This window comes from Streptomyces ossamyceticus (genome assembly GCF_001418475.1).
GTDB classification, from domain to species: domain Bacteria; phylum Actinomycetota; class Actinomycetes; order Streptomycetales; family Streptomycetaceae; genus Streptomyces; species Streptomyces ossamyceticus.
Genome location: NZ_LIQX01000029.1, coordinates 1 through 88,780, shown reverse-complemented (window position 1 = coordinate 88,780; position 88,780 = coordinate 1). Strand labels below are relative to the sequence as shown.

81 protein-coding genes and 1 pseudogene are annotated in these 88,780 nt (G+C 72.5%); 46 read left to right on the top strand and 36 right to left on the bottom strand.

Annotation, left to right across the window (positions count from 1 at the left end):
- The 7 genes from AOK15_RS02860 to AOK15_RS02835 form a co-directional block, all read right to left on the bottom strand.
- The coding region (locus AOK15_RS02860; RefSeq protein WP_240508282.1) for a SulP family inorganic anion transporter at positions 1-1,004 on the bottom strand (1,004 nt) is incomplete at its 3' end.
- 281 nt (positions 1,005-1,285) lie between these two features.
- Positions 1,286-1,867 (bottom strand): Rv1733c family protein, encoded by a 582-nt coding sequence (locus AOK15_RS02855; RefSeq protein ID WP_055512362.1) that lies wholly within the window; start codon positions 1,865-1,867, stop codon positions 1,286-1,288.
- Between the two features lie 407 nt (positions 1,868-2,274).
- The gene (locus tag AOK15_RS02850) at positions 2,275-2,883 is read right to left on the bottom strand and encodes a universal stress protein (protein WP_055512360.1); all 609 of its coding nucleotides are present in this window, start codon (positions 2,881-2,883) and stop codon (positions 2,275-2,277) included.
- A gap of 99 nt (positions 2,884-2,982) precedes the next feature.
- A complete protein-coding gene (locus AOK15_RS02845) occupies positions 2,983-3,300 on the bottom strand; it encodes a hypothetical protein (protein ID WP_240508279.1) in 318 nt (105 codons plus the stop codon).
- A 237-nt stretch (positions 3,301-3,537) separates the two neighbouring features.
- On the bottom strand, positions 3,538-4,041 hold the full coding sequence (locus AOK15_RS02840; protein WP_055512357.1) for a universal stress protein: 504 nt from the start codon (positions 4,039-4,041) through the stop codon (positions 3,538-3,540).
- Between the two features lie 40 nt (positions 4,042-4,081).
- Positions 4,082-4,258, bottom strand: a complete 177-nt coding sequence (locus AOK15_RS46450) for a universal stress protein (RefSeq protein WP_240508278.1) — start codon at positions 4,256-4,258, stop codon at positions 4,082-4,084.
- A gap of 151 nt (positions 4,259-4,409) precedes the next feature.
- Positions 4,410-5,402 (bottom strand): Acg family FMN-binding oxidoreductase, encoded by a 993-nt coding sequence (locus AOK15_RS02835; protein ID WP_079058272.1) that lies wholly within the window; start codon positions 5,400-5,402, stop codon positions 4,410-4,412.
- A gap of 727 nt (positions 5,403-6,129) precedes the next feature.
- Between AOK15_RS02835 and AOK15_RS02830 the strand changes: the two genes are divergently transcribed.
- Both AOK15_RS02830 and AOK15_RS02825 read left to right on the top strand, forming a co-directional pair.
- On the top strand, positions 6,130-7,038 hold the full coding sequence (locus AOK15_RS02830; RefSeq protein ID WP_055512355.1) for a universal stress protein: 909 nt from the start codon (positions 6,130-6,132) through the stop codon (positions 7,036-7,038).
- A 133-nt stretch (positions 7,039-7,171) separates the two neighbouring features.
- Entirely contained in the window at positions 7,172-7,981 is an 810-nt protein-coding gene (locus AOK15_RS02825; RefSeq protein ID WP_055512353.1) for a universal stress protein, read from the top strand.
- Between the two features lie 72 nt (positions 7,982-8,053).
- Here the strand turns inward: AOK15_RS02825 and AOK15_RS02820 are convergent, their stop codons facing one another.
- Positions 8,054-8,758: a CBS domain-containing protein gene (locus tag AOK15_RS02820; protein ID WP_055512351.1), complete on the bottom strand. Its 705-nt coding sequence runs from the start codon at positions 8,756-8,758 to the stop codon at positions 8,054-8,056.
- Between the two features lie 390 nt (positions 8,759-9,148).
- On the opposite strand from AOK15_RS02820, the gene ctaD reads away from it, so the two are divergent.
- Both ctaD and AOK15_RS02810 read left to right on the top strand, forming a co-directional pair.
- Positions 9,149-10,855: an aa3-type cytochrome oxidase subunit I gene (gene ctaD, locus AOK15_RS02815; RefSeq protein WP_079058271.1), complete on the top strand. Its 1,707-nt coding sequence runs from the start codon at positions 9,149-9,151 to the stop codon at positions 10,853-10,855.
- Positions 10,852-11,496: a hypothetical protein gene (locus tag AOK15_RS02810; RefSeq protein WP_055512349.1), complete on the top strand. Its 645-nt coding sequence runs from the start codon at positions 10,852-10,854 to the stop codon at positions 11,494-11,496. The genes ctaD and AOK15_RS02810 overlap by 4 nt, the downstream gene beginning before the upstream one ends.
- A 12-nt stretch (positions 11,497-11,508) precedes the next feature.
- Here AOK15_RS02810 and AOK15_RS02805 read toward each other — a convergent pair whose 3' ends face one another.
- Positions 11,509-13,083 carry an oleate hydratase gene (locus tag AOK15_RS02805; RefSeq protein ID WP_055512347.1) on the bottom strand — a complete coding sequence of 525 codons (1,575 nt, stop codon included), beginning with the start codon at positions 13,081-13,083 and terminating at the stop codon, positions 11,509-11,511.
- Positions 13,084-13,808: 725 nt separating this feature from the next.
- On the opposite strand from AOK15_RS02805, the gene AOK15_RS02800 reads away from it, so the two are divergent.
- From AOK15_RS02800 to pflA, 3 genes are all read left to right on the top strand, one after another.
- On the top strand, positions 13,809-14,432 hold the full coding sequence (locus tag AOK15_RS02800; RefSeq protein WP_055512346.1) for a DoxX family membrane protein: 624 nt from the start codon (positions 13,809-13,811) through the stop codon (positions 14,430-14,432).
- Positions 14,433-14,699: 267 nt separating this feature from the next.
- Positions 14,700-16,961, top strand: a complete 2,262-nt coding sequence (pflB, locus tag AOK15_RS02795; RefSeq protein WP_055512343.1) for a formate C-acetyltransferase — start codon at positions 14,700-14,702, stop codon at positions 16,959-16,961.
- On the top strand, positions 16,958-17,704 hold the full coding sequence (gene pflA / locus AOK15_RS02790; RefSeq protein WP_205632069.1) for a pyruvate formate-lyase-activating protein: 747 nt from the start codon (positions 16,958-16,960) through the stop codon (positions 17,702-17,704). Before pflB ends, pflA begins: the two co-directional genes overlap by 4 nt.
- A gap of 122 nt (positions 17,705-17,826) precedes the next feature.
- On the opposite strand, the gene AOK15_RS02785 is transcribed toward pflA, so the two are convergent.
- From AOK15_RS02785 to adhP, 3 genes are read right to left on the bottom strand one after another with little or no spacing between them, the layout of a single operon-like run.
- Positions 17,827-18,534: a CBS domain-containing protein gene (locus AOK15_RS02785; protein ID WP_055512341.1), complete on the bottom strand. Its 708-nt coding sequence runs from the start codon at positions 18,532-18,534 to the stop codon at positions 17,827-17,829.
- Positions 18,535-18,550: 16 nt separating this feature from the next.
- A complete protein-coding gene (ppdK, locus tag AOK15_RS02780) occupies positions 18,551-21,244 on the bottom strand; it encodes a pyruvate, phosphate dikinase (protein WP_055512338.1) in 2,694 nt (897 codons plus the stop codon).
- A 53-nt stretch (positions 21,245-21,297) separates the two neighbouring features.
- Positions 21,298-22,308, bottom strand: a complete 1,011-nt coding sequence (gene adhP / locus AOK15_RS02775) for an alcohol dehydrogenase AdhP (RefSeq protein WP_055512336.1) — start codon at positions 22,306-22,308, stop codon at positions 21,298-21,300.
- 298 nt (positions 22,309-22,606) lie between these two features.
- Between adhP and AOK15_RS02770 the strand changes: the two genes are divergently transcribed.
- Positions 22,607-23,299 (top strand): response regulator, encoded by a 693-nt coding sequence (locus tag AOK15_RS02770; RefSeq protein ID WP_055512335.1) that lies wholly within the window; start codon positions 22,607-22,609, stop codon positions 23,297-23,299.
- Between the two features lie 117 nt (positions 23,300-23,416).
- On the opposite strand, the gene AOK15_RS02765 is transcribed toward AOK15_RS02770, so the two are convergent.
- Genes AOK15_RS02765 through AOK15_RS02760 form a run of 3 tightly spaced genes read right to left on the bottom strand, consistent with a single transcriptional unit; the run spans position 23,417 to position 25,481 of the window.
- Entirely contained in the window at positions 23,417-24,028 is a 612-nt protein-coding gene (locus tag AOK15_RS02765; RefSeq protein ID WP_055512333.1) for an HAD family hydrolase, read from the bottom strand.
- A 37-nt stretch (positions 24,029-24,065) separates the two neighbouring features.
- Positions 24,066-24,215 (bottom strand): hypothetical protein, encoded by a 150-nt coding sequence (locus AOK15_RS44805; protein ID WP_157870149.1) that lies wholly within the window; start codon positions 24,213-24,215, stop codon positions 24,066-24,068.
- A 27-nt stretch (positions 24,216-24,242) separates the two neighbouring features.
- Entirely contained in the window at positions 24,243-25,481 is a 1,239-nt protein-coding gene (locus AOK15_RS02760) for an MFS transporter (protein WP_240508277.1), read from the bottom strand.
- 91 nt (positions 25,482-25,572) lie between these two features.
- Between AOK15_RS02760 and AOK15_RS02755 the strand changes: the two genes are divergently transcribed.
- Positions 25,573-26,334 (top strand): DeoR/GlpR family DNA-binding transcription regulator, encoded by a 762-nt coding sequence (locus AOK15_RS02755; RefSeq protein WP_055512373.1) that lies wholly within the window; start codon positions 25,573-25,575, stop codon positions 26,332-26,334.
- 593 nt (positions 26,335-26,927) lie between these two features.
- Entirely contained in the window at positions 26,928-27,476 is a 549-nt protein-coding gene (locus AOK15_RS02745) for a YciI family protein (protein WP_055512329.1), read from the top strand.
- 154 nt (positions 27,477-27,630) lie between these two features.
- Here AOK15_RS02745 and AOK15_RS02740 read toward each other — a convergent pair whose 3' ends face one another.
- Positions 27,631-28,296, bottom strand: a complete 666-nt coding sequence (locus AOK15_RS02740; protein WP_055512327.1) for an SDR family NAD(P)-dependent oxidoreductase — start codon at positions 28,294-28,296, stop codon at positions 27,631-27,633.
- Between the two features lie 189 nt (positions 28,297-28,485).
- Here AOK15_RS02740 and AOK15_RS41645 point away from each other — a divergent pair, with 189 nt between their 5' ends.
- Complete coding sequence (locus AOK15_RS41645; RefSeq protein ID WP_240508276.1) at positions 28,486-28,854, top strand: MmyB family transcriptional regulator; 369 nt, start codon at positions 28,486-28,488, stop codon at positions 28,852-28,854.
- A gap of 123 nt (positions 28,855-28,977) precedes the next feature.
- Here AOK15_RS41645 and AOK15_RS02735 read toward each other — a convergent pair whose 3' ends face one another.
- Positions 28,978-29,655: a helix-turn-helix transcriptional regulator gene (locus tag AOK15_RS02735; RefSeq protein WP_055512325.1), complete on the bottom strand. Its 678-nt coding sequence runs from the start codon at positions 29,653-29,655 to the stop codon at positions 28,978-28,980.
- Positions 29,656-29,739: 84 nt separating this feature from the next.
- Here AOK15_RS02735 and AOK15_RS02730 point away from each other — a divergent pair, with 84 nt between their 5' ends.
- Positions 29,740-30,195, top strand: a complete 456-nt coding sequence (locus AOK15_RS02730) for a hypothetical protein (protein WP_055512323.1) — start codon at positions 29,740-29,742, stop codon at positions 30,193-30,195.
- A 93-nt stretch (positions 30,196-30,288) separates the two neighbouring features.
- On the opposite strand, the gene AOK15_RS02725 is transcribed toward AOK15_RS02730, so the two are convergent.
- Positions 30,289-31,494 carry an MFS transporter gene (locus tag AOK15_RS02725; protein ID WP_055512321.1) on the bottom strand — a complete coding sequence of 402 codons (1,206 nt, stop codon included), beginning with the start codon at positions 31,492-31,494 and terminating at the stop codon, positions 30,289-30,291.
- A gap of 103 nt (positions 31,495-31,597) precedes the next feature.
- Positions 31,598-32,275 carry a class I SAM-dependent methyltransferase gene (locus tag AOK15_RS02720; protein ID WP_055512319.1) on the bottom strand — a complete coding sequence of 226 codons (678 nt, stop codon included), beginning with the start codon at positions 32,273-32,275 and terminating at the stop codon, positions 31,598-31,600.
- Between the two features lie 124 nt (positions 32,276-32,399).
- On the opposite strand from AOK15_RS02720, the gene pgm reads away from it, so the two are divergent.
- Both pgm and AOK15_RS43525 read left to right on the top strand, forming a co-directional pair.
- Positions 32,400-34,040 (top strand): phosphoglucomutase (alpha-D-glucose-1,6-bisphosphate-dependent), encoded by a 1,641-nt coding sequence (pgm, locus tag AOK15_RS02715; protein WP_055512317.1) that lies wholly within the window; start codon positions 32,400-32,402, stop codon positions 34,038-34,040.
- 118 nt (positions 34,041-34,158) lie between these two features.
- Positions 34,159-34,296 carry a hypothetical protein gene (locus tag AOK15_RS43525; RefSeq protein WP_240508274.1) on the top strand — a complete coding sequence of 46 codons (138 nt, stop codon included), beginning with the start codon at positions 34,159-34,161 and terminating at the stop codon, positions 34,294-34,296.
- Here AOK15_RS43525 and AOK15_RS02710 read toward each other — a convergent pair whose 3' ends face one another.
- Positions 34,297-35,145, bottom strand: a complete 849-nt coding sequence (locus AOK15_RS02710) for a hypothetical protein (protein ID WP_055512315.1) — start codon at positions 35,143-35,145, stop codon at positions 34,297-34,299.
- A gap of 315 nt (positions 35,146-35,460) precedes the next feature.
- Between AOK15_RS02710 and AOK15_RS02705 the strand changes: the two genes are divergently transcribed.
- Entirely contained in the window at positions 35,461-36,498 is a 1,038-nt protein-coding gene (locus tag AOK15_RS02705; RefSeq protein ID WP_079058269.1) for a Rieske (2Fe-2S) protein, read from the top strand.
- A 127-nt stretch (positions 36,499-36,625) separates the two neighbouring features.
- Here AOK15_RS02705 and AOK15_RS02700 read toward each other — a convergent pair whose 3' ends face one another.
- Entirely contained in the window at positions 36,626-37,789 is a 1,164-nt protein-coding gene (locus AOK15_RS02700) for a PP2C family protein-serine/threonine phosphatase (RefSeq protein ID WP_055512372.1), read from the bottom strand.
- A 214-nt stretch (positions 37,790-38,003) separates the two neighbouring features.
- Positions 38,004-38,333: a WhiB family transcriptional regulator gene (locus AOK15_RS02695; RefSeq protein ID WP_338059875.1), complete on the bottom strand. Its 330-nt coding sequence runs from the start codon at positions 38,331-38,333 to the stop codon at positions 38,004-38,006.
- Positions 38,334-38,662: 329 nt separating this feature from the next.
- Between AOK15_RS02695 and AOK15_RS02690 the strand changes: the two genes are divergently transcribed.
- The 4 genes and pseudogenes from AOK15_RS02690 to AOK15_RS48715 all read left to right on the top strand — a co-directional run.
- Positions 38,663-39,121, top strand: coding sequence for an SRPBCC family protein (locus tag AOK15_RS02690; protein WP_055512313.1), 459 nt, complete (start codon positions 38,663-38,665; stop codon positions 39,119-39,121).
- Between the two features lie 719 nt (positions 39,122-39,840).
- Positions 39,841-40,416 carry a hypothetical protein gene (locus tag AOK15_RS02685; RefSeq protein WP_063798932.1) on the top strand — a complete coding sequence of 192 codons (576 nt, stop codon included), beginning with the start codon at positions 39,841-39,843 and terminating at the stop codon, positions 40,414-40,416.
- On the top strand, positions 40,413-41,054 hold the full coding sequence (locus AOK15_RS02680; RefSeq protein WP_055512311.1) for a vitamin K epoxide reductase family protein: 642 nt from the start codon (positions 40,413-40,415) through the stop codon (positions 41,052-41,054). Before AOK15_RS02685 ends, AOK15_RS02680 begins: the two co-directional genes overlap by 4 nt.
- 239 nt (positions 41,055-41,293) lie before the next feature.
- Positions 41,294-41,515 (top strand): annotated as a pseudogene (locus AOK15_RS48715) (hypothetical protein); the annotation flags it as partial.
- Positions 41,516-41,667: 152 nt separating this feature from the next.
- On the opposite strand, the gene AOK15_RS02670 reads toward AOK15_RS48715, so the two are convergent.
- Entirely contained in the window at positions 41,668-43,383 is a 1,716-nt protein-coding gene (locus AOK15_RS02670) for a SulP family inorganic anion transporter (protein WP_055512306.1), read from the bottom strand.
- A 178-nt stretch (positions 43,384-43,561) separates the two neighbouring features.
- On the opposite strand from AOK15_RS02670, the gene AOK15_RS02665 reads away from it, so the two are divergent.
- The 4 genes from AOK15_RS02665 (at position 43,562) to AOK15_RS02650 (ending at position 47,293) form a co-directional block, all read left to right on the top strand.
- The gene (locus AOK15_RS02665; protein WP_055512305.1) at positions 43,562-44,467 is read left to right on the top strand and encodes a universal stress protein; all 906 of its coding nucleotides are present in this window, start codon (positions 43,562-43,564) and stop codon (positions 44,465-44,467) included.
- Positions 44,468-44,507: 40 nt separating this feature from the next.
- Complete coding sequence (locus AOK15_RS02660; protein ID WP_055512303.1) at positions 44,508-45,401, top strand: universal stress protein; 894 nt, start codon at positions 44,508-44,510, stop codon at positions 45,399-45,401.
- Positions 45,402-45,442: 41 nt separating this feature from the next.
- Positions 45,443-45,967 carry a flavodoxin domain-containing protein gene (locus AOK15_RS02655; RefSeq protein WP_055512300.1) on the top strand — a complete coding sequence of 175 codons (525 nt, stop codon included), beginning with the start codon at positions 45,443-45,445 and terminating at the stop codon, positions 45,965-45,967.
- A 312-nt stretch (positions 45,968-46,279) separates the two neighbouring features.
- Complete coding sequence (locus tag AOK15_RS02650) at positions 46,280-47,293, top strand: 2-hydroxyacid dehydrogenase (protein WP_055512298.1); 1,014 nt, start codon at positions 46,280-46,282, stop codon at positions 47,291-47,293.
- Positions 47,294-47,413: 120 nt separating this feature from the next.
- Here AOK15_RS02650 and AOK15_RS02645 read toward each other — a convergent pair whose 3' ends face one another.
- Positions 47,414-48,115, bottom strand: coding sequence for a CBS domain-containing protein (locus AOK15_RS02645; RefSeq protein ID WP_055512368.1), 702 nt, complete (start codon positions 48,113-48,115; stop codon positions 47,414-47,416).
- A 187-nt stretch (positions 48,116-48,302) separates the two neighbouring features.
- On the bottom strand, positions 48,303-48,767 hold the full coding sequence (locus AOK15_RS02640; protein ID WP_055512297.1) for a cyclic nucleotide-binding domain-containing protein: 465 nt from the start codon (positions 48,765-48,767) through the stop codon (positions 48,303-48,305).
- A 245-nt stretch (positions 48,768-49,012) separates the two neighbouring features.
- Between AOK15_RS02640 and AOK15_RS02635 the strand changes: the two genes are divergently transcribed.
- Positions 49,013-50,200, top strand: a complete 1,188-nt coding sequence (locus AOK15_RS02635; protein WP_055512295.1) for a serine hydrolase domain-containing protein — start codon at positions 49,013-49,015, stop codon at positions 50,198-50,200.
- Positions 50,201-50,311: 111 nt separating this feature from the next.
- Here AOK15_RS02635 and AOK15_RS02630 read toward each other — a convergent pair whose 3' ends face one another.
- A complete protein-coding gene (locus AOK15_RS02630; RefSeq protein ID WP_055512293.1) occupies positions 50,312-52,108 on the bottom strand; it encodes a cellulase family glycosylhydrolase in 1,797 nt (598 codons plus the stop codon).
- A 434-nt stretch (positions 52,109-52,542) separates the two neighbouring features.
- On the opposite strand from AOK15_RS02630, the gene AOK15_RS02625 reads away from it, so the two are divergent.
- Positions 52,543-54,057, top strand: coding sequence for a glycoside hydrolase family 43 protein (locus tag AOK15_RS02625; RefSeq protein ID WP_055512291.1), 1,515 nt, complete (start codon positions 52,543-52,545; stop codon positions 54,055-54,057).
- A 205-nt stretch (positions 54,058-54,262) separates the two neighbouring features.
- Here AOK15_RS02625 and AOK15_RS02620 read toward each other — a convergent pair whose 3' ends face one another.
- Positions 54,263-54,733: an Lrp/AsnC family transcriptional regulator gene (locus AOK15_RS02620; protein ID WP_055512289.1), complete on the bottom strand. Its 471-nt coding sequence runs from the start codon at positions 54,731-54,733 to the stop codon at positions 54,263-54,265.
- Positions 54,734-54,859: 126 nt separating this feature from the next.
- Here AOK15_RS02620 and AOK15_RS02615 point away from each other — a divergent pair, with 126 nt between their 5' ends.
- The 4 genes from AOK15_RS02615 (at position 54,860) to AOK15_RS02600 (ending at position 61,940) form a co-directional block, all read left to right on the top strand.
- Complete coding sequence (locus tag AOK15_RS02615; protein ID WP_240508273.1) at positions 54,860-56,269, top strand: pyridoxal phosphate-dependent decarboxylase family protein; 1,410 nt, start codon at positions 54,860-54,862, stop codon at positions 56,267-56,269.
- Positions 56,270-56,562: 293 nt separating this feature from the next.
- Positions 56,563-57,201, top strand: a complete 639-nt coding sequence (locus tag AOK15_RS44800) for a DUF1963 domain-containing protein (RefSeq protein ID WP_157870148.1) — start codon at positions 56,563-56,565, stop codon at positions 57,199-57,201.
- A 374-nt stretch (positions 57,202-57,575) separates the two neighbouring features.
- On the top strand, positions 57,576-60,938 hold the full coding sequence (locus AOK15_RS02605) for an alpha-L-rhamnosidase-related protein (protein ID WP_079058266.1): 3,363 nt from the start codon (positions 57,576-57,578) through the stop codon (positions 60,936-60,938).
- A gap of 336 nt (positions 60,939-61,274) precedes the next feature.
- Positions 61,275-61,940, top strand: coding sequence for a TetR/AcrR family transcriptional regulator (locus tag AOK15_RS02600; RefSeq protein ID WP_079058264.1), 666 nt, complete (start codon positions 61,275-61,277; stop codon positions 61,938-61,940).
- 76 nt (positions 61,941-62,016) lie between these two features.
- On the opposite strand, the gene AOK15_RS02595 is transcribed toward AOK15_RS02600, so the two are convergent.
- Entirely contained in the window at positions 62,017-62,250 is a 234-nt protein-coding gene (locus AOK15_RS02595) for a twin-arginine translocase TatA/TatE family subunit (RefSeq protein WP_055512283.1), read from the bottom strand.
- A 217-nt stretch (positions 62,251-62,467) separates the two neighbouring features.
- Between AOK15_RS02595 and AOK15_RS02590 the strand changes: the two genes are divergently transcribed.
- Together AOK15_RS02590 and AOK15_RS02585 are read left to right on the top strand one after the other, a co-directional pair.
- Complete coding sequence (locus tag AOK15_RS02590; RefSeq protein ID WP_055512281.1) at positions 62,468-62,857, top strand: BlaI/MecI/CopY family transcriptional regulator; 390 nt, start codon at positions 62,468-62,470, stop codon at positions 62,855-62,857.
- 6 nt (positions 62,858-62,863) lie between these two features.
- Positions 62,864-63,796 carry a M56 family metallopeptidase gene (locus tag AOK15_RS02585; protein ID WP_055512279.1) on the top strand — a complete coding sequence of 311 codons (933 nt, stop codon included), beginning with the start codon at positions 62,864-62,866 and terminating at the stop codon, positions 63,794-63,796.
- Between the two features lie 380 nt (positions 63,797-64,176).
- On the opposite strand, the gene AOK15_RS02580 is transcribed toward AOK15_RS02585, so the two are convergent.
- Complete coding sequence (locus AOK15_RS02580) at positions 64,177-65,166, bottom strand: sporulation protein (RefSeq protein ID WP_055512276.1); 990 nt, start codon at positions 65,164-65,166, stop codon at positions 64,177-64,179.
- Positions 65,167-65,506: 340 nt separating this feature from the next.
- On the opposite strand from AOK15_RS02580, the gene AOK15_RS02575 reads away from it, so the two are divergent.
- The 7 genes from AOK15_RS02575 (at position 65,507) to AOK15_RS02545 (ending at position 74,699) form a co-directional block, all read left to right on the top strand.
- Entirely contained in the window at positions 65,507-66,847 is a 1,341-nt protein-coding gene (locus AOK15_RS02575) for a hemolysin family protein (protein ID WP_055512274.1), read from the top strand.
- Complete coding sequence (locus AOK15_RS02570; protein WP_079058263.1) at positions 66,844-67,929, top strand: hemolysin family protein; 1,086 nt, start codon at positions 66,844-66,846, stop codon at positions 67,927-67,929. The genes AOK15_RS02575 and AOK15_RS02570 overlap by 4 nt, the downstream gene beginning before the upstream one ends.
- 176 nt (positions 67,930-68,105) lie before the next feature.
- Positions 68,106-69,443, top strand: coding sequence for a hemolysin family protein (locus AOK15_RS02565; protein WP_055512272.1), 1,338 nt, complete (start codon positions 68,106-68,108; stop codon positions 69,441-69,443).
- Positions 69,440-70,459: a hemolysin family protein gene (locus tag AOK15_RS02560; protein WP_055512270.1), complete on the top strand. Its 1,020-nt coding sequence runs from the start codon at positions 69,440-69,442 to the stop codon at positions 70,457-70,459. Before AOK15_RS02565 ends, AOK15_RS02560 begins: the two co-directional genes overlap by 4 nt.
- Positions 70,460-70,679: 220 nt before the next feature.
- Positions 70,680-72,113, top strand: coding sequence for a glycoside hydrolase family 43 protein (locus tag AOK15_RS02555; protein WP_055512268.1), 1,434 nt, complete (start codon positions 70,680-70,682; stop codon positions 72,111-72,113).
- 128 nt (positions 72,114-72,241) lie between these two features.
- Positions 72,242-73,399, top strand: coding sequence for an ArsR/SmtB family transcription factor (locus AOK15_RS02550; RefSeq protein WP_055512266.1), 1,158 nt, complete (start codon positions 72,242-72,244; stop codon positions 73,397-73,399).
- Between the two features lie 52 nt (positions 73,400-73,451).
- Positions 73,452-74,699 carry an MFS transporter gene (locus AOK15_RS02545; protein ID WP_055512264.1) on the top strand — a complete coding sequence of 416 codons (1,248 nt, stop codon included), beginning with the start codon at positions 73,452-73,454 and terminating at the stop codon, positions 74,697-74,699.
- 78 nt (positions 74,700-74,777) lie between these two features.
- Here the strand turns inward: AOK15_RS02545 and AOK15_RS02540 are convergent, their stop codons facing one another.
- Positions 74,778-74,990 carry a hypothetical protein gene (locus AOK15_RS02540; protein ID WP_055512262.1) on the bottom strand — a complete coding sequence of 71 codons (213 nt, stop codon included), beginning with the start codon at positions 74,988-74,990 and terminating at the stop codon, positions 74,778-74,780.
- A gap of 288 nt (positions 74,991-75,278) precedes the next feature.
- On the opposite strand from AOK15_RS02540, the gene AOK15_RS02535 reads away from it, so the two are divergent.
- A complete protein-coding gene (locus tag AOK15_RS02535) occupies positions 75,279-76,595 on the top strand; it encodes a phytase (RefSeq protein WP_055512260.1) in 1,317 nt (438 codons plus the stop codon).
- A 2-nt stretch (positions 76,596-76,597) separates the two neighbouring features.
- Here the strand turns inward: AOK15_RS02535 and AOK15_RS02530 are convergent, their stop codons facing one another.
- The 4 genes from AOK15_RS02530 to AOK15_RS02515 form a co-directional block, all read right to left on the bottom strand.
- On the bottom strand, positions 76,598-77,299 hold the full coding sequence (locus AOK15_RS02530) for a FadR/GntR family transcriptional regulator (protein WP_055512258.1): 702 nt from the start codon (positions 77,297-77,299) through the stop codon (positions 76,598-76,600).
- Positions 77,300-77,367: 68 nt separating this feature from the next.
- The gene (locus AOK15_RS02525; RefSeq protein ID WP_055512256.1) at positions 77,368-78,408 is read right to left on the bottom strand and encodes an ABC transporter permease; all 1,041 of its coding nucleotides are present in this window, start codon (positions 78,406-78,408) and stop codon (positions 77,368-77,370) included.
- Between the two features lie 2 nt (positions 78,409-78,410).
- The gene (locus AOK15_RS02520; protein ID WP_055512254.1) at positions 78,411-80,069 is read right to left on the bottom strand and encodes a sugar ABC transporter ATP-binding protein; all 1,659 of its coding nucleotides are present in this window, start codon (positions 80,067-80,069) and stop codon (positions 78,411-78,413) included.
- A gap of 52 nt (positions 80,070-80,121) precedes the next feature.
- Positions 80,122-81,174: a sugar ABC transporter substrate-binding protein gene (locus AOK15_RS02515; RefSeq protein ID WP_055512252.1), complete on the bottom strand. Its 1,053-nt coding sequence runs from the start codon at positions 81,172-81,174 to the stop codon at positions 80,122-80,124.
- A gap of 447 nt (positions 81,175-81,621) precedes the next feature.
- Here AOK15_RS02515 and AOK15_RS02510 point away from each other — a divergent pair, with 447 nt between their 5' ends.
- The 7 genes from AOK15_RS02510 to AOK15_RS41635 all read left to right on the top strand — a co-directional run bounded on the left by AOK15_RS02510 (position 81,622) and on the right by AOK15_RS41635 (position 87,039).
- Complete coding sequence (locus tag AOK15_RS02510) at positions 81,622-82,473, top strand: fumarylacetoacetate hydrolase family protein (protein ID WP_055512250.1); 852 nt, start codon at positions 81,622-81,624, stop codon at positions 82,471-82,473.
- 11 nt (positions 82,474-82,484) lie between these two features.
- A complete protein-coding gene (locus AOK15_RS02505) occupies positions 82,485-83,822 on the top strand; it encodes an L-fuconate dehydratase (RefSeq protein ID WP_055512248.1) in 1,338 nt (445 codons plus the stop codon).
- Entirely contained in the window at positions 83,819-84,574 is a 756-nt protein-coding gene (locus AOK15_RS02500) for an SDR family NAD(P)-dependent oxidoreductase (RefSeq protein WP_055512245.1), read from the top strand. The genes AOK15_RS02505 and AOK15_RS02500 overlap by 4 nt, the downstream gene beginning before the upstream one ends.
- Entirely contained in the window at positions 84,571-85,641 is a 1,071-nt protein-coding gene (locus AOK15_RS02495; protein ID WP_055512243.1) for an aldo/keto reductase, read from the top strand. The genes AOK15_RS02500 and AOK15_RS02495 overlap by 4 nt, the downstream gene beginning before the upstream one ends.
- The gene (locus tag AOK15_RS02490; protein WP_055512241.1) at positions 85,638-85,949 is read left to right on the top strand and encodes an L-rhamnose mutarotase; all 312 of its coding nucleotides are present in this window, start codon (positions 85,638-85,640) and stop codon (positions 85,947-85,949) included. Before AOK15_RS02495 ends, AOK15_RS02490 begins: the two co-directional genes overlap by 4 nt.
- Before the next feature lie 83 nt (positions 85,950-86,032).
- Positions 86,033-86,887, top strand: a complete 855-nt coding sequence (locus AOK15_RS02485; protein ID WP_240508280.1) for an amidohydrolase family protein — start codon at positions 86,033-86,035, stop codon at positions 86,885-86,887.
- Positions 86,794-87,039, top strand: a complete 246-nt coding sequence (locus AOK15_RS41635; RefSeq protein WP_079058262.1) for an amidohydrolase family protein — start codon at positions 86,794-86,796, stop codon at positions 87,037-87,039. The genes AOK15_RS02485 and AOK15_RS41635 overlap by 94 nt, the downstream gene beginning before the upstream one ends.
- 42 nt (positions 87,040-87,081) lie before the next feature.
- On the opposite strand, the gene AOK15_RS02475 is transcribed toward AOK15_RS41635, so the two are convergent.
- Both AOK15_RS02475 and cbiQ read right to left on the bottom strand, forming a co-directional pair.
- Complete coding sequence (locus AOK15_RS02475) at positions 87,082-87,939, bottom strand: energy-coupling factor ABC transporter ATP-binding protein (RefSeq protein ID WP_055512239.1); 858 nt, start codon at positions 87,937-87,939, stop codon at positions 87,082-87,084.
- A complete protein-coding gene (gene cbiQ, locus AOK15_RS02470) occupies positions 87,936-88,685 on the bottom strand; it encodes a cobalt ECF transporter T component CbiQ (RefSeq protein WP_055512237.1) in 750 nt (249 codons plus the stop codon). Before cbiQ ends, AOK15_RS02475 begins: the two co-directional genes overlap by 4 nt.
- Positions 88,686-88,780: the final 95 nt, after the last annotated feature.

Here is an 88,780-nt window from a genome sequence, read left to right as displayed (position 1 = left end):
AGCACTCCGGCGAGGGCGGCGAGCGGGATCTTCGACACCAGCGGTGCCGCGGCGAACACGATCACGGCGAGGATCGCGGCGTGGGTGAGGGCCGCCAGCCGGGAACCGGCGCCCGTACGGACGTTGACGGCGGTCCGGGCGATCGCTCCGGTCGCGGGCACCCCGCCGAACAGCGGGGCGGCGATGTTGGCCAGTCCCTGGCCGAACAGCTCGCGGTCGGGATCGTGCTTCTGTCCCACGGTCATGCCGTCCGCGACCGAGGCGGACAGCAGGGACTCCAGGGCCGCGAGCGCCGCCACGGCCACGGCCGGGGCGAGCAGGGTGCCGAGCGCGCCCGGATCGAGGAAGCCGAGCGAGGGCGCGGGCAGTCCGGACGGGAGGTCACCGATGGGCGCCGCGTCGAGGTCCGCCACCTGGGCGACGACCGTGGCCGCGACGACGGCGACGAGGGAGAACGGGACGGTCGGCCACAGACGGGCGCCCCCCAGCATGATCACGGCGACGGACACCGCGAGGCCGACCGCCGTCCAGTTCGGGTGCCCCGCGAACTCCGCGACGGCCCGCCACGCCACCACCAGGACCCGGTCGCCGTCGGGCGCGGGCACACCGAGTGCCTGGGGCACCTGTTGGAGCCCGATGACGCAGGCGATCCCCAGGGTGAAGCCCTCCACCACGGGCGCCGGCACGTACCGCATGCAGGTTCCGGCCCGCAGCGCGGCCAGGGACATGAGCATCACGCCGGCCATCAGCCCGACGGTGAGTACACCCGTCGTCCCGTACTCGCCGACGATCGGCACCAGCACCACGGTCATCGCCCCGGTCGGCCCGGACACCTGGAGGTCGGAACCGCCGAAGAGGGCGGCAAGCGCACCGGCCACCACGGCGGTCGCCAGTCCCGCCTCGGCCCCGAGACCCGAGGAGACACCGAACCCGAGCGCGAGCGGCAGGGCCACGATCGCCACGGTGAGCCCCGCGAGCAGATCCCGTCTCGGGGAGCGCCCCATGGCCGCCAGGTCGGCGCGTGAGGGCAGCAGCGCGGTGAGCCGCGCCGCGGCCTGGTACAGCGGAACGGACACGACCCCTCGGCTTCCCTGCGGCGCCCCGACTTCGGAGCGGGCCCCATGCGCCGTGCCCGGCGGACCACGGGCACGGCAACACAGCATCTAGTGAATTGCTAAATTTTGCAATTCCGCAGGTGGGAATGGGGAAGAGATGAGGAAGGGTGAGAGTGGGGGCGGGGCAGGAGGACGGTTCCTGCGCCTGGAGACCCGCCGTCGGTGGGGTGTCAGCTCGTCCTGTGGCCCCATTGCGGGCCGACCAGAGTCCATTCCCTGCCCCACTGCTCGACACGACGCCGGTCGAGCCACCACCGTCCGGCACGGCCGACGCCGTACGTCAGACCGCTGAGGGCGAGCGCAGCGGCCGTGCCGAGCGAGCCGGCCTCGATCGCCGCCTCGTTCGGGGTGGGCGGCTCACTGGTCAGGGCGCCGCTGGCGTCGGTCCAGACCGTGACCCGGGTGCCGGCCTTCCGGCCCCCCTCCACCAGGGTCCTCCCGGTGCGCGGGGTGCCGTCCGGAGCGGTCCAGCGGACCTCCGTCGAGGTACGGTCGCCGGTGCTGTACCGACCCGAACCCGGCTCGGGGGCGCCGGAGAGGAGTACGGCTGGGACCGAACGCCGCTCGGCGCGCTGGTCGGCGAAGACCTCCTGCGCCGCCCGCGCGGTCAAGAAGCCGGCCAGGGTGCCTCCGATCGCCATGACCGTCCAGACGGCGAGCACGACCCACGCCTCCAGTACGTCATCGTGGCGCCGCAGCGGATTGCTCCGCCATCGCCACAGAAGTTTCTTCCCTCGCCTGCTGCCGGCCATCGGTCCGCACCTCCTCCTCGTCGTCCCTGTGGAAGGTGCCAGTCGGAACACCGCCGTCACATGGGCCGTTCAGGTGCCGTCGTCAGGGCCGACCGGGACCCACTCCCATCGCCCGGCGAGGTCCTTCAGCCCTGGGCAAGGCGTGTGGCGCGGCGTGGACGGGGCGCTTCGGGCCGAGCCGGGCGGCGACCGCTGAACGGGCGACCCCCTGCGGTCGGTCGGCGGCACGGGAGCAGGGGAGCACGGGTGCAGGACGGGAAGGGCCCCACCCGCTTCTCGCGGATCCTGATTACGCGGTGCGCGACCTCGCGGGCCGCTTCTCCGCGTCTCTCCTACGGGGCCCTTCCCATCGGTTTCAGGACAACACGAGGACGGCGAACGCGCCAGGGCCGAACGACCCCGACCTGTCACCTCCGCACGGGAGCCGTGACCCGTGCCACGAGAGCGCGGACGTCGTACTCGTCCTGGCCATCGCCCGCGTCCCCCAGGAGCGGCCCTCCCCCGGACGTTGCCGGGGACGGCTCCGGGGCGGGCACCGCGACCACCGGAACCGTGGCGTGGAGCAGGCACTCCCGGCCGACCGCCCCGACCGGGGGCAGCCCGAACGCGCCATGGGCCCGGCGCCCCAGAACGAGCAGGCGCGCGCCGCGGGCGTGTCGTAGAAGCACCCGAACGGGTGGCCCCTGCGTCACGACGGCGTGGACGTGGGCGGCGCGGAGGTCAGCGGCACGGAGGTCACCGTCGATCCGCGGGCCGAGGGCCTCTCGCAGCGTGTCGGCGAGCAATCCCGCCGCTCTCACCCGCTGTTCGGTGACCGTCGGGCGGGCCGACGGGGGAGCGTACGGGGCGAGCGTGGGCCCGGTCGGTTCCCAGGCGTGCACGGCGACGATCTTCGCGTGGACGGCTCGGGCCTCCCGGACCGCCCAGCGCAGCGCGGACACGGATGCCTCGGAGCCGTCGACGCCCACGACGATGGCGTTCTCGGCGGGGACGTTCTCGGCGGTGACTTCCGGCATGGCGGCCTCCCTCAACGGCCTCTGGACCCACCATGCGGTGCCGCGGGGGACGGCACTTGGGCCGAGAGGGCTCGTCCCGTCGGCCGAACGGCCCCCGGTTCACACTCGGGCGGCTCCGGCTCCGGCTCCGGCTGCGGCTCCGGCTGTGGCTCCGGCGGCGGGACCGGCTGCGGCGGTGGACTCGGCCCGGGCGGCCTGGGCGAGCAGTCGGTCGGCCAGTTCGCGGGCCTCCTCGGCCGTCAGCGCGGCCCAGACACCGGGTTCGTCACCCTGGTCCGGGCCCACGCGCAGGGTCACCCGGGTGATCGGCCGGGCCGCCGTCAGCGTCAGGCATTTCACTGTGATCCTGCGCCCGCAGGACGTCACCAACGGGGGCTTGTCACCCGGTGAATGCCGCTCCTGCCCTGGAGCCGTCATGGGTCTCACACCTTCCTCCGAGCCGCGATGGGGACCCCTTCCGCGCGCCCTTCGCCGTGAAGGTCGCGATACCGGTCGGAGTATCCGGAACAGCGCCCCGCGGACGTGTCTTGTTCCCGCGCCGGGCCGTGAGTTCGGCCGCCGCCGCGCCTCTCGTGCGCACTGCCGTCAACGCGAACGGTCACACGGTCGCGGTTCAGCGGTTGCGCTTCAGCGGTCGCCTTCAGCGGTCGCGGTTCAGTCGTGCGGGACGACCGCCACGGGGCAGGGCACGTGGTACGGGGCCGTGCGGGCGACGGGGCCGAGTCTCCCGGGATCGGGCCGGTGCCGGGGACGCCCCACGACGAGGAGAAGACCGGTGACCGCGGCCGTCAACAGCGCTTGGGAGAGATGGCCCGTCATGGCCCTCTCCTCGACGGGTGTGTCGGGGAACTTCTCCCGTCGGGGCGTCGGCGCGGCGGTCAGCCGTACGCGTTCCTCCGCCTCGGGAGGGCCGACCGGGTCGGCGACGAGCTTCTCGTGCGGGTGGGCCGCCAGGGAGGCCGGCAGGGGCAGGACCCGTACGACACGGACGGGTGTCCCGCGCGACGTGGCCTCGCCGAAGACGAAGTCGAGCAGCGCGTCTCCGCCGGCCCGAGCTCCTGGACGCCCACCATGACCGCGTCCTGGTTCACCCCCGAGGTCCCGCCCCGGCTGCCGTCGGCCGACGGATCGCCGGCCCGCACGGTGACGGCCGGACACCGGGCACCTCCGCCTCGGCCCGTCCCAACACGTCCCGGCCCTACGGCCGATTGCTGCGGGCCTCTTGCGGAAGGGCCGACACATCGAGCGGCTGCGTGGTCCACGAGTGGAGCAGCACGACCGGCAGGTGCCGGGCGGCGGCCTCGCGAGCGACCCACCGGACGGTGGTCATACCGGCGGGGGAGCCGTTGAAACCGACGGTGGCAGAGCCGGTCATGGCCCACCTCCGCTGTCGGCGTGCCGCCCGTCACGGCGTCACGCGTCCGTGCCCACCTCCGTCGCCCCTTCTCCCCGCCGGGGGTACGGGGGCAGGGGCCGGACGGCACGTGCCTCGGGACCTCCGGCCCCGTGTGAGGGCCACGAGTCCGTCAGGACGCGAACAACACGTCCGCGTCCAGCGCCTGCCGGGCCGGTCGGCGCGGTGACGGCGGACCTTCCGGGCCGAAGCCCAACCGGATCACCATCTGCGCGTGGGCCCGCGGGGCGTCCGCCCAGGGCACGACCCGCTCCCGCAGATCGGGCCACTCCAGCGCCTGGTGCAGGAGCGACGCCCGCAGCCCATGGGCCGTGGCCACCAGCAGGACACGTTGGAGTGCCTGTCCGGCGCGCAGCCAGTCCGACCTGCGGTCGTGCGCGGTGGACAGTACGGCGATCGACGGCCGCTTCTCGAAGGGACGCGTGGCCAGAACGGACGGACGGCGGTGCGCGCCGAAGTCCCGGAGGGGCATCCGCTCCCAGAAGTCCTGCGGACCGATCGCCGCCGGAGGCATGCCGAGGGCGGCCGCGTTCGGCTCGTGCACCCAACGGCGGCTTTCCGCCGCCCGGTCGGGGTCGGCCGTGTTGCGGCGCTCGGCGTCACGGAACAGCCGCAGCACCCGCTCCGTCCCACCAGGGCCGGGGCGGCTCAGCAGGGCGCCCTCATGGTGCGCGGCCTCGACGAGTTCCGCTGCCACAGCTCCGGGCAGCGGTGCTTCGGAGAACGGGAACCGACTGCTGTGCCGGTGCCACAGCGCCTCGTACAGCCGGGGGACGGTCGCGTTCCGAACCGGTCCGCCGAGCCGTACGGTGGCCAGCAGATCCGGTTCGTCGGGCCGGGGCAGCAGCCGGGTGATCGGCTCCCGACCGAAGTGGGCGACCGCCAGCCGGAGATTGAGGAGGGCACAGCCCACGGAGAGGTGCAGGGCACGGCCCATGGGGTCGAGGTGCCGGAGCCCGCGGTCCGCCACGGCCCGGACCTCCAGGGTCACCGTGTCCGGGTCGAACCGGAAACGCCAGGGCTGGGTGTTGTGGATCGAGGGAGCGGCCACGGCCGCCGACACCATCGTCTCCAGCGTCGGGAGAGCGGGAGCTGCGGACCACATCGGGAACTCCTTCCCGCCCCGCGCCGCGGAGCCGGTGGGCCTGGATGGTTGACCCTGCCCACAGTGGCGGCGCCGCGCCGGACGCAGGAGGGGCCGTACGGCTCCACGGTCGGGCCGCACGGCACCCGACGGGAGCCCTTCGGCACCCTGCGCCGTGGCCCTCCGGGCGGTTGCATGGAGGAGAAGGATCGGGACCCGGAAGGAGCAGGCAGCATGCTCACGACGACATCGGCTTCGAGACTACGGTCGGCATCGACCCTGCGATCGGTGTCGACGCCGAGATCGGCATCGGCATCGGGGGCGAGAACGAGCTCGCTCGTTCGGAAGCGGTACGCCGTCCTGTTGGCGGGCTCCGCCGTGGTGGCTTTCGCCCTGCGGGCCGTGCGCGACGCGCTGGCACTCCGCGCGCTGCGCCGCCGCACGGACCGTCGCACGGACCGTGGGTCGTCGGTGACCCCGACGATGCCGGTGACGCCCACTTCGCCGGTCGCGCCGACGGGCCCGCCGACGACCGTGCCCCCGCTCCCACCGACGAACTCGCCGACGGACGTGGCCGCCCGTCGCCCCCGCCCGGCTCTCGTGTCCCGCTGAGCCGTCCGGCCCGTGAGGTGGCGGGAGTTGGGGGCCTAAGGGCCCTGGGAAAGGACCTGCGGCCCCCTGCGCACCACCGTGTCCCTCCCCGATGCTCGGCTCAGGCCCATCCGGCCGGGACACAGGAGGTGCGCACATGGTTCGGTACGTGATCGCGGGAGTCGACGGATCGACAGAGAGTCTCGCCGCCGCCCACTGGGCGGCCAGGGAAGCCCTGCGCAGAGGGATGGAGCTGCGGCTCGTGCACGCCTGGGAGTGGCATCCGCGTCCGCCGGCCTCCGTCCCCCTCGGCACCGGTCAGCGCGCATGGGCCGAACAGATTCTGGACGAGGTGGCCCGCAGCGTCAGGGCCGCGCACCCCGGCCTCGGGATCGAGGCCCGGCTTGTGCGGGAGGCCCCGGTCGCCGCTCTGCTCGACGCCACCGACGAGGCGGAACCACTGGTCCTCGGGTCCCGTGGACTGAGCGGTCTCGCCGGGTTCGTCGTCGGCTCGGTCTCCCAGCGGGTCGTGGCGCGGTCGACGCGCCCCGTGGTGCTCGTCCGGTCCGGGGAGGGCGCCGCCGGTGAACATCTCCCGGCCCCGGACGGCGTGTCGCCGGACGAGATACCCGAACTCCCGTACAGGGACGTGGTCCTCGGGCTCGACGTGTCCCACCCCTGCGACGAACTGATCGAGTTCGCGTTCGCCGCGGCCCGGCGCCGCGGCACCGGGCTCCGCGTGATCCACGCCTACCGGGTCCCGGTGGCGTACGCCGTCGACGACGTCCGCGCCCCGGTCCCGGCAACGCAACTGCTCGCGGAGCGGGAACGCGCCGTGCTCGCGGCACTGCGTCCGTGGTGCGCGAAGTTCCCCGAGGTCACCGTGGCCGAGACGGTCGTCGAGGGGCGGGCCGCCGGCGCGCTCGTGGACGCGTCGGTCGACGCCTCCCTGGTCGTCGTCGGACGCCGGATACGGGACGCCCGGCCCGGCCCGCACACCGGTCCCGTCACCCACGCGGTCCTGCACCACGTCGGTTGCCCGGTGGCCGTCGTACCGCACACCTGAGCCCGGCCCGCCTGAGCCCAGCACACCTGAGCCCGGTACGTCCGAGCTCCGCACGCTGAGCCCGGCTGCCTGCGCCCCGCACATCCGGGCCGCCGCCCGGGAGCCGTCCCGCACCCCGACAGGAGGAACCACCATGAGGACCCGTCACGTGACCGTCGGCGTGGACGGCACGATCACCGCCGTACGCGCCCTCGACCGCGCCGCGGACGAGGCCGCCCTGCGCGGCGTCGATCTGGAGATCGTCCACGCCGTGCCGGACCTCGACGAGGCCGGACCCGTGCTCGCGTCCGCCGCGGCGCGCGTGCGCGCCCGTCGACCCGGCACGGCCGTCACCACCGTCCCCGTACAGGGCCACTCGGCCGGCGTCCTCGCGGAACGGGGACGCCACGCCGCACTCACCGTCGTCGGCTGCCGCGACCTCGGCGGGATCCTCGGCGCGGTGGTCGGCTCGGTGAGCGCGCGCCTGGCCGCGCACGCGCCGGGACCGCTGCTCGTCGTACGCGGCGACTCACCGATGAACTGCCACGACGAGATCATCCTCGCCCTCGACGACGCCACCGACGCGGGCACGGCGGCCTACGCCTTCCAGGAGGCCGAACTGCGCCGCGCCCGTCTGCGGATCCCCCCGTTCACCACGCACCACCCCGTGCTCCCCATGGCGTCCCACCGGGCCAACGGGCGATCGACCGCGCGCCCCGCGTGGGTCGCCGCGCTGGCGGACCTGGGCGAACGGCACCCGACCGTACGCGCGGACGCTCCCGAGCCGGGCTCCGCCCCGGTACGGGCCCTGGTGGACGCCACCCGCACCGCCGACCTGGTCGTGGTCGCGGCCGGTCCCGCGACGCACGGCCCGGGCCGCCATCTCGGGCCCGTGGCCCGGGAACTGCTGCACCACTCCCACTGCCCGGTCCTGATCGTGCCCGCCGGGCAGGAAACGGCATAGGGAGAGGGGAAGCCGGGAGGCCGGGTCACCGTCCGGCCCCCGGCCGCCGGCCTCCGGCTCCCGGCCCCCAGCTCACGTCGCCAGCTGGGAGCGGCGCGACATCCCCAGGTCCGACGGCGTCGCAGAGGTGTCGTCGATCCGGTGGTTCAACTCGGCGGAGACGTCGACGACGCCGTCCACCCCCCGGCACAGCCGCTCCACCACGGGGACCATCGACTTGCGCTCGACGGTGCCCCGCAGCGCGACCCGCCCGTCGACCACCCGCACGGTGATCGTGTCGGGCGCGAGGCCCAGGGTCCGTACCAGCACCTCCCCGGCGATCTCCTCCCGGACGGCTGCGTCGCCGCGCAGGAAGACGCGCAGCAGGTCCGCGCGGCTGATCAGCCCCACGAGTCGTCCCGCCTCGTCGACCACCGGCAGTCGTTTGACGTGGTGGCGCTCCATGACCTGGGCGGCCTCCACCACCGTCCACTGCGGCCGGGCGGTCACGGCGGGACTGTTCATCAGCCCCTCGGCCGTGGTCGCCTCGGCCTTCGCCCCTGCCGCCTCCCGTGGCCGCAGCACCGGCAGCAGCCCGGCCGGATCGAGCTGCGCGGCCTCCTTGCGCAGGAGGTCCGCCTCGGAGACGACGCCGACGGGGCGGTCGTCGTCGTCCACGACAGGGACGGCCGTGATGTCGTACTCGGCGAGCAGCTTGGCGATCTCCTTGAAGCCGGTGTTCCGCCGTACCCCTACGACGCGTGTGGTCATGAGGTCACTCACCATCCGTTTCCGCATGGCTCTCGCCTCCCGAGGACGCTTCTCGTTCCTCCTCCCACTCTCCTGCGCCGCGCGGCCCGCCCCAAGGGCCGTTCGGCCCCGGCCCCGGCCCGACCAGCACGTACGGCTTCGACCACCTACGGCTTCGACCAAGGTGCCCTCGGCCCCTCGGCCCCCGCTCGCCGCGCGACAGCGGTGGCGCGGCTCTGCGGGTCGCCCGTCCCGGCGGTGCCGAGAGGGACCGTTCGACCCCATTCCGGGACGACGTGGGGACCGTTCGACCCTATCGGGGCGGGGGGCCGGTCCGACGATCATGTGGCGGCGCCGGGAAGCGCCGCGTCTCCCATGCGTACGCGCGGGCGCTTCCCGGCCCTTGAGCACATGAGCAGATGGGGAGGACGCCGTCCGATGGACGAGGCGCAGCTGGACCAGGAGAAGCACACGGCGGGGGCGCGGTCGCGTCCCCCGGTCCGTGAGGAGGCCGGGGCGGCCGTCCCGGCGGCAGGCCGGTCGACGTGGGTCGACTGGCTGACGACCACCGATCACAAGAAGATCGGGACGATGTACCTGGTCACCGCGTTCGCGTTCTTCGTCGTCGGCGGTGTGATGGCCCTGATGATGCGGGCCGAACTCGCCCGCCCCGGCCTGCAGATCATGTCGAGCGAGCAGTTCAACCAGGCGTTCACCATGCACGGCTCGATCATGCTGCTGATGTTCGCCATGCCGCTGTTCACCGGCTTCGCCAACTGGATCATGCCCTTGCAGATAGGCGCGCCGGACGTCGCCTTCCCACGGCTGAACATGCTCGCCTACTGGTTGTTCCTGTTCGGCTCGTCGATCGCCGCGTTCGGCTTCCTGACCCCGGGCGGCGCCGCCGACTTCGGCTGGTTCCTGTACGCGCCCCTGTCCGACGCCGTCCACTCGCCGGGGCTGGGCGCCGACATGTGGATCATGGGCGTGGCCCTCTCGGGTTTCGGCTCGATCCTGGGCGCGGTCAACTTCATCACCACGATCATCTGCATGCGCGCACCGGGCATGACCATGTTCCGGATGCCGATCTTCACCTGGAACGTGCTGCTGACGGCGCTGCTGATCCTGCTGGTGTTCCCGGTGCTGGCCGCGGCACTGTTCGCATTGGAGTGCGACCGCAAGTTCGGCAGCCACGTCTTCGACGCGGCCAACGGCGGGGCACTGCTCTGGCAGCACCTCTTCTGGTTCTTCGGCCACCCGGAGGTGTACATCCTCGCGCTGCCGTTCTTCGGCATCGTCTCCGAGGTCATCCCGGTCTTCTCCCGCAAACCGATGTTCGGCTACATGGGCCTGATCGGCGCCACCATCGCCATCGCCGGCCTGAGCGTGACGGTGTGGGCGCACCACATGTACGTGACGGGCGGGGTGCTCCTGCCGTTCTTCTCCTTCATGACGTTCCTGATCGCGGTGCCGACCGGCGTGAAGTTCTTCAACTGGATCGGCACGATGTGGAAGGGCAGCCTCTCCTTCGAGACGCCGATGCTGTGGACCACCGGCTTCCTCGTCACGTTCGTCTTCGGCGGTCTCACCGGGGTGATCCTCGCGTCACCGCCGATGGACTTCCACCTGTCCGACTCGTACTTCGTGGTGGCCCACTTCCACTACACGGTGTTCGGCACGGTCGTGTACGCGATGTTCGCGGGATTCCACTTCTGGTGGCCCAAGTTCACCGGCAGGATGCTCGACGAACGCCTCGGCAAGATCACGTTCTGGACGCTCACCGTGGGCTTCCACCTCACCTTCCTCGTCCAGCACTGGCTCGGCACCGAGGGCATGCCCCGCCGGTACGCCGACTACCTCGCCGCGGACGGCTTCACCGCCCTCAACTCCCTGTCCACGATCGGCTCGTTCCTGCTGGGCCTGTCGATCCTGCCGTTCTTCTACAACGTCTGGAAGACCGCGAAGTACGGCAGGAAGGTCGACGTCGACGACCCCTGGGGCTACGGCCGTTCCCTGGAGTGGGCCACGTCCTGCCCGCCGCCGCGCCACAACTTCACCTCGCTGCCGCGGATCCGCTCCGAGTCGCCGGCGTTCGACCTGCACCACCCGGAGATCGTCGCGATCGAGAGGGCGGTCCGAACGTGACGCACCCCGTCCCGGCCCTGGGCACCGCACTGGTGGCCGCTGCCGGCTGCGTGTGGTGGCTGCCCGCCCTCGCGACGGTGCGCGCGGGGGCCGACCGTCCGGACTCCCTGCGCGGTACGGCGGCGGCCTGCCTGAGCGGCTGGACGACGGTCGCGGCTATGGCCGTGCTGCTTCTCGTGGCCGACCCGTGGTGGGCGCCCGGTGCCGTGGCCGCGGCGGGCGCCGCCACCACAGCGGGCCTGCGGATCCGCGCGGCCGCACGGTGCCGGAGCGAGGCACGGGAGGACCCGGCGACCCAACTGGCCCACGTCCACGACGAGTACTCCCTGCGCGCCGTACGCGAGATACCCGCCGTACGCGAGGTACGTGACGTGCGCGCCGTCGGCAGGGCGGATCCGCGCCCCAGGCTCACGTCACGGGCGCGGATGTACCGCGCCCGGAACCGTTTCGTCGCCGTCCTCGGAGTCGGCCTGGGCGCTGCGGTGGCCTCCGCGCTCCTGCCGGTGGCCTTCGGCCCCGGACACGGCGGGACCGGCGCGGCCGTCGCCGTGCCCGCCCTGCTGACGGCGGTGTTCCTCGCCGCGGCGGTCGGCCGGGCGCGAGTGGCCCGCCGGTCCCCGGGGAGCCGTCCGGGGCGGTGACGGCGCTCCGGGTCACCGCCGGTGCACGGTCTCCAGCGCGGCGACCAGCACATGCGGGTCGTGGTGCCCCTTGTAGACGGCGGGCGGCTGCCGGTCGAGGCCGAGGAGCCGGGCCACGGCGGTCCACGCGGTCCGTACGGAGTACTCGACGGTGAACGTCGCGTCGGCGGGGACCTCGGCGAACTGCCCGATGAACGCGAGGTTGACCGACCCCTCGGGGACCACCTCCGGCCGGTCGTCGCGCCGCCGGGCCAGGAACTGGCTGGTGGCGTACGGCATCAGGCAGGGCACGACCGTCGAGGTCGCCAGGACATGGGCCGCCGCCGCCCCGTCGAGGCGCAGATGGTGCAGGACCTCTTCGAGGATCTCCCGCCCGGAGCACATCGTCATCGGCTTCGGCGTCCGGTTGCCGGCCCGGCCGGGGTGGAGGGCGTACCCCCACCACACGCCGACACCCTCGGGCTGGTCGGGGTGGACCGGCCGGCCGTCCGCGACGATGGTGAGCAGCCAGTCGGAGCCGGTGAACGTCATCGGCCCGCCGTGTCCGGCCCCCTGCCCGCCGAACTTCGCCAGCGCGTCCAGGAACGCGCCGGGATCCTCGGTGGTCACGGTGAACGACTCCACGCGGGACTCCTGGACACGCTTGTCGAACGCGTCCGGGTTGCCGAAGTCGTCGCGTCCGCGGGCCAGCCGGTGCCAGAGCAGCCAGGCGTCCGAACGGGGGCGCGGCGGGCGCGGCGGTGACGTGTGCGAGCCGACGCTGAGGGAGTCGGCCATGGAGCCGTTGGTCACGAGGACCAGATCGTCGGGCGCCACGGTGATCTTCTCGTCCCGTCCCAGGCGGGACAGGGAGAGGGCCGCGACCGTGATGTCCCGGTGCCCGGGCGCGAACGTGAGGTCGACGACCCGGCACCCGGTGTGGACGGTCACCCCGCGGTCGAGCAGCCAGGCCGTGAGTGGCCGCACGACGGAGTCGTACGGGTTGTAGCGGGGACGGTGCACGCCCGACAGGGTCGCGAACTCCGGGAGCAGGTGGAGGAAACGCTTGAGATGGCGGCGGAACTCGATGGCGCTGTGCCAGGGTTGCAGGGCGAACGTGCTGCACCACAGGAACCAGAAGTTCGTGGTGAAGAAGTGCTCGCCGAAGCAGTCGCTGATCCGCTTGCCGTCCAGGTGCGCCTCGGGCGTCGCGAGGCAGCGGGCCAGGTCGAGGCGGTCCCGCTCGGAGAAGCCCGTCGAGCGGGTGTCGACGATCCTCCCGTCCTCGTCGACGAGACGCGCGAGATCGTCCCAGGCGAACCGCTCGTGCTCGGCGAGGATCTCCTGCGTCACCGACACCGCGGGGTCGTCGAGGGAGGGGATGCCGGAGAGCAGGTCGTAGGTGCACCGGTACTCGGCCTCGAACATCAGCCCACCGCGCACCGAGTAGCCGGTGTTCGCCGTGCCGTCGGCGTCGAGACCGCCGCCGATCCGTCGCTGCTCCTCGAACAGGTGGATGTCCGACCCGTCGAAGCCGCCGTCGCGGATCAGGAACGCCGCCGCGGCGAGCGCCGCGATGCCGCTGCCCACCAGATATGCCTTAGCCATCACACAACTCCTCGCGCTCGCCCGCCCGTCGGGAACGGAGCACCCCCAGCTTCTCCGGCTCCGGCGCCTGCCGTCATGGGGCCATTGGTCACTCGTCGGGTCCCCGGCGCGCACACAGGACCAACGGCCCTGGGCCCGGAGCCGGTCCGGTCGCGTACGCCATGCCGTATCGGGACCCCGCCGCCGTGCCCGTCGACCCCGTGCGCGCGCCACGGAGCCGGGCCATGGGCGGCGTCCCCCGCGTCGGCCTGCGCCTCGTTGCCCCGCCGGCACCGGTCCTGCCACCACAGGATCGTGGCGACTCAGGCATCCGCCCACTCTGCCCGATCGCTGCCCCCGGTCGGCCGACCACCCCATCGCGGGCCCCGACCTGGCACCGGACCTGACCTGGAGTCCGGCCCCGACCTGGAACCCGGTCCTGACCTGGAGTCCGGCCCCGACCTGGAACCCGGTCCCGACCTGGAACCTGACCTCGATCTGGAACCTGACCCCGACCTGGAACCCGGCCCCGCCGTGGAGCCCCCGCGCCGTGACCGGGCCCGGACGCGCGCGGGTCGTCCGTCCTTCAACAAGGGCTGACGGAGGGGACGTTCGGCCCGTGTCTCGGGCCCGTGGGGCCTCTGCGGCGGGCCTCGGCGACGCGGGACATTGAAGGCGCCACGACAGACGTCCACCCTCCCCGCGTCCACCCTCCGTGCGTCGCACCCTCGAAAGGGATGAGCATCATGGCAGTGCACCACCACCCCCAGCGCCACCCCGGGTTCCGCTTCCCGTCCCTGCGCCGTACCGGAGCGGCCCCCGCCTCCGCCGACGGGACGACCATCGCGGCGACGGCGGCCGGCTCGTACATGTTCGCCGGGCTCCGCATCCTCACCGGGTTCGTCTTCCTCTGGGCGTTCCTCGACAAGACGTTCGGCTTCGGCTACGCGACCCCGTCCGGCAAGGGCTGGATCGACGGCGGTTCACCGACCGAGGGCTTCCTCAGCCACGTCGCCGTCGGCCCGATGGAGTCCACGTTCCACGACTGGGCCGGAGCCGCCTGGGCGGACTCGCTGTTCATGCTCGGACTGCTCGGTATCGGGCTCGCCCTGATCGCTGGCGTCGGCCTGCGGCTCGCCGCGGTCGCCGGCACCCTGATGATGGCCCTGATGTGGGTCGCGGAATGGCCACCGGCGAAGCACCTGTCCGACGGGTCGGCGAGCATGTCGACCAACCCCTTCGCCGACTACCACCTCGTCTACGCCGTCGTCCTCGTGGCCCTGGCCGCCGCGGGAGCCGGCGCCACCTGGGGTCTCGGCAGGGCCTGGGCACGCCTGCCCTTCGTCAGCCGTCACCGCTGGCTCCTCTGAGCAACGACCGCTGACGAACGAAAAGGTCACGGTACGTCGGACCGGGGGCGCCTCCGCCAGGACGCGGGGGCGCCCCCGGTCGTTTCCGCGCCGCCGACCGTCAACGGGACGCGCGCGTGCCGGACTCCGACAGGGCCCATCGGCCCCCACCCGCGAGGGACCGTCGGCGCGCCCCGGCTGCGCCGACAGACCCTCCCCGCCACCACCGCGCGGGACGAGTATGCGAAGTGCAGAGATTCTGCGCGCGGAGTGAGGGAGAGACCGGCGATGACGGTAACGGTGACAGCTGGACCCGGTGCGACGACCGAGGCATGGCGCGGCTTCGCCGGTGCCCACTGGCGCGACCAGGTCGACGTACGGGACTTCATCCAGGCCAACTACACGCCCTACGAGGGCGACGCGGCCTTCCTCGCAGGGCCGACCGAGCGGACGCTCGCCGTCTGGAACAAGGTCGCCCGGCTGTTCCCCGAGGAACGACGCCTGGGCATCCTCGACGTCGACCCCGGACTGCCCTCCACCATCACCTCGCACCGGCCCGGCTTCATCGACCGCGACCGGGAACTGATCGTCGGCCTCCAGACCGACGCCCCGCTGCGGCGGGCCATCATGCCCAACGGCGGTCTGCGGATGGTGGAGAACGGGCTGAAGGCGTACGGCTACCAGGCCGACCCCTTCGTGAAGCGTGTCTTCGGGACCTATCGCAAGACCCACAACGACGGCGTCTTCGACGCCTACACCCCCGCGATGCGGGCCGCCCGCAAGGCCGGCATCATCACCGGCCTGCCCGACGCGTACGGCCGCGGCCGAATCATCGGCGACTACCGGCGCGTCGCGCTCTACGGCACCGACCGGCTGATCGAGGCCAAGCGGGCCGAGCGGGCCCTGCTGGACGCGCGGCCCTCCACCCCGGAGGTCATCCGCGACCGCGAGGAACTGGCCGAGCAGACAAGGGCGTTGGGTGAACTCGCGCAGATGGCCGCCTCGTACGGCTGCGACGTCTCCCGCCCCGCCGTGACCGCGCACGAGGCGGTGCAGTGGCTGTACCTCGGTTTCCTGGCGGCGGTGAAGGAGCAGAACGGCGCCGCGATGTCGCTGGGCCGCACCTCCACCTTCCTCGACGTCTACCTCCAACGGGACCTGGAGGAGGGCACGATCGACGAGACCCGCGCCCAGGAACTCATCGACGACTTCGTGATCAAGCTGCGGATCGTGCGGTTCCTGCGCACCCCCGAGTACGACGCCCTGTTCTCCGGCGACCCGACCTGGGTGACGGAGTCCATCGGCGGTATCGGCGCCGACGGCCGCCCCCTGGTCACCCGCACCTCGTTCCGCTTCCTGCAGACCCTGTACAACCTCGGCCCGGCCCCCGAACCCAACCTGACCGTCCTGTGGTCGCCGCGCCTGCCCGAGGGGTTCAAGCGGTTCTGCGCGCAGGTCTCCATCGACACCAGCGCCATCCAGTACGAGTCCGACGACCTGTTGCGCCCTCGCACCGGCGACGACACGGCGATCGCCTGCTGCGTCTCGGCGATGGCGGTGGGCCGGCAGATGCAGTTCTTCGGAGCGAGGGTCAACCTCGCCAAGGCGTTGCTGTACGCGGTCAACGGCGGCCGCGACGAGATGACCGGCGACCAGATCGCCCCCGCGACGCCCGCCCTGACCGGCGACCACCTGGACTACGAGGAACTGCGGGCGGCCTACGACCGCACCCTCGACTGGCTGGCCGAGACCTACGTCGACGCGCTCAACGTCATCCACTACATGCACGACAAGTACGCCTACGAGCGCATCGAGATGGCCCTGCACGACCACCCCGTGCACCGCTTCATGGCGTGCGGCATCGCGGGCCTCTCCGTCGCGGTGGACAGCCTCTCCGCCGTCAAGCACGCCCGCGTCAAGGTCTTCCGGGACGCGTCGGGGCTCGCCGTCGACTTCCGCACCGAGGGCGAGTTCCCCGCGTACGGCAACAACGACGACCGCGCCGACAGCATCGCCGTCGACCTGGTGGAGTCGTTCATGGCCAAGGTACGCAAGCACCCCACCTACCGGGACGCCGAGCACACCCAGTCGGTGCTGACCATCACCTCGAACGTCGTCTACGGCAAGCACACCGGCAACACCCCCGACGGCCGCCGCGCCGGAGCCCCCTTCGCGCCGGGCGCCAACCCGATGAACGGACGGGACCTGCACGGGGTGGCCGCCTCGGCCCTCTCCGTCGCCAAGCTCCCGTACGAACAGGCCAGGGACGGCATCTCGCTGACGACGACGATCACACCCGAGGGACTCGGCCACGACCCGGCCGAGCGCCCGGGCCACCTGGTCGGCATCCTCGACGCCTACACGGCCTCCGGCGGCTTCCACATGAACGTCAACGTGCTGGACCGGGCCACGCTGGAGGACGCGATGGAGCACCCGGAGAAGTACCCGGAGCTGACCGTCCGCGTCTCCGGATACGCCGTCAACTTCGTCCGCCTGACCCGCGAGCAGCAGCTCGACGTGATCAGCCGCACCTTCCACGGAGCGCTGTGAACACCACCGCCGGGCCGGTGACCGGCCGCGTCCACTCCTGGGACCTGTCCACGGGAGTGGACGGGCCCGGGACCCGGTTCGTCCTCTTCCTCAGCGGCTGCCCGCTGCGCTGCCTCTACTGCGCCAACCCGGACACCTGGCACATGCGCGACGGCAAGGAGAGGACCGTCGACGAGGTGACGGCCGAGATAGAGAAGTACCGGCCCTTCATCACCACCGCCGGCGGGGGAGTGACGCTCACCGGCGGGGAGGCCCTGCTGCAACCCGCGTTCACGGCCGGTGTCCTCCGCCGTTGCAGGGAACTCGGCCTGCACACCGCGCTCGACACCTCCGGTTTCCTCGGCGCCCGCGCCACCGACGACCTGCTCGCCGACACCGACCTCGTCCTGCTGGACGTCAAGTCCTTCGACATCCGCACGTACCGGACCCTGACGGGCGGCGATCTCTCCCCGACCCTCACCTTCGCCACCCGCCTGGACCGGCTCGGCGTCCCCGTGTGGATCCGCTATGTCCTGGTACCCGGCTGGACCGACGACCCGGAGGCCGTCGACGGGCTGGGTGCCTTCCTCGCCGGACTCGGCAACGTCGACCGGGTGGACGTCCTGCCGTTCCACAAGCTCGGCGCCCACAAGTACGAGGCGCTCGGCATCCCCTTCCCGCTGCGCGACACCCCCACCCCGGACGCGGTACTGACCGAGCGGGTCCGCGAACAGTTCCGGGAGCACGGCCTACGGGCCCTGTGACGAGAAACGGAGCGCCGGCCGAGTCGCGACTCGGCCGGCGCTCCGTCGTCACGTCCGGATCCCTGAGAGCCCGTCACGTCCGGGGCCGGAAGGCACAGCGGCCCCGGACGTGACGGGCAGGATCACCGCGCCGGGTGGGCGCCCGGGGTCCGCGGATCGAGGGCATCGATGTCGTCCACCCGGAACGTCAGCTCGCTCACGACGCCGACCACCCCGTCCACCCGCCATGCGAGCCGGACGGCGACCGGGCCGTCACCGCGCCGCTCCAGCCGGCCCTTCAGCCTCACCACACCGTCCCGCACCGACGCGGTGACGGCCCCCGGCGGCAGGCCCAGCGCACGGGTGAGGACCTTGTCGGTCACGTCCCGGCGGATCTCCTCGTCCGTGCGCAGGAACACCCGCAGCAGATCCCGCCGGGTGGCGATGCCGATCAGCCGGTCCTCCTCGTCCACCACGGGCAACCGGTCGACGCGATGCCGCTCCATCACCCGCGCGGCGTCCGCGACGCGCTGCTCCGGGTGCACCGTGACGGCCGGCGACGACATCAGGTCCCCGGCGGTCACGGCCGGGGCCAGACCCGCCGCCCGGCGGCCGGAGCGGCGCGACCCGCGCCCGGGGAACCGCCGGCCCCGGCCCCGATCGGCGCCCGCTGCCTGACGACGGATCAGATCCGTCTCGGAGATCACTCCCACGACCTTGTCGTCGTGGTCCACCACGGGCAGACCGCTGATGCGGTACCGGTCCAGCAGCCGCGCCACCTCCTTGAACGACGTGTCCCGGCGCGCCTCGACGACCTCACGGGTCATCACCTCACCGACGATGCGCGTCATGACGCACACTCCTTCCTCACCGGGTGTCGCCGCCGTCCGTCCCGGACAGCGCGGCCCGCCCGGCTTCGAGGCGGGCGACCGGCACGCGGAACGGGGAGCAGGAGACGTAGTCCAGGCCGGCGGCGTGGAAGAAGTGCACGGACTCCGGGTCGCCGCCGTGCTCGCCGCAGACGCCGATCTTCAGGTCCGGACGCACCGCCCGGCCCTCCGCCACGGCGATCTCGACCAGCCGGCCCACGCCCTCACGGTCGATCGTCTCGAACGGGGACACCGTGAAGATGCCCTTGTCGAGGTAGGCGGAGAAGAACGCCGCCTCGACGTCGTCACGGGAGAAGCCCCAGGTGGTCTGGGTCAGATCGTTGGTGCCGAAGGAGAAGAACCGCGCCTCCTCGGCGATCCTGCCCGCGGTGAGCGCGGCCCGCGGCAGCTCGATCATCGTGCCGACCGGGCACGAGAGGGCGACGCCCGACCGGTCGGCGACCTCCGCCAGGACCTGCTCCACCTCCTCACGGACGATCCGCAGCTCCTCGACGGTGTCGACGAGCGGCACCATGATCTCCGCCCGCGGGTCGCCGCCCGCCCGCTTGCGCTCCACGACCGCCTCGGCGATCGCCCGCACCTGCATCGCGACCAGCCCCGGCGCGACCAGACCCAGGCGTACGCCGCGCAGGCCCAGCATGGGGTTCTCCTCGTGCATGCGGTTCACCGCGTCCAGCAGCTCCGCGTCGTGCGCGCTGGGCGGGCTGCCCTGCGCCTCGGCGGCCGCCAGCCGGACGGCCAGCTCCGTGCGGTCGGGCAGGAACTCGTGGAGCGGCGGGTCGAGGAGCCGGATGGTCACGGGCAGCCCGTCCATCGCCTCCAGGATGCCGACGAAGTCCTGCCGTTGCAGCGGCAGCAGCGCGTCCAGCGCCTGCTCGCGCGCGGTGTCGGTCCCGGCGAGGATCATCGCCTCCACCAGCTGTCTGCGGTCGCCGAGGAACATGTGCTCGGTACGGCACAGCCCGATGCCCTCGGCGCCGAACCGCCGGGCCCGCGCGGCGTCCTCGGGCGTGTCGGCGTTCGCCCGCACCCCGAGTCGCCGTACGCCGTCCGCCTGCCGCATGGCCCGGCCCACGGCGGCCACCAACCCCGCCGGCTCCTCGTCCTGCCCGCCGGTCTCGAAGTACCGCATCACCGCGGAGTCGACCAGCGGAACCGCCCCCGGATACACGGCGCCCTCGGAGCCGTCGACGGAGATGACGGTGCCCTCCTCGACGGTGGTGCCGCCCACGGTGAAGCGGCGCCCGTGCGGATCCACCGCGATCTCCTCCGCGCCGCACACACAGACCTTGCCCATGCCGCGCGCGACCACGGCCGCGTGGCTGGTCTTGCCGCCGCGGCTGGTCAGCACGGCCTGGGCGGCGACCATGCCCGGCAGGTCGTCGGGGGTCGTCTCCTGCCGCACGAGGACGACCTTCTCCCCGGCGGCGGCCCGCCGGACCGCCTCGGCGGAGTCGAACACGGCCGCGCCCACGGCGGCGCCGGGCGAGGCCGGGATACCGTGCGCGAGGGCCTCGCCGACGGCCGAGGTGTCGAAGCGGGGGAACATCAGCCGTGCCAGCCCGCTCCCGCCGACCCGTGTCAACGCCTCGTCCTCGCTGATCAGACCCTCCTCGACCAGCTGGCCGGCGATGGCGAACGCCGCCTCCGCCGTCCGCTTGCCGACCCGGGTCTGGAGCATCCACAGCGTGCCGCGCTCGATGGTGAACTCGATGTCGCACAGATCCCGGTAGTGGGTCTCCAGGGTGCGCATGAGGTCCCGCAGCCGGGAGAACGACTCCGCGTCGATCCGGCCCAGCTCGTCCAGCGGGACGGTGTTGCGGATACCGGCGACGACGTCCTCGCCCTGCGCGTTGGGCAGATAGTCGCCGTACAGGCCGGTCCGGCCGGTGGCCGGGTCGCGGGTGAAGGCGACACCGCTGCCGGAGTCGGCGCCGAGGTTGCCGAACACCATGGTCTGCACGGTGACGGCCGTGCCCAGGTCGTCGGGGATGCGCTCGCGGCGGCGGTAGATCCGGGCGCGCTCGCCGTTCCACGACTCGAAGACCGCGAGGACCGCCCGGCGCAGCTGCTCGGCGGGCGACTGCGGGAAGTACTCACCGGTCCGGTCGCGGATCAGCTCCTTGTACGCCTCGACCAGCTCGGCCAGGTCGGCCGCGTCCAGCCCCAGGTCGTCGGCGGCCCCCCGCCGCTCCTTCAGCCGGGCCATGACGTCCTCGAACAGCGCGCCGTCGACCCCCATGACCGTACTGCCGAACATCTGCATGAGACGGCGGTAGGAGTCCCAGGCGAAGCGCTCGTTCCCGGACACCTTGGCCAGGCCCAGCACGGACTCGTCGTTCAGTCCGACGTCGAGGATCGTCTCCATCATGCCGGGCATGGAGAAACGGCCCCCGGAGCGGACGGACAGCAGCAGCGGATCGGCGGGCTCGCCCAGCCGGCGTCCCGCCGCCCTTTCCAGGGCCGACAGGTGCTCGGAGATCTCGCGGTCCAGACCGTCCGGTGCCGAGCCGGTGGTCAGGAAGGCCCGGCAGGCCTCGGTGGTGACGGTGAAGCCGGGCGGCACCGGCAGGCCCATCCGGGTCATCTCCGCAAGATTGGCGCCCTTGCCGCCGAGGAGACCGGCCATCTCCCGGCCGCCCTCGGCGAACTCGTACACGTAACGGACCATGACGTCGCGCTCCTTTGTCCGGCTTCCGGAGGGTGTGCGGCGATGCGGCGGAGTCACATCTCGAAGACGATGCGCGCCTTGACCTGACCGTCGAGTACCTCGGCGATCGAGTCGTTGACCGTCTCCAGCGGGCGGGTCTCGTAGATCACCTTCGTGCGTCCGGCCGCGTGGAGCCGGAACACCTCGTCCAGGTCCTGGCGGGTACCCACGATCGAACCGATCACGGACGTTCCGTTGAGGACGGTGTCGAAGATCGGCACCCGGATGGTGCCGCCGGCCGGCAGGGCCACCATGACGAGCTTGCCGCCACGCCTGAGACCGCCGTACACCGAGGCGAAGGCGGCCTCGTCGACGGCCAGCGCGATCGCCGCGTGGGCGCCGCCGTGCCGCTTGAGCACCTCCGCCGGGTCCTCCTTGCGGGCGTCGATCAGGATGTCGGCGCCCAGCTCACGGGCGAGGTCGAGCTTGTCGTCGGTGACGTCGATCGCGGCGACGGTCGCTCCGGCGATCTTCGCGTACTGCACGGCGAGGTGGCCGAGGCCGCCGATCCCGGAGACCGCCACCAGCTGGGTGGGACGCACCTCGGCGACCTTCAGGGCCTTGTACGTGGTGACGCCGGCGCAGGTCAGCGGGGCCGCGTCGCGCGGGTCGATGCCGTCGGGCACGGGGGCGGCGAAGTCCGCCGAGGCGAGCATCTTCTCCGCGTAGCCGCCGTCCACGCCGTAGCCGGTGTTCCGCTGCTGCTCGCACAGCGTCTCCCAGCCGGACAGGCAGTGCTCGCACCGCCCGCAGGCCCAGCCCAGCCAGGGCACGGCCACCCGCTGCCCGATCTCCAGGTGGGTCACCCCGTCGCCGAGCGCCTCGACGACACCGACGCCCTCGTGGCCGGGGACGAACGGGAGGGTGGGCCTGACCGGCCAGTCGCCGTGCGCGGCGTGGATGTCGGTGTGGCACAGCCCCGACGCCTCCACCCGGATACGGACCTGGCCGGGGCCGGGCTGCGGATCGGGCCGCTCCTCGATCACCAAGGGACGGCCGAACGACGTGACCACTGCTGCCTTCATGGAATTCTCCCGGAACTCTGTCGACGTGATGCCGTTCCAGGCTCGGCCGCGCCCCGGCACGGCGGCAGGTGCTGGACGTCCTCACGGGTGGGGCCGACCGGCCCCTGTGGTCCCGGTAGGGTCTTCAGGCCCTGGCCCTTCGGCCCCGGATCACGGAGGATCAGCGGTAGACAATGGCCGTGCGTCCCTCCCGGGGGGCCCGGTACATGATCGACGCAAGGCAGCGATCGACGCAGAGCGATCGAGGCAGAGCGCTCGACGTACAGCGAACAACACAGAGTGAACGAGGAGCGAATTGATGGCGGACGGCGACCGGCCCGGCCCCGACAACCCGATCCGGGTCTTCCTGCTGGACGACCACGAGGTGGTTCGGCGCGGAGTGCACGACCTGCTGAACGACGAGCCGGACATCACCGTGGTCGGTGAGGCCGCCAACGTCGAGCAGGCCCTGATCCGGGTCCCCGCCCTGCGCCCCCAGGTGGCGGTGCTGGACGTGCGTCTGCCGGACGGCGACGGGGTGACCGTGTGCAGGGAACTGCGCTCGAGCATGCCGGAGCTGGTCTGTCTGATGCTGACCTCGTTCGACGACGAGGAGGCCCTGCTGGACTCGATCATGGCGGGCGCCTCCGGGTATGTGCTGAAGCAGATCCAGGGCTCCGACCTGGTGTCCGCCGTCCGCACGGTCGCCGCCGGCCAGTCGCTGCTCGATCCCAGCGCCACCGCCCGGCTGATGGCGCGGCTGCGGCAGGGCCAGGAGCCGGAGCCCGAGCCGGACGCCCTGCCGGGCCTGACCGAACGGGAGCGGGAGATCCTGGCGCTGATCGGTGAGGGGCTGACCAACCGTCAGATCGGTCAGCGGCTCTACCTCGCCGAGAAGACCGTCAAGAACCACATCTCCCGGCTGCTGGCGAAGCTCGGGGTGGAGCGGCGCGTCCAGGCCGCCGTCATCGCCACCCAGGCCGCGGACCGGCTCAAGCAGGACGGGAGCTGACGTCCGGGGCGAGCTTTGGGGCCGGCCCCGTCGACACAACCAGCTGCACGGCCACCATCGACACCGGTATCGGCAGCGACATCGACATCGGTATCGGCAGCGAGCAAGGTGACGTGTTCACAGCCACGCGTCGACGGCGGCCGCCAGGTCGTCCCGGCCGTTGAAGACGTGCCCGCGCATGCCGACGGCCTCTGCGGCGAGGACGTTCTCCTCGCGGTCGTCGACGAAGAGGACGTCGGCGGGTGCGGCCCGTAGGGCGACGACGCAGTGCTGGAAGGCGGCGGGGTCGGGCTTGGCCGCGCCGATCTTCCCGGAGAACGCCAGGTGGTCGAGGTCGTGCAGCCAGGGCTGGGCGGCGAGGAAGGCGTCCGCGTGGTCCGCGGGGATGTTGGACAGCAGGGCGACCCGGGCGCGGTCCCGCAGGTCCCGTACGTAGGTGACCATGTGGTCGTCGACGCGGGACCAGCTGTCGATGTCGGTGAGCCGCAGCTCCTCGATCGTGCTCGCGTCCGCGGGGCGGGACATGGAGCGCAGTACGTCGGTCCAGTACGCGGCCGCGGCGTGCCGGCCGGCGTCGTAGGGCGGGCGATGGGTCCAGTAGGCCGTGGTGAAGGCTTCGAGGGAGCTGTCGCAGCGGGCGGCCATCTTCGCCTGCGCGCCCGGCCGCTGGTGACGGGCGACGACCCCGAAGAGGTCGAAGAGCACGATGCGGCGGCGGTCGTCGGACATGAGGGTCGTTTCCCTTGGGCTGTCGGGGCGTTCCGGGTCAGTGCCGGTGGGGCAGGGCGCGGGCGAGCGAGTCCAGCGCGGTCAGGCGGTCGGGGCCGGCCGGGGCGAGGACGACGCCGGTCGCGCCGGCCGCGTGGCGGGCCTCGATCGCGGCGCGGGCCTGGTCGGGGGTGCCGGCGATGCTCAATTGTCAGGGACCGTGCCGCACAAGCGGTCATGGGCTGCTGGCTGCCGTCTCAGGCTCGCGGGTGCGGTCGGCGGGCCTCTCGCCCCGACGGACGGGGGCGGGGCCGGTGTGCAGCACGCGGGCGCCCACGGCGGTGGTCACGCACAGCAGGGTCAACAGGACGAAGGCATGGTCGAGGGCGACGAGGTGGGTCAGCCAGCCGATCACGGCGGGGCCGGCGAGCATGCCGACGTAGCCGAGTCCGGCGACGCGGGAGACGTTGGCCCCGGCGGCGGAGGGGTCGGCGTGCCCGGCCGCGCTGAACAGTTGCGGGACACAGCCGGACAGGCCCAGGCCGAACAGCGCCCAGCCGGTGAACACGGTCCACAGCCACGGGCCGAGGACCACGAGAGTGATGCCGACGGCGGCCACGGCCGCGCCGTGGCGCAGGATCGCCGGGGCACCGAACCGGGCGGCGAACCGGTCGGCGAGCAGTCGGCCCACGGTCATGGCCGCGGCGAAGGCGCCGTACGCGAAGGCCGCCGTGCCGGCGGACGCACCCATGACGTCCTTCATGTGCAGGGCGCTCCAGTCGTTGGCGGCGCCCTCGCACAGCATCACCATCAGCGCCAGGACGGCCAGCAGCCAGACCCGGCCCCTGGTGCTGCCGGCCCCGACGGCCGGTGACGTCGCGGTCCCGTGCACGGAGCCGGGGCCCTCGACGGCGGGTGCTGCGGGCAGCAGGGCGCGTGCCGCGGCCACGGCGACGACGACACCCACGGCTCCCATGGCGGCCATGCCCGCGGCCGGGTGCAGGCCGGCGCTCGCCACGCCCGCTCCGGCGAGTGCGGCGAGGACACCGCCGACGGAGAACGTGGCGTGGAATCCGGACATGACGGGGCGGCCGTACGCCTTCTCCACATGCACGGCGTGGGCGTTCATGCTCACGTCCAGACAGCCGTTGCAGAGCCCGAAGACCAGCAGCGCGGCGGCCAGCGTCCACGGATCGTGGGCGAGACCGGGCAGGAACAGGGTCGCGCCGCAGAGGACGCCGCCGACGGGCACCACGACACGGGTGCCGAGGCGGTCGGTCAGCGGGCCCGCCACCCGCATGCCCACGAAGGCTCCGAGCCCGAGCACCACCAGCAGCCCGCCGAGCGTGGCGTGGCTGATGCCGACGCGCTCCTCGATCGCGGGGATGTGCACCACCCAGGTGCTCAGCAAGGTGCCGCACAGGACGAAGTACACGTAGGTCGCCACACGGGCGGCTCGCAGGGAACGTTCCATGCCGACCAGGGTAACGAACATCTATGGTGTTCGGAAAGTGCGTTAACGAACAGATCTGTTGTTCATTTCGCAAGTGGTGTTCAATCGCGGCATGAGCAACGCAGACCGGCACGGGCTGATCGCCAAGGTCGTCAGGGACTCCGGAGGGGCCACGGTCCAGGAGTTGGCCGAGCTGACCGGCGCCTCGGAGATGACCATCCGCCGCGACCTCGACGTCCTCGCCGCCCAGGGAGTCCTCGAACGCGTCCGCGGCGGCGCGCGCACCCTGCTGCTCCGGGGCGAGGAACCCCCGTTCGCGCTGCGCGCCCGCGAGGCCGTCGACGCCAAACGCCGGATCGCCGCCGAGATCTCCGCCCTCGTCGCCGACGGTGAGACCGTCCTGCTGGACAGCGGCACCACCTGCCTGGAGGTCGCCCGGCTCCTGCGCGAGCGGCCCGTGACCGTGATGCCCCTGTCCCTGCAAGCCGTCCATCTGCTCGCCGAGACGCCCGGTCCGGCCACCCTGGTCGTGCCCGGCGGCCAGCCCCGCGCCGCCGAGGGGGCCCTCACCGGCCCCCTCACCCTCGCCTCCCTGGCCGCCCTGCGCTTCGACACCGCCGTCGTCGGCTGCTGCGGGCTGACCGCGGCCGACGGCCTGACCGCCTACGACCTCGACGACGCCGCGGTGAAGAAGGCGGCCATCGCCTCCTCCCGCCGCGTCATCGCCGCCGCCGACGGCAGCAAACTCGGCCACACCGCCCACGCCCACGTGGGCCCCGCCGCCGTCGTGCACACTCTGGTCACGGACACCACCGCGGCCGCCGACGAGGTCACCGCACTCGAAGCCGGGGGGACCGTCGTCCGCACCGTCTGATGTAGCCGACGAGTGCGCCCTCGCGGGGGAGCAGGCCGGTTGTGTCGGCCAGGTCCACGTCGATGCCCGGGCACGTCAGCCCCGGGAACGGCATGTCGTCGAGATCGAGGGCGAACACCGGGTACTCACCCTCGTCGTCCGCGGCGCGAACACGCCGTCCGGGGCGCCCTCCGTGGCGCGCCAACAGGCTGATGTCGTACGTCGGCCACGCACGCGGACTCGGCGACAGCGGGCGCCCCGACGGGAACACGGCCCCCGCGAGCAGGTCCCGCGCCATCGGCCCGGCCTCACCGCCCCTCCACCCAGGGCACGTTCACATAAGGCGGCAGATACGGCAGCGCGCTCGCAGGGGACTCGCTCTCCCCTCGCGTCGACAGAACCTCGGACCGGCGCGACGCCCGCGCCCCGCGGCGGGTCAAGCACCGGCGGCGGCCGCGCCGCATCCGGGACGCATGTAGGGGCAGTACGTCGGGGGAGTACGCCCTACCGGTCGGCGTCAGGACCACGCGCGGCGCGGGTCATGACAGGGTCCCGCTCCCGTGATCACGAAAGTCGGTTGAGGCGGCGCCTGATCTCGGCGAGGGTCTGTGTCCATGGAGTTCCTCTGCTATCACCGTGACCGGCCCGGCTCCCTCCCCCTGCGCGAGGAACTGGTGGAAGCGCACTGGTCCTACATGGATCAGTACGCGGAACAACTGATCGCCCGCGGCCCGACCTTCGCCGAGGACGGCGAGACCCCCACCGGCAGTGTCCACATCGTCGATCTGCCGGATCCCGCCGCCGCCCGCGCGTTCGCCTTCGACGAACCCAACTACCAGGCGGGTGCCTACCGCGACGTCCTGCTGCGCCGGTGGCGCAACCTGCTGGGGCGGACCATGTGGGAGTTTCCCGGCGGCCGGACCGGCGGCAACCGGTACCTGGTGCTCGGCCTCGGCTCGGGCGGGCCCGCCGACCTCGTCGTGCCGCCCGGCCATGACGGGCTGATCGCGTACGGGCCGCTGCTGGCCGACGACGGCGAGACCTGGCTGGGCACGGCCGTGCTGATCAGGGCCGCCGACCCTGACGAGGCCCGCGCGGTCCTGACCACGGACCGATACGCCGACATCGAGGTCCACGACTGGGAGTTCGGCGGACGCCGCTGAACCGGGCGGCACCCGCCACCCCGCCGGCCCCCGCCGGGTCTGTGCCCGCTCGGACGGCGCCCGTCGGGCCGGATCCGGGCCCGATCAGCCGGGCCCGATCAGCCGGGCCCGATCAGCCGGGCCCGATCAGCCGGGCCCGATCAGCCGGGCCGGATCAGTCGGGCAGGGCCTCGGCGTAGTGGCGGAAGCCGTCCCGCTCGGTGTGCATGGCGTAGAGGCGTTCGGCCAGGGTGCCGGGGTTGCTGTGCTCGGAGTCGGGGTGGATGGCGCCGGGGACGATCAGCTGGGCGGCGTGGACGTTCTCCGGGGCGAGCGTGTCGTGGAGCATGCGCGCGTAGGCGCCCTCGGCTGCGAAGGCGATGGAGGTGCCGGCGCGTTCCGGGTGGGGGCGTACGGCACTTCCCCCGTTGACGAACAGGAGCGTGCCGCGGCCGAGTTCGCGCATGCCGGGCAGGACGGCGTTCACCGCGGTGACGGGGCCCTTGACGGAGAACGTGAGGGGTGCGTCGAGGTCGTCGGCGGTGGTGTCGAGGACCGGCTTCATGAAGTCGGCGCGCACAGCGGGGCTGTACTGGAGGATCTCGACGGGTCCGAGGGTGTCGGCGGCGGCCCGCAGGGCGGTGACCAGCGACGCGGGGTCCAGGGCGTCGGCGGTGAAGCCGCGGGCCCGGACGCCGTCGCGTGCGAGTTCGGCGGTCAGGGCGTCGAGGCGCTCGGCGCCGCGGGCGATGAGGGCGACGGTGTGACCGGCGGTGCCGAAGCGGCGGGCGGCGGCCAGTCCGAGGCCGGCACCGGCGCCGATGAGGGCGAAGGTCGTCATGGTGGGTCCCTGAAAGGTGTGGAGAACGGGGGCGTGGTGCGCGGCACCGAGTGTGACCGATGCGGCCGGCCGCTTCCTCGCCGGGCTGTCGTGCGGTGCCCCGCCGTCCGCGTCGTGCGGTGCCCCGCGTCGTGCGGTGCCCCGCCGTCGGCCCTGCCCGCTTCGCCCGGCCCGCGGAAGGTCGTGTACATGGGGGGTACAAGCTCGACCTCCCTCCCCGGCGCCACGCGGCGACCGTGGAGCGCATGCCCTCCAGCCCCGACTGCCTTCTTCCTCGGCCCCGGCTCCCGGCACTTCTTCGTCGGCTGGGAGGACGGCGCGACCGCCGCCGCGGCACCGCTCCGCGCCGAGGCCGGTCGGGACCCCTACGGCAGGTCCCTGCGGGAGCCGGTCGGTGAACTCTCCACACCACGCCCCGACTTCCGGGCCATCCGGGCCGCGCACGACGTCCGCATCAGCCACGAGGGCGTCAAACGACTGCGGCGCCCCGAGGGGGCCTGGAGCTGGCGTATCGCGCCTTGGCCCTTCCCCTCTCGCCGCGCGTCGTCCACGACCTGACGTGACCCTCTACGCCGCCGAGCCGGGCACCGCCTCCGAGGACCGTCTGAGGCCCCTCGCCGACTGCGGCGACCCAGCCGGCATCCACGGAGCCGACCCGCATCGGAACCACTGCCCCGACGGTCAGGCGACGGGCAGCAGGCGGACGCAGCAGTGGTCCGGGGAGGGCATGAGGCGGGCCTCCCAGCCGTCCTCGCCGAGCGTGCTGAGCACGCCGCGCAGCAGATGCAGGTTCATTCCGCACACCGTCTCGGTGTGCTCGCGGGCCAGCGCATGGAAGGGGCAGTTGCCGAGCACGATCGCCTCCCCGTCGAGGCGCGGCTCGAAGCCCTGGCGTTCCAGCAGGTCCACCACCCCGGCGGTCTCCTGCCCGCCCAACCGCTCGCCCAGCTCCGCCGCCTTGCGGTGCAGCACCTCACGGACCGCTTCGCCCGTCGCGTCGGACACCTCCACCGCCTGCGCCAGCAGCCGCCCGGCCAGCTCGTAGCGCCGCTCGGGCAGAGTGACGCTGATCTGCTTCCCGGAGCGCCGGTACAGCTTCGCGGGCCGCCCGGCGCCCGGCCCGCTGCGTCCGCTGCGCCGCTCGTAGACCACCTCCAGCAGCCCCTCGGCGGCCAGCCGGTCGAGGTGGAAGGCCGCCGTCTGTCGCGCCAGGCCCAGGGCATGGGCTGCGTCGTCCCGGCCGACCGGGCCGGACTGCCGCGCCACGTGGTCGTACAGCCGCCGGCGCGTCGGCTCGTCCAGGGCCGCGACGGCGGAGACGTCACCGCCGGGTGCTTCTTTCGAGTGGTCCACGCACACCAGTGTAAAACCAACAGTCATTGACTTAAGAGCCGAGCGGGGCTTCTATTGATAGTGAACCTTGTCGATAGAAGGAGGGGCGTCATGCCGTCCACCCTCAGCACCCCACCGGTCACGCCTCGGCGCGCCCTGGCCGCCGACCCCGCCTACCAGGCGTTCTGGATCCTGCGGACGGGATTCGCCGTGGCGCCGATCCTGTTCGGCCTGGACAAGTTCGCCAACCTGCTCGTGGACTGGCCGACCTATCTCGCCCCGTGGATCGACGACCTGGTCCCGGGCAGCGCCCAGGCCGCCATGTACGCCGTCGGCGTCGTCGAGATCGTCGCCGGCCTCACGGTCGCCCTCGCCCCGCGGTTCGGCGGCTGGCTCGTGGCCGGCTGGCTCGCCGGCATCATCGTCAACCTGCTGACCATTCCCGGCTACTACGACATCGCCCTGCGGGACTTCGGTCTCCTGCTCGGCGCCGTCGCCCTCGCCCGGCTCGCCGAGCGCTACCGCCCCGCGCGGACACCGGACCGAACAGAGCGGACACCGGACTGACCGATGCGGGCACCGGACTGACCTGCGCGGCACCGGTCCGAACCACGCGGGCACCGTACTGAGACGGCGCCCCGCCGAGGCCGGACCGGACGGTCAGCGCACCCCGCCGGTCTCCGGCGCGGGCACCGGGCGGCGCAGGAGGTAGAGGCCCGCGGCCGACACCAGCAGCGCCATGCAGGCGATGAACACCAGGCCGGCGCTCTCCAGGCCGATCGGCTCCGTCAGCAGCCCCATCCCGATGACAGGAAGGGAGATGCCCGTGTAGGCCACCACGAAGAGCGCGGAGATCGCGGCCGCGCGACGGTCCGCCTCGGCGGCGCGGGCCACGGCCGACAGCGCCCCGCGGAACGCCAGCCCCTGCCCGGCGCCGCCGACGAGCGCGCTCAGTACGACCAGCGGCAACGAATCCCACCGCAGCGCACCCGCCAGCAGCGCCAGACCGGTCAGGAGCGCGGCACACCCCAGCGGCAGCGACCGGCCGACCCCGACCGGGCCGACGGCCAGCTGCCCGCCGGTGGACGCGAAGAAGGCCAGCGCGACGACCAGACCGCTCACCGCGTGGTCGCGCACGTCCAGGGACTGGGCGAGGAAGGCCGGGCTGACCGATGTGAACACCCCGAACAGCGCGAACCCCACGAAGGACGCGGTCGCCGCGGGCGCGAACACCGCCCGGACACCCGGGGTCAGGCCCGGCCGCTCGGGCCGTACGGTGCTCAGCGGCCGCCGCGCGCGCACGGTTTCCGGAAGCCTCAGCAGGACGACGGCCGAGCAGGCCACCAGGGCGAGGTGGACGGCGAACGGCAGATACAGCGGCCAGTCGGCGTACTGGGCCAGCACCCCCGCCAGCAGCGGACCGCAGCCGAGGCCGCCCATGTTCGCGGCGGTCGCCACGAACGTCGCACGCGAGGCACCGCCGGGCGGCGCCAGCTCCATGACGTACGCCGTGGCGGCCCCGGTGAAGAGGCCCGCCGACAGGCCCGACAGCAGCCGCCCCGCGTAGAGCCAGCCCATCGCGGTGGCGCACAGGAAACAGACGGCGCTCGCTGCCGCGAACCCCAGCCCCCACAGCAGCACCGGGCGGCGGCCCACGGAGTCCGAGACATTGCCCGCGAGGAGCAGCACCCCGATGACCCCGACGGCGTAGACGGCGTAGACGACGGTGACCGTCAGCTCGGAGAAGCCGAACTTCTCCTGGTAGAGGCCGTAGAGAGGGGTCGGCAGCGTCGTGCCGACCATGCACACGGCGAACACCGCCCCGCCGAGCAGGCACCGCCGCCAGCCGCCAAGATCACTGCCCATACCGCCGACGGTAACCGCACCCGCGGGCCCACGCGCCCCGGCGAGGCCCGCCCCCGCGAGCCGTTCGGCGGACCGGGGCGGCCGCCCGCACCGCCCTCTCGGATCAGCGTTCGGTCCCGTCGCGTCGGCAGCGCAGGAAGAGGTGCGGCTCGGGGCCGGCGCCGGGGTGGTCCGGGGTGAAGAGGGCGGTGTGCCGGGACAGCACCGTCAGGCCCGCCGCTTCCACCGTGGCGACGACGGACTCCTCGGCGAAGCTGGTCGCGCGGACCGGACGGCCCATGAAGACCACCTCGACATCCTCGACGTCCGCCGGCACGGTGGCCAGCACCAGATGCCCGCCGGGCCGCAGGGCCAGGGCCAGCCGCCGCAGCACGGCCGACTGCTCGGCGCGGGTCATCTGCAGGAGCGAGAAGAACACGCACACACCGTCGAACGAGTCCGCCTCCAGCGGGAGTTCACGGACGTCCGCGTGGCGGAACTCGGCCTCGGGGACCTGGCGCCGGGCCAGCTCCACCATGACGGGGGAGACGTCGACCCCCAGCACCGCGTGCCCCGCCTTCACCAGCGCCGCCGCGGTGGGCCGCCCGGTGCCGCTGCCGACGTCCAGCGTCCGCGCGCCGGGAGGCAGCCGCTCCACCAGCCACTCCAACGCCGCCAGATGCGCCGGGGCATGGGCGAACGCCCTCTCGTAGTCGGCGCCCAGGGCGTCGAACAGCACGGCGGCGGGCGGCCGTTGGTGCTCCTGCGTCACGTCGGTGTCCCTTCGATGGCCGACCCGCATCGTCGCACTCGCGGGATGTGGGCCACAACGTTCGCCGCAACGTCCGCCCGGTGCGCGTCCCGACGGGCCCGGCAGGGGAGAATGGGGCCGTACCCAACGGTCGACCCTTGCGGAGGAGCGGGAAATGCAGGACGCGCGAGCGGGGCAGGTCGCCGGACCCGACGACCTCGTCGATGTGGCCCGCCTGGTCACGGCGTACTACGCGCTGCACCCCGACCCGGCCGAGCCCGGGCAGCGGGTGGCGTTCGGGACCTCGGGCCACCGCGGCTCGTCCCTCGCGGCGGCGTTCAACGAGGACCACATCGCCGCCACCAGCCAGGCCATCTGCGAGTACCGCGCCGCCCAGGGCACCTACGGCCCCCTCTTCCTCGGGGCCGACACGCACGCCCTGTCCGAGCCGGCGCGGATCACGGCGCTGGAGGTGTTCGCCGCCAACGACGTGACCGTCCTCATCGACCAGGCCGACGGCTACACGCCCACCCCGGCGGTCTCGCACGCCATCCTCGCCCACAACCGCGGCCGCACCTCGGCCCTCGCCGACGGCGTGGTGGTCACCCCCTCGCACAACCCGCCCGCCGACGGCGGCTTCAAGTACAACCCGCCGAGCGGCGGCCCCGCCGGTTCCGAGGCGACCTCCTGGATCCAGGACCGCGCCAACGAGATCATCACCGGCGGCCTGAAGGACGTACGCCGCATCCCGTACACCCGCGCCCTCGCGGCCCCCGGCACGAGTCGCTACGACTTCCTCGGCACCTACGTCGCCGATCTGCCCGCCGTGCTGGACCTGGACGCGATCCGCTCCGCGGGTGTGCGCATCGGCGCCGACCCGCTGGGCGGCGCCTCCGTCGCCTACTGGGGCCGGATCGCCGAACAGCACCGGCTCGACCTGACGGTGGTGAACCCGCTCACCGACCCCACCTGGCGCTTCATGACGCTGGACTGGGACGGCAAGATCCGCATGGACTGCTCCTCGCCGTACGCCATGGCCTCGCTCATCGAGCGACGCGACCGGTTCGACATCGCCACGGGCAACGACGCCGACGCCGACCGGCACGGCATCGTCACCCCGGACGGCGGCCTGATGAACCCCAACCACTATCTGGCCGTGGCGATCTCCTACCTCTTCTCCCACCGGGAGCAGTGGCCGGCCGGTGCCGGGATCGGCAAGACCCTCGTGTCGTCCAGCATGATCGACCGGGTCGCGGCGGACGGCGGCCGGGAACTGGTCGAAGTCCCCGTCGGGTTCAAGTGGTTCGTGGACGGCCTGTCCGACGGCACGCTCGGCTTCGGCGGCGAGGAGTCGGCGGGCGCGTCGTTCCTGCGCCGCGACGGATCGGTGTGGACCACCGACAAGGACGGCATCATCCTGGCGCTGCTCGCCTCGGAGATCACGGCGGTCACGGGAAGGACCCCGTCGCAGCACTACGCGGGGCTCACCGACCGGTTCGGCGCCCCCGCCTACGCGCGCGTCGACGCCCCGGCCACGCGCGAGGAGAAGGCCCTGCTCGCCAAGCTCTCCCCGCGCCAGGTCACCGCCGACACCCTCGCCGGCGAGGCGGTCACCGCGGTCCTCACCGAGGCCCCCGGCAACGGCGCCGCCCTCGGCGGCATCAAGGTCGCCACCGCCAACGCCTGGTTCGCGGCCCGCCCCTCCGGCACGGAGGACGTCTACAAGATCTACGCCGAGTCCTTCCACGGCCCCGACCATCTGACCCGCATCCAGGACGAGGCCAAGTCGGTGGTGCTGGCGGCCCTGAACGCGTAAGGGGCTTCGCCGGTCCAGGAGTGTCCTGGTCCTGCGGGACACGCGTCGGTGCGTCCGGCTCACCGCGTGCACCCGCGGGACCGCCTTTCCGGCGACCCGGCGCCCGCGCAGGGCCTCGGTGGCTTCGGCGAAGCAGTCCCAACTCCACGCCTCGCTGATCGGACTGGTGGGCTGGGCCGAGCGGCACGGGTCCTCCATCGCAGAGGCCCGCGCCGCCTATGACGCCGCGGCGGACCGGTCGCCAGAGACCGGCTGATCACGGCCGTTCGAAGAGTTGGAGGAGGCCGCCGATGAGGAAGCAGAGGGCGCCGGTGAGGGTGCCCCAGTTGGCGATGTCGGCGTTGACCAGGCCGCCGGTGGTCGGGCGGCTGTAGGTGGCGATCGCCGCGACCATGAAGAGGACGGAGCCGAGTTGGTTCACGGCGACGATCCACCAGCCGAGGTCGCGCGGCAGCAGGCGCGGCCGCCCGTGGCAGATCTCGACGAGGGCGAGATGCCCGGAGATCAGGAACAGTACACAGCCGATCACATCGGGCGCCCAGATCAGACGGTTGATCTGTTGCACGGTCAGGCCCTGCAGGAAGGAGTCGAGCAGGTTGACGGCGAACACCAGGGTGCCGGCGAACAGAACGAACGTACTCACCCAGTCGGCCCGCGCCGGCTCATAACTCCACCAGCGCCAGCGCTGGGTGACCAGAGCACCCGCGCCTCCTGGCACATGGCGGGGCGCGTTGATCACCTGAAGCAGGGACACATAGCCGCCGGTGTTGAAGCACAGGCCGCCGACGAAGTAGATCGACGCGCAGGTGGCGGCGTCGCCGGAGCCTAACTGGGCGACGGCGGCACCCGCGGCGAAGAGCGCTCCGCCGAGGACGAACGCGGTGGCGGCGATTGCGTTGAGCCTGCGCAGCCGGGCGACGGCGGTCTCGTCGGCCCTGGCCCGATGACCGGCGGTCGCTCCGGGCGGATGGACGGTGATGAGTCCGCGGCGTCGGGCGAGCCGGGATTCCCAGACTGCGGTACCGCCGCCGGGCGGCTGCCAGGTGAGCCGCGTGACGAACGGTCCGGCGCCCTCGGCGCGCCGCGGAGCGCTGAACGTGCTCACGGGGTCTGCGCCGGGCTCTGGCAGGCAGGACAGAGTTCGAATTGTCCCTGGTTGACGACGCTTCCCCAGCCGCGACAGTTGTCGCAGTCACGGGCGCGGGCGATGTTCACGTGGCGGGTTGAGACAGGAGCGTTCGGGTGGGCTCCGTGGATCATGCGGCCGTACTCCCTCGGGTAGAGGTCTCGCAGGCATAACTATTACATACTTTGCAAAGCGATCCAATCGGGTGAAAGGTATATGTCGTTATTGGGGCGGGCTGTCGGCCCGGCACCGGCCTGGCTGTTTGCCGTCGGCAGCGGCGGGGACCCGCAGGTCATGAACGCACCATCACGTCGTCGGACGGCGCAGAACCGGCTCCTGCGGCTGCTGGACCGGCTGGAGCGGGAGCCACGGGGCGATGCGGTGATCGGCGTGCTCCGTGAGCGGGTGCGGTCCCTGCCGCTCGGGCGCGGCCGGGACGTGCTGCACGGCCGCTGGCTGGGACACCCGGTCCATCCCCTGTTGGTCCAGGTGCCGATCGGCAGCTGGCTCTCCGCCGCCGTCCTGGATCTGCGGCCCGGCCGCTCCCGTGAGGCCGGCCTCCTAGTCGGCGTCGGACTCGCGACCGCCGCTCCGGCTGCTCTGGCCGGCGCCGTCGACTGGGCGGAACTCCACCGTCAGCAGCAGCGAGTCGGACTCGTGCACGCCGCGGCCAACGTGGCTGCGGTCGGCCTCTACGCCGCCTCGCTCGTCTCACGAGCCCGGGGCCGTACGCTCGCCGGCCGTGCCTACGGCTTCCCGGGGCTGACGGCGGTCGGCGCCGGCGGCATGCTCGGCGGCCACCTCGCCTACCGCCAGGCGTCCGGCGCCAACCACGCCGAAGAGGTCCCGCACGTCGTGTCGCAGGGCTGGCGCAGGATCGGCGGCGTGGACGAGTTCCCCGTCGGCCGGGCCGTACGGCGCGCCGTGGACGACGTGCCGATCCTGGTCGTACGCGAGACCGGCGGGACGCTCCACGCGCTGGCCGAGCGGTGCAGCCACCTCGCGGGACCGCTGTCCGAGGGCACCGTCGCGGACGGATGCGTCCAGTGCCCCTGGCACGGCAGCGTCTTCCGCCTCTCGGACGGCTGGAACGTACGCGGCCCCGCCACCGCGCCCCAGCCCGCCTTCGACACCCGGATCACCGACGGCCACGTCGAGATACGCCTGCGTCAGCGGGACGGCGCGGAGCCGACGGCGAACGGCCGGGCGCAGGACGGGCAGGCGGCTGGCGGACAGGCGGCGGACGGGCAGGCGGCCGACCGGCAGCGGCCCAGCGGAGCCGGGGCCACGGGGCGGAGCCACCGGCACGGACTCCGTCGGCACGGTGGCTGACGGCCACCTCCCGCACACCGCACCGCACACCTCCAGCACATGACCCGCTCGCGTTCCTGCGCCACACCCGCCGGGCACGGGCGGCGGGTGACGGGCAACGGGTGACGGGTGACGGTCCCGGATCGAGTCACTGCGGCGTGCTGCCGTGCCACTCGCAGCACAGGACCGTGGCGTCGTCGGCCAGGAAACCGTCGTGGTAGTCGAGGACCGCGTGGACCAGTCGGCGCAGCGTCTCGGGCAGCGGGACGCCGTCGGCGTGGTGGCGGACGACGAAGTCGACGAAGCGGTCGCGGCCGAACTCCTGCCCGCTGGTGTCGCGTGCCTCGGTGACGCCGTCGGTGTGGAACAGGAGCCGGTCGCCCGGTTCCAGCTGCTCCCGGCAGACCGTGGCGGACACGCCCAGGTCGGTGCCGAGGGGGTGGGTGGGCGGACAGGCCAGGGTGGTGACCCAGCGGCCGCCCCGGATGAGCACGGGCAGAGGGTGCCCGTAGTTGACCCAGCTCAGGTACCCGGTCGTGAGGTCGAGGTCGGCGAGGATGCCGGTGGCGTAGCGGCTGTGCCGGAACTGTTCGAGGAGCGCCGCCTCGATCGCGCTGCCCGCCTCGGACAGTCCGGCTCCCCGGCGGCGGTGGCTGCGGCAGGTGGCGATGGCCAGGTTCGCGGTGAGCCCCGCGGCCGTGTCGTGGCCCATGGCGTCGAAGATGGCCAGGTGGGCGACGTCCGCGGCCAGGGCGTAGTCGAAGGCGTCCCCGGCGGTCTCGTACGCCGGTTCCATCGCGGCCGCGATCGTCACCCTGCCGTCGGAGAACGTCTGCGGCGGCATCAGGGTCCACTGCATCTCGGCGGAGGGGCTCATCCGCCGGGTGCGGGTGAGGCGGGCGTAGGAGTCGCTGTAGCTGCGCTTGGACACCAGCATCAGCCCCACCAGGGACGCGAGGTCCTGCATCGCCTCCTGGTCCGGGGCGGCGGCGGTGACGTCGACGCGCAGCACCCCGAGGCGTTCGGTGCCGTCCACCACGGGGATCCAGTGCCGCCCGCGTCCGTCGCTCACCGCGCCGCCCAGGCCCTTCTGGAAGGCCCGGCCCGCCAGAGTGGCGTCGACGCGGAGTTCCTCGCCGCCGTCTCCGGCGTCGAGGCCGCGGCCGGTCACCTCCCGCAGCACGTCCTGCTGCAGATCGGCCAGAAAGATACTGGTCCGGCCGAGTCCGGCACGCTCCGCGTGCGTCGCGACGAGGGTGGACATCTCCTCGAACGTCGTCAGATGGCTGGCCCGGGTGAGTGCCACGAGCATGCGCGCCGGGTCTTCGTACACCGTCACACCAAGCCCCGTCGAAAGGGGGACTGCCCGGTTCCGCCCGTCGACCTCGTTCGTTCACGGTGGTCAGGAACGGCTGACGGCTGACGAAGACGAGAAGCCCGCACGGCTGTTACGGCCAGCCTACGGCAGCGGTCGGACGGGGGTGTCCCACCGGCGACGAGGGCCCCGGCCGACCCGTTTCACCGTTTCACGCCGAGCCGGTGACGCCGAGCGCCGATTCTCCCTGGGCCCTGCCCCGGAGCAGCCCGCGCCGTTCCTCCTCGCACGTACCGCCCCACACTCCCTGCGCGCCGGTCGCCTGGAGCGCCCACGACAGACAGGGGTGGATCACCGGGCAGCGCCGGCAGATCGCCTTCGCCCTGGCCTGCTGATCCCGCAGGGCGGCCCCGGTGACGGCCACGGGGAAGAAGAGGTCGGGGTCCTCGTGGGCACATGCCGCGTCCCGCCACCAGTCCATGGCTGCCGCCTTCCCGTCCGCGTCGGCGACCAGCGGATCGGTCCCGCCACCGGCGGCCACCGCCGCTGACGCCCCGGCGTCCGCTGGACCCCTGCCAGCGGAGTGCGCTGTCCCACCGGGGGAGCCCGACCTCGTCACGAAGCAGACACATCGCGCGGCCCCATTTTCACGCCAAACCCGGCGTTCGCAACCGTGACGACGTGACCTTTTGCCGGCCGCCCCCGGTGGCGGGGCCCCCGGTCGGCGCGGTCGCGACCGCCCCGGACGAGATCCGATCGCGGCATCGGTCGTAGGCCAGTGATCCACGGGTACCCGGTCGCCGTGCAGAGGCCCCGGCCCGGCCCCGTGACGGTTCGGTCGGGGTGAGAACCGCATCGAGGAGGTCTCAGATGAGCACGGTCAAGGAAGCGGTGGAAGTCGAGGTCCCCGTCCACACCGCTTACAACCAGTGGACCCAGTTCGAGGAGTTCCCGCAGTTCATGGAAGGGGTCGAGGAGGTCCGGCAGCTCGACGACCGCCACAACCACTGGACGACCAAGATCGGTGGGGTGAAGCGCGAGTTCGACACCGAGATCGTCGACCAGCTTCCGGACGAGCGGATCACATGGCGCACGACCACGGGTGACAGCAGGCAGAAGGGCACGGTCCACTTCGAGCGCCTGGACGACACGCACACCCGGGTGGAGCTCGTCATGGACATCGAGCCCAGCGGCATCGAGAAGGCGGGCGACATGCTGGGCATGATCGACCGGCGTGTGAAGGGCGACATGCGGCGCTTCAAGGAGTACATGGAGAAGCGCGGCGGCGAGTCCGGAGCCTGGCGTGGCCGCATCAGGCCCGGCCAGTGACTCCGCCCCACCCCTGAGACGCGTCCTCGTCGGCGCCGGCCGCCTGCCCGGTGGCCGGCGCCGACGTATGCGCGGACCCGGCCGCCCCGGCGGGACGGAACCGCCGGGCCCCGCTCCCGGCGGAACGAAGCCACCCGGCCCCGCTCCCGGCGGGACGGATCTGCTTGGCTGTGCGGTTCCCTGCGGCCCTCGGCGGGGCGATGGTGCCCGGCGCCGTTCCTGGTGGTTCGGATCTGCTTGGCTGTGCGGTTCCCTGCGGGCCCTCGGCGGGGCGATGCCGCCCGGCGCTGCTCCCGACGGAACGGAACCGCCCCGGCTACGCGGCTCCCTGTCGCCCCTCGGCGGGACACCAGGCCCCGCTCCCGGCGGAACGGAACCGCCCGGCCGTACGGCTACCTGCCGCCCCCCGGCGGGGCGAAGCGGCTCGGCGCCGTTCCCGGTGGGACGGAACCGCCCCGGCCCTACCGCCACCTGCCGCCCCTGGCGAGACGAAGCCCCCGGCTTCCTGCCGCTCCCCGCCGTTTCTCCTCGTCGCCTCCGCGCCTCCCGCTCGCTCCCCCACCTCCCCGCACGCCACGCGACCAGGGCGGAATCGCCCTGTCCGTAGGTCCGTTCGGCCCTACCCGTGAGCGATCGGCGCGGGCTTCACTGCATCCCATCGGTTGTTGAGGCGGAAGGACACGCATGTCCGGCAAGAGGACGGCTGGGGAGGGCGAGCGGTGATCGTCGCGGTGGGGCACGCGGATCTGACCGCGCCCGCGCTGGAGTTGGTGCAGACCGAACTACGGGACCACCTGGACCGGCTGAGCGACGGCGCCGCCGGGCTCGTGCGCGCCGGGGCCGGGGTGCCCCTGGCGTTCGGGCGGGCGGCGCGCGCGGCGGGCCGGAGGCTGGTGGTGCTGCTGCCGACGCAGCGCGCCGTGCCCGCCGTCCTGCCCGAGCCCGATCGGTCGGGGGCCGCGGAACTGCTGATGCTGGCCGAGGAGGTCCGGCTGCTGGGCTTCGACCCCGCCGACCGCGACGCCCGCGTGAGCGCCGACGAACGTGTCGTCGCGGCCGGCCGGAGGGTGTACGCGGTCTGGGACGGTTCGCCGTCCAACGGCACGGACGCCACCGCTCACCTGGTGGCGTTCGCCCGGTCCCGCGGCATCCCCGTCGAGGTCGTCTGGCCGGCCGGCGCCACCCGCAGGGCGACACCGGCGGACGCCCCCGACACGTCGACCGCACAGGCGGACACCCGCCCTGCGGCCATGCCCCGCGCGGCTGCCCGCGCGGTGAAGGGCGGTGCAAGGTGAGCACGACGAGTCTCACGCCCGGCCAGGACGCCCCGCTGCGGGGCGACGGCTCGCGGACGGGAGCCCGGCCCGCCTTCGCCTGGCTCCTCGTGATCACGGGGGCGCTCGGGCTCCTGGGTTCCTTCGTCATCACCGTCGACAAGTTCCGGCTGCTGGAGAACGCCTCGTACGTGCCTCCGTGCAGCCTCAGCCCCGTGGTGTCCTGCACGAGCGTGATGCGCAGCGAGCAGGCGGCCGTGTTCGGCTTCCCCAACCCGGTGATCGGCCTGATCGCCTTCGGCGTCGTCACCGGCATCGGGTTCGGGCTGCTGGCGGGGGCCCGCTACCGGCGCTGGTACTGGCTCGGTCTCAACGCCGGCACCCTCGGCGGGGTGGTCTTCAGCATGTGGCTCATGACGCAGGCGCTGTACGACATCGGCGCGCTCTGCCTGTGGTGCATGCTCGTGTGGGCCGCCACCATCGCCATGTTCTGGTACACGACCGTCCACAACCTCCGCCACGGCATCATCCGCGCACCGCGCCAACTCGTCGCCGCCGCCTGGGAATTCCACTGGGCGGTCCCCGTCACCTGGTACGCCCTGATCGGGATGCTCATCGCGACCCGGTTCTGGACCCACTGGCAGGCCCTGCTCGCCTGACCGGCCGGGCCGCCCGGCACCCCCGCGCCGTCCCGACGGACGCGAGCCCCGCTCTCTTCGGTAAGGGCGGAGTGACCGGCTGGACAGGGGAGTGCGAGGGCTACGAGGCCGCCGACGAGCGGCTGAGGGAGCCGCCGTGCACCCTCGGCTACGGCTGCTTCGCCACCCGAGGGGCCCTGCCCGAATGCGCCGCCGACGGCATGCGCTACCCGGGCACCTACGCCGCCGGCTGGGGAACCCCGCAGCCCCGCCGCGAACCGGCCGAGCGGACCGCGGCCTGGACGGCGGTGAACTCGACGCTGGGATGACGTGTCACGCACCCTGCATGTGCCCTTCCACAGCGGCGTCATCAGCCGGTTCGAGGGTGCGGGGATCTCGCCGAACCGGACCGGCTCGAGTACCGCAGACGGTACGGCGACATCCGGCGCCTCGACCGGATCCTGGAGGCCGAGGCCGAGGCCGACGCCGAGGGCGATCGCGCCCGCGCCGGACGAGGCCCAGGGTGCCGAGATGGATGCATGCATGCCCTCGCCGGTGGTGCCGCCCTGCGGATCGGCACCGGCCCGCCTGGACGGGGCCCGCGCGGCAGAGCCCGGCGTTCTCCGGCCCCGTCTCAGCCCCCGTCACCGCCCCACTCCCGGTACGCGGCCACGGCCGTCGGCAGCGTGGGGAAGATCCGGTCGGCGCCGATGGACTCCGCGAGGCCGTAGGCCCTCAGGTCGTCCATCAGGTCCTGTTTGACGCGGGCGAGCGCGAGGACGACGCCCCGCCGGGTCAGTTCACGGCGCAGCTCGTCCACGGCGTCCAGGGCGGTGATGTCGACCTCGACGTTCGCCTCGGTGTTGAGGACGAACCAGCGCACCGGGTCCTCCTGCTCGTCCACCGCGGCCAGGGCACGGCGGCGGAAATCCTCCGCGTTGGCGAAGAACAGCGGGGAGTCGTAGCGGTACACCAGCAGGCCGGGGATGGTCCGGGCGTTCGGGTAGTCGTCGATGTCGTGCATGCCGGCCACCCCGGGCACCAGCCCCAGGACGGCGTCGTGCGGACGCGCCACCCGGGTCAGCAGCTCCGCGATCGACAGGCCGACGGCGACGAGCACCCCGTACAGGATGTCGAGGGCGAGGACCCCGGCGAGGCAGCCGAGGGCCAGCAGCAGCTCCCGCCTGCGGAACGACGCGAGCCTGCGGAAACCCGCCAGGTCGATCATGCGGACGGCCGCGTACACGACGAGGACGCCCAGGACGGCCCTCGGCGTGCGGGACAGCAGCGGGCTGAGGAAGAGCAGGACCGCCAGCACCGCCACCCCGGCGACCAGCGAGTACGCCTGGCTGCGGGCACCCGCGGAGGATGCGAGCGCGGTACGGCTGGCGCTGCTGCTCACCGGGAAGCCGCTCAGCGCACCCGCCCCGAGGTTGGCGGCACCCAGAGCGAGGAACTCCTGGTCGGCGTCGAGCGCCTCCTCGCCGTCGCGGTCGGTGAAGGCCCGCGCGGTGAGGATGAAGTCGGTGTAGCCGACGAGGAGCACCCCCAGCGCGGGCAGCACCAGCCGCGGCAGCTCACTCAGGTCCGGCGAGGAGAACCCGGGCAGGCCGATCGGCACGTCACCGATCACCTCGATGCCGTACCGGTCGTCCAGCCCGAAGGCGGCGACGGCCGCCGTGCCCAGGACCAGCACCAGCAGGGGGCCGGGAACGGCCCGGACGTACCGGGCGGCGCTGAAGAGGACGGCCAGCGCGACGGCGGAGAACACGACGGTCGCCGTGTGCGCCTCCGGCAGGTTCCCGAGGAACGACCCCAGCTGCGCGAAGAACGAGGACCCCGTCGTGTCGACCCCCGTGAGCTTGGGCAACTGGTCCACCGTCATGATCAGCGCCACGCCCGCCAGATAGCCGATCAGCACCGGCCGGGACAGCAGGTCCGCCACGAAGCCGAGCCGCGCCAGACGCGCCACCACGCACAACAGGCCCACCGTGATCGCGAGCGTCGCCGCCAGGGCCGCGTACCGGTCCGGGTCCCCGGCGGCGAGAGGAGCCACCACCGTCGCCGTCATCAGCGCCGTCGTCGACTCCGGGCCCACCGACAGCAGCCGTGACGAGCCGAGCAGCGCGTACGCGGCCAGGGCCGGCAGGATCGCCCACAGCCCGACGACCGGCGGCAGCCCCGCCACCCCCGCGTACGCCATCACCTGCGGCACCAGATACGCGGCGACCGTCACCCCGGCCAGGACGTCGCCCCTCAGCCACGCCCGCCGATAGCCGAGGAGCGTGCCGAGCCCGGGAGCCAGGCGGCGCCACTCCGGAACGTGCCGTCTGCCCGAGCCCTGGACCATGGGCCTCCCTCCACCGCGTGGAGATCAGCATCCACCGCGGACAGGCCCGGACGCGAGCCCCACAGCGGAACCGGTCGCAGCAGGGACGTTCGGCCCCTGCCGGGGACTTGCGGCCCCTCCACCACCGGCCCCCGCGGCACGAGGCTGGGAGCACACCCCCCGTTCAGGAGGCAGAACCATGGTGAACACCGTTGTCGTAGGGCTCGACGGTTCGGCGGAGAGCCGGGCCGCCGCCGAGTGGGCGGCCCGCGAGGCGAAGCTGCGGGACCTGCCGCTGACCCTCGTCCACGTCTGGGAACCGGTACCCGACCCCATTGCCCAGGCACCGCTGCTCGCCGCCGAGACACTCCAGCACTGGAGCGAGCGCATCCCGCGCGAGGCGGCCGAGGGGCTGCGGCTGCGGCATCCCGGCGTGAACGTGACTGTGGAACAGATCAGCGGCCGACCCGGAGAGGTCCTGCCCCGCGTGGCGAAGGACGCCGCGCTGCTCGTCCTCGGCTCCCGGGGGCTCAGCGGCATCGGCGGCTTCCTGGTGGGCTCCGTCGGCCAGATGGTCGTCGCGCACGCCGAGCAGCCGGTCGTCCTCGTCCGCGCCGGGGAACAGGCCGCCGACGAGCACCAGGCCGACCCGGTCGGCATCCCGTCGGCCGCCACCCCCTTCCGGCCCGTCGTCCTCGGCATCGACACCGAGAACCCGCACGACACCGTGATCGAGTTCGCCTTCGACGCGGCCTCCCGCCGCGGAACCGCCCTGCGGGTCGTCAACGGCTGGAACCCGCCGCCCTACTACGCCTACGCCATCCCCGCCGACCCGGAACTCGGCCCCGAGCTGCGCACCAACCAGGTCACCGCCCTGACCGAGGTGCTCAGGCCGTGGCAGGTGAAGTTCCCCGACGTCGACGTGACCGAGGTGTGCCGCTGGGGCAGCCCCGCCCACCACATCGTCGAGGCCTCCCGCGAGGCGTCCCTCGTGGTCGTCGGCCGCCGTGTCCGCCGTAGCCCCCTCGGCACGCACATCGGTCCCGTCACCCATGCCGTCCTGCACCACTCCACCGCCCCCGTGGCCGTGATCGCCCACCCCTGACGGGGCGCCCGCGCTCCCCACCATCCGAGGAGGACCACCGATGGAACGTCCCCTGGTCGTCGGAGTCGACGGCTCCGCACCCAGCCTGCGGGCCGTCGACTGGGCGGCCGACGAGGCCGCCCTGCGCGGGGTGCCGCTGCGACTGGTGCACGCCTCGCTGTGGCAGCGCTACGAAGGCGCCGCGCTCGCCGAGGACCTCGGCAAACCGTCCGAGGAGACACTCGCCGAGGACATCGTCGACGCCGCCGCCCGGCGGGTGAGCGACCGCCGCCCGGACGTGAAGGTGACCACCCTGATCGCCCCGGAGGAGCCGGAGTACGCGCTGGTCCGGGAGGGACGGGAGGCCGCCGCACTGGTCCTCGGCGCGCGGGGGCGCGGCGGCATCGCCGAGTTCCTGCTCGGCTCCGTCAGCCTGGGCGTCGCCGCGTACGCCACCTGCCCCGTGGTCGTGCTGCGCGGCCACCCCGACGGGCAGCCGCGGCCGGTGACGCACGGCCGGATCCTGCTGGGCGTCGGTGAGGAGGCCCACGGTGCCGAGGCCGTCCGCTTCGCCTTCGAGGAGGCGGAGCGCCGGGGCGCCGTACTGGAGGCCGTACGCGCCTGGCGGTGCCCCGCGCACGAGACCACCGACCACCCCCTGCTCGCGGGCGAACCCGCCCGTCTGCACGAACAGCGCGCCGCCGAGACCCTGGAGGCCACGCTCGACGACGTGGCCGCCCAGTACCCGACCGTACGGGTGCACCGGCGCACCGCCGAGGGCCCCGCCCGCAAGGTGCTGCTGGACGCCTCTGCCGATGCCGACCTGCTGGTCGTCGGGGCCCGGCGCCGCCCGGAGCACCGCGTGGGGCTCCAACTCGGCCGCGTCGCCCACACCGCGCTCCACCACGCCGCCTGCCCGGTCGCCGTCGTCCCCCACGGGGCGCACGACGACTGACACCGCGCACCCACCACGGCTTCCGAGAGGAGGCGGACCACATGTCCACCCGCGTGCTGGTCGCCTATGGAACGACCAACGGATCCACCGCGAGGATCGCCGAGACCGTCGCGGACGCCCTCAACGAGGCGGGACTCACCGCCGAGGCACTCCCGGCCCCCTCCGTGGCGAGCCTCGCGCCGTACGACGCGGTCGTCGTCGGCGGCGCGCTCTACGCGGGACGCTGGCACAAGGACGCCCGGCGCCTCCTGCGCCGGCACCGTCACGCCCTCGCCGAACGCCCCCTGTGGCTGTTCAGCAGCGGCCCCCTCGACCCCTCCGCCTCGGAACGTGACATCCCGCCCGTCCCCGGAGTGCGCAAGGCCATGGTCCGCCTCGGCGCCAACGGCCACGTCACCTTCGGCGGCTGCCTGGAGGAAGGGGCCAAGGGGTGGGTCGCCGGCATGATCCTCCGGTCCGGGAAGGGCGGGGACTTCCGTGACTTCCCCGCGATCCGGGCATGGGCCGCCGGCCTGGCGGCGGAACTCACGGGCGTCGCGCCGGGAGGGAGCCGCGCCGCAGGGTGAGCACCACCACGGCCCTCCGCCGACCGTCCACCGGACCGGCCCTCCGCCGCCCGACGGGGCGGAGGGCCGGCACCCCAGCCACCCCTCGCGGCTGCTCGCCGGCGGGCACGCACCCGTGTGCCGCAGCGGTCGCGAGGGCGCCCAGCGAGCCCTCCTGACAGGGGAGAGCAGGAGGACTCGCGCCACGGCCGCCGCCCTCACCGGCGCACAGGGCGGCGGCCGTCCGGACGCCCGGAGCCGCCGGGCCCGTCACAGCGACCGTCTCGCCCTACGGTGGGAGGAGTGATCACTCGCCTCATGGGAGGAAAGCACGTGGAGATCGTGGCGTACGGCGTCCAGTCGGACGAGGAACCCCTGCTGCGGGCGGCCTTCGACCGGGCGTTCGCCGACCGGCACCGGCTGCGCTGCCTGTCACTGTTCCTGGACCAGGACACCGCCCCGACCGCCGACGGCCACGACGTCGTCCTCTGCGGCGTCAACGACACCCTGGACGCGGCAGTGCTGCGCACCCTGGCGGCGGGCGGCACCCGCATGATCGCCCAGCGTGCCACCGGCTACAACAACATCGACCTGACGGCGGCCGGGGAACTGGGCCTGACGGTGGCCCGCGTCTCCTCCTACTCCCCGTACGCGGTGGCCGAGTTCGCCTGGGCGCTGGCCCTGGCCGTCGACCGGCGCATCGTCCGGGCCGCCCATCGCACCCGGGAGTTCGACTTCAGGCTGGCCGGACTGATGGGCCGCGATCTGCACGGCCGGACCGCCGGTGTCGTCGGCACCGGCAAGATCGGCACCGCGTTCGCCCGGATCGCCCACGGCTTCGGCATGCGGCTGCTGGGCTGGGACGCCACCGAGAACCCCGACTGCCTGGCGCTCGGCATGCGGTACGTCTCACGGGAGGAGCTGTTCGCCGAGGCGGACCTGGTGAGCCTGCACGTGCCGCTCATGGAGAGCACTCACCATCTGGTCGACGCGGTCGCCCTCGCCCTGATGAAGGACGACGCGCTCCTGGTCAACTCCAGCCGGGGCGGTCTGATCGACACCGACGCCCTGCTGGACACCCTGCGCGCGGGACGGCTGAGGGGGGTCGGTCTGGACGTGTACGAGGAGGAGGCCGGACTCTTCTTCCTCGACAAGTCGCTGGAGGTGATGACCGACGAGCGTCTCGCCCGGTTGATGACCTTCAACAACGTGCTGGTCACTTCGCACCAGGCGTACTTCACCCGGGAAGCCGTTGAGCAGATCGCCGCCACGACGATCGCCAACGTCGAGGACTACTTCGCCGGTCGCACCGGCGCCAACACCCTGGTCGGCCCCGCGACGATATGACGACGACATGACGACGACATGACAGCGGGCACCGGCCGGAGGCGCGAAGCCCCCGGCCGGTGCCCAGCCGGCGTCAGCAGGCGGGGCCGGCTTGTTCTCTGCGCTCGTCGCCGTCGAGGGTCACGACGACGGGACGACGCTCTCCTCGTGTCCCGACGGGGTGCCGACCGAGCCGCCGGAGTGCCCCGTGAGGTCGAACTCGACGTCGACGACGCCCTCGACGGCCCGGATCAGCCGGGCGGCCACGGGCACGAGGGAGGTGTCCCGGACGTGCCCGCCGAGCCGCACGACCCCCTCCCGGACGGTGAGGCGCACGGCGGAGGCCGGCGCGGGGAAGAGGTACGACACCACCTCCCGGCGTACCTCCTCGGCGATCTCGTCGTCGCCGCGCAGGAACACCTTCAGCAGGTCGCCCCGGCTCACGACTCCCTCCAGCATGCCCAGCTCGTCGACCACGGGAAGCCGCTTGACCCGGGCGTGCGCCATGGTCCGCGCGGCCTCGGCGAGGGTCGCGTCGGCGCGGACGGTGACGGCCGGGGAGGTCATCAGCTCTCCGGCCGTCACGGCACCGGCCTTGGCGAGGTCGGCGAGGCGGGCGAGCTGGGTGTACCGGTCGGGGTCGCTGTCGCGGAACTCCTCCTTGGCCAGCAGATCGGCCTCGGACACCACACCGACGACGCGCCCCTCGCCCTCCAGGACGGGCAGGGCGCTGACCTTCCAGTCGTGCATCATCCGCACGATCTCCTTGAAGGCGGCGCCGCTGCCTATGGCGGCGACGGTGTGGGTCATCACGTCGCTCACGATGTGCGGGCTGCCGTGCATCATGTCTCCTCGGTCGTCATGTCACGGGGGCCGTCGAACGCCGGACGACCGCCGTCAGCTGTCGGTGGGCAGGTGCCGGTCGTCCGTTGCCGGTGGCCAGGCGCCGGCCGTCCGTTGCCGGTGGCCAGGCGCCGGCCGTCCGTTGCCGGTGGTCGGATGCCGTCGGTGAGGTGTCGGCTGTCGGCCGTCACAGGAGGCTGCCGCTGCCGTAGGGCGCGTACAGGTCCAGCAGTCGGGTGCGGGCCGAGTGCAGGCGGTGGGCGAGGATGCCGCCGACCCACTGGGCGACGGCGAAGCCGAGCGCGGGGTCCTCCTGGCACATCAGACGGATCGCGCCGGCGTCGAACTCGTGGGCGCGCACCGGGCTGGTGGCCTCGGCCCCCAGGTGCCAGACATGCGGGCTGAACAGCCAGGACCAGCCGATGAGTTCATGGTGTCCCAGGGTTTCGATGACGGCCGGGCGGCGGCCGGGCACCCGCATGTCGAGGGCGACCGTACCGGTCCGGATGATCCAGAACCGGTCGGCGGTGCCCCCCTCCTCGAAGATCCGGGCGCCCTGCGGGAAGGACACCTCGCGGGCGAACCGCATCAGCCGCTGCCGGTGCTCGGCGGGCAACGCCCGCAGCATGCCGGGTGTGGGGGGAGCGTTCATGACGACCTCCGGAACGGGCGTACGGACCCTGTCACCTCCAGCGTCGTCCCGCGCCCCGCTCCCGGCCATGGGTCACCCGGCCCCATGGTCGGGACCACCGGGCACCCCGGGAGAGCCCTTCGGCGCCCCTAGGGCGCCGAACGAGTGGACTCACCGGAGCGCGCCCCGGACGGTGGTCCCCGGCCTGGGCCGGGACGGTGATCTTTCGAGTACTGACCCGATGACCTTCCCGGAAGAGGCACCGCATGCGACCCACCCCCTCCCGCAGACAGTTCTCGGCGGCGCTGCTCGCGGCCTCCGTACTCGCCCCGCTGACGGCGGCCCCGGCCGCGGCCCTCCGGTCCTCCGGTCGTCCCGGCCGGCGGGCGTGCCCGCCGGACGGCCTCGGACCGGAACTGACCGCGCGGCTCGACCGGACCATCGAGGAGGCCCGCCGGGAGGCGGGCATCCCCGGGATCGTCACCGGACTGTGGATGCCGGGCAGGGGGAACTACGTCCGGGCGACCGGCGTGGCCGACACCGCCTCCGGCACGCCGATGACCACCGACGTCTTCGTACGGATCGGCAGCGAGACCAAGACGTTCACGGTCACCGCACTGCTCAAACTCGTCGACGACCGCAAGATCCGCCTGGACGACCCGATCTCGAAGTACGTCGCGGGAGTACCGAACGGCCGCCGGATCACTCTGCGCCACCTCGCCGAGATGCGCAGCGGCCTGTTCCCCTACACCGCTGACCAGGACTTCATCGAGGCGCTGTTCAGCGATCCGAGCCGCTCGTTCACCCCGGCGGAGCTCCTCCGCCACGGCTTCAGGCACCCGAACACCGCCGCGCCGGGCACGACCTTCCAGTACTGCAACACCAACCTGGTCCTGCTGGGGCTCGTGGTCGAGAGGGTCGGCGGACGCCCCTTCGCCGACTTCCTCCGCGAGCGGGTGCTCCGCCCCGCCCGGCTGCACCGCACCTTCTTCCCGGGGGGCGCCGAGTTCCCCGAGCCGCACCCGCACGGCTACACGGACGACATCCTCACCGGTGAGGTCGTGGACGCCACCGACTGGAACCCCAGTTGGGCCTGGGCCGCCGGAGCGATGATCTCGGACCTGCACGACCTGCGCCGCTGGGCGGAGATCGTCGCCACCGGGAAGCTCCTCAGCGCGGAGACCCAGCGGGAGCGGCTCAAGATGCTGCCGACCGGCTTCCCCGGCACCAGATACGGCCTCGGCATCCTGGAGACCGGCGGGTGGATCGGCCACAACGGCTCCCTGCCGGGCTATGAGAGCGTCACCGTCCATCTCCCCTCCAAGAAGGCGACGTTGGTGCTGCTGCTCAACACCGACATCACCCATGAGGGCCAGGAGCCCTCCTCCCTGGTCGCCCGCGCGATCACCGAGGTCGTCACACCTGACAACATCTACGACCGGCCGGCCCCCTGAACTGACGCCCGCCCGAGGCCGGCGACCAGAGGGTATGCGCGGAACATCCTCGTTCATCCGGCGTCATCCGGAACGCACCAGCCGTGCCGGCGCCGCCGTCGACGAAGGGTCTCAGCCGGAGCGGGGTGGTGTTCCCACGGACGGCGTCGGCACTGGTGAGCGGGATCGGGCGGGTGCACCCGTCACCGTGTTGCCCGACTTGGTGACGTGGTACGTGACCTTCGCGCCGCTCCAGAAGTGGAACGTGAGTGTCACGCGCGAGTTGTCCCTCAGCGAGGTGAAGAACTCGGCGGTCAGCTTGATGGCGTCGCCGGTGTACGCCGAGAAGGCCGTGTCCCACTGTTGGTACGACGTCCAGTCGGCCGGCCCCGCGTTGCCGCCGTCGTCGTACTTCGCCTCCATGGTCGCGAGCATGTCGCCCCGGAACTGCGTCGGAACGCTCAAGCCACCGGTGTTCCCCGAGGCGCTCGACAGCACCGGCCGCTCGTGGCTGATCACGTCGATCCGCCAGGGGACACCACGGGAGAACCTGGCCTCCAGCGTCGCGTTGACCCCGGGCGCCCGGTCGCCGACCAGCGCGGTGAGCGCGGCGGCCGTCAGGGTGAGCCGGTTGCCGGAGACGGTGTAGTCCCTGCCCTTGAGGAGAGGGTGGGAGCCGTGCCGCAGGCCCTGGAAGTCGGTGCCGTTCAGGTTGAGCGTGAGCTCCTGGCTCGTGACGGCCCCGGACTTCGGTACGAACACCATGTCGCTGGAGGCGGTGCCCGACCGCGCGGTCCAGCTCGCCCTGATCTGTCCGAACAGCTCCGCGTCGCGCCACTGCAGGGTGGTGCGGTTCAGGAACTGGCCGGCGTCCCACAGCATGGTGGTGAGGTTCCGCCGGCGGGCGTAGTCGCCGAGGTACTCGAAGTACTTGCGCTGTTCGCCCCGCTGGATGATGCCGGGCCGGTTGTGGTCGTAGGCCAGCAGCGCGTACTCGCCGATGACGACGGGGATACCGCGCGCGGTGAAGGCGTTGTGCACCCGGTCGAAGGTGCCGGTGAGGTCCTGCTCGGAGGTGGCGTCGAACCGGGTGTAGCCGGCGATGTTCACACTGAACGGCCACCAGCCGTAGAAGTGGACGGTCGTGGCCACCATGGGGTCGCGCAGGTCGGCCAGTTCGGTGGCCAGCGCGTCGAGGCGGCCCTGGTCGGCGTTGGTGTACAGCGTCGGCAGCACGAGCAGACGGTTCGCGTTCCCGCCGCCGGACCCGCGGACGATCCAGTGGAACACCCTGTTCAGTTCCGCCAGCCGCCGGTAGTTCTCATCGTCCCCGGACGTGCCGCTGAACGTGGGCTCGTTGATGCTCTCCAGCGCAAGCCTCGGCGACCTGTCTCGGAACTCGGCCGCTATCTGGGTCCAGGTCGCGGTGTAGCGGGCGAGGACGGTGTCGTGGTCCGTGGAGAGGTTGTTCACCCACATCCAGGAGTCGTGGTGCATGTTGAGCAGGACGTACAGGTCCTCGCTCAGCGCCAGATCCACGACCTGGCGCACCTTCGCCATCCAGGCCGCGTCGATCCGGTGGTCGGGCGCCGAGCCCTGGTGGATGCCCCAGGTGACGGGCAGCCGGATGCTCTTGAAGCCCTGTGACTTGACCTTCTGGAAGAGCGCCCTGGTCACCGGGGGATTGCCCCAGGACGTCTCGTCGGGGATGGCGTCGTAGGTGTTGCCCAGGTTCCAGCCGGGCTGCATCGCCGCCACCGCGCTCCGGGCGGCCGGGGAACTGGGCGGCGGCACAGGGGGATCGGCGGCCAGCGCGGTGGCGGGCAGCAGCGGAAGCAGGACGAGCGCCAGGACGAGAGCCGTCAGTCTCCGCGGGGTCCGCGACGACCGGCGCCGTCGCGGAAGAAGTCGTGCGAGTCTCCTCGTCATCACGTGCACCTTCTGTTGTGGGGGTGTGCGACACGTGGAGTCGGCCCGAGGCCGACACGGATACGGATTCGACAGAGCAACTTTCGCGATGAGCGGCGGAGAAATTAACACGAGGCTGTGGTCGGGGCCACAGCTGTGACGGAGGAGATGCCGTCGGCCGCAACTCCGCCCGAGGCGTCGAAGCGTCGAAGCGACAACGCGCGGTGACCGGGAGCGAGAGTGGCGGGCAGAGTTGGTTCTCGGCGGATGTCAACTGGCCTGATCGGCCGGGTTCTTGCGCTCCCGGCGGTACGCGAGGGCCCATTGACCCCATGGGCGACCCCTGGCTAGCCTCGTTCCGAAAGTATCCAGAGGAAGTAGCGAAAACTTTCGACGCCGCCGCCGGGTACGGCACCCCGCGCGGCACCGGCCGTCGGCGAAAGGACTCGACCAGGGTGTCCAACCTGCCCGATACCGGCAACACCTTCAGCAACCCGGTGATCCCCGGCTTCCACCCCGACCCGTCCGTCTGCCGCGTGGGCGACGACTACTATCTCGCCTGCTCCAGCTTCGAGTACTTCCCCGGCGTCCCTCTCTTCCACAGCCGGGACCTGGTCCACTGGACCCAGATCGGCAACGCCCTGGACCGGCCGAGCCAGTTGCGTCTCCCCAAGGAGACCCCCGCCTCGGGCGGGATCTACGCCCCCACCCTGCGCCACCACGACGGTCGCTTCTGGCTGATCGTCACGAACGTCAGCGGCGACGGCAATCTGCTGTTCACGGCCACCGACCCGGCCGGCCCCTGGTCCGAGCCCGTACGGCTGCCCGGCGTCCACGGCATCGACCCCGACCTCGCCTGGGACGACGACGGCACCTGCTGGTGCACCACCGCGGGCGTCGCACAGATCCCCATCGACCCCCACACCGGGGAGACCCTCGGCCCCTCCCGCCGTCTGTGGTCCGGCACACCCGGCGCCAAGGCCCCCGAAGCACCGCACCTCTACCACGTCGGCGACCACTGGTACCTGCTCATCGCCGAGGGCGGCACCGAACGCTGCCACGGTGTCTCCATCGCCCGTGGACCGTCCCCCACCGGCCCGTTCGAGCCCTGCCCGGCCAACCCGATCCTCACCCACCGCGGCACCGACCACCCCATCCAGAACACCGGCCACGCCGACCTCGTCCAAGGCCCCGACGGCACCTGGTGGATGGTCCTCCTCGGCGTACGCCCGGGCGGCGGCACCCCCGGCTGGCACGTCCTCGGCCGCGAGACCTGCCTCGCCCCCGTCGAGTGGGTGGACGGCTGGCCCGTCGTCGGCGAGGTCTCCCTCACCATGCCCGCCCCCTCCTGGCCGCTCCTGGCCCCGGCCACCGCGCCCGAGGTCCGGGACGACTTCGACACGAGCGAACTCGCCCCGCGCTGGGTCTCCCTGCGGCACCGCCCGGCGGAGGACTGCACCACGAAGGAGCGGCCAGGATGGCTGACCCTTCGTGCCCGTGGCGGATCACTCGACGAGCCCGACGTGACGTTCGTGGGACGACGGCAGCAGCACGTGGCCTGCCGGGTGCGCACCTGCATCGACGTCGCGGACGGGCACGGCGGCCTCGCCGTACGCCTCGACGAGCAGCACCACTACAGCGTCGAGGTCTCCTCCGGCCAGGTGCGGGTCCGGGCCCGCATCGGCCCGTTGAGCACCATCGTGGCCTCCCGTCCCGCACCGGCGGGGCCCGTGGTCCTCCGCGCCGAGACCAGGGAGGTGCGGACCTCGCACGATCCGCTCGCCGGCCCCGACACCGTCACCCTCGGATTCGAGGAACCCGACGGCACCTTCACCGCACTCGCCTCGCTGGACGGCCGCTACCTCTCCACCGAGGTGGCCGGCGGCTTCACCGGCCGGGTCCTCGGGATGTACGCCTCGGCGGACTCCGCGCATTTCGACTGGTTCGACTACGAGCCGCTCGACGACTGACGGCGCGCACCCCGGTGGACCGGCGCGCCCCCGGGGGAAGCGGTCAGGAGACCGCTTCCCCCGCCAACCGCTCCGGTTGCAGGTCCGGGACTCCGCCTGACCGCCACGGCGGCGAACGGACCCCTCCGGCGCACGCACCTGCGCCGTCACGTCCTCTGGCTCCGCCGCGCCGCGCGTCCGCCGCGCCGCGCGTACCGGCGCCGCGTCAGTCCCCGGCGTGCCGCCGCAGGAGCGACCGGACACTGAACGGCTGCACCTCCTGGAGCACGATCGTGGTGTTCGACCGGACCACGCCGGGTGCTTCCAGCAGCAGGTTCGTGATCCGGTGCAGGTCCGTGGTGTCCCGCGCGACGACGCGGGCGAGCAGATCGCCGTCGCCGGTGGTGACGAGCAGTTCGACCACCTCGGGGATCCGCAGGATCGCCTCCTGCGTCGGCTGCCCCACGCGCTGGCTGATCGACATCGTGATGAGGGCCGTCAGCGGATACCCGAGGGCCGCCGGCGCCACACGCCGACTGTGCTCCCTGAGAAGCCCGCTCTCCTCCAGCCGCTTCAGGCGCGCCTGCACGGTGTTGCGGGCGAGGCCCAGCCGGTCCGCGAGGGCGACCGTCGTGGCCCGGGGATCCGTGTCGAGCGCCAGAAGGATCCGGGCGTCGAGGTCGTCGACATGTCGCATGCTGCTCAGTATGACAGGGCGCGTACCGGGCCAGATTGAGCAGTCTGCTCAATCTTCGCGACGCATATTGCGCATTCCGATGGGCGTTTCTAGGTTCGCGCCATGCAAAAAGCGCAACGCGACAGCATGTCAGCGGAGAAGGGGCCCCGTGCCGACCACGGCGTGTGGGGCGACGAGGCCGAGATCGTCGACGCCGCCATCAACTACGCGTGGCGGCGCATCACGCAGGCCCCGGACCCGGTCTCGGGCGCCCGCCCCGCCGCCGACCTCGCCCTCGCGGCCGGTACGGCCGTCACCCCGTGGGGGATCGGTACCGCGGCAGCCATCAAACTGTTCGACCAGGTCCTGCTGCCCGCCACCCGCTCCCAGAACGCGCCGACGAACCTCGCCTACATCCCCGCGGCCCCCACCCGTGCCGCGCTCGCCTTCGACGCGGTCACCGGCGCGGCGAACATCTTCGCGGGCACCTGGGAGTCGGGAGCCGGCGCCATCCACGCCGAGAACGAGGCGCTGGCCTGGCTCACCGGACTGCTCGGATGGCCGAGCACCGCCGCGGGATGCTTCGTCAGCGGCGGCACCATGGGCAACCTCTCCGCGCTCATCACGGCCCGCGCCGCCGCGACCGCGTCGAGGCCGCGGCCCGCGGACGGCTGGAAGATCGTGTGCGCCGACAGCGCCCACTCCTCGATCAGGTCCGCGGCACAGGCGATGGACGTCACCGTCGTCACCGCACCCGTGGACCGGCGGGGGCACCTCACCGGAGACGCCGTGAACGCGGTGCTCACCTCCACGACCGGGGTGTTCGCCGTCGTGGCGACCGCCGGTACCACCAACGCCGGTCTGATCGACGACCTCGACGACATCGCCGACGCCTGCGAGCGCCACCAGGTCTGGCTGCACATCGACGGCGCCTATGGCGGGGCGGGCCTGGCGGCACCCAGCGTGCGGCACCGCTACGCGGGCATCGAACGTGCCGACAGCTTCATCGTCGATCCGCACAAGTGGCTGTTCGCCCCCTACGACTGCTGCGCGCTGCTGTACCGGGACCCCGCGCCGGCACGCGCCGCGCACAGCCAGACGGCGAGCTATCTCGACGCCATCGACCGCGAGGTCCACAACCCGACGGACCTGGCGCTCCACCTCAGCCGCCGGGCCCGCGGACTGCCGTTCTGGTTCAGCCTCGCCGTCCACGGGACCGAGCGGTACGTGCGCGCCGTGGAGCAGACCCTGACCGCCAGCCGCCTGGTGGCCGACGCCATCCGCGCCGACGACCGGCTCCGTCTGCTGGTCGAACCCGAGCTGTCCGTGCTCCTCTTCGACCGTCCGGGCTGGGACCCGCAGGACTACGCGACCTGGTCCGCCCGCACCGCCGAATCGGGCGCCATGCTGTGCGTGCCGACCCAGTGGAACGGCACGACCGTCCTCCGCCTGGCCTTCGTGAACCCGGACACCGACGCCGAGGAGGTCATCGAGACACTCCGCACGCTCGGCCAGGGCGAACTGAGAGGGGCGAGGGTGGAGGTGGACGGGTCCTGACGGGGCGGGGGGAGGGGCCTTTGCGCTACGCGAGGTCGACGCCCGCTGTCAGAGGGGGAAGGGATGATGCGCTGCATGACCGATCAGCAGTACTCCCGGCTGGCTGCCGAGCATCTTCCCGGCGATCTCGCCCAGCGCTGGACAGCGCTGCTGCGACCTTGCCTGCGCCTTCGTCGGGCGGTGGACGGCGAGCAGATCGTGGCTGCCCTCGGCGGGAACCCGGAGCTTCCGGCAGGGAGCGGCTGGCCGGAGTGGCCCGGACGCGGGCCACGGTCCTTCGTCGCTTCGGTGCGGTGTGTGCCGCACTCCCTCGTGAGGGGCTCGCTGAGCAGTTCCCGCAGGAGGGGACCCTGCTCTTCTTCCTTTTCGACGGTCAGGTCGACGAGGACGTCTTCGTTTCGGCTGATGACCCCGAGACCTGGGCCGGGGCGCAGGTCTTGTACGTCCCGGAGAACACCCCCGTGGTCCCGACCGAGGCGCCCCCGGAGTTGGAAGCGTTCGCGCGGGTGGAGCTGACCGCGGACACGGAGCAGAGCGCCCCCGACCTGTGGCTGCCTCAGGCACGGCAAGCCCTGCTCGGCGATACCCGGCACTGGCCCCACCCTCGCGAGACCCCGGCCGAGCTCAAGTCGTTCGTCCGCGCCTTCGGGCGGCTGCGCACCCGGATCGGTCACCAGGTCGGCGGCCACGCCGTGCCCGTCCAGGGCCCGGTGGAGTACGACATCGCGAACGCGGCGCTCGGCGGCATGCACGCGTGGGGCGAACAGCCCCTGGACCAGGAGGCTGAGCGCTGGGTGGTGCTCGCCCAGTTCGACAGTGACAGCGACGCGAGGACGGTGTGGGGCGACGGGGACACCCTCTACTGGCTCATTCGCCCCGAAGACCTCGCCGGCCGACGCTTCGGCCGCGCCCGGCTCACCGTGCAGGGGTAGCAGACTCCCACTGCCTGCCTGCCTGCCTGCCCGCCCTCCCCGCCTGGGCCGGTGTCACCGCCCGACGTCGAGGCGCGCATCGCCCGCAGACGGTGGTCGCGACGGCTGTTGGGGGAGTGACGGCAGTGGCGGCGGACGTCGACCGGAACTTCTGGCGACCGGACCATTGACACCGGTGTTCCCGAGGGCTGAGGATCGCGCCTGCACACCCTCGATTGAAACGATTCAGAATCGTATGGGTCGTTCGGTCCTGCGCACAGGAGAGGCCCGGTGCCCTGACCGGAGGCGGCCGGTTCCGCTCCTCGCTCCGCTCCGGCCACGTTCGGCCGCCTCGTCCCTCCCCGCGTCCAGCACTCCTGGAAAAGGTTCCCTCGATGCAGCACATGTCCCGCCGCTCGCTCCTCGGCTCGGCCATCGCCGTGGCCCTCGCCCCCACCCTTGCTTCGACGATCCTGCCCCGCCTCGCCTCCACGGCGTCCGCCGCTGTCTCGTGGACCGCGAAATGGATCTGGGCCCCCTCCAGCGCCGCGAACCAATGGGTGGCCTTCCGCAGAGCGTTCACCCTGGACGCGGCACCGTCGAAGGCGGTGACACGGATCGCGGCGGACTCGAAGTACTGGCTGTGGATCAACGGCACGCTGGTGGTGTTCGAAGGCGGCCTCAAGCGCGGCCCGAACCGTACGGACACCTACTACGACGAGATCGACCTCGCCCCGTACCTCAAGAGCGGCTCCAACACCGTCGCGCTGCTGGTGTGGTACTTCGGCAAGCAGGGGTTCTCGCACAACAGCAGCGGCAAGGGCGGGCTGCTCCTCCAGTCGGACATCGAGACCGGCTCGACCACGACCCGCCTGGTCAGCGACACCAGCTGGAAGCACACCGTCCACCCGGGATACTCGAACAACACCAGTGGCACACAGGTCAACTTCCGGCTCCCCGAGTCGAACGTGTACTACGACGCCCGTGCCGCCGCCGTCATGTCGGGCTGGCGCTCACCCGGCTTCGACGACAGCGCCTGGACGGCGCCGACCGACTTCGGCGCCGCGGGCTCCGCGCCCTGGAACGCCCTCGTCGAGCGGCCGATCCCGCAGTTCCGCCACTCCGATCTGAAGGCGTACGCGAACGCCGCGTCCCTCCCCGGCACCGGCCAGGGCTCCACCGCGATCTCGGCCACCCTGCCGTCCAACCTCCAGGTCACCCCGTTCCTGAAGGTGGACGCGCCCGCCGGCGCGGTGATCGGCATCCAGACCGACCACTACGACGACGGTGTGGGCCTCGTCGGCATCGAGCCGGGGACGCAGTACAACATGCGCGCCACCTACGTCTGCGCCGGCGGGGTGCAGGAGTTCGAGTCGCTGGCGTGGATGAGTGGCACGGCCGTGCGGTACACGATCCCCGCGGGTGTGACGATCCTGGAGCTGAAATACCGGGAGTCCGGCTACGACACGGACTTCGCGGGGTCGTTCAGCAGCAGCGACCCCTTCCTGGACACGCTGTGGACCAAGGCCGCCCGCACGATGTACGTCAACATGCGGGACAACTACATGGACTGCCCCACCCGTGAACGGGCCCAGTGGTGGGGTGACGTCGTCAACCAGCTCAAGGAGGGCTTCTACACCTTCGACCCCAGGTCCCACGCGCTCGGGAAGAAGGCGATCGCCCAGCTCGCCGCCTGGCAGAAGTCGAGCGGCGCACTGTACTCGCCGGTCCCCTCGGCGATCTGGACCGCCGAACTGCCCACGCAGATGCTCGCCTCGGTGTGGTCGTTCTGGACGTACTACCTCTACACCGGCGACGCCGCCGCCGTCACCGTCGCCTACCCGGCGGTCAAGAAGTACCTGGACCTGTGGAGCCTGGACAGCGACGGGCTCGTCAACCACCGGGCGGGGGACTGGGACTGGGAGGACTGGGGCTCGAACATCGACGCCCGTGTCCTGGACAACTGCTGGTACTACCTGGCCCTGGACACCGCCGCCAAGCTCGCCGACCTGAGCGGCAACTCCGGTGACGTGGTCGGCTGGAAGTCCAGGCGCGACAGCATCAAGACCAACTTCGACCGCGTCCTGTGGAACTCCTCCCGGGGCGAGTACCGCTCACCGGGCTACACCCGCGACACCGACGACCGCGCCCACGGCCTCGCCGTCGTCGCCGGACTCGCCCCCGCCTCCCGGTACCGGGCCATCACCGAGGTGCTGCGCACCCACCTCAACGCCAGCCCCTACATGGAGTTCTACGTCCTGGAGGCGCTCTACCTGATGGGCGCCGCCACGGTCGCCGAGGAGCGGATGCGCAACCGCTTCGCCGCCCAGGTCGCCGACCCGGCCTGCCACACCCTGTGGGAGGTGTGGGTGAAGTCGGAGGGCACGGACAACCACGCGTGGAACGGCGGCCCGCTGTACGCGCTGTCGGCCTACGCGGCCGGTGTCCGCCCCACCAAGCCCGGCTGGGAGACGTACGAGGTCGTCCCGCAGACCGGCAGCCTCAGCAGGATCAACACGGTGACGTCCACCGTCGAGGGCGACATCCGCTTCGGCATCACCCGCGACGGGACGAAGGCGACGCTGACCCTCACGTCCCCGGGCGGGACCACCGCGCGCGTGGGCGTCCCGACCTACGGGGGCGCGTCCCCGGTCGTCAAGGCGAACGACACCACCGTCTTCACCGGCGGCTCCTCCACCGGGAGTGTCGCCGGACTGTCCTACGACGGCAAGGACTCGGGGTATGTGTACTTCGTCGTCCAACCCGGCACATGGACGTTCACGGCGACCGGCGTGGGCCGTCTGGACAACCTCGCCCTGGGCCGGCCGGTCACCAGCAACAACAGCCTGGAGAACGGCAACTGGGGCCGTGACCGGCTCACCGACGGCACCCTCACCAGTGTGAACGGGGCCAAGGGGTACACCAGCAACGACTTCGCTTCCGCCGATGTCGGCGCAGCCCCCGTGTGGGTGGAGATCGACCTCGGGGCCGACACCGACCTCGACGCCGTACGCCTCTTCCCCCGCACGGACACCCCGGCGGCGGGCGGAGGCACGGCCGGTTTCCCGGTCGACTTCACCATCCAGACCCGGCTCGACGGGTCCAGCGTGTACACCACCGTCCGCACCGTCACCGGGCAGGCGAACCCCGGCGGCCGTGTGCAGACCTACGGTTTCCGGACCACCACCGCCCGCCACGTCCGTCTCCAGGTCACGAGGCTCGGCGCGCCCGCGTCCGACGAGACCGCCAAGTACCGTCTCCAGCTCGCCGAAGTCACCGTCCCCACCGCCGCGACCACCGTCACCGGCAACTACACCCTGGAGAACGGCGACTGGGGCAAGACCCGCGTGCTGGACGGCACCACCACCAGCGTGGCCGGCGCCAAGGGCTTCACCAGCATCGATTTCCCCTCCGCCGACGTCAGCGGCACACCGGTGTGGATCGAGGTCGACCTCGGCGCCGACCGGCCCATCGGGTCGGTCACCGTCCACCCGCGCACCGACACCGGTGGCTCGGGCGGAGGCACGGCGGGCTTCCCGGTCGACTTCACCTTCCAGACCCGCACCGACGGCGGCACCACCTACACCACCGCCCGCACCCTCACCGGAGAGCCCAATCCGAACGGCGCCGCCCAGACCTACACCCTCACCTCCGCCAACGGCCGCTATCTGCGCCTGAAGGTCACCCGGCTCGGCAGGGCCGCGTCCGACGAGACCGGCAAGTTCCGCCTCCAGCTCGCCGAGATACGCGTCAACTGACGCCGGAGACCCGGTCGATCCGAGCCGATCCCGGCCGGACCTCAGCCTGAAGCAGCCCGACCGCACCGGTAGTCGGTGTCCCGCAGGGACGCCGTGGCGCCGTGACGCCGTCGAAGATCTCCGGGAGGAACGGGTTGCGGATGTCCGGCAGCATCACGCCGATCGTGTACGTCGAACCGACCGCCGGGAAGCCCCTTCCACTCCGCCTCGGGCACCGCCGGGCGCGGACACGACCTAGGGCCAAGTGCCGAGAGGGAGCGGGACCATCGCAGGATTCCGGGCTCGGGGGCCGTCGTTAGCGTGGGCGATCGCATTCTCGACGCGTGAAGGAGTCCGATGCCCGACAGCGGCGGCCCCTCGTCCTTGTGCACGGCCGACGAAGGCGACTCGTGTGACGCGGCCGCCGAGTCGGGCGGCACGGTCACGGTCCCCGAGCGTTCCGACGCCGCTCGCAACCGTGCCCGGCTGCTGGCGGCCGCCGGTCGGCTGGTCGCCGAACACGGTGCCGAGCACGTCACCATGGAGGCGGTCGCAAGGGAGGCCGGCGTCGGAAAGGGCACGCTCTTCCGCCGGTTCGGCGACCGGGGCGGCCTCCTCCTCGCGCTCTTCGCCGAGGCCGAGGCCGACTTCGAGGAGGCCTGCACGTCGGGTCCGCCGCCCCTCGGACCCGGAGCCCCGGCGGCGGAGCGGCTCACGGCGTTCGGCTGTGCGCTCATTGAGCGCGTCGGGACCGACTCGGACCCGGGTGCCGCGCTCATACGCCAACTGCCCGGCGAACGCCGGTACGTCTCCGCGACCGTGGCCGCGTACCACCGCCATGTGTCGGCCCTCCTGCGGGAGGCGGGGGCGGGCGACGACCCCGACATGCTCGCCCACGCCCTGCTCGCCTTCCTGAACATCGACACCCTGGACCATCTGCGCCACGAGCACGCCGTCCCCGCCGCCCGCCTGCGGGTCACCTGGGCGGACCTGGTGTGCCGAGTGGTCCGCCCCCGAGCCTGAGAGCCCCTTTCGGAACGTTCCACTGCCCAGGCCTCCGCCACGGTGAGGCCACCTCCGGCTGCGACCGACCGACGCTCTACGGCCTCCCGCCCGGCTCCGTCGCCCCCGGCGCGGCATCGGGCCGGGGTGCGGTCTCGCCCGGGATCACCCGCGGAGGCGGGCCCGTGTCGTCGTCCTTCATGGCGCGGGCCTCCGCCTTGAGGATCCGCGCGGACTTGCCGGCCGAACGGGCGAGGTCGGGGAGCTTCTTGGCGGCGAGGACGGCTATGACGACGATGAGGATGACGGCGACTTCGCTCAGTCCGAACATGCTGGTCCTGTCTGCTGGGCGGCTCGGGCCGGACCGGGCCGGCGGCCTGTGGTCGGATGGGCCGGCAGCGGCCCGAAGAGAAAATCTACAGCACTGTAGAAGCGGATGGGTGGGGTTCCTGTCCAGGGCTCCTCCTGCCGTCGGTCGAACTCGCGGAGCAGGGCGTCTATACGATGGACCGCCTGTGAACGCAGAGGTGACGTACGGGAGGCCAGGAGTGACGGACCGGCGGCAGCGCGGCCCGCGGCGGGGCCAGGGGGAGCTGGAGGCGCTCGTCCTGTCGGCCCTGCGCGAGGCGGACGGCCCGGCGAGCGCCGGATGGGTGCAGGAACGCCTGGGCGGCGACCTCGCCTACACGACGGTGATCACGATCCTCACCCGGTTGCTGGCCAAGGGCGCGGTGACCCGTGAGCGTGCCGGCCGGTCCTTCGTGTGGACCCCGGCCTCGGACCAGGCGGGCCTGGCCGCGCACAAGATGCGCAAGGTGCTCGACGGGCAGAGCGACCGTGAGGCGGTCCTGGCCAGCTTCGTCACCTCCCTGGAGCCGGACGACGAGCGACTCCTGAGAGAACTGCTCGGGCAGGCGGGGGGCGAAGGGGAAGACTGAGACCTCATGGGGGTGTTCGTCTTTCTTCCGCTCGTCCTGCCGTTCACGGCATGGCCGATCGCCCGCCTCGCCGAGCAGCGGCTGCACCCGCGGACCGCCACCCGGCTGCTGACCGCCGTCGCCGCCGTGATGGCGGCGTGCAGCACGGTGTCGCTCGGGCTGCTGATGGTGGTCGGCACCGCCCAGCTGCCCGGCAATCCCCTTCCCGACGGCTGGTCGGACCCCGAGGTCCGAGAAGCGGTCCCGTACGACGAGGTCGCCGGGAAGCTCGCCATCCCGGCGCTGCTCGCGGTCGTGCTGGCCTGCGCCCGGACGGGGTGGCGACACGGCCGCACCCGCCGCGCCGCACACCGGGCCCTGGCCGGGCTGCCGGCCACGTCGGTCGCCGTCCTGGCGGACGAGACGCCGTACGCGTACGCGCTTCCCGGGCGGCGGCACGGCCGGGTGGTGGTGACCACCGGCATGCTGGCCCGCCTCGAACCTGCCGAGCGGCGGGCGCTGTTCGCGCACGAGCGCGCCCATCTCGTCGCCCGGCACCACCGGTTCCTGCTGGCCGTGCAACTGGCCGCGCGGGCCAACCCGTTCCTGCGGCCCCTGTGCACGGCCGTGTCGTACACGGTGGAGCGGTGGGCGGACGAGGAGGCCGCGCGGTCGGTCGGCAGCCGGCGGGCCGTGGCCCGCGCCATAGGCAAGGCGGCGCTCGTCTCCCGCTCCACCCCGGCCGGGACGTTCGCGGGGTTCGCCGTGCCCGGTCCGGTGCCGCGCAGGGTGGCCGCGCTGCTGGCGCCGGAGCCCGTGCCGCGGAGCTGGCCGTCGGTGTTCACGAGCGTGGGCCTCGCCGCCTGGGGCGCGGCCGCCGGCGCCGCAGTCTCCGCCCTGTCCTCCGCGAACTCCGCCGTCACCATGGCTCTCATCCTGTACGCGGCCACGCCGCTGTGAGCCCTGGCCGACCGCGGCAGGGAACCGCAAGCCTTCCGGCCGAGTGCCGTGCGAGCGCCGTGAGTCCTCGCGAGGGTGTCACGCGAGCGCCGTGAGTCCTCGCGAGGGTGTCACGCGAGCGCCGTGAGTCCTCGCGTGGCTGTCACGCGAGCGCTGTGGGTCCTCGCGTGGCGGTGGCGCGGACGCTGTGGTGAGTCCTCGCGCGGCTGTCACGCGGACGCGGTGAGTCCTGGGGCGGCCTGTCGCGCCGGCGCCGGAAGTCCTCCGGTGGTCGCTACGCAAGCCCTGCGGAGCTCCTGGGCGACGGCCGCCGGCGCGCCGGGCGGTCTCCCGGCCGGCGCCCCGAGGGGAGTCGGCCGCCGTCCGGCGCGTCAAGGCCGTCAGCCCTCGTCCTCCTCCTCGTCGCCCTCGAAGAAGTCCCCGACCTCGTCGACGACTTCGGCGGCGACCATCCCACCGACGACACCGACCGCCAGGCCTGCTGCCCCCGCGGCCACGGCGGTGCCCATACCGGGACCGGACCGGCGCCCCTCCTCGTGGTGCTCGCCGTGGCCGTAGTGGCCCTCGGCGGCGTACCCGGCGGGGGAGCCGTACGCGGGCCTGCTCTCCACCAGCCGGTGGATCCAGCCGTCGACGAGGGCGGTCCAGTCCTGGTGCTCGACGCCGTCGTGGGCGACGGTGAACCGGGTGACGGCGTCACGGCCCTCGGAGAGGAACCCGCCGCGCTTGTCGGCCTCCAGGACGACCTCCATGCCGCCCGGAGTGGCCAGGAACGTCAGTTCGATCTCGTTGACCCGTGACGCGTACGCGGGCGCCGGGGTGATCTCGATCTCCTGGTAGAAGGGCAGCTGCTGGCCCGTGCCGGAGATGCGGCCGTACTCCAGGTCGGCGGACCGGAAGCCGAAACCGAGCTGCCCCAGCGCCTCCAGGATCGCCTCCTGTACGGGCAGCGGCGTCACCGTGAGCTGGTCGAGGTCACCCTTGTCCCTCGCTCCGGCCACCCCGAGTTCCGTGCGCACCCCGAGGACGATGCCCAGCGGCTGGCCGTACAGCTCGCTGATCGGGGTCTCCCACGGCAGCGTCGCGCTGAACGGCACGGTGCGCTCCTCGCCCGCCGCGAGCCGGAACCCTCCGCCGACGACGAACCGGTCGAAGGGGACGGTCCCCTCGCTCTCGCCTCCCTCGTGCTCGGCCTCGACCCGCGCCACCAGCTCCAGGGTGATGTGCTCGATCTCGAAGTCGGCGTCGCCGCCCTTGAGGCGGACCTGCCCCGACAGGCTGCCGCCCGGCCGGGCCGGGCCCGGGTCGAGAACCGTGTCCACCGTGGGCCCGCCCAGACCGAGCGAGCCGAGCAGCCGTTTGAACACCATCGCGGCGTTCACTCCTTCTTTCGTGCGTCCAAGTCATGCGGTCATGCGTCGCGGAACAACCGGGAATCCACGGTTGTTCTACAGGCGAGTAGAAGCATAGGGTCGGGAACGCCCGTCGAGGCGCCGTCGCGGGATCCGGAACAGGAAAGTCCGAAAACCGTCGCCGATGTGACCGTGACGACATGAACAGCGGGTTTTGCCGTCCCTTTACTATGGGAACGGAGCTTGCGAAGACTTCCCGACCCACCGAGCGACGAAGGAGCCGAAGACCCCCGATGGGTGAGCCTCCCAGTACCGGCCGCAGCGTGCCCCGACCTCACGACGGAGCGGGGGTGGCGCGGTGACCGAGATCCTGCTGCTCCTGCTCGCTCTGCTCCTCACCCTGGCCTGCGCGCTGTTCGTCGCGGCCGAGTTCTCCCTGACCACCGTCGAGCGCGCCGAGCTGGAACGCGCGGTCGAGGCGGGGGAGCGCGGCGCCGAAGGTGCCCTGAAGGCCGTACGCCGACTGACGTTCCAGCTGTCCGGCGCGCAGCTCGGCATCACCGTCACCTCGCTGGTGATCGGCATGCTCGCCGAGCCGTCCCTCGCCGCCCTCCTCGAAGGCCCCTTGCGGGTGATCGGGCTGGGCGGGGCCGCCCCGTCGGCGGCGACCGTGCTGGGCGTGGCCCTCTCCACCGTCGTGCTGATGGTGGTGGGCGAGCTGGTGCCGAAGAACTGGGCGATCTCCCGGCCGCTGGCCGTGGCCAAGGTCGTCGCGGGCCCCCAGCGCGGCTTCACCGCCGCCTTCGGCCCGTTCATCCGCCATCTGAACGGCACGGCCAACGGCTTCCTGCGCCGCTTCGGCCTGGAACCGACCGAGGAACTGGCCTCCGCCCGCACCTCCGAGGAACTCGTCGCGCTCGCCCGGCACTCCGCCGCCGAGGGCGCCCTGGAGGAGGACTCCGCCGAGCTTTTCGTGCGCACCCTGCACCTGGGCGAGCTGACCGCCGAGAACGTGATGACGCCGCGCGTCGACGTCAAGGCGCTGGAGGCGCACGCGACCGCCGCCGACGCCGCCAACCTCACCCACGCCACCGGCCTGTCCCGCTTCCCCGTCTACCGCGACACCCTGGACGAGGTCATCGGCACCGTCCATATCCGCGACGTGCTCGCCCTGGAGCCTTCCCGCCGCGCCGCCACACCGGTCACCGCGCTGACCACCGAACCCCTGCTCGTGCCCGACAGCCTCACCGCCGACCGGCTGCTGGAGCGGCTGCGCGAGACACGCACCATGGCCGTCGTCGTCGACGAGTACGGCGGCACGGCCGGCGTCGCGACGGTCGAGGACATCGTCGAGGAGGTCGTCGGCGAGGTCCGCGACGAGCACGACCCCGTCGAAGTCCCCGACCTGCTGCCCGCCCGGGCGACAGGTGACGGCCGAGCGGTGTGGGAGGCCGACGGCTCGGTCCGCATCGAGCGGCTCGGCGGGATAGGGCTGGCCGCACCCGACGGCCCGTACGAGACCGTGGCCGGCCTGGTCGCCACCCGCCTCGCCCGCATCCCCGCCAAGGGTGACGCGCTGGACCTGGACGACGGCTGGACGCTGGACGTCCTCGACGTCGACCACCACCGCGCCGACCGCGTCCGTATCACCGCACCGGCCGCTCGGCCGGTGCGGGAGCGGTCGGAGGCCGCCCGATGACCGCGTTGCAGCTCACCGTCGGCGCGCTGACCCTGCTCACCAACGCCTTCTTCGTCGGCGGTGAGTTCGCCCTGATCTCCGTACGCCGCAGCCAGATCGAACCGCGTGCCGAACAGGGCGACAAGCGAGCCCGGATGACCCTGTGGGGCCTTCGCCACATCTCCGCGCTCATGGCCACGGCCCAGCTCGGCATCACCGCGTCCTCCCTGGTGCTCGGCGCCGTCGCCGAACCCGCCATCGCCCACCTCATGGAACCCGCGTTCGAGGCGGCGCATGTTCCGCACGGACTGGTGCACCCCATCGCGTTCGTCGTCGCGCTCACCCTGGCCACCTATCTGCACATGCTGATCGGCGAGATGGTCCCGAAGAACATCGCCCTGGCCGCACCGGTCCCCACCGCGCTGCTCCTCGGCCCGCCCCTGGTCGCGCTCACCCGGGCCCTGCGGCCGGTGATCTTCGGGATCAACGCCCTCGCCAACGCCCTGCTGAAGCTGCTGCGCGTCGAACCGAAGGACGAGGTCGCGTCGGCGTTCACCGACGACCAGCTCGCCCGGATGGTCCTCGACTCCAGCGAGGCCGGACTCCTCTCACCCGCCGACGGCGAGCGGCTGCGCGACGCCCTGGAACTGGGCACCCGACCGGTCGGCGAGATCCTCGTCCCCGCCCAGCGGATGCGCGCCGTCGGCCACACCGTCACCCCGGCCGAACTGGAACGCACCGCCGCCGCGGCCGGCTACTCCCGCTTCCCGGTCACCGGCCCCGGCGGCGACCTCCTGGGCTATCTGCACATCAAGGACACCCTGGGCCTCGCCGAACGGAACCAGCCGTTCCCACCCGGCACCCTCCACCCGGTCACCCGGGTCCGCATCGACACCCCGCTGGACGACACCCTCACCGCCCTGCGCGCCGACGGCAGCCACCTCGCCGCCGTCACCGGCGGGACCGGCACGGTCCTCGGCTTCGTGACCATGGAGGACGTCCTGTCCGAACTGGTCGGACCGGCACGGCCGGGCGGGACGTCCCCGGGCGCCGCGCGGTCGTCGGGCACGACACCGACGGGCGCCGCGCCGCAGCGGGGCTGAGCAGGCCCGGGAACACCGATCCGGTCAGGATCGTTCACCCAGCACATCGACACAAGGAGCAAGCCCGTGTCCGCGTCCGCCGACCTGACGGACTCCCCGGGGCACAGTCCCCGACCACCCCGCCGAGACAGACTCGTCGACCGTCTCGGCCACGGCACACGGCGGGGTGGTGTCCGATGAGTGCCGTGAACGCCGTGCTCGGCCTGCTGGCCGTCCTCGTCCTGACCGCCGGCACCGGCTACTTCGTCGCCCAGGAGTTCGCGTACGTCTCCGTCGACCGCCTCGCCCTCGCCCGTGAGGCGGAGGCGGGCGACCGGCGCGCGGCCCGGGCCCTGAAGGTGCTGGAGCGGCTGTCGTTCATGCTGTCCGGAGCGCAGCTGGGCATCACCGTCACCGGTCTGGTCGTCGGCTTCATCGCCGAGCCGTCCGTGTCGGCGTTGCTGGAGCCCGCCCTGACCGGAATCGGCATCCCCGAGGGGGCGGTCGGCGGCATCTCCGTCGTACTCGCCTTCGTCCTCGCGACCGTCGTGCAGATGGTGCTCGGCGAGCTGGCCCCGAAGAACCTCGCGATCGCCGTCCCGGAGCGCCTCGCGAAGTCGCTGGCCGCCTCCACCCTCGCCTATCTGAAGGTCGTGGGACCGGTGGTGCACGTCTTCGACAGCGCGGCGAACAAGCTGCTGCGCCGGGTCGGCATCGAACCCGTCGAGGAACTGCACCACGGCGCGACCCTGGAGGAGCTGGGCCACCTCGTCGGCGAGTCCCACGAGCGGGGCGAACTGCCCAAGGACACCGCCGAACTCCTCGACCACGCCCTGGAGTTCTCCGAGCGGACCCTGGACGAGGTGCTGGTGCCGCGGGTGGACGCGGTGTTCGTGCGCGTGGACGCCTCCGCGGCCGAGGCGGTCGAGCTGATCGCGAAGTACGGCCACTCCAACTACCCGGTGCTCGGCGATCACCCGGACGACGTCACCGGCGTGCTGGGCGTCCGGGAGCTGATGCGCACACCCGCCGCGGACCTCACCGCCACCACCGCGGGCGCCCTCGCGCGCCGCCCGCTCTTCCTGCCGGACACCCTGCCCCTGCCGGACGCGGTGACGCGGATGCGGGAGCAGGACGACGAGTTCGCCGTCGTCCTCGACGAGCACGGCGGCGTCGCGGGCATCGTGACCTACGAGGACATCGCCGAGGAACTGGTCGGGGACATCGCCGACGAGTCCGACACCGTCGTGGAACCCGCCGTCGCCGACGGGGCGGGCTGGCTGGTCGACGCCGGACGCCGGCTCGACGAGATCGCCGACGCCACCGGCGTCCGACTGCCCGAGGAGGACGACTACGACACCGTCGCCGGACTCGTCGTGGACCGACTGGGCCGCTTCCCGGCCATCGGCGATCGCCTCACCGTGGACCTGCCCGACGGCGGGCGCGCGGTGATCGATGTCCGCACGCTCGACCGGCATGTGCCGGACCGGGTCCGCGTCGAACGGCAGGCACCTGAGCCGGAGGAGCAGGTATGAGTTTCCCGATGGCGCTCTTCGTCACCGTGCTGCTGCTGATCGGCAGCGGATTCTTCGTGGCCGCCGAGTTCGCTCTGGTCGCCGCGAAACGACACCGCATGGAGAAAGCCGCGGCGGAGGGCCGCAGAGGCGCCGGGGCGGCGCTCGCCGGGATGCGCGAGCTGTCCCTGATGCTGGCCGGCGCCCAGCTCGGCATCACCGTGTGCACCCTGGGACTCGGCTCGGTCTCCAAGCCCGCCATCTCCCACGAGCTCGACCCGCTGCTGCGCGACCTGGGCCTGCCCAGTACGCTCAGCTACGGCGTGGCGTTCGTGTTCGCGATGGTCGTGGTGGTGTTCCTGCACATGGTGGTCGGCGAGATGGCGCCCAAGTCGTGGGCCATCGCCCGCCCCGAGCGCTCGGCGATGCTGCTGGCCCCGCCCTTCCGGGCCGTGGTCAAGACCGTACGTCCGCTGATCGGGCTGCTCAACCGCGTCAGCAACGCGCTGGTGCGCCTGTGCCGGGTCACCCCGCGCGACGAGCTGGCCTCGGTGCACAACCGTGAGCAGCTCACCCATCTCGTCGAGGAGTCGCAGCGGCTCGGCCTCATCACGGACACCGACTCGGAGCTGATCACCCGCTCGCTGACCGAACCCGAGACGCCGGTGGGCGATCTCGCCGTCCCGGCGGCCGAGATCACCTCGGTCGACGCGGACGCCGGCACCGAGGACATCCTGCGTACCGCCGCCGACCACGACCGCACCCGGCTCCTGGTCCGAGACCGCGGCACCGTCCTCGGCTCGGTCCACGCCCGTGACGCGCTGGTGGCCCGGGCCAGGGGACGGACCACCACGGCCCGTACGCTCGCCCGGCCCGTCCCCGAGCTGACCGAGGACACCACGGTGGCCGACGCGATCGACGTGCTCCGCAGGAACCGCGCCTCCCTCGCGGTCATCTGCGACGACACCGGCCGCCCGACCGCCCTGGTCAGCCTCGACGACCTGCTGGCCCGCTATCTGCAACCACGGGTGGTCTGACACGACCGGCGGTCCCAGCGCGGACCACCCGGCACCCGGACTCCCCGGCCCAACTGAGCGAGCGGGCCGGGGAGTTCGTCGTGTGAGAAGTATTGACGCCTCGTTCAGCTCACCCTTACCGTCTGGCCGGTCTTGCGAACGGTGTCCGAGAAGTCGAACACCTCGGGATGGCGTTCGTCGGGTCTCCACGGTGGTGCCCGCACAGAGACAGGAGACGTACATGTCCGCGGTTCTCTCCCGGCTGGCGGCGATGCTGGTCGCTGTCGCCCTCGTCCTCACCGGCCAGGTGCTGACGGCACCGGACAGGGCGGCCGCGGCCGACCCGGGCTATCTGATGACGCACTTCATCGGGGAGGGAGCGACCGGGCAGCAGATCTACTTCTCCCACAGCACCGACGGCCTGCACTGGAACGACCTCAACGGCGGCGGCATGACGCTGCGTTCGACGGTGGGCACCCGCGGCGTGCGCGACCCCGCACTGGTGCGCTCTCCCGACGGCGGCAAGTACTGGATCATCGCCACCGATCTGTGCATCGACTGCGGCCAGACCTGGAGTCAGGCCATCAACGACGGCAGCCGCAACCTCGTCGTGTGGGAGTCCAGGGACCTGGTCACCTGGTCGCAGCCGTGGCTGCTGAACGTCGCCGGCGCGATCCCCGACGGACGCAACGCCTGGGCGCCGGAGGCGATCTGGAACCCGGCCACCAACGACTACGTCCTGTACTGGGCGACGAACGTGCCGCAGAACGGTGCGACGAAGCACCGCATCTTCTACGCCCGCACCAGCGACTTCCGCTCCATCACCACCCCGCAGACCTACATCGAGCGGCCCGGCGCCCAGGAGATCATCGACACGCAGATCGTCGAGATGCCGGCGGGCGTCGGCGCCCACCGCTACGTGCGGGCCTCCGGCGACGGCCAGATCACCCTCGAAGGCAGCAACTCGATCCTCGGGACGTGGACCACCATCGGCAACCTCTCCGGGATCGGCCTGACCGGCGCCCAGGTCGAGGGCCCGATGTGGATGAAGTTCCGTGACCGCAACGAGTGGACGCTCTACCTCGACCAGTACTCCTCCGGCCGCGGCTACCTGCCCGTCTTCACGACCGACCCGAGCAGCACCTCCACCTACCGACTGCCGGCGTCGGGAAGCTACGACCTGGGCGGCACGAAGAAGCGCCACGGCTCGATCCTGACCCTGACGGCCGCCGAGCAGAGCCGGGTGCTCACCCGGTACGCGAACACCCCCGCCAACCGGCTCCAGTCGTTCAACTTCCAGGACCGCTACGTACGGCACGCCGACTTCGACGCACGGATCGACCCGAACGTCAGCCCCCTCGACGACTCCCGGTTCCGGCTCAGGCCCGGCCTCACCGGCTCCGGCACCGTCTCCTTCGAGTCGGTGAACTTCCCCGGCTACTTCCTGCGCCACTCCACCTACGACTTCCAGCTCGCGTACAACGACGGCACCGCCCAGTTCGCCGCGGACGCCACCTTCAACAAGGTCGCCGGGCTCGCAGACGCCGGCTGGTCCTCGTTCCAGTCGTACAACCACCCCGACCGCTACATCCGCCACTACGCCTACCAACTCCGCCTCGACCCCATCACCAACGCCACCGGACGCGGCGACGCCACCTTCCGGGTGACGAGCTGACCCGACCGGTCCGACCGTGACACCCCGCGCCCTCCCGACCGGTGGTCCGCCGGACGGGAGGGCGCATGCCCGCGCCGCGGGGCGTGTCCCGGTTGACCTGCGGGGCGGCACGACGAGGATGACGGGTCATGACGATCGTGTTCCGGGTGCCCGCCGACGGGGCCGAGCGGGTGGGCTTCGCCTACTCGCCGGCGATGGAAGCCGTCCTCAGTCTCCATGTGCTGGTGGAGCCGAAACACCACCCCGTCCAGCACGGCTGGGTGCGCGCGATGCGGCGACTGTCACCCGCGCTGAAGAGGGAGATCGAGGCGTTCGCGTACGCGGTGCGCTCGTACTTCCCCGAGTTCCTCTTCCCCCGTCCCACCGGCGGACTGCGGGACTTCCGGGAGGAGTTGGCGGCCCTGCGGACGGCGGACCCGGACCTGATCCGCCTGGAGTTCGCCGTCCCCCTGCTCACCCCCTGGCCGGACGACGACGGAGGGGGCAGGGACCCACGGCTGCTGCACCGCCCGGACCTCCGTGAACGGCTGCGCGCCCTGGCCCTGCGGGACAGCGACCCCGCGATGGCCGCGATGCTCCTGGACGACCCCCGCGCCCTGCTGGAGCGGTTCCTGGACATGCTGGAGCGCTACTGGCGCGAGGCGTTCGAGGACGAATGGGCCCGCATCGAGCCCGACCTGGCCGCCGGTGTCAGCGAGGCGGGACAGCAGATCGCGCACAGCGGCCTGTACGGGATGCTCCGCGGCCTGTGGCCCGAGGTACGGAGCGATCACCGGGCCGAGCGGTTCTGGCTGGAGCGCCCCCACGACCACGAGGTCGTCATCGGTACGGACGACACGCTTCTCCTCGCACCGAGCACCTACGTCTGGCCGCACGTCCGGGTGAACTGCGACGGACCGTGGCCCCTCGGCCTGGTCTTCCCCGTCTCCTCCATCGCCAGGGAGGCCCGCCCGCGCATCCCGCCGGCCCGGCTCGTCGGGATCCTGCGGGCCCTCGCCGACGACACCCGCCTGCGCGCCCTGCGGCTCATCGCCGAACGACCGCGCAGCACGCAGGAGTTGGCGCCGCTCGTGGGCGTGAGCGAGGCCGCGCTGTCGAAACATCTGCGGGTGATGGCGGACGCCGGACTGCTGGAGCGCCGACGCGAGGGCTACTACGTCCTGTACCGGATCGTGCCCGGTCAGGTGGCGGGCCTCACTCCCGGACTGGAGAGCTTCCTGCGCCACGACGACGACCCGGACGACCCGGACGGCCGACGGCACGACCGACCCGCGCGGAGTGATTAGCCATCTGCCTAATAAGTGGATCACCGCCCGGCGGCGGCCCGACAGTGGCGCCATGTCACTGCTGAGAGACCGCGACTTCCTGCTTCTCTTCGTCGGTCAGGGCGTATCGCGTTTCGGCGACGGCCTGTACACCGCCTCGACCGCCTGGTTGGCCTGGACCCTGACGAAGGACCCGGCCGCCGTGGCCCTCGTGGGCGTCTCCGCCTTCGCGCCCGCGTTCCTCGCCACCTTCGTCTTCGCCTCGTACGCCGACCGCCACGACCGCCGGAAGCTGATGATCGCCACCGATCTGGCCCGGGTCGTGGTGGTCGCGGCGGGCGCCGTCCTGCTGTACCTCGGGCTGCTGAACCTGCCCGTCCTGGTGGCGACCACGGCCCTGTTGGCGCTGCTCGGCGCCCCGTTCGCCCCCGCCCGCAACGCCATCGTCCCGCAGATCGTGCCCGCCGAGGCCCTCCAGCAGGCCAACGGTCTCCTCCAAGTGGCCTTCAGGGCGGCCTTCTTCGTCGGCCCGCTGATGCTCGCGCCGCTGCTCGCCCATGCCTCGCTCCAGTGGGCACTGGTGGTCAACGGGCTGACGTTCCTGGCGTCGGCGGCCGCCCTCGCGGGCCTCCGTGTCCGGCGCCCCGCACCGGCCCGCGAACGGACGGGCCTGTGGGCCGATCTCGCGGCCGGCCTGGGGGCCGTGCGCGCCGCCCCCGAGGTCCTGGTCGTCATCGTGACCTTCGTGCTCGCACTGGCCCTGGCCAACGGGTTCCTGACGGTGGGTCTGGTGACCGTCGTGGGACAGGGCGGCCAGTACGGGCTGCTGCTGGGCGTCGCGGGCGTGGCCGAGGTGGCCGGCGCGCTGTTGCTGGCCCGGCTGCCGATCCGCCGGCCGGCCCTGGCGGCGGTGCTGGCCTGGGCCGTGCTCGGGATCTTCCGCGCCCCGCTGGGAACCGTCACCTCCACGGCCCTGGCGGCCCTCCTCCTGGCCGCGACGGGGCTGGCCTCGGCCCTGACGGACATTCCGCTGATCGCGCTGGTGCAGCGGCGCGTCCCCGACCGTCATCTCGCGAAGGCGCTCGGCCTGTGGGAGGCCGGTATCGCCGGCGCCCTGACGGTCTCGCCCTTCGTGGCCTCCACGACCATCGGCCTCGTCGGAGCGGCCCACGCCTTCGTCCTCTCGGGCGCCGCCCTCGTCGTCCTGGCCACGACGGCCGCACTCGTCCTGAGACGGGTCGGCGCGGACCGGCCCGGCACGGCTGACACCGTTCCTGAGACGGACGAGCAGCCCGGGGTCGCCGCCGGGACGGCGCGGTGAGCCGACGCGAGCACCGGAGTGGCGCGCCCCGCGACGAAACGCGCCTTCTGCCCCTCCGGCCTCACGGCCGTGGCCGCGTCAGCGGGCGCAGCCGACGTCCAGCACCTCGATCACGTCGCCGTGGACCGTGTAGACGAGCCAGCACCAGTCGCCGAACACCGCGGCCAGTTCCCTGACCTGGATCCTCGGTTCCTCGGCCACCGCCTCGATGAGGGCGACGAGCTCCTCGTGGACGGTGTCCGGGACGCCGAACAGCGCGTCGGCGGCCTGTTGAACCAGTTCGACCTTCATGGGGTCCCCCGCGGAGGGCAGGAGCGGAACGCGGCGAAACTGTGCTTCTTACACGATAGGTCCGCCGTGCGCCTCGTGCCGAGGGCTGTACGGAAACCGGGGCCGATCGGACCGTCGGCGAAGGCGCACCGGGACACGACGGCGGACCCCACGGGGCTTTGGTCATGGCATGGCCAGATCGTGTCTGCCCGCGCGCAAGCTTCCCTCCGCACCATCTGCATGTCCCCGACAATCGGCAGGGGTGCGCGCACGCTCTGCCGACCTCCGATCGACGGTAAGGAAGCGCCTGTGAGAACGCCCCGCACCACTCGGCGAGTCGCGGCCCTGGCCACCGGTACCGCGCTGACCGCCCTGCTCACGGCGGCTCCCGCCGGTGCGGGCACGTCCGCCCTGCCCGTGGTGACCGCCACCGGTGAGACCGCCGCCCTCCACGACGACGAGGCCGGCGGCAACTCCGACGCCGACGACCCGGCGATCTGGCGGAACCCCGCCGACCCCGGCCGCAGCCTGGTCGTCGCCACCGCCAAGGAGGGCGGCCTGCGGGTCTACGACCTCGACGCCCGCCTGGTGCAGTCCCTGCCCGCCCCGAAGCCCCCGGCCGAGGACGACGCGCCGGGACGGTACAACAACGTCGACCTCGTCACCGGCCTGCGCACCACCGCCGGCCGCGCCGACGTCGCCGTCGTCAGCGACCGGGGCAACGACCGGTTGCGCGTCTACCGCGTCGACCCCGACCGGCCCGGCGGCCCCCTCACCGACATCACCGACCCGGCCGCCGCCCCCGTGTTCTCCGCCGACCAGGCCGAGATCAACGACCAGCGCACCGCGTACGGCCTCGCCACCTGGACCGACCGCACCAGCGGCCGCGCCTACGCCCTGGTCAGCCGACGCGAACGCACCCGACTCGCCCTGCTGGAACTCGTCCCCGCCGCGCACGGCAGGGTCGGCTACCGCACGGTCCGCACCCTCGACCTGCCGTCCTCCTTCCGGCTGCCCGACGGCACCACCTGGCGCCCCTGCGCCGAGCCCGGTGAACTCCCGCAGGTCGAGGGCATGGTCGTCGACCCGGCCACCGGCACGCTCTACGCCGGCCAGGAGGACATCGGCATCTGGCGGCTGCGCGCCGACCTCACCGGCAGGCCCGTCCTCGTCGACAAGGTGAAGGAGTACGGAGTCCCCGGCACCTACGACGAGGAGACCGAGGAATGCGTGCCGGGCACCGACCCCGGCTACGGCGGTAAGCGGCTGTCGTCCGACGTCGAGGGCCTGACGCTCCTTCAGGAGCGGGACGGCGACGGCCACCTGCTCGCCTCCAGCCAGGGCGACGACACCTTCGCCCTGTACGACCGTGAGGTGAGCGAGGACAACGAGTACGAGGGCGGCTTCCGGATCGGAGCCGCGACGCCGACCCTCGACGGCGTGCAGGAGTGCGACGGTGCCGCGGTCCTCAACGCCCCGTTGGGCCGCCGCTATCCGCGCGGCCTCCTCGTCGTCCAGGACGGACAGGAGACCCCGGCGGTGCCGGACGGCGACGGCGGCACCCGCACGGCCACCGGCTTCAAGTTCGTGGACCTCGGTGACGTGGTGGACGCCGCCGACCGGTGAGGTCAGTCCTCCGCCGCGCAGAGGGGATCGTCGACGAGCCCGGCGGCCAGCCACTGCTCGACCGCGGCCACGTGCACCGTGGCCGCGGACACCGCCAGCTGGGCGTCACGGGTCCGCAGCGCGCGGAGGATCTCGTCGTGCTCCCGGTGCGCGTGCTCCACGGCACGCTCGGTGCGCGTGCCCCGGACGATACGGGCCCGCTGGGTGCGGGTGGACAGCACCCGCAGCAGCATGGACAGCACCGGGTTGCCGACCGCCTCGACGATCCGCAGATGGAACAGGATGTCGTGGGCGACGAACTCCTCGACCGTCGCCGCCGCCCGGGACCGCTCCAGGACGGACCCCAGCTCCCGGAGGTCGTCGGCGGTGAGCAGCGCGGCGGCCAGCCCCGTCGCCTGCGGCTCCAGCAGCCGTCGTACCTGGAGCAGTTGCAGGGCCGTCTGCCCCTGGGAGACGTCCGAGGCGAAGGAGAGCGACTCCAGCAGCAGATGGGGCTCCAGGCTGGAGACATAGGTGCCGTCGCCCTGCCGGGTGACCAGGATCCGCATCGCGGTCAGCGCCCGCACCGCCTCCCGCAGTGAACTGCGGGACAGACCGAGCTGGCCGGCGAGGACCTCTTCCTTGGGCAGCCGGGAGCCGGGCGCGAGCTCACCGGCGACGATCATCGCCTTGATCTTGTCCATCGCCTCGTCCGTCAGTGCCACGAGGGTCCCTCCCAGTGCCGGGGCCGGGGAAGGGCGGCTCCGCCGGGGCGGGCCGCCCGCGGCCGCGTCTACTCCTGCTTCTCACCCGAGGCGAAGCGGGAGATGATCAGCGCGACGATGATGATCGCTCCGTTGAGGAACTGGTTCCACAGCGGCGGCACCCCCGCCAACGTCATCACATTGACGACGAGTTGCAGCGTCAGCACACCCGTGAGCGCGCCGAACACGGAGCCCTTGCCGCCGTTCAGGCTCACCCCGCCGATGACGGTCGCGGCGAACACCTGGAAGATCCAGCCGCTGCCCTGGGTGGCCGAGATCGACCCGTAGTGCCCGCTGTAGAGGATGCCGGCGAACGCGGCCAGCACACTGCCGAGGATCAGCACCACCCACACGATCCGGTCGACCCGGATGCCGGCGGTGCGCGCGGCCTCCGCGTTGCCGCCGATCGCGTACAGCGCCCGGCCGTGCCGCAGCCAGGCCAGCGCGCTCCCACCCGCCGCGAACAGCAGCACGCAGATCCAGATCGCGGCCGGTACGCCCAGCCACGACGCCTTGCCCAGATAGGTGAACGAGGAGGGGAGCTCGACGATGGACTGGCCCTCGGAGAGGGCGACCTGCAGGCCCCGCAGCATCGTCAGCATGCCGAGGGTGACGATGAACCCGTTGAGGCGCAGCTTGAGGATCAGGAAGCCGTTGACGGCGCCGATCACCACGCCCACCAGCAGACAGAGCGGGACGGCCGTCCACTCCGGGAGCAGGCCGAGCCCCGTGAACCGGGCGCCGCTGGTCGGCAGGACCAACCAGACGGCGATGACCGGGGCCACGCCGATGGTGGACTCCAGCGACAGGTCCATCCGTCCGGCGATCAGGATCAGCGCGGTGGCGAGGACCAGCAGGCTCAGCTCGGTGGACTGCTGGGCCACACCGATGAGGTTGTCGGCGGTCAGGAAGGCCGGGGAGACGATGAACCCGATCAGCCCCAGCACGAGGATGGCCGGGACCAGGGACAGCTCACGGAAGCGGTCGAGGTCGAGCCCGCGGCGCTTGCCGCCCGCGGTCTCCCGTGCCACGCCCGCTGCGGGGTCGGTGACATCAGTGGTGGCGGACATGGCTACCTTCCGTGCTCTTCGGTGGTGTCGGATGCTGCGGTGCGGTCGGTCCCGCCTCCGGGCGCCTCGGTGCGGTCGCCCGCGCTCTCGTCGGACGTTCCGGTCCGGCCGGCCACGCCCTCCATGGCGGCGACCACCTGTTCGTCCGTCCAGCCGCGGTCGAACTCGGCGACCGCACGGCCGTGGAACATGACGACGACCCGGTCGCACACCCGGAGGTCGTCCAGCTCGTCGGAGACGATCAGCGCGGCCTTCCCGCCGTCCGCGACCTCGCGGATCCGGCGCAGCAGGAACTCCTTGGACTTGACGTCCACGCCGTTGGTGGGGCGGATCGCCACCAGCACCCTGGGGTCGGTGGCCAGCGCGCGGGCCACGACGACCTTCTGCTGGTTGCCGCCGGAAAGGGCGGAGACCGGGGTCGCCGCACCCGGCGTCTTGATGTCGAGGGCCCGGATCATGCGCTGCGCGAAGACCCGGGTGCGGGCCGGCAGCACGGTGCCGTACGGGCCGAGCTGGTCGGTGACGGTGAGCGTCGCGTTCTCCGCCACGCTGCGGTTGTTCACCAGGCCCTGCAGATGCCGGTCCTCGGGGACCAGGCCGACGCCCACGGCGAGCGCCGACGGGACGTCTCCGGTGCGGACGCCCCGGCCGCCGACCGAGACGGTGCCCTCCTCGGCGGGGTGCAGACCGGCTATGGCCTCACCGACCCGTACATTGCCGCTGGCCGTCGCCCCGGCCAGGCCGACGACCTCACCGGCCCGCACGGTCAGCGACAGGTTCCGGCAGGCGCCGGGCAGGGTGAGGCCGCGCACGGCCAGGAGTTCGGCGGCGTCGGACGCGACCGGGCCCCGGTTCTCCACGATCTCCGCGGCGGTCGTCGTGGACTCCCCGGTCATCGCCTCCACGAGCGCCCGGTGGCCGAGCTCCGCGACGGGCGCGGTCAGGATGTGCGCCGCGTCGCGGTAGACGGTGACCGTGGCGCACAGGTCGTACACCTCCTGGAGGTGGTGGGAGATGTACAGGAAGGCCACGCCCTGCCGCTGGAGGTCGCGGAGCTTGTCGAACAGCCGGTTGATGCCGCGGGCGTCGAGCTTCGCGGTCGGCTCGTCGAGGATGATGAAGCGCGCCCCGAACGACAGGGCCCGGGCGATCTCCACGAACTGCCGCTGCTCGACCGTGAGGTCTTTCGCCCGCGCGGCGGCGTCGACGTCCACGCCGTACTCGCCGAGCAGTTCCTCCGCCCGCCGCCGCAGCTGCTTCCAGCGGATGGGCTGGAGCGGCCCGGCGCTCTGCCGGTTCAGGAAGAGGTTCTCGGCGACGGTCAGGTCCGGGATGATCGTCGACTTCTGGTAGACGCAGGCGACCCGTGAACGCCAGGCGTCGATGTCGCCGACGGCGGGCGCCGGTGCGCCGGAGAAGCGCAGCGTGCCCGTGTCGGCGTGCTGGAGGCCGGTCAGGATGGACACGAGCGTCGACTTGCCGGCGCCGTTGCGCCCGACGAGCGCGTGCGACTCGCCCGCGGCGACGGTGATACGGGCGTCGCGCAGGGCGACGGTCGCGCCGAACCTCTTGGTGATCCCGGTGGCCTCGGCCACCGGAGCGGGGTTCCGGCCGGCCGCGGGCCCGCCGCCGTCCGCCGGGGCGGTCGCGGTGTCCGCCATGGTCAGTACCGTCCTTCGTCGGGTGCGTACGAGAGGTCGCCGATCGGGCCGGTCACGAGCCGACGGTGTTGCCCCAGAGGGTCTTGTCGTCCACGTTGTCCTTGGTCACCAGCGGGGCGGGCAGCTGGTCCTCCAGCCCGCCCGGGATCTTGATGATGGTGGAGTCGTGGTCGGTCGGGCCCGGCTCGAAGGTCTTGCCCTCGGCGGCCGCCTTGGCGTAGTACAGCGCGTACTTGGCGTAGAGGTCGGCGGGCTGGGAGACGGTGGCGTCGATCTGGCCCTTGCGGATGGCGTCGAACTCCTGCGGGATGCCGTCGTTGGAGACGATCGCGATGTGCCCCTTCTGCCCGGCCGGCTTCAGCAGGCCCTTCTGCTCCAGCAGGGCCAGGGTGGGCTGGAGGAAGGCACCGCCGGCCTGCATGTAGATGCCGTTCAGGTCGGGGTGCTGGGCGAGCAGGCTCTGCAGCTTGGCGGAGGCCACGTCGCCCTTCCAGTCGGTGGGCAACTCGAAGACCTTGATCTTCGGGAACTTCTCCTTCATGCAGGCGGCGAAGGCCTCGGAGCGGTCGCGGCCGTTGATGGAGTCCAGGGAGCCCTGGAACTCGGCGACCTTGCCCTTGCCGCCGAGCCGCTCGCCGAGGAACTCGCACGCCTTGGTGCCGTACGCGCGGTTGTCGGCGCGGACCACCATGTAGACGTCGCCCTTGTCGGGGCGGGTGTCGACGCTGATCACCGGGATCTTCTTCGACGCGAGGGTGTCGAGGGTGGAGGCGATGGCGCCGGTGTCCTGGGGAGCCATGACGACGGCCTTGGCACCGGTGTTCTGGAAGACCTGCACGTTGGCGACGAGCTTGGTGACGTCGTTCTGCGAGTTGCTGAGCGGCAGGGCGTTGACGCCCTCGGTCTTGATGTCCTTCTTCATGTAGTCCGCGTAGGAGTTCCAGAAGTCCGTGTCGGACCGCGGCAGGTCGATGCCGATGGCGGGCTTGTCACCGCCCGAGCCCGCCGAGCCGGAGGAGCTGTCGCGGTTGCACGCGGTGAGCAGACCGAGGGCAGCGACGGCGCAGGCCGCTACGGCGGTGGAGCGGGTGCGAGCGAACTTCATGGCCGGGTTCTCTCCTTAGCCAGGACGGGGGAGCCGCCTGAGGGCATGCGCGGACCGATGGGAGGGGAGGGGGGAGGGTCAACCGGTGTACGAGCAGCGGAGTTCGAGCAGCCACTACGCCATGGGAATCCATGGGAATCCGCGGAACGATTCCTCCGATGTATCTCGGACGACGAGGACGTTACGACGGCGTTGCGGGCACTGACAAGAGGTTGTTCGCAGTGATTTCCGTCGGCGGTCGGACGGCCATCCTCAGTGGCCGCAGGACTATTTCGTCCATGAAGGACCTTTGACCTGCGGGGAGCGACTGCATCCGACATATACATCCGAGGAATACGTTGTCAGCCCGCCGTTCGGCCTCTACAGTCACGGTGCGCCATTCCTCCGATGACTCCTGATCTCCTGATCTCCTGATCTTCGAATCTCCTATGGCAAGGGAACTGCTCAGTGAAACTGCTACGCGTAGGCGCCCCCGGCGAGGAGCGCCCCGCGGTCCGCACGGATGACGGCCGGATCCGGGACCTGTCCGCCGTGACCGCCGACATCGACGGCGCCTTCCTCTGCTCCGGCGGCGTCGAGCGGGCCCGCGCCGCCCTCGAAGCGGGCGGGCTGCCCGAACTCGACCCCGGCGGCCTGCGGATCGGCGCCCCCGTCGCCCGCCCCGGCAAGATCGTCTGCGTGGGCCTCAACTACCGTGACCACGCCGCCGAGACCGGGGCCGCGATCCCCGAACGCCCCGTCGTCTTCATGAAGGACCCGGGCACGGTCGTTGGCCCCTACGACGAGGTGCTCGTCCCGCGCGGCTCGGTGAAGACCGACTGGGAGGTCGAGCTCGCCGTCGTGATCGGCCGCCGCGCCCGCTATCTGGAGGGCCCCGACGAGGCGGCCGGGGTGATCGCGGGCTACGCGGTCAGCCACGACGTCTCCGAACGCGAGTTCCAGCTCGACTACTCGTCCCAGTGGGACCTCGGCAAGTCCTGCGAGACCTTCAACCCGCTGGGGCCCTGGCTGGTCACCGCCGACGAGATCGACGACCCGCAGGACCTGGAGCTGCGCCTGAGCGTCAACGGCGTCAAGCGCCAGCACGGCCACACCCGCGACATGATCTTCCCGGTCCACCAGGTCGTGGCCTACCTCAGCCGGTACATGGTCCTGGAGCCGGGCGACGTGATCAACACCGGGACGCCCGCGGGCGTGGCCCTCGGCCTGCCCGGAACCCCCTATCTCCGCGCCGGCGACACCGTCGAGCTGGAGATCGACGGGCTCGGAGGCCAGCGCCAGACCTTCGGCCAAGCGTGAAAGGCACCCCCTTGACTGCAACCCCCGCCCGGATCACCGCGGTCGACACCTACGACATCCGGTTCCCCACCTCACGGGAGCTGGACGGGTCCGACGCCATGAACCCGGATCCCGACTACTCCGCCGCCTACGTCGTGCTGCGCACCGACGCCGGCGACGGGCTCGAAGGCCACGGCTTCACGTTCACCATCGGCCGCGGCAACGACGTCCAGGTCGCCGCCGTCGGCGCCCTCCGCCCCCACCTCCTGGGCCGCTCGGTGGACGCGCTGTGCGCCGACCCCGGCTCCCTCAACCGCGACCTGATCGGCGACAGCCAGCTGCGCTGGCTCGGCCCCGAGAAGGGCGTGATGCACATGGCGATCGGCGCCGTGGTCAACGCCGTGTGGGACCTGGCCGCCAAGCGGCAGGGCCAGCCGCTGTGGCGACTGCTCGCCCACGCCGACCCCGAGTGGCTGGTCTCCCAGATCGACTTCCGCTACATCGCCGACACCCTCACCCCCGAGGACGCCCTCCGTATGCTCCGCGACGGCAGGACCGGGCTCGCCGAGCGCGAGGCGGCACTGCTGGAGCGCGGCTACCCCGGCTACACCACCTCACCGGGCTGGCTCGGCTACCCCGACGACAAGCTCACCCGGCTCGCCGAACAGGCCGTCGCCGACGGCTTCACCCAGATCAAGCTCAAGGTCGGCGCCGACCTCGCCGACGACGTCCGCCGGATGCGCACCGCACGCGCCGCCGTCGGATCCCAGGTCCGCATCGCCATCGACGCCAACCAGCGCTGGAACATCGGCGAGGCCGTCGAATGGACCCGCGCCCTCGCCGAGTTCGACCCCTACTGGATCGAGGAACCCACCAGCCCCGACGACATCCTCGGCCACGCCGCCGTCCGCGAGGGCGTCGCCCCCGTGAAGGTCGCCACCGGCGAACACGTCCAGAACCGCATCGTGTTCAAGCAGCTCCTCCAAGCGGGCGCCATCGACGTCCTCCAGATCGACGCCGCACGCGTCGGCGGCGTCAACGAGAACCTCGCGATCCTGCTGCTCGCCGCGAAGTTCGGCGTACCGGTCTGCCCGCACGCCGGCGGGGTCGGCCTGTGCGAACTGGTCCAGCACCTGTCGATGTTCGACTACCTGGCCCTCTCCGGCACCACCGACGACCGGGTCATCGAGTACGTCGACCACCTCCACGAGCACTTCACCGACCCGGTCGTGCTGCGCGAGGGCCACTACCTCGCACCCCGCACCCCCGGTTTCTCCGCCACCATGCACCCCGGGTCGCTCGCCGAATACCGTTACCCCGACGGCACGTTCTGGGCCGCCGACCTCGCTGGACGGGAGGAAGTCGCATGACGGATCTGACAGGGCTGCGCGCGATCGTCACGGGTGGCGCGTCCGGGATCGGACTGGCCACGGCCCGGCTGCTGGCCGCGCGGGGCGCCGGGGTCGCCGTGTTCGACCTGAACCCCTCCGACGTCCCGCCGCCGCTGCTGGCCCTCAAGGCGGACGTCACGGACGACGCCTCCGTACGAGCCGCCGTGGGCGACGCCGTCGAACACCTCGGCGGTCTGGACATCCTCGTCAACAACGCCGGCGTCGGCGCCATCGGCACCGTCGAGGACAACCCCGACGAACAGTGGCACCAGGTCCTCGACGTCAACGTCCTCGGCATCGTGCGCACCAGCCGCGCCGCCCTGCCGCACCTGCGGAACTCGGACCACGCGGCCATCGTGAACACCTGCTCCATCGGCGCCACCGCCGGGCTGCCGCAGCGCGCCCTGTACTGCGCCAGCAAGGGCGCGGTCCTCTCCCTGACCCTCGCCATGGCCGCCGACCACGTCCGCGAGGGCATCCGCGTCAACTGCGTGAACCCCGGCACCGCCGACACCCCCTGGGTCGGCCGGCTCCTCGACGCGGCCGACGACCCGGACGCCGAGCGCGCCGCCCTCAACGCCCGCCAGCCCATGGGACGCCTCGTCACCCCCGACGAGGTCGCCGCCGCCATCGCCTATCTGGCGAGCCCCGCCGCGGCCTCCGTCACCGGCACCTCCCTCGCCGTCGACGGCGGCATGCAGGGACTCCGGCTCCGACCGGCGGCCTCATGAGGACCAGGACCCTCGGCCGCACCGACGTCGAGGTCACCGAACTGTCCTACGGCGCCGCCGGCATCGGCAACCTCTACCGCCCGGTGACCGACGAGGAGGCCGCCGCAGCGATCGACACCGCCTGGGACGCCGGGATCCGTACGTTCGACACGGCACCCCACTACGGCCTCGGCCTGTCCGAACGTCGCCTCGGCGAGGCTCTGCGCGACCGCCCCCGGGACACCTACACCGTCTCCACGAAGGTCGGCCGCCTGCTCGTGCCCGCCGACGGCGCTGGTGACGGCGCTGGTGACGGTGACGACCTGGCCAACGGCTTCGCCGTCCCCGCGACCCTGCGCCGCGTCTGGGACTTCAGCGCCGACGGCGTCCGCCGCTCCCTCGAGGCGAGCCTGGACCGTCTGGGCCTGGAGCGGGTGGACATCGTCCTCCTCCACGACCCCGACGACCACGCCGAGCAGGCCCTCGACGAGGCGTACCCCGCACTGGAACGCCTCCGCGGCGAAGGCGTCGTCGGCGCGATCGGCGTCGGCATGAACCAGTCCGCGCTCCCCGCCCGTTTCCTGCGCGAGACCGACATCGACGTCGTCCTCCTCGCCGGCCGCTACACCCTCCTCGAACAGGAGGGCCTCACCGAACTGCTCCCCGAGGCCGCAGCCCGCGGCAGAAGCGTCCTCATCGGCGGCGTCCTCAACTCGGGCCTCCTCACCGATCCCGCCCCCGGCGCCACCTACGACTACGCGCCCGCCCCGGAGCCCGTCCTCGACCGGGCCCGCCGGCTCAAGGCGGTCACCGAACGCCACGGCGTGCCCCTGCGCGCCGCCGCCCTCCACTTCCCGCTCGGCCACCCGGCGGTCGCGAGCGTCCTCACCGGAGCCCGCTCCACCGACGAGGTGCGCGACACGGTGGAGCAGCTGAGGGCCCCCGTGCCGGCCGCCCTCTGGGACGAGCTGCGCGCGGAAGGTCTGCTCGCCCCGGACGTCCCGGTGCCCACACCCCGGACGACGCCCCCGGAGACGCCGCTGGACACGCCCGTCGAGGGATCCCCGTCGCCGAAGGAGCCGTCGTGAGGGTCGCCCTGCACACCAAGGTCCGTGCCGACCGCGTCGCCGAGTACGAGGCGGCGCACCGCGAGGTGCCCGAGGAACTGACCGCCGCGATCCGCGCCGCCGGGGTCAGCGCGTGGACCATCTGGCGCAGCCGCACCGACCTCTTCCACCTCCTGGAGGTCGAGGACTACCCGGCGATGATCGCGGAGCTGGAGAAGCTGCCCGTCAACATCGCCTGGCAGGCCCGCATGGCCGACCTCCTGGACGTCGTCCACGACTACTCCGCGGACGGCTCCGACGCGTCACTGCCCGTGGTGTGGGAACTGTGAGCGGGACGGACACCGGCACGCCCTCGGGTATCGGCGCCACGGTCACAGGTGTTGACGGCGGGGGCACGGGCCGGGGCGTCGGGATCGTCGACGCCCACCACCATGTCTGGGACCTCGCCGTCCGCGACCAGGACTGGATCACCGATCCCGAACTCGCCCTGCTGCGTCGCGACTTCTCTCTCGCGGACCTGGAACCGGAAGCGCGTGCCGCCGGAGTCACCGCCACCGTGCTGGTGCAGACGGTCACCGTGGCCGAGGAGACCCCCGAGTTCCTCGCCCTGGCCGCCGGGAGCGACCTGGTCGCCGGGGTCGTCGGCTGGACCGACCTCACCTCGCCCGAGGTCGCCGACACCCTCGACGGGCTGCGCGAAGGGCCGGGCGGTGAGCACCTGGTGGGCATCCGCCACCAGGTGCAGGGCGAACCGGACCCCCGCTGGCTGACACGCCCCGACGTGCTGCGCGGCCTGGCCGCCGTCGCCGACGCGGGCCTCGTCCACGACCTGCTGGTGAAACCCCACCAGCTCCCGGCCGCGGTGGAGGCCGCCCGGCGGCTGCCCCGGCTCACCTTCGTCCTCGACCACCTGGCCAAACCGCCCGTCGCCTCCGGTGGACTGGAGCCGTGGGCAGGGGAGATACGGCGGCTGGCCGCCCTGCCTAAGGGGTCCTTTCACTATGCCCGTCCGGGGCGCGTGGTCTGGCACCGCACCTCGCCGCGTTGCCGAAACGCCCACGTGGCCCGCCACGAGGGCGCTCCGGCGCCTTGCGATGCACGGCACCAGACCACGCGCCCTGATCGGACGCTCATAGTGAAAGGACCCCTAACACCGTCTGCAAGCTCTCCGGTCTGGTCACCGAGGCCGACCGGGGCACCTGGCGGGTCGCGGATCTCCAGCCGTACGCGGCCACGGTCCTGGACGCGTTCGGCCCCCACCGGCTGATGTTCGGCTCCGACTGGCCCGTCTGCCGGCTCGCCTCCGACTACCGCGAAGTGCTGGCCACGGCCGAGACACTGGTCTCCGGGCTCAGCCCGGCCGAACGCCACGACGTCCTCGCGGGCTGCGCCGTCCGCACCTATGGCCTGCGGATCTGACCCGTCGGCGCCGACGCTCCCACCCCGGCTGTGCGGCCGGGGTCAGCCGTCGGCCGGCACCGGGGGAGCGGCACCGACCAGCGCGGCCAGCTCGTCGGGGGTGCGCGGACCGGGTGCCCCGTCGGTCAACAGCCCCTGCTCGCGCAGGAGCCGGGTGACCGCGATGCCCCAGGGGAGGCGCAGCCCCGCCTGTTCGAGGAGGTCCGTGCGGGCCAGCATCGCGGCCACCGGGCCCGTCCGCGCGCCGGCCGGGGTGAGCAGCGCCGCGTCGTCGGCCCACCGCAGTGCCAGATCGACGTCGTGGGTGGCCATCACCACGGTCGTGCCGGACCGGCGGAGCCCGTCCAGGGTGGCGAGCAGTCGTTCCTGCCCGTCGGGGTCGAGGCCCGCGGTCGGCTCGTCGAGGATCAGCACCCGGGGCCGCATCGCCACGGCGCCGGCGATCGCGGTCCGCTTGCGCTGGCCGTAGGAGAGCAGATGGGTGGGCCGGTCGGCGAGGGCGGAGACACCGAGCGCGGCGAGCGCCTCGTCCACCCGTACCCGCACCTGGTCGTCGGGCAGCCCGAGGTTCAGCGGCCCGAACGACACGTCCTGGGCGACCGACGCCGCGAACAGCTGGTCGTCGGGGTCCTGCACCACCAGCTGGACGGTCGTCCGCAGCCCGGTCAGGCCCTTGCGGTCGTACGACACCGTCCGACCCTCGACCGTCAACTCGCCCGAGTGGGGCCGCAGTCCGCCGCTGAGCAGCCGCATCAGCGTCGTCTTGCCGCTGCCGTTGCGGCCCAGCAGGGCCAGCGCGCGGCCCTCCCGTACCTCGAAGTCGAGATCGCTGAGCACGGCAGGGCCGTCCTCGTACGCGAAGGACACGCCCCGCAGGGCGACCAGTACGGGCTCGCTCATGTCAGCGGCCTTTCCAGGACGAAGGTGAGAGCGGCCACGGCCGCGAGGAGGACCACACTGACCGTGGTGAAGCGGACGGAGACCCGCGCCTCGGGCACCAGGACACGCAGGGTCCCGTCGTAGCCCCGCCCGGCGAGCCCCGTCTGGAGCCGCGCCGCCCGGTCGAAGGCCCGCACGAACGCGGTCGCGCCGAGCCCGGCGAGCGACCGCCAGGTGGCGGCCCGCGTGGTGTGCCCCAGCCGGGCCGCCTGCGCCTCACGGATGCGACGTACGGAGTCCAGGAGCAAAAAGCTCATGCGGTACGTCACCAGGGCGACGTCCACGACCGGCGCGGGCACCCCGGCCCGCACCAGCCGGGGCAGCAGATCCGACATGGGGGTGGTGAAGGCGAACAGCAGGACGCCCAGGGAGGCGGCGGAGGTCCGCAGCAGCAGCTCCGCCGCACGGACCGGACCACCCTCGGCGAGGGTCATGAAACCGTCGGGCCCGCCGACCTGGACGAGCAGTGGCAGCGCCCCGGTCACACAGAACCCGAGCGGCACCCGGTAGGCGCGCCACAGCCGGCGACGCGGCACGCCGGCCGGTCCCAGCAGCACGACCAGCGACGTCAGCAGGACCAGGGCCGCGCCGGGCCAGGGCGGCAGCGAGATCGCGAGCACGGTGAGGCCGAGCCCGAGCACGGCCTTGTCCACGGGATGGCGGCGGCGCCAGCGACTGCTGTGCGCCGCCTCGTCGATCGGCAGCACGGGGCGTCAGACCTCTTCGGCGCCGGGCTCGGCCGGCGTCTTCGCGGTCTCCCGCTGTGCCAGCGCCCGTGCCTCGCCCTGGCGGCGGCCCCGGT

Coding starts and splice junctions, on each gene's coding strand:
- AOK15_RS02595 (WP_055512283.1), bottom strand. CDS start 62,250: ATGTTCGGACTGAGCGAAGTCGCCGTCATCCTCATCGTCGTCATAGCC.
- AOK15_RS02730 (WP_055512323.1), top strand. CDS start 29,740: ATGCCGTCCACCCTCAGCACCCCACCGGTCACGCCTCGGCGCGCCCTG.
- AOK15_RS02645 (WP_055512368.1), bottom strand. CDS start 48,115: ATGCACGGCAGCCCGCACATCGTGAGCGACGTGATGACCCACACCGTC.
- AOK15_RS02660 (WP_055512303.1), top strand. CDS start 44,508: ATGGAACGTCCCCTGGTCGTCGGAGTCGACGGCTCCGCACCCAGCCTG.
- AOK15_RS02515 (WP_055512252.1), bottom strand. CDS start 81,174: ATGAAGTTCGCTCGCACCCGCTCCACCGCCGTAGCGGCCTGCGCCGTC.
- AOK15_RS41645 (WP_240508276.1), top strand. CDS start 28,486: ATGGGGGGTACAAGCTCGACCTCCCTCCCCGGCGCCACGCGGCGACCG.
- AOK15_RS02585 (WP_055512279.1), top strand. CDS start 62,864: ATGGGGGTGTTCGTCTTTCTTCCGCTCGTCCTGCCGTTCACGGCATGG.
- AOK15_RS02785 (WP_055512341.1), bottom strand. CDS start 18,534: ATGACGCGCATCGTCGGTGAGGTGATGACCCGTGAGGTCGTCGAGGCG.
- pflB (WP_055512343.1), top strand. CDS start 14,700: ATGACGGTAACGGTGACAGCTGGACCCGGTGCGACGACCGAGGCATGG.
- AOK15_RS02850 (WP_055512360.1), bottom strand. CDS start 2,883: ATGCCGGAAGTCACCGCCGAGAACGTCCCCGCCGAGAACGCCATCGTC.
- AOK15_RS02615 (WP_240508273.1), top strand. CDS start 54,860: ATGTCAGCGGAGAAGGGGCCCCGTGCCGACCACGGCGTGTGGGGCGAC.
- AOK15_RS02740 (WP_055512327.1), bottom strand. CDS start 28,296: ATGACGACCTTCGCCCTCATCGGCGCCGGTGCCGGCCTCGGACTGGCC.
- AOK15_RS02545 (WP_055512264.1), top strand. CDS start 73,452: ATGTCACTGCTGAGAGACCGCGACTTCCTGCTTCTCTTCGTCGGTCAG.
- AOK15_RS02550 (WP_055512266.1), top strand. CDS start 72,242: ATGACGATCGTGTTCCGGGTGCCCGCCGACGGGGCCGAGCGGGTGGGC.
- AOK15_RS02820 (WP_055512351.1), bottom strand. CDS start 8,758: ATGCGGAAACGGATGGTGAGTGACCTCATGACCACACGCGTCGTAGGG.
- AOK15_RS02620 (WP_055512289.1), bottom strand. CDS start 54,733: ATGCGACATGTCGACGACCTCGACGCCCGGATCCTTCTGGCGCTCGAC.
- AOK15_RS02520 (WP_055512254.1), bottom strand. CDS start 80,069: ATGGCGGACACCGCGACCGCCCCGGCGGACGGCGGCGGGCCCGCGGCC.
- AOK15_RS02830 (WP_055512355.1), top strand. CDS start 6,130: ATGGTTCGGTACGTGATCGCGGGAGTCGACGGATCGACAGAGAGTCTC.
- AOK15_RS02500 (WP_055512245.1), top strand. CDS start 83,819: ATGACGGATCTGACAGGGCTGCGCGCGATCGTCACGGGTGGCGCGTCC.
- AOK15_RS02700 (WP_055512372.1), bottom strand. CDS start 37,789: ATGCTCGTGGCACTCACCCGGGCCAGCCATCTGACGACGTTCGAGGAG.
- AOK15_RS02555 (WP_055512268.1), top strand. CDS start 70,680: ATGTCCGCGGTTCTCTCCCGGCTGGCGGCGATGCTGGTCGCTGTCGCC.
- AOK15_RS02475 (WP_055512239.1), bottom strand. CDS start 87,939: ATGAGCGAGCCCGTACTGGTCGCCCTGCGGGGCGTGTCCTTCGCGTAC.
- AOK15_RS02540 (WP_055512262.1), bottom strand. CDS start 74,990: ATGAAGGTCGAACTGGTTCAACAGGCCGCCGACGCGCTGTTCGGCGTC.
- ctaD (WP_079058271.1), top strand. CDS start 9,149: ATGGACGAGGCGCAGCTGGACCAGGAGAAGCACACGGCGGGGGCGCGG.
- AOK15_RS02635 (WP_055512295.1), top strand. CDS start 49,013: ATGCGACCCACCCCCTCCCGCAGACAGTTCTCGGCGGCGCTGCTCGCG.
- AOK15_RS02705 (WP_079058269.1), top strand. CDS start 35,461: ATGAACGCACCATCACGTCGTCGGACGGCGCAGAACCGGCTCCTGCGG.
- AOK15_RS02600 (WP_079058264.1), top strand. CDS start 61,275: ATGCCCGACAGCGGCGGCCCCTCGTCCTTGTGCACGGCCGACGAAGGC.
- AOK15_RS02825 (WP_055512353.1), top strand. CDS start 7,172: ATGAGGACCCGTCACGTGACCGTCGGCGTGGACGGCACGATCACCGCC.
- AOK15_RS02525 (WP_055512256.1), bottom strand. CDS start 78,408: ATGTCCGCCACCACTGATGTCACCGACCCCGCAGCGGGCGTGGCACGG.
- adhP (WP_055512336.1), bottom strand. CDS start 22,308: ATGAAGGCAGCAGTGGTCACGTCGTTCGGCCGTCCCTTGGTGATCGAG.
- AOK15_RS02560 (WP_055512270.1), top strand. CDS start 69,440: ATGAGTTTCCCGATGGCGCTCTTCGTCACCGTGCTGCTGCTGATCGGC.
- AOK15_RS02495 (WP_055512243.1), top strand. CDS start 84,571: ATGAGGACCAGGACCCTCGGCCGCACCGACGTCGAGGTCACCGAACTG.
- AOK15_RS02835 (WP_079058272.1), bottom strand. CDS start 5,402: ATGTGGTCCGCAGCTCCCGCTCTCCCGACGCTGGAGACGATGGTGTCG.
- AOK15_RS02690 (WP_055512313.1), top strand. CDS start 38,663: ATGAGCACGGTCAAGGAAGCGGTGGAAGTCGAGGTCCCCGTCCACACC.
- AOK15_RS02800 (WP_055512346.1), top strand. CDS start 13,809: ATGGCAGTGCACCACCACCCCCAGCGCCACCCCGGGTTCCGCTTCCCG.
- pgm (WP_055512317.1), top strand. CDS start 32,400: ATGCAGGACGCGCGAGCGGGGCAGGTCGCCGGACCCGACGACCTCGTC.
- AOK15_RS02570 (WP_079058263.1), top strand. CDS start 66,844: ATGACCGCGTTGCAGCTCACCGTCGGCGCGCTGACCCTGCTCACCAAC.
- AOK15_RS02760 (WP_240508277.1), bottom strand. CDS start 25,481: ATGGAACGTTCCCTGCGAGCCGCCCGTGTGGCGACCTACGTGTACTTC.
- AOK15_RS02725 (WP_055512321.1), bottom strand. CDS start 31,494: ATGGGCAGTGATCTTGGCGGCTGGCGGCGGTGCCTGCTCGGCGGGGCG.
- AOK15_RS02770 (WP_055512335.1), top strand. CDS start 22,607: ATGGCGGACGGCGACCGGCCCGGCCCCGACAACCCGATCCGGGTCTTC.
- AOK15_RS02580 (WP_055512276.1), bottom strand. CDS start 65,166: ATGGTGTTCAAACGGCTGCTCGGCTCGCTCGGTCTGGGCGGGCCCACG.
- AOK15_RS02630 (WP_055512293.1), bottom strand. CDS start 52,108: ATGACGAGGAGACTCGCACGACTTCTTCCGCGACGGCGCCGGTCGTCG.
- AOK15_RS02745 (WP_055512329.1), top strand. CDS start 26,928: ATGGAGTTCCTCTGCTATCACCGTGACCGGCCCGGCTCCCTCCCCCTG.
- ppdK (WP_055512338.1), bottom strand. CDS start 21,244: ATGGTCCGTTACGTGTACGAGTTCGCCGAGGGCGGCCGGGAGATGGCC.
- AOK15_RS02755 (WP_055512373.1), top strand. CDS start 25,573: ATGAGCAACGCAGACCGGCACGGGCTGATCGCCAAGGTCGTCAGGGAC.
- AOK15_RS02640 (WP_055512297.1), bottom strand. CDS start 48,767: ATGAACGCTCCCCCCACACCCGGCATGCTGCGGGCGTTGCCCGCCGAG.
- AOK15_RS02605 (WP_079058266.1), top strand. CDS start 57,576: ATGCAGCACATGTCCCGCCGCTCGCTCCTCGGCTCGGCCATCGCCGTG.
- AOK15_RS02665 (WP_055512305.1), top strand. CDS start 43,562: ATGGTGAACACCGTTGTCGTAGGGCTCGACGGTTCGGCGGAGAGCCGG.
- AOK15_RS02670 (WP_055512306.1), bottom strand. CDS start 43,383: ATGGTCCAGGGCTCGGGCAGACGGCACGTTCCGGAGTGGCGCCGCCTG.
- AOK15_RS02720 (WP_055512319.1), bottom strand. CDS start 32,275: ATGCGGGTCGGCCATCGAAGGGACACCGACGTGACGCAGGAGCACCAA.
- AOK15_RS02845 (WP_240508279.1), bottom strand. CDS start 3,300: ATGACGGCTCCAGGGCAGGAGCGGCATTCACCGGGTGACAAGCCCCCG.
- AOK15_RS02765 (WP_055512333.1), bottom strand. CDS start 24,028: ATGTCCGACGACCGCCGCCGCATCGTGCTCTTCGACCTCTTCGGGGTC.
- AOK15_RS02855 (WP_055512362.1), bottom strand. CDS start 1,867: ATGGCCGGCAGCAGGCGAGGGAAGAAACTTCTGTGGCGATGGCGGAGC.
- AOK15_RS02805 (WP_055512347.1), bottom strand. CDS start 13,083: ATGGCTAAGGCATATCTGGTGGGCAGCGGCATCGCGGCGCTCGCCGCG.
- AOK15_RS02655 (WP_055512300.1), top strand. CDS start 45,443: ATGTCCACCCGCGTGCTGGTCGCCTATGGAACGACCAACGGATCCACC.
- AOK15_RS46450 (WP_240508278.1), bottom strand. CDS start 4,258: ATGACCGGCTCTGCCACCGTCGGTTTCAACGGCTCCCCCGCCGGTATG.
- AOK15_RS02565 (WP_055512272.1), top strand. CDS start 68,106: ATGAGTGCCGTGAACGCCGTGCTCGGCCTGCTGGCCGTCCTCGTCCTG.